The organism is Pseudoalteromonas sp. MBR-15 (assembly GCF_053628915.1).
In genome coordinates this window covers 288357-403699 of record NZ_JBRJHH010000002.1, presented here as the reverse complement: position 1 = coordinate 403699, position 115343 = coordinate 288357, and the positions used below count along the sequence as shown (strand labels likewise).

Annotated in this window: 88 protein-coding genes, 6 tRNA genes and 4 pseudogenes (1 of these 98 only partly in view); 58 read left to right on the top strand and 40 right to left on the bottom strand. The window is 40.8% G+C overall.

What is annotated here, in order from left to right; all coding sequences use genetic code 11:
• The 12 genes and pseudogenes from ACSSVW_RS04850 to ACSSVW_RS04795 form a co-directional block, all read left to right on the top strand.
• On the top strand, nucleotides 1–303 hold the end of the coding sequence (locus ACSSVW_RS04850; protein WP_454178955.1) for an ABC1 kinase family protein. The gene continues 1029 nt to the left of window position 1, outside the view; the window shows 303 of its 1332 coding nt (coding positions 1030–1332); its start codon lies beyond the left edge, outside the window; its stop codon occupies nucleotides 301–303.
• Nucleotides 304–689: 386 nt separating this feature from the next.
• Nucleotides 690–944, top strand: a pseudogene (tnpA, locus tag ACSSVW_RS04845) (IS200/IS605 family transposase); the annotation flags it as partial.
• A gap of 172 nt (nucleotides 945–1116) precedes the next feature.
• Nucleotides 1117–2082, top strand: coding sequence for a hypothetical protein (locus tag ACSSVW_RS04840; protein ID WP_454178954.1), 966 nt, complete (start codon nucleotides 1117–1119; stop codon nucleotides 2080–2082).
• A gap of 118 nt (nucleotides 2083–2200) precedes the next feature.
• Nucleotides 2201–2612 (top strand): annotated as a pseudogene (locus tag ACSSVW_RS04835) (LexA family protein).
• Nucleotides 2602–3045: a hypothetical protein gene (locus ACSSVW_RS04830; RefSeq protein WP_454178953.1), complete on the top strand. Its 444-nt coding sequence runs from the start codon at nucleotides 2602–2604 to the stop codon at nucleotides 3043–3045. Before ACSSVW_RS04835 ends, ACSSVW_RS04830 begins: the two are co-directional and overlap by 11 nt.
• 38 nt (nucleotides 3046–3083) lie before the next feature.
• Entirely contained in the window at nucleotides 3084–3245 is a 162-nt protein-coding gene (locus ACSSVW_RS04825; protein ID WP_454178952.1) for a hypothetical protein, read from the top strand.
• 21 nt (nucleotides 3246–3266) lie between these two features.
• Entirely contained in the window at nucleotides 3267–4010 is a 744-nt protein-coding gene (locus ACSSVW_RS04820) for a hypothetical protein (RefSeq protein ID WP_454178951.1), read from the top strand.
• Between the two features lie 53 nt (nucleotides 4011–4063).
• Nucleotides 4064–4333, top strand: coding sequence for a S24 family peptidase (locus tag ACSSVW_RS04815; RefSeq protein ID WP_454178950.1), 270 nt, complete (start codon nucleotides 4064–4066; stop codon nucleotides 4331–4333).
• A gap of 48 nt (nucleotides 4334–4381) precedes the next feature.
• Nucleotides 4382–5320 (top strand): hypothetical protein, encoded by a 939-nt coding sequence (locus ACSSVW_RS04810; protein ID WP_454178949.1) that lies wholly within the window; start codon nucleotides 4382–4384, stop codon nucleotides 5318–5320.
• Nucleotides 5321–5394: 74 nt separating this feature from the next.
• Nucleotides 5395–6195 carry a hypothetical protein gene (locus ACSSVW_RS04805; protein WP_454178948.1) on the top strand — a complete coding sequence of 267 codons (801 nt, stop codon included), beginning with the start codon at nucleotides 5395–5397 and terminating at the stop codon, nucleotides 6193–6195.
• Between the two features lie 168 nt (nucleotides 6196–6363).
• A pseudogene (locus ACSSVW_RS04800) lies at nucleotides 6364–6525 on the top strand (glycoside hydrolase family protein); the annotation flags it as partial.
• A gap of 836 nt (nucleotides 6526–7361) precedes the next feature.
• Nucleotides 7362–8285: a replication initiation protein gene (locus ACSSVW_RS04795; RefSeq protein ID WP_454178947.1), complete on the top strand. Its 924-nt coding sequence runs from the start codon at nucleotides 7362–7364 to the stop codon at nucleotides 8283–8285.
• Between the two features lie 147 nt (nucleotides 8286–8432).
• Here ACSSVW_RS04795 and ACSSVW_RS04790 read toward each other — a convergent pair whose 3' ends face one another.
• From ACSSVW_RS04790 to ACSSVW_RS04780, 3 genes are all read right to left on the bottom strand, one after another.
• The gene (locus ACSSVW_RS04790; protein ID WP_454178946.1) at nucleotides 8433–8711 is read right to left on the bottom strand and encodes a hypothetical protein; all 279 of its coding nucleotides are present in this window, start codon (nucleotides 8709–8711) and stop codon (nucleotides 8433–8435) included.
• Between the two features lie 246 nt (nucleotides 8712–8957).
• Nucleotides 8958–9034 (bottom strand) — tRNA-Pro (locus ACSSVW_RS04785).
• Nucleotides 9035–9137: 103 nt separating this feature from the next.
• Nucleotides 9138–9755: an arylesterase gene (locus ACSSVW_RS04780; protein WP_065978522.1), complete on the bottom strand. Its 618-nt coding sequence runs from the start codon at nucleotides 9753–9755 to the stop codon at nucleotides 9138–9140.
• Between ACSSVW_RS04780 and ACSSVW_RS04775 the strand changes: the two genes are divergently transcribed.
• From ACSSVW_RS04775 to ACSSVW_RS04690, 18 genes are all read left to right on the top strand, one after another.
• Complete coding sequence (locus ACSSVW_RS04775; RefSeq protein ID WP_036967761.1) at nucleotides 9756–10475, top strand: ABC transporter ATP-binding protein; 720 nt, start codon at nucleotides 9756–9758, stop codon at nucleotides 10473–10475.
• The gene (locus tag ACSSVW_RS04770) at nucleotides 10465–12966 is read left to right on the top strand and encodes an ABC transporter permease (protein WP_454178945.1); all 2502 of its coding nucleotides are present in this window, start codon (nucleotides 10465–10467) and stop codon (nucleotides 12964–12966) included. The genes ACSSVW_RS04775 and ACSSVW_RS04770 overlap by 11 nt, the downstream gene beginning before the upstream one ends.
• A gap of 126 nt (nucleotides 12967–13092) precedes the next feature.
• Complete coding sequence (gene ruvC, locus ACSSVW_RS04765) at nucleotides 13093–13617, top strand: crossover junction endodeoxyribonuclease RuvC (RefSeq protein ID WP_036967765.1); 525 nt, start codon at nucleotides 13093–13095, stop codon at nucleotides 13615–13617.
• 1 nt (nucleotide 13618) lies between these two features.
• On the top strand, nucleotides 13619–14239 hold the full coding sequence (ruvA, locus tag ACSSVW_RS04760; protein WP_036967766.1) for a Holliday junction branch migration protein RuvA: 621 nt from the start codon (nucleotides 13619–13621) through the stop codon (nucleotides 14237–14239).
• A 7-nt stretch (nucleotides 14240–14246) separates the two neighbouring features.
• Nucleotides 14247–15251: a Holliday junction branch migration DNA helicase RuvB gene (gene ruvB, locus ACSSVW_RS04755; protein ID WP_036967767.1), complete on the top strand. Its 1005-nt coding sequence runs from the start codon at nucleotides 14247–14249 to the stop codon at nucleotides 15249–15251.
• Between the two features lie 363 nt (nucleotides 15252–15614).
• Nucleotides 15615–15857: a hypothetical protein gene (locus ACSSVW_RS04750; protein ID WP_036967770.1), complete on the top strand. Its 243-nt coding sequence runs from the start codon at nucleotides 15615–15617 to the stop codon at nucleotides 15855–15857.
• Nucleotides 15858–16335: 478 nt separating this feature from the next.
• On the top strand, nucleotides 16336–17040 hold the full coding sequence (tolQ, locus tag ACSSVW_RS04745; RefSeq protein ID WP_036967773.1) for a protein TolQ: 705 nt from the start codon (nucleotides 16336–16338) through the stop codon (nucleotides 17038–17040).
• On the top strand, nucleotides 17027–17461 hold the full coding sequence (tolR, locus tag ACSSVW_RS04740) for a protein TolR (protein ID WP_036967776.1): 435 nt from the start codon (nucleotides 17027–17029) through the stop codon (nucleotides 17459–17461). Before tolQ ends, tolR begins: the two co-directional genes overlap by 14 nt.
• A gap of 2 nt (nucleotides 17462–17463) precedes the next feature.
• A complete protein-coding gene (tolA, locus tag ACSSVW_RS04735; RefSeq protein ID WP_036967778.1) occupies nucleotides 17464–18402 on the top strand; it encodes a cell envelope integrity protein TolA in 939 nt (312 codons plus the stop codon).
• A gap of 9 nt (nucleotides 18403–18411) precedes the next feature.
• The gene (gene tolB / locus ACSSVW_RS04730) at nucleotides 18412–19770 is read left to right on the top strand and encodes a Tol-Pal system beta propeller repeat protein TolB (protein ID WP_036967780.1); all 1359 of its coding nucleotides are present in this window, start codon (nucleotides 18412–18414) and stop codon (nucleotides 19768–19770) included.
• A 34-nt stretch (nucleotides 19771–19804) separates the two neighbouring features.
• The gene (gene pal, locus ACSSVW_RS04725) at nucleotides 19805–20347 is read left to right on the top strand and encodes a peptidoglycan-associated lipoprotein Pal (protein WP_036967784.1); all 543 of its coding nucleotides are present in this window, start codon (nucleotides 19805–19807) and stop codon (nucleotides 20345–20347) included.
• A gap of 12 nt (nucleotides 20348–20359) precedes the next feature.
• A complete protein-coding gene (gene ybgF, locus ACSSVW_RS04720; protein WP_036967786.1) occupies nucleotides 20360–21118 on the top strand; it encodes a tol-pal system protein YbgF in 759 nt (252 codons plus the stop codon).
• Between the two features lie 168 nt (nucleotides 21119–21286).
• Nucleotides 21287–21362: transfer RNA gene (locus tag ACSSVW_RS04715), tRNA-Lys, on the top strand.
• Nucleotides 21363–21426: 64 nt separating this feature from the next.
• Nucleotides 21427–21502, top strand: a tRNA-Lys gene (locus tag ACSSVW_RS04710).
• A gap of 61 nt (nucleotides 21503–21563) precedes the next feature.
• Nucleotides 21564–21639: transfer RNA gene (locus tag ACSSVW_RS04705), tRNA-Lys, on the top strand.
• A gap of 53 nt (nucleotides 21640–21692) precedes the next feature.
• A tRNA-Lys gene (locus ACSSVW_RS04700) sits at nucleotides 21693–21768 on the top strand.
• A 130-nt stretch (nucleotides 21769–21898) separates the two neighbouring features.
• Complete coding sequence (gene nadA / locus ACSSVW_RS04695) at nucleotides 21899–22939, top strand: quinolinate synthase NadA (RefSeq protein ID WP_036967789.1); 1041 nt, start codon at nucleotides 21899–21901, stop codon at nucleotides 22937–22939.
• A 150-nt stretch (nucleotides 22940–23089) separates the two neighbouring features.
• Nucleotides 23090–23177, top strand: a tRNA-Ser gene (locus ACSSVW_RS04690).
• Nucleotides 23178–23230: 53 nt separating this feature from the next.
• Here ACSSVW_RS04690 and ACSSVW_RS04685 read toward each other — a convergent pair.
• The 4 genes from ACSSVW_RS04685 to ACSSVW_RS04670 form a co-directional block, all read right to left on the bottom strand.
• Nucleotides 23231–24976, bottom strand: a complete 1746-nt coding sequence (locus ACSSVW_RS04685; RefSeq protein WP_454178944.1) for a GspE/PulE family protein — start codon at nucleotides 24974–24976, stop codon at nucleotides 23231–23233.
• A gap of 2 nt (nucleotides 24977–24978) precedes the next feature.
• Nucleotides 24979–25401 carry a hypothetical protein gene (locus ACSSVW_RS04680; RefSeq protein WP_421418419.1) on the bottom strand — a complete coding sequence of 141 codons (423 nt, stop codon included), beginning with the start codon at nucleotides 25399–25401 and terminating at the stop codon, nucleotides 24979–24981.
• A gap of 18 nt (nucleotides 25402–25419) precedes the next feature.
• Nucleotides 25420–26274 carry a prepilin-type N-terminal cleavage/methylation domain-containing protein gene (locus ACSSVW_RS04675; protein ID WP_454178943.1) on the bottom strand — a complete coding sequence of 285 codons (855 nt, stop codon included), beginning with the start codon at nucleotides 26272–26274 and terminating at the stop codon, nucleotides 25420–25422.
• A 159-nt stretch (nucleotides 26275–26433) separates the two neighbouring features.
• The gene (locus tag ACSSVW_RS04670) at nucleotides 26434–26958 is read right to left on the bottom strand and encodes a carboxymuconolactone decarboxylase family protein (RefSeq protein WP_454178942.1); all 525 of its coding nucleotides are present in this window, start codon (nucleotides 26956–26958) and stop codon (nucleotides 26434–26436) included.
• A 229-nt stretch (nucleotides 26959–27187) separates the two neighbouring features.
• On the opposite strand from ACSSVW_RS04670, the gene ACSSVW_RS04665 reads away from it, so the two are divergent.
• A complete protein-coding gene (locus ACSSVW_RS04665) occupies nucleotides 27188–28072 on the top strand; it encodes an AraC family transcriptional regulator (RefSeq protein ID WP_421418416.1) in 885 nt (294 codons plus the stop codon).
• A gap of 247 nt (nucleotides 28073–28319) precedes the next feature.
• On the opposite strand, the gene ACSSVW_RS04660 is transcribed toward ACSSVW_RS04665, so the two are convergent.
• The 3 genes from ACSSVW_RS04660 to ACSSVW_RS04650 are packed head-to-tail and all read right to left on the bottom strand — an operon-like array spanning nucleotide 28320 to nucleotide 31493.
• The gene (locus ACSSVW_RS04660; protein WP_454178941.1) at nucleotides 28320–29387 is read right to left on the bottom strand and encodes an ABC transporter substrate-binding protein; all 1068 of its coding nucleotides are present in this window, start codon (nucleotides 29385–29387) and stop codon (nucleotides 28320–28322) included.
• Nucleotides 29384–30769, bottom strand: a complete 1386-nt coding sequence (locus ACSSVW_RS04655) for a sensor histidine kinase (RefSeq protein WP_454178940.1) — start codon at nucleotides 30767–30769, stop codon at nucleotides 29384–29386. The genes ACSSVW_RS04660 and ACSSVW_RS04655 overlap by 4 nt, the downstream gene beginning before the upstream one ends.
• Nucleotides 30770–30821: 52 nt before the next feature.
• Nucleotides 30822–31493, bottom strand: coding sequence for a response regulator transcription factor (locus ACSSVW_RS04650; RefSeq protein WP_421418411.1), 672 nt, complete (start codon nucleotides 31491–31493; stop codon nucleotides 30822–30824).
• A gap of 269 nt (nucleotides 31494–31762) precedes the next feature.
• Here ACSSVW_RS04650 and ACSSVW_RS04645 point away from each other — a divergent pair, with 269 nt between their 5' ends.
• The 5 genes from ACSSVW_RS04645 (at nucleotide 31763) to ACSSVW_RS04625 (ending at nucleotide 39007) form a co-directional block, all read left to right on the top strand.
• On the top strand, nucleotides 31763–33088 hold the full coding sequence (locus ACSSVW_RS04645; RefSeq protein WP_454178939.1) for an OprD family outer membrane porin: 1326 nt from the start codon (nucleotides 31763–31765) through the stop codon (nucleotides 33086–33088).
• A gap of 408 nt (nucleotides 33089–33496) precedes the next feature.
• Nucleotides 33497–34600: a 4-oxalomesaconate tautomerase gene (locus ACSSVW_RS04640; RefSeq protein WP_421418409.1), complete on the top strand. Its 1104-nt coding sequence runs from the start codon at nucleotides 33497–33499 to the stop codon at nucleotides 34598–34600.
• Nucleotides 34601–34887: 287 nt separating this feature from the next.
• Nucleotides 34888–36000: a Bug family tripartite tricarboxylate transporter substrate binding protein gene (locus ACSSVW_RS04635; protein WP_421418407.1), complete on the top strand. Its 1113-nt coding sequence runs from the start codon at nucleotides 34888–34890 to the stop codon at nucleotides 35998–36000.
• A 70-nt stretch (nucleotides 36001–36070) separates the two neighbouring features.
• Entirely contained in the window at nucleotides 36071–38059 is a 1989-nt protein-coding gene (locus ACSSVW_RS04630) for a tripartite tricarboxylate transporter permease (protein WP_454178938.1), read from the top strand.
• Between the two features lie 84 nt (nucleotides 38060–38143).
• Nucleotides 38144–39007: a universal stress protein gene (locus ACSSVW_RS04625; protein WP_454178937.1), complete on the top strand. Its 864-nt coding sequence runs from the start codon at nucleotides 38144–38146 to the stop codon at nucleotides 39005–39007.
• Between the two features lie 158 nt (nucleotides 39008–39165).
• Here ACSSVW_RS04625 and ACSSVW_RS04620 read toward each other — a convergent pair whose 3' ends face one another.
• Together ACSSVW_RS04620 and ACSSVW_RS04615 are read right to left on the bottom strand one after the other, a co-directional pair.
• Nucleotides 39166–45333, bottom strand: a complete 6168-nt coding sequence (locus tag ACSSVW_RS04620; protein WP_454178936.1) for a pectate lyase family protein — start codon at nucleotides 45331–45333, stop codon at nucleotides 39166–39168.
• A gap of 80 nt (nucleotides 45334–45413) precedes the next feature.
• Nucleotides 45414–48371 (bottom strand): TonB-dependent receptor, encoded by a 2958-nt coding sequence (locus tag ACSSVW_RS04615; RefSeq protein WP_454178935.1) that lies wholly within the window; start codon nucleotides 48369–48371, stop codon nucleotides 45414–45416.
• 174 nt (nucleotides 48372–48545) lie between these two features.
• On the opposite strand from ACSSVW_RS04615, the gene ACSSVW_RS04610 reads away from it, so the two are divergent.
• Nucleotides 48546–49958: a pectate lyase family protein gene (locus ACSSVW_RS04610; RefSeq protein ID WP_454178934.1), complete on the top strand. Its 1413-nt coding sequence runs from the start codon at nucleotides 48546–48548 to the stop codon at nucleotides 49956–49958.
• Nucleotides 49959–50077: 119 nt separating this feature from the next.
• Here ACSSVW_RS04610 and ACSSVW_RS04605 read toward each other — a convergent pair whose 3' ends face one another.
• From ACSSVW_RS04605 to ACSSVW_RS04580, 6 genes are all read right to left on the bottom strand, one after another.
• Nucleotides 50078–50476 (bottom strand): DUF2750 domain-containing protein, encoded by a 399-nt coding sequence (locus tag ACSSVW_RS04605; protein ID WP_074989413.1) that lies wholly within the window; start codon nucleotides 50474–50476, stop codon nucleotides 50078–50080.
• A gap of 405 nt (nucleotides 50477–50881) precedes the next feature.
• On the bottom strand, nucleotides 50882–51283 hold the full coding sequence (locus ACSSVW_RS04600) for a hypothetical protein (protein WP_454178933.1): 402 nt from the start codon (nucleotides 51281–51283) through the stop codon (nucleotides 50882–50884).
• A gap of 119 nt (nucleotides 51284–51402) precedes the next feature.
• A complete protein-coding gene (locus ACSSVW_RS04595) occupies nucleotides 51403–54912 on the bottom strand; it encodes a S8 family serine peptidase (RefSeq protein WP_454178932.1) in 3510 nt (1169 codons plus the stop codon).
• Nucleotides 54913–55234: 322 nt separating this feature from the next.
• Nucleotides 55235–57478, bottom strand: a complete 2244-nt coding sequence (locus ACSSVW_RS04590; protein WP_454178931.1) for a tetratricopeptide repeat protein — start codon at nucleotides 57476–57478, stop codon at nucleotides 55235–55237.
• A 4-nt stretch (nucleotides 57479–57482) separates the two neighbouring features.
• A complete protein-coding gene (locus ACSSVW_RS04585; protein ID WP_421418395.1) occupies nucleotides 57483–58241 on the bottom strand; it encodes a response regulator in 759 nt (252 codons plus the stop codon).
• A gap of 121 nt (nucleotides 58242–58362) precedes the next feature.
• Complete coding sequence (locus ACSSVW_RS04580; protein WP_074989412.1) at nucleotides 58363–58944, bottom strand: TetR/AcrR family transcriptional regulator; 582 nt, start codon at nucleotides 58942–58944, stop codon at nucleotides 58363–58365.
• Between the two features lie 126 nt (nucleotides 58945–59070).
• Here ACSSVW_RS04580 and ACSSVW_RS04575 point away from each other — a divergent pair, with 126 nt between their 5' ends.
• From ACSSVW_RS04575 to ACSSVW_RS04540, 8 genes are all read left to right on the top strand, one after another.
• On the top strand, nucleotides 59071–60114 hold the full coding sequence (locus ACSSVW_RS04575) for an alkene reductase (protein WP_065978515.1): 1044 nt from the start codon (nucleotides 59071–59073) through the stop codon (nucleotides 60112–60114).
• Between the two features lie 212 nt (nucleotides 60115–60326).
• Nucleotides 60327–62684, top strand: a complete 2358-nt coding sequence (locus ACSSVW_RS04570) for a TonB-dependent receptor domain-containing protein (RefSeq protein ID WP_454178930.1) — start codon at nucleotides 60327–60329, stop codon at nucleotides 62682–62684.
• A 57-nt stretch (nucleotides 62685–62741) separates the two neighbouring features.
• Entirely contained in the window at nucleotides 62742–63869 is a 1128-nt protein-coding gene (locus ACSSVW_RS04565) for an alkaline phosphatase family protein (RefSeq protein ID WP_118844387.1), read from the top strand.
• Nucleotides 63866–64915, top strand: coding sequence for an alkaline phosphatase D family protein (locus tag ACSSVW_RS04560; protein ID WP_421418393.1), 1050 nt, complete (start codon nucleotides 63866–63868; stop codon nucleotides 64913–64915). Before ACSSVW_RS04565 ends, ACSSVW_RS04560 begins: the two co-directional genes overlap by 4 nt.
• A gap of 113 nt (nucleotides 64916–65028) precedes the next feature.
• Nucleotides 65029–68331, top strand: a complete 3303-nt coding sequence (gene recC / locus ACSSVW_RS04555; RefSeq protein ID WP_454178929.1) for an exodeoxyribonuclease V subunit gamma — start codon at nucleotides 65029–65031, stop codon at nucleotides 68329–68331.
• The gene (gene recB, locus ACSSVW_RS04550; RefSeq protein ID WP_454178928.1) at nucleotides 68318–71899 is read left to right on the top strand and encodes an exodeoxyribonuclease V subunit beta; all 3582 of its coding nucleotides are present in this window, start codon (nucleotides 68318–68320) and stop codon (nucleotides 71897–71899) included. The genes recC and recB overlap by 14 nt, the downstream gene beginning before the upstream one ends.
• A 5-nt stretch (nucleotides 71900–71904) precedes the next feature.
• A complete protein-coding gene (gene recD / locus ACSSVW_RS04545) occupies nucleotides 71905–73938 on the top strand; it encodes an exodeoxyribonuclease V subunit alpha (protein ID WP_454178973.1) in 2034 nt (677 codons plus the stop codon).
• The gene (locus tag ACSSVW_RS04540; RefSeq protein ID WP_454178927.1) at nucleotides 73925–74380 is read left to right on the top strand and encodes a GNAT family N-acetyltransferase; all 456 of its coding nucleotides are present in this window, start codon (nucleotides 73925–73927) and stop codon (nucleotides 74378–74380) included. The genes recD and ACSSVW_RS04540 overlap by 14 nt, the downstream gene beginning before the upstream one ends.
• A gap of 70 nt (nucleotides 74381–74450) precedes the next feature.
• Here ACSSVW_RS04540 and ACSSVW_RS04535 read toward each other — a convergent pair whose 3' ends face one another.
• Nucleotides 74451–75740 carry an amidohydrolase gene (locus tag ACSSVW_RS04535; RefSeq protein WP_036967817.1) on the bottom strand — a complete coding sequence of 430 codons (1290 nt, stop codon included), beginning with the start codon at nucleotides 75738–75740 and terminating at the stop codon, nucleotides 74451–74453.
• Nucleotides 75741–75794: 54 nt separating this feature from the next.
• On the opposite strand from ACSSVW_RS04535, the gene ACSSVW_RS04530 reads away from it, so the two are divergent.
• The 6 genes and pseudogenes from ACSSVW_RS04530 (at nucleotide 75795) to ACSSVW_RS04505 (ending at nucleotide 81826) form a co-directional block, all read left to right on the top strand.
• Nucleotides 75795–76457: a Crp/Fnr family transcriptional regulator gene (locus tag ACSSVW_RS04530; protein WP_036967820.1), complete on the top strand. Its 663-nt coding sequence runs from the start codon at nucleotides 75795–75797 to the stop codon at nucleotides 76455–76457.
• Nucleotides 76458–76510: 53 nt separating this feature from the next.
• Nucleotides 76511–76915 (top strand): hypothetical protein, encoded by a 405-nt coding sequence (locus tag ACSSVW_RS04525; protein ID WP_454178926.1) that lies wholly within the window; start codon nucleotides 76511–76513, stop codon nucleotides 76913–76915.
• Between the two features lie 92 nt (nucleotides 76916–77007).
• Nucleotides 77008–77511 (top strand): Mpo1 family 2-hydroxy fatty acid dioxygenase, encoded by a 504-nt coding sequence (locus ACSSVW_RS04520; RefSeq protein WP_454178925.1) that lies wholly within the window; start codon nucleotides 77008–77010, stop codon nucleotides 77509–77511.
• A gap of 35 nt (nucleotides 77512–77546) precedes the next feature.
• Nucleotides 77547–78335 carry an SDR family oxidoreductase gene (locus tag ACSSVW_RS04515; RefSeq protein ID WP_454178924.1) on the top strand — a complete coding sequence of 263 codons (789 nt, stop codon included), beginning with the start codon at nucleotides 77547–77549 and terminating at the stop codon, nucleotides 78333–78335.
• A gap of 176 nt (nucleotides 78336–78511) precedes the next feature.
• Nucleotides 78512–79513, top strand: a pseudogene (locus ACSSVW_RS04510) (branched-chain amino acid aminotransferase); the annotation flags it as partial.
• A 159-nt stretch (nucleotides 79514–79672) separates the two neighbouring features.
• Nucleotides 79673–81826 carry a prolyl oligopeptidase family serine peptidase gene (locus tag ACSSVW_RS04505; RefSeq protein WP_036967836.1) on the top strand — a complete coding sequence of 718 codons (2154 nt, stop codon included), beginning with the start codon at nucleotides 79673–79675 and terminating at the stop codon, nucleotides 81824–81826.
• 79 nt (nucleotides 81827–81905) lie between these two features.
• Here ACSSVW_RS04505 and ACSSVW_RS04500 read toward each other — a convergent pair whose 3' ends face one another.
• A complete protein-coding gene (locus ACSSVW_RS04500; protein ID WP_083202724.1) occupies nucleotides 81906–82997 on the bottom strand; it encodes a DUF481 domain-containing protein in 1092 nt (363 codons plus the stop codon).
• A 96-nt stretch (nucleotides 82998–83093) separates the two neighbouring features.
• Nucleotides 83094–84389 carry an anti-phage deoxyguanosine triphosphatase gene (locus tag ACSSVW_RS04495; protein ID WP_036967839.1) on the bottom strand — a complete coding sequence of 432 codons (1296 nt, stop codon included), beginning with the start codon at nucleotides 84387–84389 and terminating at the stop codon, nucleotides 83094–83096.
• Between the two features lie 214 nt (nucleotides 84390–84603).
• Here ACSSVW_RS04495 and ACSSVW_RS04490 point away from each other — a divergent pair, with 214 nt between their 5' ends.
• The 4 genes from ACSSVW_RS04490 to ACSSVW_RS04475 all read left to right on the top strand — a co-directional run bounded on the left by ACSSVW_RS04490 (nucleotide 84604) and on the right by ACSSVW_RS04475 (nucleotide 87453).
• The gene (locus ACSSVW_RS04490; RefSeq protein ID WP_454178923.1) at nucleotides 84604–85422 is read left to right on the top strand and encodes a glucosaminidase domain-containing protein; all 819 of its coding nucleotides are present in this window, start codon (nucleotides 84604–84606) and stop codon (nucleotides 85420–85422) included.
• Nucleotides 85423–85504: 82 nt separating this feature from the next.
• Nucleotides 85505–86083, top strand: a complete 579-nt coding sequence (locus ACSSVW_RS04485) for a DUF2987 domain-containing protein (protein ID WP_405127523.1) — start codon at nucleotides 85505–85507, stop codon at nucleotides 86081–86083.
• Between the two features lie 388 nt (nucleotides 86084–86471).
• Entirely contained in the window at nucleotides 86472–86762 is a 291-nt protein-coding gene (locus tag ACSSVW_RS04480) for a MerR family transcriptional regulator (protein ID WP_454178922.1), read from the top strand.
• A 115-nt stretch (nucleotides 86763–86877) separates the two neighbouring features.
• On the top strand, nucleotides 86878–87453 hold the full coding sequence (locus tag ACSSVW_RS04475) for an NAD(P)H-dependent oxidoreductase (protein ID WP_182394983.1): 576 nt from the start codon (nucleotides 86878–86880) through the stop codon (nucleotides 87451–87453).
• 74 nt (nucleotides 87454–87527) lie between these two features.
• Here the strand turns inward: ACSSVW_RS04475 and ttcA are convergent, their stop codons facing one another.
• The 11 genes from ttcA to ccoN form a co-directional block, all read right to left on the bottom strand.
• Nucleotides 87528–88433, bottom strand: a complete 906-nt coding sequence (gene ttcA, locus ACSSVW_RS04470) for a tRNA 2-thiocytidine(32) synthetase TtcA (RefSeq protein WP_065978506.1) — start codon at nucleotides 88431–88433, stop codon at nucleotides 87528–87530.
• A gap of 95 nt (nucleotides 88434–88528) precedes the next feature.
• Nucleotides 88529–89452: a universal stress protein UspE gene (gene uspE / locus ACSSVW_RS04465; protein WP_036967857.1), complete on the bottom strand. Its 924-nt coding sequence runs from the start codon at nucleotides 89450–89452 to the stop codon at nucleotides 88529–88531.
• A gap of 102 nt (nucleotides 89453–89554) precedes the next feature.
• The gene (locus ACSSVW_RS04460) at nucleotides 89555–90289 is read right to left on the bottom strand and encodes an FNR family transcription factor (protein ID WP_036967860.1); all 735 of its coding nucleotides are present in this window, start codon (nucleotides 90287–90289) and stop codon (nucleotides 89555–89557) included.
• A gap of 38 nt (nucleotides 90290–90327) precedes the next feature.
• On the bottom strand, nucleotides 90328–90999 hold the full coding sequence (locus tag ACSSVW_RS04455; protein WP_036967863.1) for a sulfite exporter TauE/SafE family protein: 672 nt from the start codon (nucleotides 90997–90999) through the stop codon (nucleotides 90328–90330).
• A complete protein-coding gene (gene ccoS / locus ACSSVW_RS04450) occupies nucleotides 90992–91159 on the bottom strand; it encodes a cbb3-type cytochrome oxidase assembly protein CcoS (RefSeq protein ID WP_036967866.1) in 168 nt (55 codons plus the stop codon). The genes ACSSVW_RS04455 and ccoS overlap by 8 nt, the downstream gene beginning before the upstream one ends.
• The gene (locus ACSSVW_RS04445; RefSeq protein WP_196857235.1) at nucleotides 91156–93531 is read right to left on the bottom strand and encodes a heavy metal translocating P-type ATPase; all 2376 of its coding nucleotides are present in this window, start codon (nucleotides 93529–93531) and stop codon (nucleotides 91156–91158) included. The genes ccoS and ACSSVW_RS04445 overlap by 4 nt, the downstream gene beginning before the upstream one ends.
• A gap of 9 nt (nucleotides 93532–93540) precedes the next feature.
• The gene (locus ACSSVW_RS04440; RefSeq protein ID WP_036967874.1) at nucleotides 93541–94032 is read right to left on the bottom strand and encodes a FixH family protein; all 492 of its coding nucleotides are present in this window, start codon (nucleotides 94030–94032) and stop codon (nucleotides 93541–93543) included.
• A gap of 150 nt (nucleotides 94033–94182) precedes the next feature.
• Nucleotides 94183–95148, bottom strand: a complete 966-nt coding sequence (ccoP, locus tag ACSSVW_RS04435; protein WP_036967877.1) for a cytochrome-c oxidase, cbb3-type subunit III — start codon at nucleotides 95146–95148, stop codon at nucleotides 94183–94185.
• Nucleotides 95145–95330: a cbb3-type cytochrome oxidase subunit 3 gene (locus tag ACSSVW_RS04430; RefSeq protein WP_010373992.1), complete on the bottom strand. Its 186-nt coding sequence runs from the start codon at nucleotides 95328–95330 to the stop codon at nucleotides 95145–95147. The genes ccoP and ACSSVW_RS04430 overlap by 4 nt, the downstream gene beginning before the upstream one ends.
• A gap of 5 nt (nucleotides 95331–95335) precedes the next feature.
• Nucleotides 95336–96010 (bottom strand): cytochrome-c oxidase, cbb3-type subunit II, encoded by a 675-nt coding sequence (gene ccoO / locus ACSSVW_RS04425; protein ID WP_036967880.1) that lies wholly within the window; start codon nucleotides 96008–96010, stop codon nucleotides 95336–95338.
• A 12-nt stretch (nucleotides 96011–96022) separates the two neighbouring features.
• Nucleotides 96023–97456, bottom strand: a complete 1434-nt coding sequence (ccoN, locus tag ACSSVW_RS04420; RefSeq protein WP_036967883.1) for a cytochrome-c oxidase, cbb3-type subunit I — start codon at nucleotides 97454–97456, stop codon at nucleotides 96023–96025.
• Nucleotides 97457–97943: 487 nt separating this feature from the next.
• Between ccoN and ACSSVW_RS04415 the strand changes: the two genes are divergently transcribed.
• The 3 genes from ACSSVW_RS04415 to ACSSVW_RS04405 all read left to right on the top strand — a co-directional run bounded on the left by ACSSVW_RS04415 (nucleotide 97944) and on the right by ACSSVW_RS04405 (nucleotide 102977).
• Nucleotides 97944–98222 carry a hypothetical protein gene (locus tag ACSSVW_RS04415; RefSeq protein WP_454178921.1) on the top strand — a complete coding sequence of 93 codons (279 nt, stop codon included), beginning with the start codon at nucleotides 97944–97946 and terminating at the stop codon, nucleotides 98220–98222.
• Between the two features lie 576 nt (nucleotides 98223–98798).
• Nucleotides 98799–101501, top strand: a complete 2703-nt coding sequence (locus tag ACSSVW_RS04410) for a TonB-dependent receptor (RefSeq protein WP_182394975.1) — start codon at nucleotides 98799–98801, stop codon at nucleotides 101499–101501.
• Nucleotides 101502–101609: 108 nt separating this feature from the next.
• Nucleotides 101610–102977, top strand: a complete 1368-nt coding sequence (locus ACSSVW_RS04405) for a hypothetical protein (protein WP_454178920.1) — start codon at nucleotides 101610–101612, stop codon at nucleotides 102975–102977.
• A 26-nt stretch (nucleotides 102978–103003) separates the two neighbouring features.
• On the opposite strand, the gene ACSSVW_RS04400 is transcribed toward ACSSVW_RS04405, so the two are convergent.
• The 8 genes from ACSSVW_RS04400 to ACSSVW_RS04365 form a co-directional block, all read right to left on the bottom strand.
• Nucleotides 103004–103267, bottom strand: a complete 264-nt coding sequence (locus tag ACSSVW_RS04400; protein ID WP_036967891.1) for a lipoprotein — start codon at nucleotides 103265–103267, stop codon at nucleotides 103004–103006.
• Nucleotides 103268–103278: 11 nt separating this feature from the next.
• Nucleotides 103279–104112 carry a CsiV family protein gene (locus tag ACSSVW_RS04395; RefSeq protein WP_036967893.1) on the bottom strand — a complete coding sequence of 278 codons (834 nt, stop codon included), beginning with the start codon at nucleotides 104110–104112 and terminating at the stop codon, nucleotides 103279–103281.
• Nucleotides 104112–107585, bottom strand: coding sequence for a transcription-repair coupling factor (gene mfd, locus ACSSVW_RS04390; RefSeq protein ID WP_199525308.1), 3474 nt, complete (start codon nucleotides 107583–107585; stop codon nucleotides 104112–104114). The genes ACSSVW_RS04395 and mfd overlap by 1 nt, the downstream gene beginning before the upstream one ends.
• Before the next feature lie 22 nt (nucleotides 107586–107607).
• On the bottom strand, nucleotides 107608–108501 hold the full coding sequence (locus ACSSVW_RS04385; RefSeq protein ID WP_454178919.1) for a carbon-nitrogen hydrolase: 894 nt from the start codon (nucleotides 108499–108501) through the stop codon (nucleotides 107608–107610).
• Nucleotides 108494–109552 carry an agmatine deiminase family protein gene (locus ACSSVW_RS04380; RefSeq protein ID WP_454178918.1) on the bottom strand — a complete coding sequence of 353 codons (1059 nt, stop codon included), beginning with the start codon at nucleotides 109550–109552 and terminating at the stop codon, nucleotides 108494–108496. The genes ACSSVW_RS04385 and ACSSVW_RS04380 overlap by 8 nt, the downstream gene beginning before the upstream one ends.
• Nucleotides 109553–109636: 84 nt before the next feature.
• Complete coding sequence (locus ACSSVW_RS04375; protein WP_421418378.1) at nucleotides 109637–110230, bottom strand: PilZ domain-containing protein; 594 nt, start codon at nucleotides 110228–110230, stop codon at nucleotides 109637–109639.
• Nucleotides 110231–110347: 117 nt separating this feature from the next.
• Nucleotides 110348–113521, bottom strand: a complete 3174-nt coding sequence (locus ACSSVW_RS04370; RefSeq protein WP_454178917.1) for an efflux RND transporter permease subunit — start codon at nucleotides 113519–113521, stop codon at nucleotides 110348–110350.
• Nucleotides 113522–113535: 14 nt separating this feature from the next.
• Nucleotides 113536–114741 carry an efflux RND transporter periplasmic adaptor subunit gene (locus ACSSVW_RS04365; RefSeq protein ID WP_454178916.1) on the bottom strand — a complete coding sequence of 402 codons (1206 nt, stop codon included), beginning with the start codon at nucleotides 114739–114741 and terminating at the stop codon, nucleotides 113536–113538.
• Between the last annotated feature and the right edge of the window lie 602 nt (nucleotides 114742–115343).

Sequence of the window (115343 nt, the reverse complement as noted above, 5' to 3'; positions counted from 1 at the left end):
GGGCAAGAACTAGCGCAAGAATACATTGATAACGTTGTCGATATTTTTCTACTCGCGTGTGAGCCACTTAGCTGTCAAGGCGAGTACGATTTCGCTAAAAGCGATTTACCAAAACGCATCAAAGAACTCGGTCTTGAAATGAGCACTGCATCGCAATACTGGCATGCACCACCAGTTGACGCACTATTCGTACACAGGAAGTTAGCTGGGTTGTTTTTAATCGCTGCAAAGTTAGGCGCAAAAGTAGATGTGAACCAAATATTCACTGAGTTTAAACTGCAACTGGATAAAAAGATAGATTAGGGGTAGTGATGGGGGAGGAAAATGGTCGGCATAGCAGGATTTGAACCTGTGACCCCTGACACCCCATGATTTATTTCTAAATTAAGTTATTGAAATAAATATACATTTAAATATTTTTGCTGTTGTTTTATACAGTCAAGAATGTACTTTTTATCATTTTTATAGTTTAGCAAAATCAAGCAATTAGAGTGCTTATTACAAATGCTAAATTTAGACTTGGTGAAAGTAATTTAAGAAAAATACATTAGAAAAAATATCTTATTTTTTTATTTTCGGCCCTAAACCACCTACTTCAGTAGGTGGTTATCATCATTTAGGCTTTGCCTGAAAAAATACTCATGTTAATTCCTTACTTGATTTTTAGCGAAGTCATATAAGGAAAAAACATGAGTAGATACGAGAAAGCAACGCATGTGTATTGGCGATGTCGATATCATATAGTCTGGACACCAAAGTATAGGTTCAGAATATTGAAGAACAAAGTAGGCAGAGATGTTTACAGGTGCATACAAGTTTATTGTGAGCAGTTAGGGTGCAAAGTAGTCGAGTGAAATGTGCAGGTTGACCATGTTCATTTGGTAGTAAAGATACCGCCGAAGTTATCAGTCTCGAAATTAATAGGTGCAAGAGCAGGCGCAGTTAACACTCCAGTAAACAACGCCCTCTTCTAGGGGGCTAATGCAAAGCCACCTTCTTTAGAAGGTGGATCTTTTACTTCATTAAAAAATTCTAAGGGATGATTTAGATACTTTACAGCTCTAAAAAAACTGCTAATGTTAATAATTAATTAACATACGTAAAAGGATTTATAGCATGAATAACAAACACATATTTTTCTCCTTAATTATGGTTTTGCCAATTAGTAGCTTGGCAAATGAAAACGTAATAGTTGACACTTCTCAGTATGAAGAAAAGACATTGAAGTTTAATAAAGATATGACAATTAACATTGAGCTTCTTAATATTGTTCCAAATGATAAAGATAAGTACAACATAGTAAGGACTATAGTTGAGTCGGAAAGGGCTGGATTTCCTGCTATAACAAGCGTTAAAGGAACTAAATCAATGATCGATGGCCAAGCAGGCAAAAAAAGTAACTGCCAACCTTATGATGCTCTTCAGTCGAAATTAAGTAGTGCAGTAACAGAGTCTGATATAAAGAAAGTTGTAGAAGAGATTGAAGAGAAACTTGGCGACCCGACTTTTTCAAATTGTGTTAATGAAATGAAAAAGGATCTCCTTAGTACACAGTCGAAAGATAATAGTTACATATTGAATTTTGGTAGTGATTATACTTTTACTATAAAAAAAGAGGGGAAGGCTTTATCTGTTTACGAATATAAATCAGATATCCAAGATTGGTATGTACACGCAGGCTTTACGTTCATAGCAAGTAAAGATGACAGATATTTCACTCCAGAGTCAGGCAGTGACTCATATATTATCCAAAAACAAGGTAGTGAGCCTGACTGGAACTATGCTGCAACAGCACTATTTAGCTATCCTGTTTATGACATTAAAAATTCAAATTTTGAACTTGCAATCTCAGCAGGATTGGGAGTATCTCAAGAATCAATCCTAGTGCTTGCTGGACCAAGTTTAGTTTTTGCAGATAACTTTATTCTAAACTTGGGTGTTGTAATGACACAATTCGATGTTCTTAAAGGTGTCTATAAAGAGGGGCAAGATGTAGGTGAAACTGCTATTGATAGTTCAGCTTTAACAGAAGAACAATTTAAAGCGTCATGGGGCATCACTTTCGCATACAAATTTCAGTAGTTTGACAAGTCATCTATGACATAACCCTACTTTTCTAAGTAGGGTTATGTTTAATCCTACCTAGATAATACTTTCACATTGTAAAAATCTTCACTATACAGTGTTTGTTTTGTTGTTTATGTTAGTTATCCCAATTTATATAGAAGCTGGTATTACAGGCTTCGAATCTCCAGCAGCTCAATACAAAGAACTAGGGCTATCGCTTGATCAGTTCTTAATTAAGCACCCCGATGCTACCTTTATTGGTATGGCTTCGGGCCAGTCTATGCAGGGAGTAGGTATATATGATGGCGATTTACTTTTAGTTGATAGAGCTGTTTGATGCCAGTACAGGTGATATTGTTGTTGCAAGTTACAATGGGTGCTTTGTGTGCAAAATCATAGATAAAGACAATCGATTGCTGTTATCTGCTTCTGATGAATTTAAACCGGTGTATGTCTCTCCAGAGGATGATTTTTGTTTAGAAGGTGTGGTAACAAGGAGTATAAGACTTCATAAGCCTTGTTTGGAGTTTCTTAGTGTCAAATAAAGAAGACTTCTTGTTCTCATTAGATAAATTACTTTACATTGAGTACTTCAAAATACCATTGTTAGATAAGCTAATTGAAGAATTAGATTTAGAATATTTACTGTCCGAAATTTCAATAAAGTACAGCCATGCGGTTAAAGGCCTTGTGAGCAGTATCAATCATGAAGGTTTTATCTTGAAAGCGCTTGATGTATATCAAAAAAATGCTTTTGAGGATTTCTATTATAAAGTATTTATGCAGTTAAAATCTTCTAAAATTGTCAAGCTTCAATCTGCCTATATGTACATTAAAGAAAGTGACCCTGATGCGCTAAATACTTGTTACCAAGAGTTTTTTGAAGCTCTAATATCAAAAATAACGTATGATCGATGGAAATTAGAAGATTTTGTAAAAACAGAAAGGGAGAAGTACAAAAACTTTAACTTTTTTTGAATAGTAATTGCGCAAACTCAACTGATAGGGAAATTAGCATGCAGAAAAGGCTCGTCAATATAAACGTAAAGCCAGTAGGCTTTGGCGATGACTGTAACTTCACATTGGCTCTAGATATCGACAATGAACACTTAGAGGCTTATTTCACTAAGAATGACACTAAAGCTACGATTGCATATAAGCTTAAGAGCTTTGGCTGAGAAAATTGAAGGTGCAGTTTAATGGAAAGGTTTAGAGCATGGTTTATAAGAGTAACCATTAGTTATTTGGTTTTATTTTTAGCTTTATTTTTGTTTTATGGTTTTTGTGTTAAAAGCGGGTCATGGGGAAGTTTTAGTGATGTTACAATTGCTATTTTTACTATCTTAATTGCTTACACTACAAATCTGTTGCTAATTGCTGCCTGGTTAACTGCAGATAACTGGGTTAGACAAAATGAGCACAATAATGCTGAAAATTTATTAAGTTCACTTAATCGGTTATATTTTTGTTTACACGAATACAGAACACTACAAGTAACTGCTGCTTATCAGCTAGAAATTGCAAAGAACAACGAGCCCGATGTAAGCAAATACTCAGTAGAAGGCATAGATGCATTTTCAAGGTTTGGTATCAATGAGGAATATATATTTTATGATGACCAACTGAACTTTATGAGAACTGCGGTTGCAGAGCCTATAAAAGTTACAAATGATAAATTAACCCAGTTACAAGGTAGACTTGAGCACCTGAAGTTTGAGTTGATGTCGGCTGCAGGACTGTTTGCTAATAGTTTAATTGATAATAACATAAATTTAATTTGGGAAATTAACCGTTTGCTAATGGCTGAAAGGCAATTACATGAAACAGCTGAAGCAATTTACTACAAGTTAAAATCAGTGACAAAATATGACGGTTTCTTGTTGATGAAGGTCGGTGATCCAATTACTTATTCAATTTATAAAGAAGGTGTAAATGGAAAATAATTGCAACAAAGTCACAAAGTTTGATGATTTGCCTTATGCTGTATCAGGCTTAATTGAAAAACAAAGTTGCAACTTTTAATGGAATAGCCAGCGGCCGTTCTATGGAAGGTGTTGGAATTTTTGAGGGTGACCTGCTTATAATTGACCGCAGCGTTGATGTTAAGCGAGGCGATGTAATTGTTGTTGCCTATAATGGTGCGTTCGTTTGTAAGATTGCCGACCTTAAGAACAACTTTCTTTTATCAGCAAGCTATGAATACCCAGCTGTAAAAGTTACCAAGCATGATGAGTCCCTTTTGAAAGGGTTGTTATTAGTTCCGTGAGAATGCATCGGGTCAACGTAAAGGATATTGTTCAATAGGGATTGAATTATGGAAAACAGGGTTTTAGTTAGTGAGCACAAAAGCTTTCAGGAAAAAGAGGTAAAAAAGTGGGAAAATAGGTTTGCAATGTCATTCTCGTTAACTTGGATTTTACCGTTGATTGTGTTGACTGCTCAGTTTGCATTGGTTGGTAATCAAATCAACTATGATGTGATGAGGTTATCTAATTGGGTAAACATAGAGAAGGTTTTTGCTTTTCCAATTAAAATTTTTGTATTAATGGTAACGATAACGACACTGCTGGGGTTATACGCTAGAAGCTTACAGTTTTCTGAGCAGCTTAGATTATCAAGTGCTCAGCAAAGTTTAGCTTTTGAACAACTAAAATTAGCGCAACAGCAATCAAGCAGGCTTGAAAGTCAGTTATCTCTATACATAAAAAAGGAAAATTTTTCTCTTTACCATGAACATATTAAAAGGTTTGAAAGCAAACTGAATAGCTTATTATTATTAAGTAAACAAATGTTTAGGCTTTCAATAGAAGTTGAGAGTGATAGTATAATAATTAATACAGAAAGGCTTTACAGGTATACTTTCCCTGAGAATTCTTACAACGAACTTAAAAATGCTAACTTGAAATCTGACAACTTTATTTTTAGTGAGGGTTTCCCTGTAATTGATTTGGATACTTTATTAGAGTTAGATACCTCACTCAAAGATTTAGAACTGGAACAACAAATACAACGTATAGTTCAAAATTTATTCAATATAGGAGTCGTTATTAAAACGCATACTAATTCAGGTAAAGATTTTGATATTAGGGTTTTTGCAGTAGATGTAAATCGAGCTTTATTTATAATGCGTTTGACAGGGCTTATCAGTGATGAACATTACAATAAAGTTACTTCGAGTTGTAATGTTCACCTTAAGTCCTTTTTCGGGAAATTAAAAAATAGTGAAGCGAACTTGCAACCGACCCAAGCCTGAGATAGTATTTTCCATGTTGAAGAAATCCGCTTAGTTTATGACTTAGCGGATTTTTAGTTTTAAAGGGATGTAAAATGACCGTTCAAGATGATAGTAGTACTCTGGACCTATTCAGAGAAAGATTAGCAAGTCCATTCATTTTTACTTATTTTTGGGTTTCTTGTACGTGGAACTGGAAGCTACTTTATTGGTTCTTCTATGAGCCACTAAAGCCTAGTCTGAAACTCAATCAAATTCCTTTTGACTGGAATTATTGGCAGCCATTTGGAATAACACTTCTATTAATCGTTATAGTTCCTTGGTTAAATAACGGTGTAGAATTTCTTAAGCGCTTTGCGGGCAATTCGTTTAATAAATGGCTTCATTCTAAAGGCTGGAAGGAGATGGTTTCCAACGATGAGCATTTACAAATACTAGATGAATTATCTATAACTAAATCTAGGGCCCATGACTTAACAAATAAATATGATGAACTACTGATAAAAGAAAAAGAAGCAAAAGAAAGTTTAATTAAAGAGCGTGAAGAAAATTCAAAATTATTAAGTGATATTGCCACTGAAAAAGAACGCTCCAGTATTTATGAAATCTCAAGAAATGAAATAAAAGAAAAGCAGCTTGAAGCTGAAGAACTTCATCTTAAGGCTCATAATGAAGCATTAAAATATGCTGAGAAATTAAAGAAATGTGAAAGTGCTTATGATGACCTTTCAAATAGTTATAAATTACAGATTGAAAAGTTAGCTCAGATAAAAGCAGAAACAAATAACCTCAGAAGTAAACTTTGGGTTTATACTGCAGGGGGCTCCCAATCGGATAATGATTTAAGGGAGGTAACTCAATATGCTAAAAATATTCAAAAACTATCAAATGAATAATTTTTTGAAGTGAATAAAAACCCGCACCTCGCGGTTTTTTTATACCGAAAATTTGAGAGCAAACTATGAAAGCAGGAAAACTTATAGCGCTGGGGTTTTCCCGCATTCTTGCGGCTTCAGGTGTAACAGTCGCTACTTTCGAGGGCCAAGAGTCAAGAGTTAACCGGCTATGTTGACCCTGTTGGCATTGCAACCACTTGCTACGGTCATACTGAAACAGCTGTTGTTGGCAAAGAGTACACAGAAGATGAATGTTTGAACTTGTTAGCTGATGATTTGGCAACTCATAACAAACCGCTAATGAGTGTTATCAATATAAATCTGAGCTAAGGTGAGCACATTGCGTATTTTTCTCATGTTCAATACTTGAATTGTTGATATACCGACAAAATGTTGATTCCAGAAGCGAGAGCTTAAGAATTAGAATGTGTACCAAAAGTGTTAAGGGTATTACCATGGCAGAACAAAAAGATATTACAAAACATGAATTTGGCTCTGGTACGGGCAAGCTATTAAACCTGATGATTCATTGTATTTAGATGTGCATACGTAAATAGGCATTTAGTTTTTAATAAAAATGGTCTAAAACTTACAGCCTCTGATATTTATGGCTGTAACTGATCTCCATTCCTTTAGTCATAATTTCAACATATGAACTTCTCAAACGTTTCCGTGCAATCCTTTTGCTTTGCTGGGCGGTATTTCTCTCCAAATTTGACCAGCAGCTATTGTTTCCTAAGCCTGAAAAAAGAGCAAAAATAGTTGCTCTGTTGATTGATCTTTAAACATGTATATTGCTTTAAAGTAACTTATTGATAAAAAATTATTTTTAATTTAGACACGAGGATTTAACTTAGTAGTATGAAAATTTAACGGCTTAAAAAAGAGTATTTAACGGATACGAACAGAAAAGTCCTGTGCGTAATTCACTTTAAGTACATAAAATCAATGATTTATGTTTTTTGTCGCTAGATTTAAACCCAAATATATTCAAAATATGTAATTTCCCTATTAGGCTGTAACTTGGTTTTTCTAAACGAATAATTTTTGAAGATTCTTGTAAATTTGTAAGTGTTTTCCTTTTTTCTTTATCATTCCTTTCAATTGATTAAGCTTGCGTTAGAAGTGGTACGTTTAGATTTATGCCTTTTTGTTCAGATATTGTAGTGAGAAATGAGCTTTTAAGTTCAGCTTTCTCAATGAATATTAATGAGTTACGTTTATTTTTATTTGCTCTAAGCATTGTTGATTCTAGAAAACCAAACACACATGAGTTAGTTATTTATCCTAAGACATTCTCTAAACAGTGGAATTTATCCGATAAGAACGTTCATCGTGATTTGTTTAACTCTGCAAATAGTCTTAGAAATAAAAATCTAACAGTAAATGAAAATGGAGAAGAGAAAGAAATTAAGATCTTTGATTCAATAGTTTATGGAACTTCAGAGGATCATGGTGTTTGTATTACAGGAAAGTTTTCAGAAGAAATCAAAAAGTATGTTTTTGAATTCAAGTCTGGTTTTACAAGAATTAAGCTCCAACATATCTCGAACTTCAATACAGTTTTATCATTACGTGTTTACGCTTGGTTGAAACAACATCAGTTTAAATGTCAGTTCACCAAAGATGAATCGGTGCAAATACCAATAAGATTTAAATGGATGAAGGAAAAGCTTGGTATCTCAAAAAACTATAAATATTGGTCAGACTTTAATAAAAAACTCCTTGAACCAGCTGTTGATAGAATTAACAGTCATACAGATATTGAAGTTGTATATCATAGAGTTAAGCCATCTACGACAGTTATTGGTGCTTCATTCTTTATAAAAGGAAACCTTGAAAGCAGTATCCCAATTAGGCCGCGGCTCATGAGATATCCTAAAAAACCTGCACCTCAACAGATCTCAGACTGGGCCTCTACTAATCTTAAATTGCTTGAAAAATATGTAGAGGAGATGAAAGAGTACAAGGAAGATTTTAGTTTAACTAAAAGGGATCTAGAAAAGTGTTTCAAATATGCAGCGATTCTACAAATACGCCCCAAAGAAAAGTTTTATCGTGAACAATTAAAACTGAAAATGAAAAAATAAATGAAGCGGAATACAGTAATAGCCCTTTAGTGTTGGTAATAGCAGCAAATTGAGGAGTAATTTAGATATTAACGAAAAACTCCTCAGAACATTTTTGCTATTAAGTGCAAATTTTTGAAAATTACATTTGTATTTAAGTACGGATTTCTATTTGTTCGATTTATAGTAAGACCTAGAGCCAATTTTCTTAAATTTTACTTTGCCACGATCTTGTAAGTGGCGAGCTAAAGTAGAGAAAAGCCATCCTGTTTTATTGTCAGTTTTGTTTCCTTGTGGATAAGCATTTTTTGTAAGATTTAGCTGTTCTTTAATAAAGGTAGCTGGAACCCAACCTTGAGGGAAACTTTGTTCAGACTTTTTAATAAAGCTAAAAACTTGTTCTGCCATCTCATTAAACAATATCTCTATTTTGACCACTTCTTTCATGCGTTCCCCATTAAAATTCAATTTCTAACAGTTACAAAGTTAGTATACCGTATGATACTAACATCTTAAATTTAGTAGGGAATATTAAGAATCTGTTTTGGTCCTAAGTATTCATTAGGAAAAGTTATCTGATTTACGTGTAAGAAAAGAGAAATTTCAAAATAAGTAATACAAATATAATACAAATTAGCATTTGCTAATATATCAACAGATCTTTGTATGTACTTGATTAGGGTGAGAAAAGAATGGTCGGCATAGCAGGATTTGAACCTGCGACCCCTGACACCCCATGACAGTGCGCTACCAAGCTGCGCTATATGCCGACATTTGAGGCAATAGTACGTCTTTTTTTATAAAAATCAATACACCTGTGGTCTGATTGCTTGTTTATTGTTCATTTTAAGCAATAAAGGCAGAGGCTAGGTGTTAATCTAGCCAATCATTGATCGTTTTATACATGAAATCACGTATTAATGGTTGGGCATCAGCGTTTGGGTGTAAATTGTCGTTTTGCATGAGCTCCGGGCGACCTGCTATGTCTAACATAAAGAATGGCATAAGCTCGCTGTCGGTTTCATTGGCAATACTTTCAAAGCTGTCGGTAAATAACTTAGTGTAGCGGGGGCCATAATTTGGTGGAATCTGAACTTCCATCACGGCAGTTTTGGCACCTGCTTGTTGGCTTTTGTTAATTAAATCACGTAAGTTAGCGTGTAAACGTTTGATTGGAAAACCACGTAAACCGTCATTTCCACCAAGCTCAATAAGTACATGAGTGGGTTCAAATTCGGCTAGCAGGGTATCGAGTCGTCTAAGTGCTCCGCCAGTTGTTTCACCGCTAATGCTTGCATTAACTAAGTTAACAGGTTGGCTTTTTTCATCGTACTTATCTTGTAACAATTTAACCCAACCTTGCTCTTGTTTGAGGCCGTAAGCGGCGCTTAAACTGTCACCTAAAATTAAAATTGTGTTGTCAGCTGCTGCCGTAAGTGGTTTGATTACTAACAGTAAAACGAATATAAAACGTAGGATTGGATGCATCATATGTCAGCGCTTTCTCAATTAAACATTATTCAAGTTAATGGACTTACTAAAACAGTCACCACAGTGGAGGGTGACCTAACCATCCTCAGTGACATCAGCTTTAATGTCAAGTCGGGCGATTCTGTTGCCGTTGTTGGCACATCGGGCTCGGGTAAGTCTACGTTACTGAGTTTATTAGCAGGTCTTGACCAGTCAACCAGTGGCAGCATTCATTTAGACGGCGCTGCATTGCACGATTTAGATGAAGAAGCCCGCGCGGCATTACGCGCTGATAAAGTGGGGTTTGTGTTTCAGTCTTTTATGCTTGTGCAAAGTTTAACCGCGCTTGAAAATGTGATGCTACCGGCAGAGCTTGCAGGTAGTAAAAATGCAAAACAACAAGCCCTAGAGTTACTCGAAAAAGTGGGTCTTAGCCACCGTGTGGGGCATTATCCTTCGCAACTTTCTGGTGGTGAGCAACAGCGTGTTGCAATTGCGCGTGCATTCATTGGTACGCCTAAAATTTTGTTTGCGGATGAACCCTCAGCAAACCTTGATAGCAAAAATGGTAGATTGATCGAATCTTTGCTTTTTGAACTGAATAAAGAACACGGTACCACGCTTATTTTAGTAACCCATGACGAACAGCTTGCTGAAAAATGCCAACAAATTTTACACATTGAAGCAGGTCAATTAGTAACAGTAAAAGAGAGCGAAGAGGTGCAAGCGAATGTGGGCTAAGTTAGCACTTAAATTGTTTTCACGTGAGTTTAAACGGGGTGAATTAACGGTGATCAGTGCAGCTATTGCTTTGGCTGTGCTCACCGTATTAACGCTTTCTATGGTAACAGACCGAATTGGTCAAAGTATTGCGCAAAAAAGTAGTGCCTTTATCGCTGCGGATCGTGTGTTGGCCAGTAATCATCAGTTACCAACAGAGTATTTGCAAAAAGCGCAGGAACAGAGCTTACGCACTGCAAAAATTACGTATTTCGATACCATGCTATTTGCAGGTGACGAAATGCAACTTGGCTCAGTAAAGGCGGTTTCTGATAGTTATCCATTAAAAGGCGAACTTAAAGTAAAAACACGCTTAACTTCAGATGTTATTGTTACTGACGAAGTGCCAAAAACAGGTGAGGTATGGCTTAGTGAGTCGGTGTTTTATGCGCTTAATATTCAGGTTGGTAGTCAAGTTGAGCTGGGCGCTGCAACGTTTACAGCAAGTCGAGTGGTTGCCGAAGAACCCGATGCTCCTTTTAATGTTTTTTCCAGTAGTCAACGCATTTTAATTAATGAACGTGACATAGACGCGACACAGGTGATCCAGCCGGGGAGTCGCGTGTTTTATCGTCAATTGTATGCCGGTGAGCAAAGTGACTTAGACACCTTTTATGCATGGCTTAAACCCCAAATGAAAGAAAACCAACAGTGGTATGGTGTTAAAGACAGGCAATCACCTATTGCGAACAGCTTAAATAGAGCGGAGAGCTTTTTATTACTGGCAGGTTTGTTAGGTATCATTTTAGCGGCAGTGGCAATTGCGGTATCGGCAAAACGCTACTGCGAAAGGCAATATGACCCAGTCGCAATGATGAAAACTCTTGGTGGCAGTAGGGCAACTATCCGTAAAATTTACTTATTACATTTAAGTTTAGTTTGCACAATGTCGGTCATTTTGGGGTTAGTTATTGGTTATTCTTTACAAATGATAGCCAGTGATTACCTTGCTCAGTCAATGGGCACAGAGCTGCCAAGCGCATCGGCAAAACCTTGGCTTATCGCAGTCAGTACAGGCGTGATTTGTGCCGTTATGTTCTCGATTAAGCCGCTGCTGGATTTATTTGATATTCCCCCATTGCGTGTACTTCGTCGCAACTTGGGTGACCGTTTATTAGTGAGCAAAATTCACCTTGCAATGTCGGCGCTAACGGTGTTTTTGTTAATGTGGTTGTTCAGTAATAACATTAAAATTACGGCCATTTTATTTACCTCAACAGCGTTTTTAATCGTGGTGCTATTTGGTCTATCGAAGCTTATTTTTGGTGGGGGTCGTAAGCTAGGCTTAAGTCCTGGTAATAGCTGGTCTTTAGCGATTGCTTCAATTCAAAAGCGAGCGAACGTAAATGCGGTGCAGCTTATAAGCTTTGCGCTTGCTATTAAATTACTGTTGTTTTTAATCGTACTTAAAAACGACATGATTTCAGATTGGCAGTCACAATTGCCAGCCGATGCGCCAAACTCATTTTTAGTGAATATAACGGAAGCTGAGCTTGAACCTATCACGTCGTTTTTAGCAGAGCGTGACATGCCTACATCAGATTTTTACCCGATTGTTCGTGGTCGTGTTAATGCCGTTAATGGTGAGCTGGTGGCTCGCGAGGTATCATTAGAAGACAATGAGAAAAAAGATGAAGAAGCACGTTCAGGTATTGGCCGCGAGTTAAATCTTACATGGCGCGCTGAGCTACCCAAGCAAAATGAGTTAATTGACGGTACATGGTTTACCGAGAGCTCAGTGGCAGAGGCGTCATTAGAAGAGTCAATGTTAGCGCGTTTAGATGTAGAGTTGGGCGATACACTCACCTTTTTAATTGGCGCTCAGTCATTCGATGCCAAAATTACCAGTGTACGTAAAGTAAATTGGAACACCTTAAAACCGAATTTCTTTATTATTTTGAGCCCCGATGTGCTGCAAAGTTTCCCTGCGACGTACATTTCATCGGTGCGTGTAAATAAAGATCAAAAGCGAGAGTTTAGTGAGTTATTACGTCAATACCCAACGGTGAATGCGATTGATGTTGAAAGCTTTATTAAGCAAATACGCTCAACAATAGAGCAAGTATCGTTAGCGATTGGCTTTGTACTCGCGATTGTTGTTGCGTGTGGTGCTTTAGTGCTTATTTCGCAAGTGCAAGCCAGCCTAGGTGAGCGTATGCAAGAAATTGTTATTTTGCGTACGCTGGGCGCTAAAGGGCGATTAATTAAAAACGCGACCTTGTATGAATTTTTATTATTAGGCTTTACGGCCGGTTTAGTCGCGGCAGTTGTCAGTGATGTTGCTTTGTTAATTGTACAAAAACAAATGTTCGAATTAGCAGGTAAGTTGCATCCACATATTTGGTTAATAGGCCCTGCAGCAGGTGGGTTATTTGTTGCGTGTTTAGGGTATTTAATGATAGCGCGCACTATGCGAAAAAATACTCAAGGTTTACTGCGGTCGCTAGGATAAAGACGATGTTTAAAAAATGCTCGCAATTGCGGGCATTTTTTATGAACTGTAATTAGTTACTGGTAATTTATACAGTGCTCTGGCATTATTAAATGCAGATGATGATTTTATAGATGGGTCAGTTAGTTGGCGATTATTTTAGGGATTGATCCTGGTTCACGATTAACAGGTTATGGGGTAATAGCCCACCAAGGTACTAAATTTACTTATTTAGGGAGTGGCTGTATAAAGCTTGCTGATCACGACTTTCCTATACGCTTAAAAATGATTTATCAAGGTGTTAGCCAATTAATTGAACAGTTTTCGCCTGATAACTTTGCCATTGAAAAAGTGTTCATGGCGCATAATCCTGACTCAGCACTTAAACTTGGTCAAGCCCGTGGGGCCGCCATAGTCGGTGCGTCAATGGCAGAGTTACCCGTATTTGAGTACTCAGCCAGACAAATAAAACAGGCGGTCGTGGGGAATGGTGGTGCCGATAAATCGCAAGTACAGCATATGGTTAAAAATATTCTAAAACTGCCGGGAACCCCGCAAGCCGACGCTGCCGATGCGTTAGCAATTGCCATTTGCCATGCTCACTCAGAACAAAATTTAATTAAACTTGCGGGCAGCGCGAGCAAAACCGTAAGAGGACGATTAAGGAAGTAATATGATAGGTCGATTAAACGGGTTACTTGTTGAAAAGCAGCCACCAGAAATACTTATAGAGGTAAGTGGTGTCGGTTACGAAGTGCAAATGCCAATGACCTGTTTTTATGATTTACCCAATGTGGGTGAACAAGCGGTTATTTATACTCATTTTGTTGTTCGCGAAGACGCACAGTTATTATTTGGTTTTAATAATAAAACTGAGCGTGCTTTATTTAGAGAGCTGTTAAAAGCAAATGGGGTAGGCCCTAAACTTGGCCTTGCTATTTTGTCGGGCATGTCGGCGCAGCAGTTTGTTAGTTGTGTTAACAATGAAGATGCGACAACCTTGGTTAAACTTCCTGGGGTGGGCAAAAAGACTGCAGAGCGCTTGGTACTTGAAATGAAAGACAGGCTAAAAAATTGGGGTAATGACTTATTCACACCATTTAGCGATAATGCCATTATTGAGCCTGCAAGTAATGATACGCTAGTAGCGAATAATGCTGCGGATGATGCTGTATCGGCACTTGAATCTTTAGGCTATAAACTACCGCAAGCGCAAAAAGCGGTAAAAGCTGTAAATAAACCAGGTATGACAACAGAGGTTCTTATTAAAGAAGCTCTAAAGTCAATGTTGTGAGTACACCATGATTGAAGCAGATCGCTTAATTGATGCGAGTGAACAAAGTAATGAAGACAGTGTCGATCGTGCAATACGTCCAAAACTATTAAACGACTACACAGGCCAGCCGCATGTTAAGCAACAAATGGAAATTTTTATTGAAGCCGCTCGTCATCGTGGTGAGGCGTTAGACCATTTACTCATTTTTGGTCCGCCGGGTTTGGGTAAAACAACACTGGCTAATATTGTAGCGAATGAGCTTAATGTAAACATTAAAACGACTTCAGGGCCGGTTCTTGAAAAAGCGGGCGACTTAGCCGCGCTATTAACTAACCTTGAAGAAGGCGATGTACTGTTTATTGATGAAATTCACCGCTTAAGTCCGCAAGTAGAAGAAATACTTTACCCCGCAATGGAAGATTATCAGCTCGATATTATGATTGGTGAAGGTCCTGCGGCACGATCAATTAAGCTCGATTTACCGCCTTTTACATTAATAGGGGCTACAACGCGTGCTGGCTCGTTAACATCGCCATTACGAGATCGTTTTGGCATTGTGCAACGCTTAGAGTTTTATTCGGTTGAAGATTTATCAAAAATTGTTGCCCGCTCTGCTCGATATTTAGATTTAATCATGTGTGACGAAGGCGCCGTTGAAATTGCTAAACGCTCACGCGGTACACCACGAATAGCAAACAGACTTTTGCGCCGAGTACGAGATTACACGCAAGTTAAATCAGACGGTAAAGTAAATGCCGAAGTCGCTGAACAAGCACTTGATATGATCGATGTTGATAAAAGCGGTTTTGATTACATGGACCGAAAATACCTTCTTGCCATCATTGAAAAGTTTATGGGTGGCCCCGTGGGTCTCGATAATTTAGCGGCTGCCATTGGCGAAGAAAAAGAGACTATTGAAGATGTCATTGAGCCATTTTTAATTCAACAAGGATTTATTCAACGCACGCCCAGAGGGCGACTCGTTTCTGATATTGCCTACCTTCATTTTGGTCTTACCCCAGATAAATAACAAAACCCCGCTTAGCGGGGTTTTTAGTTTTTAGACGTTAGATATTAGAAAGAAAGTAGATACTAGAAGGTAGATATTAGAAGGTAGATACTAGAAGGTAGATACTAGAAGGTAGATACTAGAAGGTAGACCGAGCGGGGGTTACTGTAGCGATTAAATATAAAAAAGCTTGCCTAAGGTTAATGTGGATTTATTTTGCACAAACCACAAACCACAAACCACAAACCACAAACCACAAACCACAAACCACAAACCACAAACCACAAACCACAAACCACAAACCACAAACCACAAACCACGATTGATGGTCTCATTTTAACATCTGTAATTCACATGCTGTTAAGTTATCTGTAGGTATTCTCATTGACGTTTGTGCAGGCAAAAAAAAGCCCGCATAAGCATGCGGGCAAACAACAAGTTGAAGGAAGTAATCCAGGGAACTACGGTTTTCTTAAAGAGGTTTTATCCTGTTTAAGTCAACCAAGTGCAATACGAAACTTCATATTGCAAAAAACGGAGCTTAATGAAAAAACTTTCAAAGGTTGCAGCTCGGTATGGGGAAATGATACGCAATGGTGGATTTTTCTTCAAACTAGAAAAATTTAATTTTCAGATAAAAAAAACTAATGTGAGTGATTTGTTGGTTTGTTTTCTTTTTGTTCACTTATTGAGTGTTTTCACTTTAAGTTTATGAATAAAATGATTTTTATAATATCAACAAACATTGTTCAGGATTAGTTTAAGTATTCTGTAGTAGATTTGCAAAACATGTTTTGGGTGTTTATGCGTAAAATATGAATAAACGCCGTGTTTTATGAGGTTTTGCTATATTTTTAGTTGCCTAATGGTGGTACTCATTTTTGCAGTGAAAACATAGCAAAAATAAGTTTTTAAAGGATTGTGAGCAAAAAATAGCTAAGCTGAGTGCTTTTCACCGTTATTTGCCGCTATTTCACAGCAAGAGCGTTGTCAGTTCATTATTGACTAGATACACTAGATGTAACTTTTGGCCAAGTTTGTGGTCAATAAATGCAAGTGTAAAAAATATAACAAATTATATAGAAATCTATTTTAGGAGTTTAACGTGGGATCAGGGCTTAACTTTTTAGATCTTATTCTAGAAGCCAGTGTACTTGTCCAATTAGTGATGTTGGCATTAGTGGGTATGTCGGTCATGTCATGGGCAATTATTTTTCAACGTAAAAAAGCGATTTCTGATGCATTAAATGGCGCAAAGCGTTTTGAGCAAAAGTTCTGGTCAGGTGTTGATCTTAGTAAATTATATAATGAAGTGTCTGCCCGCCCAGGCGGAGCTTCGGGCGTTGAAGCTCTTTTTGTTGCCGGTTTTAAAGAATTTGCACGCCACAAAAAAAATACGTTCCAAAGTGCCAGTATCGTTATGGAAGGCACGCATCGTTCAATGCGTGTTGCTTTGTCGCGTGAAGTTGAAAAATTAGAATCTAGTTTATCGTTTTTGGCGACCGTTGGTTCTATTAGTCCTTATATCGGCTTATTTGGTACTGTATGGGGTATCATGAATGCATTTATCGCACTAGGTGAAGTGAAACAAGCTACATTACAAATGGTTGCACCGGGCATTGCCGAAGCACTTATTGCAACTGCAATGGGCTTATTTGCGGCAATTCCAGCCGTTATTGCTTACAACCGTTTTGCAAATAAAGTAGAAAAGCTGGAAGGTAATTATATTAACTTCATGGAAGAGTTCGCCAATATTTTACACCGCCAAGCAGCTACGCAAATAGAGGCAAAAGCGAATGTATCAGCGTAAAAAACGTCGCCCAGTAGGGGAGATAAACGTAGTACCTTACATTGACGTTATGTTGGTACTACTTATTATATTTATGGCAACAGCCCCATTAATTACTCATGGGGTGAAAGTAGATTTGCCAAAAATGGAAGAATCTGATCTTGTCGATACAAAAGATACACCGCCTATCATTGCGTCAATTGACGCTGAAGGTAAGTATTATGTCAGTATCGGCACTGACCCAGAAGCACCGATGGAAGCATTAGACGTCGCTGCTGTGATTAAATTACAGTTGCAAAAAAATCCCGATACTCCGGTTATGATCAAAGGTTCAGGTCGTGTATCTTATCAAGAAGTATTGTTGTTAATGGATTTTCTTAAAAATGCAGGGGTGCCTTCAGTTGGCCTTATGACCGAATCGTTTGAGGGGAATAAAGGCTAGTTATGGGTGCATCAGTAATAAAATCAGTTCTTTTGCACTTGGCAATTGCAGGTTTATTAGTGGCGACAGCCAATTTTCATATGCCAGCACCAAAAGTAATGGAGGTGACTTTAAACCCTGCATTACCTGAGCCTGAAAAAGCGGTGTCAGCTGTCACGGTTGATCAGCAGAAGGTTGAGCAAAAGATTGCCGAGCTAAAAAAGCAAGAAGAAGCTAAAAAGCAAGCAGAAGCAAAACGTATTCGTGATTTAGAGCGTCGTGCTAATGACGCGCGTAAGCAACGTGAAGCTGAAGACCGCCGTCTGAAAAAATTAGAACAGCAGCGTCGTGCGAAAGAGAAAGAAAAAGCCGAAGCTGAAGCTCAAGCAAAGAAAGCGCGTGAAATTCAAGAGAAAGAACGTGCTAAAGCGCAGCAAGCTGAAAAGCAAAAGCAAGAAGCCGAAGCAGCAGCAAAAGCCGCGGCACAGAAGCGTAAAGCCGAAGAAGAAGCATTGAAAAAAGCGGAAGAAGAGCGCAAGCGTAAAGCTGCCGAAGCTGAAGCTGAACGTAAACGCAAAGAGGCTGAAGCAGAGCGTAAGCGTCAGCAGGCATTGCAAGAGCAAATGCTCCAAGAGCAACTGGCTGCAGAACAGGCTGCACGTGATAAAGTGCGTCAGCAGCAGGTTGTTGGCGAAGTTGAGAAATATAAAGCGTTAATTATGGCGCGTATTCAGCAAAACTTCTTAAAAGATGAGAAGATGAAAGGCAAAGAATGTCGCCTTAATATTCGCCTTGGCTTTAATGGTTTGGTGACCCAAGTTAAATCATTGGGTGGAGATACGTTAGTGTGCGAAGCTGCGATGCGCGCAGTGCGTATGGCCGACACGCTACCTGTTTCACCAGATCGTGAAGTATTTGAGCAATTAAAAAATATTAATTTAACAATAGCGCCTCAATTTTAAAGGAATGATATGTTTAACCAGATAAAAACAGCATGTTTTATTGTATTACTGGGCTTTCATGGCATTGCCAGTGCTGCATTAGAAATCGTGATCACCGATGGTATCGATGGTGCGCGCCCAATTGCGGTTGTGCCTTTTAAATATCAAGGTGTGGGTCCTATCCCTGAAAAGTTAAGTTCAGTGATTGCTGCCGATTTAATGCGCAGCGGAAAATTTAAGCCGATCGACGTTAATACCATGCCTCAGCTTCCTGCTAAAGATTCAGATGTTGATTACGGCGCATGGGTTAATAAAGGTGTCGAGGCTGTGTTAGTGGGTGAGGTAGAGCAACAACCTAATGGCCGTTACCGTGTTAAATATGAACTTATTGATGTGATTCGTGGCCAAATTACGGGCGGCGAAACACAATTAATGAGCAACGGTAAATTGGTTAAAAGCCAAGATCATATTTTAGATGCACGTGAAAGTGTTATTGGTGAAAATGGTTTTCGTCGATACGCACACCGTATCAGCGACGTGGTTTACGAAGCTCTTACGGGTGAAAAAGGCGCATTTTTAACAAAAATTGCCTATGTCATTGTGCGTGAAAATGACGCTAAACCTTATCAATTGGTGGTTGCTGATTATGATGGCTTTAATGAGCAAGTGTTGCTTCGCTCTAAAGAGCCGCTTATGTCACCAGCGTGGTCGCCAGATGGGACTAAGTTAGCGTATGTAACGTTTGAAAATCGCCAAAGCCAAATTTACATTCAAGACTTATATACAGGAAAACGCGAACTAATTACCAGTCACCCTGGTATTAATGGTGCGCCTCAGTTTTCTCCTGATGGTAAAAAACTACTGTTAGTGCTATCAAAAGACCGTAATGGCGCAACAGAAGTGTACTTATTAGACCTTGCAACACGCAAAGAAACTCGACTTACAAATCACCGCAGTATAGATACTGAACCATCATGGTTTCCAAATGGTCAAGATATCGTGTTTACCTCTGAAAGGGGTGGTAATGCTCAGATTTATAAGTTAAATTTGCAAACAGGTAGGTCAAAACGAATGACCTTTGATGGTGACATGAACTTAGCAGGTTCGGTTTCACCGGATGGAAAAGAATTAGTGATGGTGAACCGTACAAACGGTCAATACCATCTTGCTAAGAAAGAGCTAGCTACAGGTGCGTTCCAAGTATTAACGAGAACACGCCTAGATGAATCGCCGAGTATTGCACCCAATGGCTCGATGATTATCTACAGCACGCTTCATAATAATAAACAGGTGTTAGCGTTAGTTTCTATGGATGGTCGCTTTAAAGCACGCTTACCTGTGCTAGACGGACAAGTTAAGGCACCGGCTTGGTCGCCTTATTTACAGTAATTTTACTGGTTTACTCAATATAGGAATCAATTCAATGCAACTTAATAAAACTTTAAAAGGCCTGCTAATTGCTGTGCCAGTGATGACTTTAGCAGCATGTAGCTCTTCTTCAGGTGTTGACGAAGGTGCTGCAAACCAAACAAACCAAGGTGCGGTTGAGCAAGCAAACAACAATGATACAGTTGAAGTTGCAACGCTTACTCCAGAGCAACAAGCTGAAGAAGCACTTCGTGAAAAATACGAAGCGTTACGTCAAGAACAAATCATTTACTTTGGTTTTGATAACGCTAAAATCCAAAGCAAATACGCTGAGCTTCTACAAGCACACGCTGAGTTCTTAGTACAAAACCCTTCAGTTAAAGTACTAATCGAAGGTCACGCAGATGAGCGCGGTACGCCTGAATACAACATCGCATTAGGTGAGCACCGTGGTCAAGCAGTAGAAAAATATCTACAAAGCTTAGGTGTTTCTGCTAGCCAAATGTCGGTAGTGAGCTATGGTGAAGAGAAGCCAATGGTTAAATCTCGCACTGAAGAAGCGTTCGCTAAAAACCGTCGCGCAGTATTAGTTTACTAAGAAAGAGACATTATGAAGCCGAAAATTATTTTGGCAGCAATGATCTTAAGCGGGAGCACCCAGTTATGGGCTGCTCCCGCTCCTGTTTCAGAAGCTGCAAGCTCGCAATCGAGCATAGAGAAGCGTTTAATCGCATTAGAAAACATGATGAAGTCACGTAATTTATTGCAAGCTGAGCTTCAGCAGCAGTTGAATATATTACAAGACGAAGTGAGTCAGGTTCGTGGCATTACTGAAGAGCAAAGCTATAAGCTTGAAAAAGTGCTCCAACGTCAACGTGAGCTTTATCAAGAAATTGAGAATCGCGTTAGTCAGGCCTATTCTCAGCCTGCGGCAGCAACTCAGCCAACGAACACTTACACAGATATAAATGCATCACAGACTATCAGCTCAGACTTATCTGAAAATGAAGCCTATGAGCGTGCTGTGGCGCTAATTATGAAAGATAAGCGTTATGAGCAAGCAATACCTGAGTTCCAAACATTCTTAACGACTTATCCAAATTCAGTGTATGCGTCAAACGCGCATTATTGGTTAGGGCAGCTTTTAACAATTCAAAACGATCCCGCTGCTGCAACTAAACACTTTAAAGTGGTTGTGAATGAATTTCCGAATTCGAATAAACGCCCTGATGCTATGTTGAAGTTAGGCAACTTACTTGTTGATCAAGGTTTAGGCGAACAAGCCCTTAAAACCTTTAATGATTTAATTAATCAGTACCCAAGTACAACCGCTGCTAAATTAGCCACAGAACGTCTGTCGCAACTGTAGATTTGACCTGATTAGACTGCTTTTTGACTTAAGCGGTCTAAAATTAGGCAACTAGACATAAAAACTTAAAAAAAGAGATATTTTCTGTTGCACTCAGCATTTAAATAAGTATTATAAGCGCCCGCAGCAGGCGATTGGTAACAACAGCCAAAATGCGGCTAAAAGAGCGGGTCATTAGCTCAGTTGGTAGAGCAGTGGACTTTTAATCCATTGGTCGATGGTTCAAGTCCATCATGACCCACCATTATTTTTAATGGTATACTTTTAGATATCGGCGGATTTACGCAGCTTTAATAACGTAACAGAGCGGGTCATTAGCTCAGTTGGTAGAGCAGTGGACTTTTAATCCATTGGTCGATGGTTCAAGTCCATCATGACCCACCATTCTTTGAATGGTACAGTTACATATCGGCGGATTTACGCAGCTTTTAATAAGCAATAGAGCGGGTCATTAGCTCAGTTGGTAGAGCAGTGGACTTTTAATCCATTGGTCGATGGTTCAAGTCCATCATGACCCACCATTCTTTTTGAATGGTCATGTATATCGGCGGATTTACGCATCACATATCAGAGCGGGTCATTAGCTCAGTTGGTAGAGCAGTGGACTTTTAATCCATTGGTCGATGGTTCAAGTCCATCATGACCCACCACGCTTCATTTATCTTTTTCATCTAAGTTATCCCTTAATTATCTTTAACAGCACTCAGCAATACTGTTCTTTAGCGTTATATTCTCGTATAATTCGCGCCATGAATGCACTGTGGACTAAGTGGTCGAGAAATGAGTCTAGCTGAACAAATTATGCCTGAGGATTATATCTTTCCTCCAAAGCCAGCGCCGTTATCAAAAGATGAGCAAGCTGAGTACAAAGCACGTATTAAACAATTACTAATAGACAAGAATGCAGTTCTTGTTGCCCATTACTATACGGATCCTGAAATTCAAGCACTTGCTGAAGAAACAGGCGGCTGTGTGGCCGACTCGTTAGAGATGGCACGTTTTGGTGCTAAACACGATGCGGATATTATTGTGGTCGCCGGCGTGCGTTTTATGGGCGAAACAGCAAAAATCTTAACGCCAAACAAAACAGTTGTAATGCCAACTTTGGCTGCGACCTGTTCATTAGACGTAGGGTGCCCAATTGAAGAGTTTTCTGCGTTTTGTGATCAACACCCAGATCGTAAAGTAGTGGTGTACGCTAACACCTCTACGGCGGTAAAAGCACGCGCCGATTGGATAGTTACCTCATCATGTGCGCTTGAAATCGTTGAGCACTTAGATGAGCAAGGCGAAAAAATCATTTGGGGTCCAGACAAGCACCTAGGTTCTTATATTCAAAAGAATACCGGTGCCGATATGATTATGTGGAATGGCGCGTGTATCGTTCATGACGAGTTTAAAACCAAAGCGTTAAAGGACATGAAAGCCCTACACCCAGATGCAGCGGTGTTAGTACACCCAGAGTCTCCTGCTGAGATTGTTGCCCTTGCTGATGCTGTTGGTTCAACAAGCCAACTAATTAAAGCTGCGCAAACCATGGACAACAAAAAGTTCATCGTGGCGACAGACCGCGGTATTTTTTATAAAATGCAGCAGTTATGCCCAGAGAAAGAATTCTTTGAAGCACCTACAGCCGGTGAAGGCGCAACATGTAAAAGCTGTGCACATTGCCCGTGGATGGCTATGAACGGCTTAAAAGCGATTGAAGAAGCCCTAACAGACCCACAAGGCAAAGAAGTGTTTGTTGATATGGACTTACGCGAAGGCGCGTTAAAATCGCTTAATCGCATGTTAGAGTTCTCTGCGACACTACAACGCTAAGAATTGTTGCGATAGAAATGAAAGGCAAGGTGTACATACCTTGCCTTTTTTGTTTGTTTACTAGCCACTTAAGTTCGCTATTTTAAAAACCCCTTGCGTATGTAGGGTTGTTTTCATACTATAACGCCGCGTTAATCAGTTAACGCTTTAGGTGACGTGTCCGAGTGGCTGAAGGAGCACGCCTGGAAAGTGTGTATACGGCAACGTATCGAGAGTTCGAATCTCTCCGTCACCGCCATTTCTTCATATATTGTCTAACTTTTATAATTTTTAAATCATTTTAGCCGCGCTCTAATTATTTTTATTACCCGAGTGCTGAGGTTGAGTGATATTTTTTATGCACTCTTTCCAAAAAGATTGCCCTAATACTCTGTTTATTTCTTCTGCCGAAGTGAGACCTTTTGACACTGTTTCTAAAGCTACTTTGTACAGAGATCTCGCACCGCTTTGTGCTGCAATTTCTCTTAACCTACTGGCACTTTCTCCCGCTCTAATTGCATCGGCTAGTTGGTAATCAATAGTGATTATTTCGAACAGAGGAACACGTCCTTTATAGCCAGTATGATCGCACTCATCGCAACCAGATGGCGACATAATGTTTATATTTGGAAAGATACTTTGAAAGCGTTTGCCATGTGTATCCGATGCTAACGGACCATTTAGACTACAACTAGGGCATAGTTTTCTAATTAATCGCTGTGCTGCAACACCTTTTAAAGAATCCGCTATGATTGGCCTTGACACGCCTAAGCCTACCAACCTTGAAATGGTGGTGATTGCATCACTTGTGTGTAAGGTGGTCATTACAAAGTGCCCTGTTATTGCAGCACGAAAGGTTATTTCTGCCGTTTCTTCATCGCGCACTTCACCCATCAATATTACATCCGGGTCTTGCCTTAAAATGCTTCTGAGTGCGCTGGAGAAGGTGAGGTTTTGATGGGGGTTAATATTAACTTGGGCGATACCTTCAATTTCATATTCTATGGGATCTTCAACAGTGACAAGGCATTTTTCGGGTGTGTTTAACTCTTTTAGTGCAGCATAAAGTGTGCTTGTTTTTCCTGAACCAGTAGGGCCTGTAATCACAAATATGCCTTCACTACTTTGCAGTAAGTTTTTAAATGCGTCGAGCTCTTGTTGTTGTAAACCAATATCATCTAACTTGTTCACAACAGACTTAACAAGTAGGCGGATTACTACTTTTTCGCCTCCTTTAACGGGTAATGTCGATACGCGTAAATCAACATCTTGACCTTTGAGCTCTAAACTGACACTGCCATCTTGAGGAATCATTTTTTTAGCTAGATTGAGACGAGCGAGTGCTTTGATCCTTTGTATTATTGGTATAAAAATTTGCGCAGGTAATTCTGAGATAATCCGCAGCATGCCATCTATTCGATAACGAACTATGCCACCATTCTGAAAGGGTTCAATGTGAATATCACTGGCTTTAAATATAAATGCTTCTAAAAGCATTTCAGATACAATTTTAACTATGGCTGAGTTTGAAGAGTCGGGCTCATTTCGCTTAGTTAATGTGTTTAGCTGCTGTGATTTTATAATGATGTCATTTTCAGATAGCATTTGCTCCTGATAAAAGAGTTCAGTCCATTGTGCTATGAGTTCAGGAGATGCCAATATAGAATTAACGTGAAGGGTAGTTAAAAATCCAACCATTGCTTCCATATCAGTGTCAAATGGGTGAGATGATGCCACTGTTAGTAGGCCATCACTATAGCCTATGGGAAAAATGCCGTATTCTCTAGCGACTTTTAGAGAAACATAATGAAGCAATTCTTCCGGTATATTAGTAGGAGGTTTTGCAACTTCTAACTGATAACTTTTTGCAATCATTTGAGTTAATGTTTTTGTGTCAACGTGTAAAATAGCTTCTGCACTTTTCCACGCTGAAATGGCAGACTCACCGTTAAACATGCTCTCAATGTTAATATTGGTGTTTGTTGTTTTCTCAATACAAAATCGTTTTAGCCAATTAAAAGTGGCATTACTTCTATGAACTTCATTGTTTTCAGCCATATTCATTCCATATATATTTTATCGTCTTTGGCATCAAATGTGATTGTTGAATTGCCATGTGGAATGGTTAAACGAAAATGCTCACTCGTTATTTTTTCATAAGTAACATTCATGACTGATGCAATAGGGCTTGGCAACTCATCTGGTAGCTCTCCATAAGTTGTGCGGTAGTGCTCGACATCTTCTGCGATCATTAATAACGCCACTGAACTACCTGTTTGATAATCTCTATCATAACCTACTGGGTGAGTTTCATGGCCGATGAGTAGTGCTTTTGCTAGCAAAAACCCGAAAGCTATATATGTTGCGTAAGGAAGCCAACTTGGTAAAACAATAGAAGCTCGATTCTTATTTCGTTGATTATTTTGCGTTTCATCCATCGCTTGCGCGATACTTTCTTGCCATCGCTTATTGGTTGAAATCATGTTCATCTTCCTAGTTATTTATTCATGATGACCGTGCTGCTGGCCTAAATGTTGATCTGGATGTTTTACCCAGCCAGGAGGCCAATTTAAGTTAGAACCAGCATTACTTTGACTCCCCGATTCTGAATCACCGTTTGTTCCAGTTCTCGTACTTGTGCTCATTTGACTACCCGTGTTGCTGTCTCCACTATTTCTATCCGGAGGTGGTGTATTCCCTGTACTACTAGTGTCAGGAAGTTGAGCGTTACCTGTATTACTCGCTTTAGGTTGCTGAGTAGTCCCCGCATTAGCTAATTTAGGTGGTTGATTGGTTTTGGGAAGGTTTGTATTTGCTACTAAAGGTTCTTTATTCGTTTGGTGTGTCTCATACGGTATTGCTAACGCAATAATCATCATATTAGGAGTCACAAAAGAATGTTTTAATTCAGTTATGTGATCCAAGGCATTAAGTATATTTAAGCCGTTTTGACTATTTGCTTTTAAAAATAAAACGGGAAAAGCCTCATGGCCGGTAAAATTAAAATAACCAGAGTGATTAACTAATTGAGCTGAAAATTCAATGTCAAACTCTTCTGAAAATTGATTGGCAAGTCCAGGTAAATAACTTGGCGCATGACCGAAACTGGAACTTGAAAGCTCATTTGGCTTTGCCATTGCATCAGGTGAAGTTGCAATAACATCTTGATATGCAAGGCCTATTGAGTGGATTCTGTATAATAAGGTCGCTGCTTTAGATTCATTCACATAGCCTTGGTAATTAGGTAAGGCGATTAAGGATAAGATCCCGACTATTGATATAGCCACCATAAGCTCAACCAATGTGAACCCTTTATTTATAAAAGATTCGAGCTTTCCCAAAGTCGTTGGTTTCATTAATACAATTCGCTATTTAAGTTATATCTTCTTAAATATAGACAAAATTATAGGTTTTTCATCTTAGGTTGATTTATATTTTTCATTACTTAAGGTTGGTTAATTAAGTAAATTCAATGCCCTACAATATAGTTTTTTGAAGGTTTTGGCTGGCTTTGTTTAATCTACCATTGCAAAGTGCTTTTCGAGATTACATTTAGCGCGCATGGCTATATGGCTACTGACCTTTCTGGCAAGCTCTATCACTAATAATTCAAGTTGCTCACGGCTATAGCCAAGTAATACACAGCGTTTAAGTTGCTCGCTCACTAAGCTGCTGGCATCGTCTAAGGCGAATAGGGCGCCTAAAGCAACAAATTCAAACACGGTGTTGTTTTGCTGCGCTATGCCAAAAGGCAGCTGGCCAAATGTGAGTGCTGTTTTTAGTTGCTTTTCTGTACGTTTGATAAGCAACGCATTTAAACCTTGAATATCATCAAGCGACTTTAAAATCTCAAGCGCCATCAATGATTTTGGCACTCCTGAATACACACTAATATTCGTTAAAATATCACACAACTCTTGCATTGATACGCCATCATTCAATGCGTGCTGACATGCTCGTTTTAACAAGGGCTTGTCATGAACGGTGACCAAAGCAGCGATCGCGACAAACACAAATAAATCCGTGTTATTTGGGTTCATAATTTCTCTTTTGATTTTAGGTATTGAATATATTGAGGTTTTGTAGCAGTGTCTGATTGCAAAGAGCATGCAATCGAAAAATTGAAAATAGATTATGGTTGATAATAGCGATTTCTGCTTGCCATAAATGATTTAATTTTTGCCTAAAACAACGAACTGTTACCTTAAATGGTCCTAACCATGAATTACAGTGATACACTTAATTGAGTATTTATTAGAGGTAATCTAAATGCGTCAGGCATTAATAGAAGCAGTGAAAGAGATAGCGATTGCAGATGGTAGTTTTGAAACAGCTATCCCAGAGTTATTGGTGTTCAGACGAAGCGAAGTTTCATTGCCGATGGCCTGTGTTTACGAATTAGGACTTGGTATTAGCTTGCAAGGTGCGAAGCGAGTTGTGTTGGGTGAGCATAGTTATGATTACACTGACGGCCAATCATTAGTGACATCAGTTGATGTGCCTGTTGAGTCGCATATTACTCGTGCCAGTAAAGAGCAGCCATTTTATGGCTTATATCTACGTTTAGATGCCCATGAAATCAGCCATATTGTTGCTGAAATGGCGTTCGCAGGGAAAGACAAGTTCCCTAAGCACCAGGCTATGTCGGTTGTTGATACTGATAAAGGTTTACTTGATGCTTTACATCGGCTAATTCAACTCGACAATGAGCCGCATTTAAAAGCCAATCTTGCGCCACTTATTAAAAAAGAAATTATATTGCGCTTGCTAAATAGCCCACATAGCCCTTTTTTAAGACAGATTGTGATGTCTGGCTCTGCCCATCAAAAAATCGCCAAGACCTTATGTTGGTTAAAAGAAAACTTTACCAGTCAATTTTCAATCGATGATTTGGCCCGTGATGCACACATGAGTCCATCGACATTTAGGCTGCATTTTCGTGATGTGGTAAAGATGAGCCCGTTGCAATATGTAAAAAATCTTCGGCTACAGGCGGCAAGACAATTAATGCTAAATGAGCGAATTGATGTAGGTTCTGCAGCTTTAAAAGTTGGCTACGAAAGCCCATCGCAGTTTAGTCGTGAGTACACACGCTTTTTTGGCAAGTCACCAATAAAAGATATTTCAGCACTGCGGTTACAACAAATCGCATAAAAAGAGAGTGTTAGGCTCTCTATTTATACTAACTCATAATAGTTATTAATAATTTTCATGGCTCAAAACGGTTGCTATCTGGGTTAAAAATCTCTTATTTACGAATATAGGGTGCAGGAGGAGTTTGCTGAGAACAACTAAAGAGCGAATTTTTATATTATTATCAACGAGGTTTTATTGCCTCAAAATAGACCACTTAATTAAGCAGAATGGTATTGATTAAGCTTTTCGGTATGAATTACCGAACTTATTGGTATTCAAATAACGCGTTTTCCCATTCTTGAATTATTATTTGGCGCTTCATCTGATCGTCTATCACCAATATTTCTATGCCAAGGGGGACGGGGCGAAGTTGACCTTCCGATATATCAAGTAAGTGTTTTTGTTTAAGCCTGACTTCATTATTTATTGGCTCAAAATTAGTTAAATTAGCCATGTCAGTTTGACCTTGTTCAGATACTAAATAGTCAATAAATCGTTGTGCGCCAATTACATTTTTTGCGTGTTTAGGAATAATAGCGCTGCGCATAATAACTGAGGTGTAGTCTTTAGGCTGCACCACAATAATATTGGGGTGTTGTGCAGCCCATGTGCGCGCATAGGAGCTTAGTATGTTATAGCCAACACTGAGCTCGCCTGTAGAAAGTGCTTTCAGTATTTCGGCACTTCGCCTAAATACACGTGTATTGTGATAGCCAAACGATTCAAGCATTCGGCCATAGCTGGAGCTTTGCTCGCGATCATGTGCCCACAATAAATACCCTATTCCAACTTGGGTAATATCGTAAATGCCAATACGGCCTTTAATTTGCTCAGTGCGCCGGCGGATAAGCTCCAATAATTCGTTTCGGCTGCTAGGCGCGGCCTCGGATCCTAAAAACTCTTTATTAAATGCAATTACAGCTGTTTCGTAGGTAAAGCCAAATACTTCATTACGCCATTTAGCCCATGCCGGGAGTTTACTGGTTTGTTCCGAGCTGTAAGGTTGAGCATATCCGTCATTAACTAACTTTACTTGCAAATTCATTGCTGAACTTAAGAGTACATCTGGCGGGTTTTCAACATTAGCTAAAAGTTCGCTATACACTTCGTAGGTACTGAGCTCATAGTAATCAATTTGTACAAATGGGTATCTTTTTTGAAAGGCTGATAAAAAAGAGGCAATTTCCATTTTATCGGCCCCACCATATATTTTAAGGACAGATTTGTTTTCGCTTTGTGCAGGAAACACTAACGGGGTATTTGCTGCAACACATGGTGAGTTAACAAAGAAAACAAAAAAAACGGCAATATTAATGAGTGTTAAAAATTTCAATGTTCGTCCTCAGTCAGCATAAACGGAAAGTTTATTTCAAAAATAAGACCCGATGGGGTGTTATCGAGCAACTTAATAACTGCGTTATGATGTTCTGCTACTTCTTTTGCAATGCTTAACCCTAAACCACTGCCGGCACGAGGGTCGCCTTTACTTTTGTAAAAGCGTTCAAATACATGCTGCTTTTGCGAATCGGGTACGCCAACGCCTTGATCAGCTACGCATAAACGGGCTATGTAACCACTATCTGTACTATGAAGCTCGGTAGAAACATTGATTTCTTTATTTGGCGGGCTAAATTTAATCGCGTTTTCTAAAATATTACGTAGCATTTGGCTTAGAGCGAACGAGTCGCCGTTGATCATTAAGTTATCATCACCTTGGTATGTGATGATCACGTCACGCTGAATCGCAGATACCGCAACATCCTTACACACCGATTTTACAAGTTCAGGCAAAGAGAGCGTTATCAATGGTTGGCTATGAAAGCGGTGCGCAAGCGTTGCTTGGTTTAATAATTGTGTTACTGTGCTGTCGAGTAAATCGGTAGAATATAAAACTCGATTTAATTGCTCTTTTCTTATTTTTTCATCAGTCTCTTCAATGGCATTTTGGGCTTGGCTTTTAAGGCCGGCAAGGGGCGTTCTTATTTGATGAGCAACTTCACCTGTGAAGCGTTTTAAATGATTAAGCGACACTTCTAATTGGGAAATAAAGTGGTTAATTGTTGAAACTAAATCGGCCATTTCTTTGGGGACTGACATATCAATAGGGCGTAAGTCAGTAGGGGAGCGCTTACGTATTTTTTTATTTATGCTATAGATAGGCCGCAAAATTTGATTCACACCCAGTAATATAAGCACAATTGCTATTACAAAAGTTAGAACAACCATTTGGATTACATTTAAATTCATTTCATAGGCAAGTTGATCGCGAGCTTGCGTGGTTTGGCCAATTAAAATATTTACATCGAACGATTCGCCCACCGCATAAAGCTTATCGGAGAGTAAAATAAACCGGTAGTTTTCGCCTTTGTAATCTCCTTCCCAAAATTGTATGAGCAGATTATCCCGTGGATCATATTCAACACGCTGCCAGCGGTCGGCTGCCTTTTTTAAAATATGCTGGTATAAGCCTTCGTAGCCTGTTAAGTGCTGGCCCTGATTTTGTGTAACTTGGTACACTAGTCTGTCATTGGAGGCCATAGAAAGAGTTTCAAATGTCGCACTGGGTAAATCAACTATTATTTCATGGTAATCAATGTGGGTGTTTTCAAAAATTTGTAAAGCGGCGCTGGCAAGGAGTCGATCATATGATATTTTTGCTGCATTTTTACTGTAGTTATTAGCCATAAAATAGGTAATAAGTGTAATTATAACCATAAGGGTTATGGTTATTGTGAGCAGTTGCCGGCGAATGGAGGAGAGAGTTTTACTACTCATTTGGCTCAGCTAGCAGGTAACCTAAACCACGCAGGGTTTTTATATCAACACTGCTATTTAACAGCTTTTTACGAAGCCTTGCTACGTAGGTTTCTATTGCATTGGGGCTAGGTGAGTCGTCAAACGAATATAAATGATCGAGTAATTCATCTTTATTAAGCACTTTGCCTTGATGGGTCAAAAATATCTCGAGTAATCTAAATTCTCGTTGTTTTAAATCAATAAGTTCTTTGTCAATGTTTACGGTGCATGATTTTCGGTCAAAATCGAGATTACCATAACTAATAACATCTTGTCCTAGGCCTTGGTTACGCCTTAGGAGTGCCCGGCAACGAGCTTCTAATTCACCAAAGTCAAAGGGTTTGGTGAGGTAATCGTCAGCGCCTAAGTCAAGTAACTCTATACGATGCTCAACTTGTGCGCGCGCTGTTAAAATTAATACTGGTGTATTTGACGAGCGGGCTCTGAGTTTTTTTAATATTTGCTCGCCGTTTAAATTGGGTAAGTTTAAATCAAGTAAAATAAGGTCATACTCATGGCGTTTTAACAATGAATTAGCCACATCACCACTAGTTACAAGATCTATACCTTGGCCCAATTTGGTAAAGCGTTGGCAAATTGCTTCTCCTAACACTTCGTCGTCTTCTACTGCTAAAATTCTCATTAGCGCACCTGTAAAGTCGCAATTTAAAAAACATAATTTTAAGTTGAGCAAGACACTAAACAATTACTGCAAAGTTTACAATACTCAAATAGCTTAGTTTAAAACTAGATAAACTATAGTTTTAACTTAAGTGCCAAAAAAAATAACTGCCTGGAGTGTAATTATCTTGTGACAGGTTTGTGACAGTTTTCCCGTGTAAATTTAACATGAATAAACTGATACACACTACACAATGATAAATTTTTTTAAACAAGGTAGCGGAGACAACTATGGTTCAACAGTTCTCTAAAATATTTGCAGTAACAGGCACATTATTAACTTGTATCTCTATTCCCTCGTATGCTTCTTTCCAAGGACTTACAGAGCAAGACGAATTCAATATTAAACTCAGGTCAATCTACTTTGATCGCAATTACGATAATGACGCCAGTGATGACTCAACGTTTGCACAAGGCATAGAGCTTAATTATCAATCGGGTTATTTTAATGAGTTAATTAGCATGGGAGCCTCCACTTATACCGTACTTAATTACAATTCAACCGGAAGCGCACAAAATAATATTTTACCTGCAGGTGATGAAAAAGGCGGCGTAGATGATAGCTTTTCTAAATTTGGTCAATATTTTATCAATGTAAAACTTGGCGGCAATGGGTATGTAAAAATAGGTGGGCAAAAGACTAAAAGCATGCTGTTAAAAAGCTCTGGCAGCCGTGCAATTCCAAATACGTTTAGAGGTTTTTTTGGTAACTACAAATTTGGCAAGACCAAAGTATATGGCTACGCCTACGATAAATGGAGCCGCCGTCACGACGATAAGTGGGAAGACTTTTCTACCGACCAATCAGATAAAGGCGCAATTAGCGTTATTTGGGGGGTAGGGGCAAGCTACAACAATGATGCGCTGACAATTGACGCTGAATATTTAAACTCTCATAACTATTTATCAAAGCTAGGGCTTAAAGGTAGTTACGCTATTAAGTTTGAGCAAAGTAAGTTAACCCTTACAAGTGGAATATTTACCTCGCAAGATGATGGTGATTTATTTGTAACCAGCGCAGAAGGCGGCGACTTAGACGATGAAGATGCACCCGGTGCGATCCCTGGTATTACTAAAAGTGAAAACGATGGTTTTGCCTATTACCTTGATGCCAATTGGAAAAAAGATATTTGGACACTAGGCGCTGCATTTACCAAAGTGAATGATGCGTGGATAGAAGACAGCTTTAGCGGCGATCACGGGACTAACCCATTTCCAACCCGCTCATTAATTGGCGCAGATTTAACAAACCAAAATGAAGCAACGTGGCAGGCTCGCTTAGGTATTGACTTAAAAGCAATAGCACCGGGCTTAACCACAAAGTTCTATTACACCAAAGGCAGTGGCGCAGAAAACTCTGCACTGGGTAAAGTTGGTGGCACAGCCGATGAAAAATATTGGGCTATTGATACACGCTACAACGTAGCTGCTATAAAAGGATTAAGCCTACGTTGGCTATTTGCAGATTACAACACGAATAAAACCGGCAGTGTTGATGGTGTAAAAGGAGATAGAGCAGATCACCGTGTATATGTAGATTACACAATTAAGTTTTAAACGCCCATCGACAGGCTTTTGCACGCAGCATGGCTATGCTGCGTGTTTTTTATTTTTAGAGTTATTTTTTAATCAATTTTTATTTCATGACAGGTTAGTGACAGTTTGGCTGCTTATTCTTAAAAAAAGGCAACGTTTTTGTAACGACGTTACTTGTTTTTAATTGCAATGAAAGGGCGAAATAATGAACTCAACACATGTTAAACCTCAATTAAAACCTACGCCGAGAGCCATTCACTTTCGTGTAAATAACCACCAAACAGCCACAGCTGCTAGTGCACAAAATAATACTAATTTTGCTCCTCAAGCTTTGCAAAGTAAGCATGAACACGTGCATGAGTGCGTTGTTATTTTAAGTAATAACTAACCCATTACTGCTTTTTAAATAGATTTAGAAGCTGGATTCATATGACTATTCAAAAAAAAATACCTTGTGTCATTATGCGTGGCGGAACGTCTCGCGGTACTTATTTTTTAGCCAACGATTTACCGAGAGAGTGGGATAAACGCAAAGAAATTTTAACTGCCGCAATGGGCTCAGGCGATCCTCTGCAAGTAAATGGCGTTGGGGGCGGTAACTCTCTGACCAGTAAGGCGGCCATTATTTCACGTTCAACTGACCCCGATGCAGATATCGATTACTTATTTGCGCAAGTAGCAATCGAGCAAAATGAAGTGGATATAACACCTTCATGCGGCAATATTTTATCAGGCGCTGCTCCACTGGCAATTGAATACGGATTGGTTACTGCAAACGATGGTGAAACAACAGTTAGAGTTAAAAATGTAAATACTAATACTCTGATTGAAGTTGTTGTGCAAACGCCTAATGGCTTTGTAGAGTACGAAGGCGATGCAACTATTGATGGCGTGCCGGGTTCAGGTGCTCCTATTTTACTTAAGTTCTTTGATGTGTGTGGTACTAAAACGGGGCAATTACTCCCCACAGGCTCTGTACGCGACACGTTTGATGGCGTAGAGGTTAGTTGTGTTGATGCTGCTATGCCAATGGTACTAATACCAGCAACGTCACTAGGAGTAAAAGGCTCCGAAACTAAACAAGAGCTTGATGCAAATACAGAGTTGCTTCAAAAGATTGAAAGTATCCGTTTACAAGCCTCATTAAAAATGGGCCTTGGCGATGCGACCGGAAAAGTAATTCCAAAAGTGGGTTTACTGTCGGTGCCGCAATTTGGGGGGACGATTACATCGCGCTATTTTGTACCGCAAAATTGCCATAGCAGTCACTCCGTTACAGGGGCTATCTGCGTGAGTGCTAGTTGCATGTTGCCAGGCAGTGTGGCTTACGACCTAATTACCCCACATAGCTCGCAGCAGCAAAATATAGTAGTTGAACACCCCAGCGGAAAAATTGATTTGCTGCTTGAGGGAAGCGTTGAAAACAATACCCTAAATATTAAATCAGCCGGCTTGATGCGCACAGCCAGAATGTTATTTAAAGGTGAAGTACACATACCAGCAAAAGTATGGGTTGAAAGCCAGATGGCTTAACTTAAGACTTAGTATGCCAACCTAAAAATGCGATAGCAGATTTTCTGTTATCGCATTTTTTATGTTTTTATCAAAATAAATCTAAATATACCTCTTTAATTACAATGGCTTATAAGAAATTTTAAATTAATGGATAGTTTAGTATCTATGACAGGTAGATGACAGTTTCGGCTATTAGTCTAACTGTTGTTAACTTCTTTTAACGAAATACTTTCATCTGTGTAGAAAGTGTTATGGCGTTATGAGGAGCTATTTAAATAATTGCAGCGAATAACAGAGGTCAAATTATGAAGATTAAATTAAGTTCTTTTGCACCTAATCGTCTAAAAGCAATGCTTGTTGTGTTAGCAGCAAGCACGTGTATCGGCACAGCTAATGCGAATAATAACGACGAAGTTAGTTTTGATGGTGAGCGAGTAGAGTGGGTTGTGCCATTTAAAGAGGGTGGCGGCTCTGATACATGGGCGCGTTTTTTTGGTCCACGTTTTTCTCAGCACTTGAATGGTAAGCCAGTGGTTGTGGTTAAAAACATCCCTGGTGGTGGCTCTACTAAAGGCGCTAACCGTTTTGAACGTCGCGCTAAAGCAGATGGTTTAAATGTATTTAGTACTTCAGCCTCAACACAAATCCCTTACTTACTTGGCGACTCACGCGTTAGATACGACGTAAAGCGTTGGAACGTCATTATGGCCACACCGACGGGCGCAGTGGTATATGTGCGCCCAGAGCTAGGCATCAAAAACGCATCACAGCTTGCAGAGTTACACGGTCAAAAACTCAAATTTGGAAGTCAACGTGCTGCTTCAATGGACTTAGTAGGGTTATTAGCCTTTGATATGCTTGATTTAGACATTCACGCCATTTTTGGTATGAAAGGCCGTGGTAGCGCGCGTTTATCGTTTGAACGTGGCGAGGTTGATATCGACTTTCAAACAACTTCAGCATACTTAAAAAAAGTACAGCCACTGGTTGATGAAGGAAAGGCAATTCCGCTTATGTCGTTTGGCGTACTAAATAAAGAGGGCAAAATTGTACGTGACCCAACCTTTCCGAACTTACCACACGTAGGTGAAGTATACGAAATAATCCACGGTAAAAAGCCAACAGGCGTTGAATACAATGTATGGAAAACCTTTTTTATAGCGGGGTTTGCAGCACAAAAAGGCTTATTTTTACCTGAAGGCACCCCTGATGATGTTATTGCAGCGTGGCGCAATGCAGCGCAGCGCGTAATTGATGAAGACAACTTTAAAGAAGAATCTGAATTAGTCCTTGGTCAATACCCACAACTTGTAAACGAAGTTGCAGTAAAAACATTGAGCTCAGCACTAACAATTTCCGAAGCAGACAAACAATGGGTAAGAAATTACCTCACTGAAAATTACAACGCGCGTTTTTAAAAGCCATGTTGATTTTTTGTATACAGTGGCTCGCATTTAGTGAACCACTTTTTAATCTAAGGAGAGCGGTATGTTAGATGCATTTTTAATTGCGCTACAAACTATTCTTACCCCTACACACTTAATGTATTTATGCGGCGGCGTTTTTTTAGGTTTGCTGATTGGTATTTTTCCGGGTTTAGGTGGCATAGCGGGTTTATCGTTATTACTGCCATTTTTATATGGTATGGACCCAATATCAGCGCTCGCTATGCTTATTGGCCTAGTCGCGGTTATTCCCACTTCTGACACTTTTACGTCTGTCTTAATGGGCATCCCAGGCTCCAGTGGCTCACAAGCTACTGTACTTGATGGCTTCCCGCTTTCTAAAAAGGGCCAAGCTGCCCGTGCGCTTTCAGCAGCGTTTGCCTCATCGTTATTTGGTGGCCTATTTGGCGCTATTGTTTTAACACTGTTTGTACTGATTGCACGACCTGTCATTTTAGCATTTGGCTCGGCTGAATTATTTATGCTTACTTTGTTAGGTTTAAGTATGGTTGGGGTATTGGCTGGAAATAGCCTAGTAAAAGGCTTAAGCGCATGTGGTTTGGGTTTATGTTTAGGCTCAATTGGAGGCGCACCTGCAACAGGTGAATACCGCATGATATTTAATAACGGTTATCTTATGGATGGTATTCCGTTAGTTGTTGTAGGTTTAGGCATATTTGCTCTACCAGAAATCATTGATTTACTGCGCCAAAACCGTTCTATTTCAGAAGCTTCAGAACTGGGTAAAGGTTGGTTAGAAGGCGTAAAAGATGTGATCAAAAATAAATGGCTCGCCACGCGTTGTGCTGCTATTGGCTGTGTGGTAGGCGCGCTTCCTGGCCTAGGTGGCAGTGTAGTTGATTGGATCTCTTATGGCCATGCTGTGCAAACCTCAAAAGACACTGAAAACTTTGGTCGAGGTGATATTCGCGGTGTTATTGCCCCTGAGTCATCTAATAACGCTAAAGAAGGGGGGGGATTAATCCCAACCTTATTATTTGGTATTCCGGGCTCTGGTAGCATGGCTGTATTTTTAGGTGGTATGGTATTAATTGGTTTAGAGCCAGGCCCTGCGATGATCACCACCGATCTTGATGTTACATACACCATTGTATGGTCTCTTGCACTAGCCAACGTTATTGGTGCGGGCGCGTGCTTACTTATTTCTAAGTGGGTGGCAAAAGTAACTACCATTCCTTACACGCTAATGGCGCCATTTATGGTCATGGTGATCTTCTTTGCTGCGTTTCAGGCGACCCGTGATTTAGGCGATTTAGTTGCACTGGTTGGCATTGGTATTTTAGGTGTATTTATGAAGCGCTTTGGTTGGCCACGCCCTGCATTTTTAATTGGTTTTGTTCTAGCAAGCGGAATGGAAACCTACCTTTATCAAGCTATTCAGTTTGACGGTATTCAGTTTTTATTAAAACCAGGCGTTATTATTATTGGCGCTCTGACAGTACTGTCTATCTTTTTTGCGGCTCGCCACTCAATCAAGGCTGAAAAAAAGGAAAAAGCGAATAAAAATAATGTAAATACCGAGGTAAAACCAACTAATCTAAAGCCACAAATCGCGTTTTCTGGTTTGATTTGTCTGGTGTTTGCATACGGTTTATATGACTCGTTTCAACGTACATTTTTAGGTGGGGTATTTCCTGCTGTGGTGTGCTCCTTCATGCTAATACTCTCTGTTGTTGTGCTGATTAAGCTACTAATTAATAAAGCCGATAATGCTGTCAATTACGACAATGAGGTGTCAGCAGGGTATGTTAATGACTCAAGTGTGACCGGCCTTTGGCATTATGTATTTTGGCTGTTCGGTTTAGTAGTTGGGTGCTTTTTAGTGGGCTATGTGATTTCTATTAGTCTGTTTTTTATTATATTTTTGCTTGTAAAAGCACGTATTTCGGTTGTTAGAACATTAACGCTAACGGGATGTGCGTTAGCATTTTTACTCACTCTATCGCACTTTATGGTATTAGATTTACCAAGTGGTTACCTACAAGAAGTGGTAAGTTTTACGCAGTTGTAAATGTCACTGTGCTAGGCGTAACAACATACGTTTAGCACAATTTGCATCCGTGCTAAAAGGTACTGGCTTAAGAAGGATAAATTTATGATTTCACCTAAGCTTATTTTAATGCCGCTTTCTACAAGTGGGCATGTAACAGAGCGCTTAAAAGGGGGCTTGGCCATTGCTAAGTATTTTAATGCGCACATTGATGTTTACCATACGCACCTAGACCCAAAACGTTTTTTACCAACTGGGCAGCTAGGCTTACCCACTAAATTGCTAAAAGAATTAGACTCTGTAGCTGGGCGCTTTGCAACAACCGAATCGACAAATTTAAAAGCTGAGTTTGTTAATTTATGTGCAGAACAGCAGGTTAAATTCACCGACGACAGTACAGAGCAGCCTATGCATCCAAGCGCATCATTGCATATCAATTTAGGGCTGCGCAGCGAAATAATTGCAGAGCAAGGTAAAGTTGCTGATCTTATTATTATTCCTCAGTCTAAAAGTGGTAAATCAACTTCGACCTTTGAGGCATCAGTTATGCGAAGTGGTAAACCTATATTACTAGTACCACGACAATTGACCCACTTTGATATAAAAACGGTCGTGATTGCTTGGAACGCCAGTACAGAGGTATCGCGCGCTCTTACTTACAGCTTAGCTTTATTGAAACAGGCAACCAAAGTGGTTATTTGCACCAGTTCGAGTAGCGCTGATAAAATGCCAAATGGCTATGAGGTTGTAAGGTATTTAGCCCAGCACGATATTAAAAGTGAATTTGTAATCTTTAATAATGGTAGGCAATCGACCGTTAAAGCTTTTATGTCAGTAGCGCAGATGCATAATGCTGATTTAGTGGTAATGGGGGCTTTTACGCACAGACGTATCCATGAGCAAGTTTTTGGCGGTATGACTAATTACATGCTAGCTAAAACTCCCTTTCCAATACTAATGGCGAGATAAAAACACAAGCCGATTTTTACCTTTAATATCGGCTTTATTAGTGGCGCTTAAACTCATGTAGCGCCTAATGTTGTTAACATGGCGTCCATGTGACCAAATGACCTTTATAAAAAAATAAACCCCGCAATTGCGAGGTTTATAGCGTAATGCGAAATGCACTATTGAATGCTTATTTCATCCAATGTGATAGTCGCTTCACTTTCCGTTCTTATGGTGATGAATGAAGTGCTGGTTGCAACGAGTCCATCCACAGTATAAGTTTGGCCTGCTGTTAAGTCAGACAGCGGCACAGAATAAAACTTAGACGCAGTGCCATGAATTGAATTGCTACTACCCGAAGTATTGTTATCGACATAAATTTGAAAGTTTTTGGCTGTGTTTCCAGCTACCGCTGCAACTTTGAACGTTACTTGGTAGTTGTTTGATAAATCAAGCAAGCCTGTTGTTTCGGTGTCATTTCCTGTCGTACTGGTACTTGGGGTTGTGTTAGCAATGCTAATTCTAGCGCCAGTCATTGTTAACTGTCCGCCTGCGACGTCAACATTACCTGTTACACGGTAGAACAGCGCTTGTTCGTTACCCGCAGATCCTGAAATATCACGATAGCTGTTACTAAAAAACTCATCAGTATTAGCAGCAGAGAAGTTTTCAGTAAAAGGCAATCCAAGTGGTTCTTGAATAGGAGGCTCCGTTGGAGACTGAATATCAGGAATGTCTAAATCACTTTGATCCAGCTTACCAACACCTGCATGAGCAAGTACATGTGCTTTAACATCCATTACAGGCGTAAGCGTATATTCATAAGGTGCTTTATATGAGCTGGTTGGCGTCATGCCGTTTTCAGTCACTTCTGCTCGTACATCCCCATCTGCCGCATCACTCCATGTAATGCCTTCGCCTAGATAATTACCTGATGTGTTCCAATAACCAATCTGTGCTGAATAAAAAGAAACCACAGGGTTCTTGGTATTTTCAAAGTAATTATTCTCTATGTGTAGCTCAGCTCCCATGCGTGAATTAATTGCACTTGAAGTGATATTGTTATAATAGTTATTGAAAATATGACCATTACCGAACCTAAATAAAGGGACCCGAGAGACAATATTTTCAAAGCGGTTGTGATGGAAGGTGATATGACGGTTTTTATTACTGCTGTCGTCATTGTCACTATGGCCATGTAATGAAGTTTTCCAACTATCATGTATATAGTTGTAAGAAATGGTAATGTTCTCAGCACCCGACTTAGAATCAATTAAGCCATCATAATAGTCTTGATCCACGGAGAGCGAAGAATACAACTCATTATGGTCAATCCAAATGTTTGCTGTTGTTTCGTTTTCATCACCTTCAATTGAAATTCCGTCTTTACCACCAGTGAGTACTTCATGAATTTTTAAGTTTTGGATGATAATGTTGTTAGCGCGGCGAATAGCAATGCCAATCCCACTAAACTCACCTCTATCAGCCACACCGATAATTGAGACATTATTCATATCTTTAATTTCAATAGATTTATTATCACCGCCACTGTTAGCATCTGTGATTACACCATCAACATAGATAGTAATAGCGGATGCTGAAGACTTCGCTTGTGCTAGGGCTGCTTTTAATGAAGCCCCATTATCAACAGTAACAACAGTACCGCCTTCACCACCGGTGATATTATAGTTATACCCTGCAAACCCTCGACTAGGATTGATTGGCGCAATGCTGACAGGCTCATTCGGTAGTTGAGGAATAGCAAGTGGTTTTGGACTCCATCCTTGACCGTCGTTATAATCTGCAAAAATGTTTTCGCGGTCTAGTAGCTCGCTGACTTCTGAATCTGAAAGAATATAGCCACCTTCGCGTTCAGATAAATCAAGTGGATTACCGTCTAAATCCATACTGCCATATTCGCGCCAACCACTGATTGCTGTGGCAACGCTAGGGTTAGGAGCAGGTTGATTATTTACACCTTGAACAGCCCAGCCAATTTTAGCGATATGTGTATCAAACCTATTGTTTATTAAGGTTATATTATCAAAGTATGTATCGCTGCCTCCACTTCTTGCAATGTATGTTGAGTTATCTAAAACATCATTGCCAATGGGGCCAGGACCGTGTGTGAATCGACTATTCAAGAAAATAAAACCAGGGTCTGTTTCTACAGGTACACGCGCTTGTAAAACATAGCCACCCGCTGAGTCAGTTAAAGGATCACCGTCTTTTGAATCACCGATTGTACGGATCTCTGAACTCTCGAATAACGCCGTTGTTGGGTAACCCCAAATAAAATCAACATTCCCTGCAACAAGCGTGTTGTAGAACCATGAGTATCCTTTTAACAGGAGGGTATCTTGTTCACTTTTAAAGCGGGCATTGTTCGCAACTAGGCGGTACGGGCTATTGAAATAAATAGTTTCTGCTTGGTTTGAATCCACTTTATTACGAATATGCGTATTTTTAAGGGTGAGATTATTAAGGGTCAGCATGTCGACACCTTCTACTAAAAACACACTTCTACCTCCGTTAGGTGTTCCTGTGCTAATAGGTGCACTGCCACCCGTGCCGCCATTCATAGACTCGTAATTCTCATATTGAATAACGGTGTTTTCTTGGCTTTCACCTTGAATAGTGAGGTTGTTTTTATCGCGTAAAAATAACAGTTCGTTATAGATGCCGTCTTTTATGGAGACAGTGGTGTGCTCATCTTTGCCCAAGTACTGCATAGCAAAATTAAGTGCACCTTGCACAGTTCTAAAGTCTGCCGCACCTTCATCATCAACGAGCAGCTGATTACCTGCAGGCATGCTTACTTTAGTGACAAAGTCCCATTGACTGTTATCACCTAGGCCACTAAATTCTTGACCATTTAACATTGCACCAACCACGACATCATCACCAATTACAACACGGTATGTATGTCCATACTCAAGGGTATTATTGCGTGGTTTAATGGTGAGTGTGTTCCCATTTAGCTGCAGTGGATAGTAGTAAACAGAGCGAACTTTAGCTTGTCCAGCAAAACCAATGTGGTCAATGTTTTTACCAACGGTAAGGGTATCGACTAAAATGTTATCGCTGACTTTATAAATACGTACTTCACCTAAAGCGCCTAAACTTGGTTCATTATCAAATGTAAGGCTAAATTGCGTATCAATAAATTGATTGGCACTGTTTTTTTCAGGAAATAACTTTCCAGTTAAGTCGCCATAGTCAGTTGTTGGCATGACAAAACCTTCAGCCACACTCACCTCTATTGTTCGGGTTATGGTACTATCAGAACCAGAGACGAACGTAATCGTGGCATTACCGGCCGCCATTGGGGTGAGAGTAATTACACTCCCATTGATATCGACACTGACAATTTTGTCATCAGTTGAAGTGACTGTGAATTCATCAATTGTTACCCCATCATTTTTAATGGCGGTGACATTAATTGTTAATGGTTCAGCTGTCGTTGAGGTGTCCCAGTTAGGGTCCTTGTAATCCAGTGTGAGTTGAATGGGTTTGATAGTCGGATCGCCAACTTTTAAGTCATCCAATTCAAATGAACGGTTATTAGTAAATAAACCTATTAGCCCACGTGCGCTGTAATTTGTATCACTCACTGAGCCTAAGTTTTCACCATTTAAGTAAATGGTTAATTGATCATTGATTAATTCAAAACGGGTGGTGTACCAAACACCGTCTTCTGTGCCCCCTTTTTCGCCGAGTAAAATAGGTGTACTTGCCTGAACAGGGCGTGCAATAGAGCCCTCGGTGCTGACAGCAACTTCTACTCGCGTGCTACTAGATGAGTTTTGCACATTTAAACCGCCACCATACCAGTTTCCTGTATCTTGATAACGGGCCATCATGTACAACTGTTTGTTTGCTGTTGTACTGTTTTGACGAGGACGAATTTTCGCTTCTACAAAATAATTACCTGTTTGTGGGATATTTTGCATTGCTTCGTCTGTGGCTAAAATAAGTTCACCGCCTGCGTTGCCTGCGGTGTATCGCATCATGTTATTACCGTTGATATTTAAAATATCGAATTCACCCATGGCACCGTCTACGTTAGTAGGCGTTGCTAAAATTTTCCAGTTGCTCAAATCACCACTTTCAAAATCATCACAAAAATACAGTTCAGGTGCATATGAACACTTAAAGATACTTGGGTCTTCAACGTACTCAATGCGTAAATTATTAATCACTACTTTACCGCCTGTCTCGGTACGCAATTGTAAAAAAGAGTTCTTGGTAGCGAGTTTTCCGGGTACGACTAAGGTTTCGCCAACAACTAAGTCATTGATTAACTCGTTGAAGAATCGAGATTCACCACCGTGCATCGATTTAGAGCTACTTGATGTATTGTTGTCGACATAGATTTGGAACTTGTTGTCACCTTCAGGATCGCTGGCACTGACAATATCCATGACGACTTGGTAAGGCCTTGATAAATCAAATACCCCCGTTGAGTTTGTATCATTTTCGCTGGTTTCCACGCCCGCAGTGGTATTACCCAAAGTGAATCGGCCCCCGTCCAGTTCTAAACCGTTTTCGACGACGGTGACGGATCCTCCAGTTTTTGAAAACATCGGAACTTCATTACCTTGACTATCAACTATTTTTTGATAGTCGACAGAAAAAATATCACCAGTAACAGTCGTAAAATCGTTTGTGTAAGGCAGTTCAACAGTGGGGATCTCACCTGTCGCAGGTGGATCAATTGGCGGTTCAACAGGTGGCTCAACTTCTGGCACATCTGTCGCAACTGTTTCTATTTTTAGATTATCTATGACTAATAAGGCGGCTGAATCGGTTCTGATTTGAAAGTAAGAGTTTTTAATATCTGCGCTCAGGATACCGCGTGCATCTGGGTGCGTTAATTCAGTTCCTGTATTAACATCTTGCCCAAGTATATAAGTATAAGAGAAGCGTTGTCCGACAGGCAGGTTGGTTTCATCAATCGATTTTCCATAAAACTTTGATGCATCAGCATGCACAGAGTTACTTTGGCTTGTTGTATTGTTATCAACGTATAAAGAAAGAGAGCCTGCACCATTATGGCTAATGACGTCAAAGCTAATAGTGAAGCCTTCGCTTAAATTGTATATTCCCACACCCGTTGTATCGCTTGGCGATGATTCTTTACCTGGTAGGGTATTACCGATTGTGAAACGGTCACCTTCCAAAACAAGCTGACCCAATTCATTGATAATGGCACTGCCGCCAGATTTAAAATAAAGAGGCCCACTTCCTTGCTCATCAGAGAGGCTTTTATAACTGGATGAGAAGAATGTATCAGTGTCGGTATCGAATTCCTCGTTTAACGCAAGACCGGTTTGTTCAGCAAGTTCACTAAGCTTTACCAACTCATTTTGGGCTTGCTGTTCATCAAATGCTAAAATATTGTTGTATGCATCATCGTTGTTATCACAGCTAAGTACTAACGTTGCAAGCTGTGCTGCATCATTTGTAGAGCACACACTAAAGGTATTATTGACAGTGTTGTGCGAGCGAGAAATTAAATAATGCTTAGTCGGTGTATCACCTTCACTGGTTGTTAATACTAAAACGCGATTACCAAACTGAAACTCATAGCTGCCAACGAGCGTTTCATTCCCATCGACTAGCTTAGTGAATGACCCCGTGCTTGCTCCTTCTTCAGTGGGTGTAAACTGCCACATTTCAATACTCGCTTTTGCCCCTTTTACAACGGGGTTATAAATTGTCCCCGTGAAGTCGGCAGGAGTGAAGGCGAGAGGCTGTGTACTGTTATACTGCTCAAAAATAAAATCTACAAAATGCATAATGGCAGTATCAGCACTCACTAAGCTGGTATTTGCTCCCCCAGCGTTAGCAAGCCATTGATTTACCTTTTCGTCAAAATCGTCACTGGCAAAGAATTCTGCAGGTGTTTGTCCTTGGGCTAATTCCATTACGGCAGCCTGTGCTGCTGCGTCACTAATGGTAATACCGTTACTGGTGTCACCATCCACATCTAACGACTGCAATAAACGCAAACTATTGATTACAGCAGGATGAAATACGGTGTCTGTAGAGAATACGCTCAGTGGAGTGACAACATTGCTGGCCGCGACACTTGGAAATGTCAGCTCACCAATAGAAAATGTGATCGCTTCACCACGGAAATAATCAAATTGGCCATTACTGTCCGTTTTACCGTTTGTCACAGACGGGCTGTTATAGGTCAATCCGGCGACAGGGCTATCTATAAAAACCCCTTGAATAGGGGGGAGTGGCGCCTCTTTTACGTTGACAGAGCTTTCTTCGCCGCAGCCTGCAAGTACGGCTGCGAGCAATAAGCAAGATGGAATTTTAATTGTGCTATTCATACATCCCTCCAAGGATGAACGCGTTTAGCAACACAAACGCGTGTGTTCAGTGATTATTGTTGTTTTAAGTAGTTGAATTATTAGTAGAACTTATAATTCATTCCTAGTTGATATGTCCGACCATAATCTTCTCGTTGATACAAAATTTCGCCGCCGGACTGATCATTACCGGTGAAATAACGAAGGTCTGACTCGTCGGTGATATTGATTGCATCAAAGTAGAATGAAAGGTGTTCGTTGAAGTCGTAAGTCGCTTTTATGTCAAAGGTTAATATGTCATCTTGGTAGATATCAGCCCATGTTTTACATTTTTTAGCATCATTTTTGTCTGCTGAAATAGGGCAAGAGCCTACTTGTTCTAAAATATCGGAACGATAATTACTGATTAGCCTAAATGACGCTGTTTTATTCTCCCAACCCAGCGCAATATTAGCGGTAATATCTGCTTGGCCTGGTAACGGCATTTTTTCATAGCGTATGGTGTCATCGAGTTTTGACTCACTACTGACGACGGTCATATTACTTTGCCAAAATAAGCCGTTTTCAAAAAACTGGTTATAACTGAGCTCCATACCATACACGGTTGCTTTATCACCGTTTAAGGTGATATCAACTTGATTTATGACTAAGTCTTGTGGAATCGCGAAGTCAGAAACATGATCAACAGGTAATGTAAGAGGTAGCTCATCTAACCCCATTTGAATACCACTGACATCAACAATGAAGTTATCAATATTTTTATAGAAAACAGCTACTTCAACGAATAATTCTTTGGAAGGATACCAACCAAATGAGGCGTCAAAGTTGTCTGATGTCATTGCGACAAGATTTGGGTTACCAACTTGAAGTGCATTGTCGGGCCCCAAAATATAGTTTTGTAATTCTAATGCACTTTGCCCATCTGGTTCGCTATAACATGTATTGGTTGTGGGGTCGCATAAACTGATATCATCATCAAACCGTGCATATCCTCGTGCTTGTTTAAACGAAGGGCGAGTGTAGCTGGTCCATAAAGAGGTTCTAACTAACATCGTTTCATTTGGTTCATAACGAAGATGCATACTAGGGAAGTATTCACTGTAAGTTATTGATGATTCAGGTAACGGAACTGCAATATCTATGGTATGCTCACCACCAAATGACCAATCGTCATTTTCAAGTGACATAAAACCAGTCGACGAAAACTCGGTATGCGCATAACGCACACCCGTTATTACGCTTACTTTTTCTGATAACTGCAGTTCTGCCATAACATAAGCGGCATACGTGTCCTCGGTGAGTACATAGTCTTCTTTAGTGCTGTCGATTGATATTTCGCCACCGGTGGCATTTTCGCGCGTAATTTTTGTTGAATCAACCATGTACTCAACATCCTGCGCGGACACTAAAGGGTAGGTGAATAAATCACCAGCGGGCACACTATAGTCATAATCGGTAATATTAGAGTTAGCAACAGCGATACAGGTTTCGTTACCATCGCAATCATCAGCATTTATCGTGTAACTCCAACGATCTTTATCTCTATAGTGTTCACGTTCGTTATAGGTGCCTCCAAACTTTATAGAATTTAAAAACTGACTATCAAACTCCTTTTGAAAGTTAAGTTTAAAGCTTGTGATTTCGTCTGTGCGGGTGCTGTCTTCCATGAATAGGTTATCGTATTGCATATTAGAAAGATCGCTTAAATCACCGTCGGCCTCACCAGCAAAAACATCATTGTCTGGGTCAAGCTCAAAACCACCAAGAGCCGCAGCTTCAGAAGGCGTTAATACTTTCGCAGTAATAAAATCACGGCCAGCCTTGCCATAAACGATATTTTCTCGTTCGCGGAATTGCACACGACGATCACCCACTGATTCATCGTCTGTTTTAGAGTAAGCATATTCATAATCTACGCGCCACGACTCAGCAAAGTAGTTTTCACCACCAAAGCTATAGTTGGTGGTTACAGTTTCACCTTCTTGAATAAAATACTGGTTGTAAACATCAATATCTGAAAGTGCAAACTCCTTAGTTTGTGGGTTAACATAAATAACTTCGTCTTCTTGATCGCCATTATAAAAGTTATAAAATTCACGTTGAGCGATATCGTCGTCGGTGTATTTTGAATAATTACCACGAATATAGTAAAAGCTGTCTTCATTTGGTTTGAATTCGACATTCAGTGTGGCATTGGTACGTTTACGATCCGCTATTTCGCGACGGTTTTCGAGCTGTGCAGGGATTAAAATTTCTTCTGCATTTGCTAATTCTGTTTCAGAGAGACCAATACCCCCTTTTAAAAAGTTCATATCACGAGAGCTGTGATGACGTACTTCATCGACTTGTGTTTGTCTGTCTTCATAGCTGGCCGCAAAGCCAATACCAACTTTGTCATCAAATAATAACTGTGTACCATCAATACTAAACTTCGGTGAATGTGCCTCTCTCATTTCATTGTAAGAATCTTGAAGTTTTATTTTCAGTGTATTGTCACCACGGTCATAAGCCGAAATAGCTTTTACGTTTACTGCGCCACCGATTGAGTTTAAGTTCATATCAGGTGTGAGCGTTTTAAACACCTCAATTGCACCAAGAGAGTCACCCGTTATGCCATCAAGACCGACTTTTCGGTCATCACCTGCACCAGAAAGTTCCGCGCCATTCATATTTACCGACACAAATTTGGGACCAAGACCACGTACTGCTACATATTTACCTTCGCCTTCGCTTCTTTCTAAGGTGACACCGGGAACACGACGTAGAGACTCAGCGACATTTTGGTCAACTAAGTTACCTAAATCATCTGTAGCAATCACAGAGCTAAATGCTTTGCTTTCACGTTCCATTGCTCGGGCTTTTAAATCAGCCTGATAAATGCCTGTTACAGCGATGATCTCCATGCCATCATCTTCATCTTGGGCTTTCTTTATCGCTGTTTTTTCATTACTACTAGACGCTGTTTGCGGTACGGGTTTGGTTGTCTGTGCGTCTTGTGCATAGACGGGCAGGGCAACCAAAAGTGCTGCTGCAATACCGCTGAGTTTTATCGTTTTCATTGTTGTTCCTTTTTAAAAGGCTTTTATTGTGTTCTATTTTCTTTTTAAAAACCCATTTGCCACCGGTGGCAAATGAGGGTAACATAAAGTTAACACCGCATTAATTAAACTGTCAATTTTTTAATCAGTATAAAGGCTGGTTTTTTTCTACAAGGTACAAAAAGGTGGGTTTGAATGAAAAGTGAACAATACCGGTTTCGTCGAAACGTCCTATTGCTACTGTTTGGTGCATTGAGTGTGTCACTATTTAGTGCAAATAGTATGGGTCAGTCGTTAACGCCTAGGTCTATTGCCTTTGATGGTGCCGAAGGGTTTGGTAAATTCTCTCGAGGTGGCGCAGAGGGTAAGTTGTATATTGTAACGAGCCTCGAAGACAAAGATGAGCCCGGAACCTTACGTTACGCAATTAATCAAAAGCATCCTCGCGTTATTACATTTGCTGTATCTGGGGTGATTAAGCTGTCAAAAGAATTAAAAGTAAACCACGGTCGAATTACGCTAGCAGGGCAAACCTCTGCGGGAGGCATTACCATTTCAGGTGCGCCATTTACTGTCTCAAATGCAGAGGATGTGATTATTAGGTTTATTCGTTTTCGATTAGGGACATTTAAGGTGGTAGAAGACGCATTAACTGTGCGCAATTCTAACAATGTTATTATAGATCATTGTTCATTAAGCTGGTCTGTTGATGAAACGGGTAGCTTTTACAATAATCGTAATTTCACATTACAAAACTCTATTATTTCATATAGCTTAAACGACTCTATTCATCCTAAAGGAAACCATGGTTATGGTGGTATTTGGGGAGGAGCTAATGCCTCTTTTATTAATAATATAATAGCAAATCATGCAAGTAGAACTCCCCGTATAAATGGACACAGACTAAAATCTCCTTACCCTTACACAGATGAATTTATCGAAGTGAGTAATAATATTATTTTTAATTGGGGACACAATAATGTGTATGGCTCTGAGAATGGGCGATTTAACCTGATAGCGAATTATTACAAACCGGGTAAAGCGAGCAAGCGCATTCAATTTGCGGATATTTGGTTCTCTCCATTCATTAGCAAAAACCAAGCTTATATCGCTGGAAATATTCTAGAAGGGTACCCAGAGTTTGATGATAAAAACTGGTTAGCTGTCAATTATAGAAATAAAAAAGAAGGGAAACGTATCGCCAGCCAAGCAAACAGCCCTTGGTTGAGTGATAAAAAAATTATAGTTGAGAAAGAGTCTGATTTTAAAGCAAAGAATGCGAAGCAGGTGTTTTATGATATCGCACAAAATCAGTTAGCGGGAGCGAATAGAAATGCAAATGGCGTGTTCATAGACAGCGTTGATCAGTTAGTTTATGACCAACTCAATGACAAGCATCCCGTAACAGGGGATGGGTTAATTAATCATGAACTTGACGTTATTCCTAGCTGGCAAGCGTATGAAGCTCAATTTAAAGATGTTGCTGTTGTTCAAGATAAAAATAACGACGGTATTGCCGATAGCTGGTTTGCACAACAAGAAGCGGTGTTAAAAACATTAAACGAATCACAAAAATTAGAATTATATTTAGAGCATTTAGCAAAGTAGTCAATAATTTTTGTTAAATTGGCAGGATTAGGTATTTTACGGATTGGTATCATAGCCTATCGGTAAATGCCGCATAACAAAGGGAGCTATTGCTCCCTTTGTTAAGTTATAAGCATGATTTAAAAACGTCTTTTTGGCACTCTTAGTTGCGAGTCAAATTCGTCAGGGAATAAAATAGTACCGTCATCTTGTTCAGTTGGAAAAACGGCAATCAGTAAGTCATCTTGTTCAAGACCTGGCGTCCAGCGGCTCAACCAATCTTTGACGGGTATCGCTTTGGGCTCGCAATCTTGCCACTCTCCGGTTGCCCAACTTTGTGCAAACTCACGGCTAGGCCAAACGGGTACGCAATCATCGTCTTCATTGGTAAGCATTACACAGCCGTGCTCATCATTAAGGATCCAAATCTGTTTAAATTCGTGAACCATTTCAAACATATAAGCGAGTCGTTTTTTTGTGCCAAGGGCAAGGATTTCGTCTAATTCTGTTTCAACACGTTTTGCAGTTGCATTATTCATGACAAGCTCACTCTTTTTAGTTATACACAGCATTATCTTAATCATAAGGTGATAAATTAATATGACAAGTAATAAAGCGATTATCTCTGTGCAATGAATGGTGGTTAATGCGCCTTCACGGCTATTAACGTAAGCGGCCAGCCATTGGTGCATTCGTTGTTTATAAATTAGATAGTTGTTGGTTCGGTATGTGTTGATTTCGCACTTATCGATTTAGATTTAAGTAACTGAAATCGTTCACTGGAAGGTGGCACCAATGCAAAAGATAAATCATTTATCCACGAAGAATTAATATTAACAGTGACATAAGCAGGGTACACGTGCACTTTTTCTACAACAGTAATCGTGCTGATAACGCTGTGAGTTGGGTTGTCAGGAAGGGGCAAATTTTCGGGATGAGTTAACCTACAAGGTGGGATTATGGGGCAGGACAGTTAATTTAACACTGAGCTGTTCAATGAAGTCATGGTTACTTGCTGTGATTGTAAATATATATTTTCCAGGCTCAGTTGTTTTATGTGTATGTGTAATAAGAGAAAAGTGGTCTCCTAAATTGATCTGCTTTTTTGTAAGATAACTATTCGCTATTGGTGTGGCGACATACAGGTTTAGCGGGCTTTTAACATTTTTTAGCTTGTTGGTTGTGAAGTTAAAGACCACTGTTTGTGTGGCGTTAACAGTGAGCTCTGGTGTAGTACTCTGTAAAATTTGTTGTGTGCTTTTCGTGAAAGAAGAGAGGCTTTCTTCGTCATAGTCACGAGTTAGGAGTTGATGGCGCTCGCTGCTTAAGGCTAAGTTTGCAGTCATTATTAAGCTTAGGTATGTAAGAAGGTGATAAACCGTGAATGTGGAGCTGAACAAGCAGGTTGCCTTTATTTAGATTTAGAAAAGAAGGCCCATAAGGGCCTTCTGCGGGGGATCACAACTTACTTATTGCCACCTTTGCCTTTTAGTTTTGGCATTGGAACAATGGTTTGTTGATATGAGCAATTATCAGTGCCGCTTTCACAAACTTGGTACGTAAACTCTTTTGCTGTTGAGTTAAAACGGTCTGTATAACTTGATTTATGTACATTGGTTACTAATAAAGCACCATCACGATACACATCAATATTCATTTTTTCAGGGGTAGACCACGTAAGTTCTGCAACAATGCGCTCACCACTTGCTGTCGCGTTACCTGAAAGAGTAATCGTTGGTTCAGGAACGGGTTCAGTCACGGTTACATTCTTGGTAATAGTGTGTGTTGCGCCGTCGTTATCTGTCACTGTTAAGGTGATTGCATAACTGCCAGCACTTACGTATGTGTGGGTTGGATTAGCGAAGTTTGATTGCACTCCATCACCAAAGTCCCATGCCCATACTGTTACAGAGCCATCGCTGTCACCACTTAAGTCTGTCAGGGTGATGTTAAGGTCGTTAACCACTACATTAAAGTCAGCTGTAGGGGCGATATTTTCTGGTGCATCTTCAATAATGACTTGAATTTGCTTTTGATCAAATGCCTCTGCAGAGTCGTGCGCAACAACGGTGATTGTATGCGTACCTGCTGATAATGTGTCGGTGCTAAACAGTGGACCAGAACCAATTTTACCATTAAAGTTTGAGTACCACGCTAGGCTTGCGCTGACATTGCCATCTTCAGCATCTGATGCACTTCCGTCAAAAGTAATGCTATCGCCAAGCATAAAGCTGCTACCGCTTGTTGGTGCGTTAATAGTCACAGCAGGGGCTTGGTTTTCTGCTGGCGGAGTCACAATTGCGTCACCATTTGAAGCTGCAATGCTCCAGTTGTTTAGTGTGCCATTCATGGTGTAGCTTGAAGTATCTTCAGCGTATAAACGCCATGTGCCTTTTGTTGACTCGCCTGCGAACTCTATTGGGTTAAAGGTACGAACAAGGTCTTTATTCCAAAATTGACGCCATGTAACCAGTTTAACTAAGGTTCCTTTTGGTGATTGTAGCCACACATTTAAGTATTGAACTGAGTCAAATGAGATATCGACATTAACCTCTAAGCTATCAATTGCAACAGCCGTGGGAAGTTCAATCTCAGTGAATACACGGCCACCCATTTCAGGAAGCGGTTTTGAAGTTGTGTTAGAACCACTCACTGACGTATTAGGAGCTGTCACTGAAAACTCAATGGTTTCTACAGTAGTATGTGCTGCTGAATCAGTAACTGAGACAGACACAACGTGATCACCTAATGATAAATCAGATTGGCTAAATGACGTGCCAGTACCAATTTCTCCATCGATATTCGATACCCACTTGATTGCTGAAGAGATATCGCCATCTTCAGTGTCATTTGCAGACGCAATGAAGCTGATCGTTTCACCATTTAAAAATGCAGCATTATTTTCTGGTGTTGCTACTTTGATGATAGGGGCGAAATCAGTCTCGTTCGTTGGCGCTCCAGAGAGTTTTAGTTGCCAGTTGTTAAGTACACCGGCATCTTGGTTTGCATGGTCTGTAACCTCAAGCGTCCAGTCTCCATAGGCATTATCAAGCTCGTACTCGTAGGTGACAAAATTTGATAACATACGGTCACCACTTTGTCCTTCGCGATCACGTAATACGACTTTATGACCATCAGGAGCGATAAGTGAGATTACTAAATCATCAATCGCTGTATGAGAAATATCAACCACGGCTTCCACTTCAGTGATAATCATGTCGTGAGGCACGTTTATAATACTGGTAGTAGGTGTTGATGGACTGTTATCAGCAATTAGCTGAGAATCTGAATTGCTAAATGTTGTCGTAATTGAGCCTTCAGGCCAAACACGTAAAGTAAGTGGCAGTGTTTTAGTTACATCGCCATTCGTTGCCTCAACATTTAATGCATAGCTACCCGGTTGTGTCTCCGATGAGGTGATCACTGTCATTGTCGTTGCAGAACCTGCAGCAACTGGGTTTTGGCTAAATACAACCTCAGCATTTAGTTGCGGTAAGCTTGAAACACTTAATGTTGCATTACCTGTAAAACCACCGGCAGCTGTTAGATCAATTGTATAATCTTGGCTAATACCTTGGTTTACCGTTGCTGTAATCGGGGTTGCATCCATAAAGAATGAAGGGCCTGTACCACCCGAATCAGCTAATGCATTAAATACATTAAGACGTTTTTCTGTGATTGTTTTACCTGCCAATGAACTTAACGTATCGCCAGTGTTCATTAAAATACTTTTCAGTTGCGCGGTGGTTAGATCGGGGTTTCCTGAAAGCAATAATGCTGCTGCACCCGCTACATGAGGTGACGCCATTGATGTACCGCTGAAAGTATCGTAAGCATTGCCAGGCACTGTAGAAACAACGAATGACCCCGGCGCTGCAATATGTACTTTTTCATCACCCCAGTTAGAAAACCCAGATAAGTTATCGTTGTTATCGGTTGATGCAACAGCCACTACGTTAGGTACATCGTAACCAGCAGGGTAGAAGCCACCGCCATCAATATCTGATGAGTCATTACCCGCTGCGGCAACAAACAGCATATCGGCATTATTAGCGGCTGCGATTGCGTCTTTTAATGTTTGGGTAAAACCACCGCCGCCCCAGCTATTATTAAGAACACGTACATTATTGCCTGCATTTTTAAGGCTGATCATGTAGTCAATACATTGCACACCGTCAGCTAGGGTACCGCCTTGCGAGCCTAAAAAGCTACAACCCACCATGCTCGTGCGCCAGTTTACACCTACAACACCCGTACCATTATTACCTTGTGCGCCAATTGTGCCCGCTACATGGGTACCATGTTGACCTGTATCTGATGGGTTACCGTTATCAAGAATGGCAGATATACCATGTATATCATCAATATAACCGTTGCCATCGTCATCAATACCGTTACCAGGGACTTCATTTGGGTTACGCCAAATATTAGCAGCCAGATCAGGGTGAGAGAAATCAAAACCGGTATCAATAACGCCGACAATCACCGAGCTGTCACCAATGGTATAGTCCCATGCCGCTTCAGCTGAGATTTTTTGCATGCCATAAAGGTTCGCATAGCTTGTGTCATTTGGCACAGCAGTTGACTGTACAAGGTAGTTAGGTTCAGCATATTCAACTAGAGGGTGGTTTTTTAAACCGGCAAGCACAGTATTAACATTACGGCCTTTACCTAGCTTTAATACCGCTAAACGACCATTTGCAATATTTTTAAAACGGTCATCAACACCATCTCCATTGATATCTTTAAATGAAGCACCAAAATTGCGAGCAAAGTCATTGCGTTCTTTTTTTGCGACTTTTTGTTTGAATTTTACAATGACTGACTGCTGGTCATAGTTAGGTGCTATTTTAAGTGGGACTTTATGGTTTGCGTGAACAACAGCAAGGGCTACAGGGCTTAAGCTTGCCAAAAGAGTACCGCTTACTAAAGTGGTAATTAGTTTTGACGCGGTTTTATTTTTCGTTGTCATCATTTGCTCTCCTTTGTGGTAGCAAAATAAATAGGGCATTTAACACGGGCTTACTTAGATGTAATAAGTAAACATAAATTCGTTTTGTATACGAATGTATATATTTATATATCTAAGTGTGTGTAAATGGCAATGAAAATTTATCAAAATATTTACATTTATCTAAGGGTTTAATGTTTTTGTTTTTTAAGTTGTTGATTTAAAATAATTTAAATTGATTAAGAGTTTTATAGTTATTTTGTATTTTTGTGAGTAAATGTGTATATGTTGAGCGGTGAGGTATAAATGTAAGAATACATACTACCTAGGGAGGACTTTTTGCTAGTTACTTTTTAGTGGTTTTTGACGGGGCTCTTAATGCTATTTTCGCACCATTTATTGATGATTCTGCAATAGTGAGTGTGCCATTATGCAGCTCAATAATCTTTTTGGCTAAACTGAGTCCTAAGCCAACCCCGCCAGAGTCGCGGCAACGACTCAAATCTAAGCGCACAAAGGGCTCTAAAACTCGTAAGCGCTCATTGACAGGTATTCCTGGTCCGTCGTCTTCAATACTTATTTCATAACTGTCGATATGGTTTATTAAGGTTACTTTGACTTTGTTTGTTGCAAAGCGGGCGGCATTTCGCACTATATTTGAAACAGCGCGTGTTAGCTGGTGTTTGTCAGCTTTTATTAAACAGGGTTGAGGGCCTTTTTCACAAAGTTCAAAGTCAATATCTGGGTAGAGGTCAACATGTGCTTCAAGCACCTCAGAAAGTAAGTTACCTAATTTAACAGATGAAAGCTGAATTAGGTCGTGATTATTTTCTAATTGAATGAAGTCGAGCGCTTCTTTAATGAGCTTTTCTAGTTCTGATAGACCGTTATTTATTTTTAAACTCAGTGGTGCATTTGCACTTATCAACCCTTGATCTTCAAGCATATCGAATGCTAATTGAACCTTGGCAAGTGGAGAGCGAAACTCATGGGCAATAGCTTGAATTAGCTCTCGTTGTGATTTTATACTTTGGTTAAGTGAGTGATGAATTTTGCGCTGATGTAAGCGGTTTATAAGCAATATTGTTAGTATAAAAAGTCCAGTTAAGCCGGCAATCCATGTGTAGCGGATTAAATGCTGTTGCTCGAGCTCTTTTTGTTTTAATTGTTGGTCGGTTTTTAAAAGTTTAATTTGTTGCTCACGTTTTTCGGCTTCAAAGTGACTCATTAAAAAGGAGATTCGCTGGTCGCTCTGCGAATTAAACATTCCATCATTAATACGTTTAAAGTGTTCTAACGCCAATAGCGCATCAGAAAAATTATTTTGCTGCTTATGAAGCTCATAAATAAATTCATAAGAGTCTCGCATTAAACGTTTATCATCGACATTTTCAGCGATTTTTAATGCTTGTTTTACCAGCTTAATAGCAAAGTCCATCGTGTTATTTAACTTGGCTATTTTGGCATTAACCAGCAGCGCATTTGCTAATAAGGGGTTAACCTGCAAATCGGTTATTTTTGTTAATGCTGGTTTGGCAAACGCCTCTGCATTGATAGGGTCATTAAGCGCAACATACACACTGGCTATATCGATTTTGATTCGGGCTAACATCACGTCATCATTTAGCTCGTTTGCAAGCCCGATGGCTAAATTTAACTGGTGTAAGGCTGCCTCATACTGGTTTTTTCGTAGGTGAACAGTGCCAAGGCTAGTAAGGGTTTCGGCGACACCTAATTTATCTTTTATTGACTCGTAGTAGCCTAATGATCGTTGTAAATATTCGAGGGCTAAATCGTCGTTTTCTAAGAAAAAATAGGTTAAACCAATGTTTCCTAAAACTTGTGCAAGTCCAGGGAAGTCATTTAGTTTTTCTCTGATTTTTAGTGATTTTAATTGGTACTCAAGGGCTAGGCTGTAATTACCGCTGGTGCCATAAACATTGGCAATATTGTTTAACGAGACCGCGATTGATTTTTCTTCTCCAAGCTGAGTTTGTATTTCAAGTGCTTGCTGAAAATAACGTAACGCTTGTTTCGGCTCACCGAGTATTTGATAAATAATTGCGATGTAATTTGTTGTGTTGGCTATACCGTGCTGACTGGGTTGATTTTTTGCCAGTACCAGTGCCTGCTCAAATTGTTTAAGTGCCGAGTGATAGTCAGCTGCGCGCCAATAAATTATACCCTGCATGGTTTTGGCTGTGTATAGACCTTGCTCATAATTGTTGGCCTGTGCAATGGATTTACTTTCATCAGTACAGTGCTGTGCAGCATCATAATCACCAATAGCAATGTAAGCCCAAGCCATATTGTTTAACACTTGAACACGCAGTTTATGATTAGGAAAACGGGTTAATTGCTCGAGTGCTTGCTTAGCAAAATCTAAACTTTTAGTGGGTTCATTATCGCGATAATACTCAACAAGTTGCGTTAAGATTTCGGCTTTTTGTGACGCGTCTGAGGCTATTAGTTTGGCTTCTAAAGAGGCGTTCGTTATTGCTTGCGATGACTGAGCATGACTGCAAATCGGCAGTATCAACAGGCTGACAAAGGTATACGTAATGAGCAAAGCCTTTGGCAAGCGAACCATCTAGTTACCTATCACCAACAAACAAATAACCTTTGCCATGTACCGTTCTTATTCGTGTAGAAGGGGTGTCATCATCTCCTAATTTTTTACGAATTCTTGAGACTCTTAAGTCAATTGTTCTATTGGTACTTTCGTAGCCAAGTTTTGAAAAATGAGTAGAAATAAATTCCCGATCACGAATAACACCCGGTGAGCTTGCTAATAAAGCCAGCAACTCAAATTCAGCCGTAGTCAGATCAATTTCGTGGCCGTGCTTTTTAACGGTTTGATATTTGGTATCAATTTCTAAGTTATCAAATTTAATTAATGATGATTGGTTATTTTCAACAGCTGTACTGATAGGCGCTGACGGTTGAGTGTGTTTATGCTCGTCTCGGCGCAATAAAACGCGAATGCGTGCCAGTAAAACGCGTGAACGAACAGGTTTAGCAAGGTAATCATCCGCACCGGTCTCAAGGCCTGCGACTTCGTCGATATCATTATCCAGTGCTGTGAGCATAATAATAGGGCCGCTGTACGTGCCTTGAATATCAGGGTGACCATAGCGTACGTATCTGCACACAGATAAGCCATCTAAATCGGGCAGCATAATATCAAGCACCACTAGTAGAGGTTGTTCTTCTATAATTCTTTGCGCAGCTTTACGACCATTGGTTTCAATTTGTGTTGAAAAACCATTTGTTTGCAGAAATTCAGCAACTAAGCTTGCTAACTCCATGTCGTCATCGACAATTAATATGTGCTTATTAGCGTGTGTTTCCATTTACGTCGTTCTAATTTATATAACAATAATTTCATGAATATATAAATAATACATTAGATTGTATGGAAATGTATATTGATGTTTTATGTCACAGAATGATTAATAGTGCGAGTGCCGTGAGTTAATTAAGAAGGGCACAATATAAATCATCGGCAAGCAGCTGTAGCGCTTTCGGATCGCTATTAGTGAGCGCATAAGTACGGATACCATAAATACCCATAACTAAAAAGCGCGCCAATTGCTGCGCGGTTTTACTGCTTTTAAATTCGTTGTTATCAAGGGCTTTTTGAATTTGTTCGGCAAGTGTATTTTCGTAGGCATTTAAGTTGCCACGTAGCACGCTGCAAATTTGCGGATCGTTGCCTTCTACCTCTGAAATACTCTTGGTGAGTAAGCACACTTTTGCTACTTCGCCTTTGATACACTCATCAACAATGAGGGACAGATAATTTTTAAGTGTCTCTAAAATAGGCTGTTTATTATGAAATAACGCTGTGAACTGTTGATTACGATCTTTTTGATATTGTTCTATTGCTCTTAAAAATATTGCTTTTTTATTGCCAAAGGCGCCGTACAGCGAACCGGGGTGAAGGCCAGTAACGTGCGTTAGTTTTTGCATGCTGGTTTTAGCATACCCAAACTCCATGAAGGCTAGCATGGCTTGTCTTAACACATAGTCATTATCAAATTCAGCGGTTCTCATTACGTCAACTTTTTGAGGTCATTATTTGCAGTCTACTTAATCTTGAACAAATATTCAAAAATAGCCTTGAATAATGATTCAAGAATCCCTATCTTGAATGTACATTCAAAAATAATTGAGACATTTATGGCTACTGATTTATTAACTCCCTTTAGGTTAAACGACACAATTGAACTGCAAAACCGTGTATTAATGGCGCCGCTTACGCGCTGTATGAGTGATGATGATTTAGTCCCCACTCAAGCAATGGTTGACTACTATGCACGCCGTGCCGATGCCGGTTTAATCATTAGTGAAGCGACAATTATTCGCCCTGATGCACAGGGTTACCCAAATACCCCAGGGCTATTTACCAGCGAACAGATTCAAGGCTGGAAAAAAGTCACCGATGCAGTGCATGCGAAAGGCGGCAAAATGTTTGCTCAGCTTTGGCATGTAGGGCGTGTGGCTCACCCACATTTTTTTGGTGGTGATGTACTTGCTCCTTCGGCAATCGGTGTAGAAGGGTCTGTGCCACGCATGCGTGAATTAACTTACGTGACACCAAAAGCAGCAACCATTGAAGACATTCAAGGTTTAATTGCTGATTACGCTAAAGCGGCTGAAAACGCTATAGAAGCGGGCTTTGACGGAGTTGAAATCCATGGTGCAAATGGGTATTTAATTGATCAATTCTTACACTTCGCTGCCAACCAACGCGATGACCAATACGGTCAAACACCAGAAAATATGTCACGTTTCGCCTTAGAAGTGGTAGATGCTGTAATCGCAGCCATTGGCGCAGATAAAACAGCATTACGTTTATCTCCGGGTGCGTATTTTAATATGAGTGAAGATAACCGCGATAAGGCCGTGTTTGATTATTTATTAACAGCGCTTGAAAGTCGCAATCTTGCCTATCTTCATGCGGGTATTTTTGATGACAGCATGCGTTTTGCAAGCCTTGAAAATAAAACGACATCTGAATACTTACGCAGTGCATATAAAGGTACATTAGTGGGTGTAGGTAGTTATACGTTTGAGTCAGCTAATCAGGCAATTGATAACAACCAATTTGACTTAATCGCGATTGGACGCCCCTTTATCGCAAACCCAGATTACATTAGTAAAGTTACCCATGGTGAAGCATTAACACCTTACAGCGAAGAAATGCTGGCAGAACTTATCTAATCTACCTCTAATACAAAACGCTCAATCAATTGATGAACCGTTGATCAAATTGAGCGTTTTTTAATACTTTCTTATTTGTTAAACAGTTCAGTCTTAAATCTGCCATCAGATTGCATTAATTGTTTAATTGTTGTGTCAAAAATTTTGACCTTAAATGTCACATCACCTTTGCATACTGTGCCCGCTTTTAAATACGAAACCTTGGAAAAACAATGAGCACAGTGAATATAAAAACAAAGCTAAGCCTTGTGATCGCAGCGCTTTTAGCAACATCGGCAAATGCAAACAGTAATAATGAAATTGAAGAGGTCATCGTTGTTGCAAAGCCAACCAGCTATGCTAATAACGTGATTGAACCTGCGATGCTTGAACAACAAAGTTCAGTATCAAGCGTGTTAGGGGTTATTGATAACTTACCAGGTATTAGCATTAACGAAGGCGATGCATTTGGTGGTGACGATTGGTCAACGACCATTTCTATGCGTGGCTTTAGTATTGATGGTAACCAACAACAATTAGGTATGACTATCGATGGTATCCCAAATGGCGGCTCTAACTATGGCGGTGGTGCGAAAGCGAACCGTTATTTAGACAGTGAAAACTTAGCGACAGTCGAAGTAGGACAAGGTACTTCTGATATTGCGTCAGCTTCACTGGAGGCATTGGGCGGAACTTTTAATTTTGTCAGTCAACAGCCTAGCACAGAGCAAAGCACCACGTTTGCCTACACAACAGGCGATTATAATGCCAGTCGTTATTTTGTGAAGCATGAAACAGGCACTGTTTTTAATAACACCCAAGCGTACATCAGTTATTCACAAACTGACACAAGCCGCTGGATAGGTGATGGCAGTAATGGTGGAAAAGACAATCAACACATCGAAGCAAAGTTTGTATCGAACATTAATGACTTAACGGTAACGGGTCGTGTTTCGTATGATGATGTTAGCGAAACGAACTACAATAGCATCAGCATTACAGAGTTTGAACAAAATCCCGAATGGGATCGCTTAACGTGGAACTGGACAGGCATCCCACATTTTGACCAAATGTTCGCCGAAGGTTGGGGGACGTTACGTGAGAACACCCTAGCTTATGTGAAGTTTGATTATGCATTAAGTGCGACATCAAACCTGAGTTTGTCACCTTATTATCATAAAAACTCAGGCCGTGGTGATTGGATCCCTCCTTATTTAACCTCACCGATTGATGCGGATGGTAACTCAACAACAATGGGTGGCGAAAATGCAGGTAGTTATGGGTTTACCGACAGTGAAGGTAATCCACTTGCCCCCGCAGCAGATTGTACAGCTAATTTGGAATGGCCATGGGCATCGGGCCCAGGTTTAAACCCAGCATGCTACTCAGATGATGCAATTCCTGTGATGTCATATCGTCATACTCATTATAAAAAAGACCGTTTAGGTATGACAGGTGAGTATCAAGTTACATTGGGTGCACATGATATTGAAGCGGGCTTTTGGTTTGAACAAACAGACCGTGATGAATCTCGTGATTGGCACAAAGTGATTGATGCACGCGTGTATCATCATTTCGATCAGACTCCATACTGGACACAGTACAAAAACACTTTCGAAACCGACACCTTCAAATGGTACGTTCAAGATTCAATGAACTTAGGTGATTTCACTCTTAACTTAGGTGCTAAACAATATCTTGTTGAGCTTCAGCGTTATAACCATTTTGATGACGAATACTCAGATAAAATTGACAGTGATTCAGACATACTATTCAGTGGTGGTCTGTTATATCAGTTATCAACAAGCACGGAACTTTTCACTAGCTACAGTGAAAATTTTGCCGCAATCAAAGATGGCGTGCTTGAGCGTGACGACTCAACCCTGACTGAAATTGAACCTGAAACCGCAGAAAATATCGATCTAGGTGTACGTTACAGTGATGAGCGTTTACGTTTAACTGCAACGGCTTACAGTATTGAATTTGATAACCGCATTACTTTTATTGCCCCAGGCAGTGATACCGATGGCATTGACTACACCATTGGTACGAATGGTTCTTATATTAATGTCGGCGGTATTGAATCAACAGGTTTAGAGTTATCGGCAAGCTATATGCTAACCGATAAATGGAATCTATATACTTCATATACGTACAATAACTCTGAGTATCAATCGAACGACCCAAGCGCTTACAACAGTGACGGTGAATTACTCGAAACAAAATCTGCAAGCTTTAAAGCCGGTGATGAGGTGATTGACTCGGCGCAGGACTTATTTGTTGTCTCGGCAGATTATTACAGTGGTGATTTCCGCTTTGGTTTATCTGCTAAATACACAGGTGAGCGTTTAGGTGCATGGACCGATGAGCAAACTCGTGCGCGTAATAAAGTAGATGCATACACATTGGTCGATTTAAACATTGGTTATAATACAAGCCTCGACTCTGGAGTATTTAAGTCACTTGATCTTGCATTTGTGGTTAATAATTTGTTTGATAAATCTTATTTATCAGGCGGTACTGGAAATGGTTCTTCATACTTTATCGGTGCACCACGTACTGCTGCATTAACACTTACAGCGCAGTTTTAAATAATACGCCAACTTGAAAACAGCCCATCATTGATGGGCTTTTTAGCAGGAAATATGATGAAAAAATTAATGACAGCGACAGTTGTTTTTGTTGCATCAATATTCAGTGTATGGGCGAAATCGGCCGACAATGTCGTATTAGTGACTCTGGATGGCTTACGCTGGCAAGAAGTGTTTTCGGGAGCTGACAAAGAGCTCATAAATAACAGTGATTTTGTTGAAAATAAAGATGAGATAACCGCACTTTTTTGGCGTGAAAATCAAGCCGAGCGAACTAAGGCACTCATGCCATTTTTTAGCCAAACGCTTACTACACAAGGAGTGTTAATTGGCGACAGAAGCCAAGGCTCATTGATATCGGTGAGTAATCCATGGTACTTCTCATACCCAGGTTACAGTGAGATACTAACGGGAATCGTTGATGAAAACATCGATAGTAACGATAAAATTGCTAACCCGAATAAAACCATTTTAGAACAGCTCAATACATTACCAACATTTAAGGGCAAAACAGCCTTATTTGGTAGCTGGGATGTGTTTCCTTATATTGTTAATCGAAAGCGAAGCGGGGTATTTGTTAATGCCGGCTTTGAATCGTTTGATGCGGTAAACTCTGCAGAGGTGACTTTACTTAATCAGCTGCAAACCGAAATCCCAAGCCCGTGGCATAACGTGCGCCTAGACAGTTTTACTTACCGATTTGCTAAGCAATATTTACTCAATAAACAGCCGCGTTTATTAGTGATTAGCTTAGGCGAAACCGATGATTTTGCGCATAACGGTAAATACGATGCTTACTTAAAGTCGGCTAAACAAAGTGATGCGTTTATTCGAGACCTTTGGCAAACCATTCAACAAACACCGGGTTATAAAGACAACACCACTTTGATTATTACGACAGATCATGGTCGTGGTAGCCATGCTGATGATTGGCAACACCATAGCTCACAGCGTGCTTTAGCGCATTCAGCGCAGGGAAAGCAACGCTTTCCAAACGGTATTGTTGGCTCTGACCATATTTGGCTTGCAGCGATAGGCCCAGACATTAAAGCGAAAGGCTTGATAAAACCTGTCAGTGAGCTTAAACAAGCGCAAGTAGCGGCAACTATCCTGACTATTTTAGGAGAGCAGAGTACGCAAATTAATCCAGCAATGGCATCGCCAATCAAGGAAATTTTAAAATGACTGTAATTAATAGCGTTTTCTCAGGCCTATTGCTGCTAGGTACGGTGAGTGCGATTGCAGCGCCAAGTAAGATTTTGTTTGGCTCATGTGGCCATCAAGACAAACCCATTGCTATTTTTGATGCTATCAACAAAGAGCAAGCCGATTTATTTATGTTTTTAGGCGACAATATTTATGGTGATACTGAAGACATGGCTGTGCTTGCTGAAAAATATCAGCGTTTAGGGCAAAAACCAGGCTTTAAAACCTTACGCGCTAACACCCCAGTGATTGCAATGTGGGATGACCATGATTACGGTGAAAATGATGCCGGCAGCGACTACCCTCAAAAGCAGCAATCACGTCAAATCATGCTCGACTTTTGGCAAGAACCGGCAAATTCAGCACGCAGAACACGCGCTGATGGTATTTACACTTCATACACTTATGGTGAAGGAGAGCGCACAGTAAAAGTTATCATGCCTGATTTACGCTTTAATCGGGCGCCGTTAAATCAGGTGTCAGCCACAACGTACCAACTTGAGCGTAAACCTGCCAAACAAGGGCCTTATAGCCCATCGACTGATAAAAAAGCCTCAATGCTAGGTGAAACTCAGTGGCAATGGCTTGAAAATGAGCTTAAGTCTGATGAAAAAATTAAAATCATCGCCTCGAGCTTACAGTTATTAGCCGATTTTACAGGCTGGGAGTCATGGGCTAATTATCCCGCTGATCGGGAACGTTTATTTGCGCTCATTAAAAAACACAAAGTAAATGGCGTGATAATAGTCAGTGGTGATACGCATTGGGGTGAGTTGTCAAAGTATCAGCAAGGGCTTGATTATCCTTTGTATGAGATGACCAGCTCCGGGCTTACTGAAAAGTGGAAAGACGTCAGCCCAAATAAATATCGTGTTGGTGATTACACTCATGAAGTTAATTACGGTGATTTATCAATAGATTGGCAAACGACGGATCCACGTATTCGTATTGCGCTTAAAGGTATAAATGGTAAAGAGATACTGCACACAGAGTTTGCGTTATCGAGTATTAGCCCGTACCAATAATCGATGCCTGCAACGTGGATTGAGCCATGTTTGCAGGTATTTCTCTCTATCCCATCTAATTAAAATATCTTACACTGTGTCAATTAGTTAGTTTCAAGCAAGGACAGTGTAAAGTGCTGAATATAATTCAATCAAATCGCATGGAAGCACTGCAAGCGCGGTTTCACGCTCTTCTTAAAGTTAATCCGTTAACGAGTCCATTCAAAAAAGAAATTGTGCTTGTGCAGTCACCCGGTATGTCGCAGTGGCTAAAAATAGGCTTAAGTGAACATTTAGGCATTGCCGCACAGGTTGATTTTCCACTGCCATCTAGTTTTATTTGGCAGCTGTATCAGCAACTATTGCCCGATGTGCCCAGTGAATCTCCCTATAATAAAGCAAACCTTGCGTGGAAGCTGTTTGCTATTCTGCCTGATTGTATTGACGAGCCGTTGTATTTACCTCTAAAAACGTATTTAGATGGCGATACTGATGGCCAAAAGACCTTCGCATTATGTGAAAAAATCGCCGATGTGTATGACCAATACCTAATGTATCGTCCACATTGGATTGCCACGTGGGAGCAGGGCACAGATCAACTCGATGATGTTGATATAGGCATAGCACCTTGGCAGCCTGACCTTTGGCGTAGGCTGGTGGCGCACAGTAAACAACTTGGCCAAAGCCAATATCATCGTGCCAATATGCAAGACCAATTACTCGCTGCGCTTGAAACGATGGATAGCAGCTTATTACCCGAGCGTATTAGCTTATTTGGTATTTCGGCGATTGCCAGTAGTCAGCTTGAAGTGTTCCAAGCCATTGCGAAAAAAACGCAGGTGTTTCTGTTTTTCTTCAACCCAAGCGAGCACTATTGGGGTGACACTTTAGATGAAAAAACGGCTGCTAAAATTGCTGCAAAATATGCCAAACGTCCGCACCTAGATGCGCTTGAAGACCACGCAAAAAATCCCGACCATGAGTACTTTTTTATTGGCAATCCGCTGCTATCGTCGTGGGGGAAATTAGGCCGAGATTACTTTGAACAATTATTGCAGCTAGACGCGCAGTGGTTAGATGGTTTTGAGAATGAATTTGATGACACTTTATTATCGCAAATTCACGCTGAAATTTATCAATTAGCGTTTAAAGGCGAATCGCTTACACCCGATAAAGAATGGTTTATTAACGATGAAGGTAAACTGCCAATTAAAGCAGGCGATACCAGTATTGTGCTCAGTGACTGTCACACGCCACTGCGTGAAGTAGAGCGGCTTCATGATTACTTACTAAATTTGTTTAACCAAAACCCACACTTAACGCCGAAAGATATTATTGTGATGATGCCCGATGTTGGCACCTACAGCCCGTATATCGAGGCCGTTTTTGGTGGTGCAGAAGGTCGTCGTTTTATTCCTTATGCGTTAGCCGATTTAGCCATTGAACAAGAAAAGCCTGTACTGAGTTCCTTTGCAAGTTTGGCCGATTTACCTTACTCACGGTTTGGTGTGTCTGACATTCTTGATTTACTGCAAGTCACACAAATCGCCGAAAAGTTTAACTTAGAGGCTCATGAATACGAGCAAATTGGTTTTTGGCTTGAACGAGTGGGTGTTAAATGGGGTTTAGATGCCGCGCATAAAGACAGTTTTGGTCTTCCTGCTATTGATTTAAATACCTGGCAGCATGGGTTAAACCGGTTACTGCTAGGGGTGGCACAACGTGATGAACACCTGCCATTTTCGGGAATTTACAGTGCCGATGAAGTCGAAGGCATGGCGTTAAATACCCTTAATAAATTAATTGAATTTATTGATGTATTGGCTCGTTATAAAGAAAAACTACACGATGATGCACCATTAAACGAAAAAGCCGCGATTTTAAAAGCCCTGCTTGGCGAAATTTACAGTGATGAGGGCGAGCAAAGCTGGGATTTACTGGTACTGCAAAAAGTGCTTGATACGTTCATTAAGCATTACGAAAACGGTGATTACCAAGGGGATGTTTCACAGCGTATTGTTAGCTATTTAGTGAAGCAAGGTATTCAAGAGAAAGGCGTAGGACAGCGCTTTTTAGTTGGGCAAGTGAACTTTTGTACGCTGATGCCAATGCGTGCCGTGCCCTTTAAAGTGGTGTGTATGCTGGGTCTGAACGATGCCGATTACCCTCGTACCGTGCAGCCCATTGGTTTTGACTTAGTGCCGTATTCAAAACGCCAAAAAGGCGACCGTTCGCGTAAACTAGATGACCGGTATCTGTTTTTAGAAGCCATTTTAAGCGCCCGTGAAAACTTATATATCAGTTATATTGGGCGCTCGTGTTTTGATAACCAACCAAGAATGCCCTCAACACTCGTCAGTGAGCTGTTAGAATACATCGCCCGTAGCTTTAAGTTTGACGATGAAAAGGACTGTCACGCAGCACTGCCCGAGGCGCTGATTAATTATCAGCACTTGCAACCGTTTAATCCTGCTTATTATCTCAAGACTAAACAGCCTAAGGTAACACAATTACACAGCTATAACCCGGTGTGGATACCCGCTCAAAGTATTACGCCAGAGCCACAGCAAGACTTGTGTGTATCACCCGAGCAAATTGTTGAGCTAAACCAGTTTATCCGCAGTGTGTGTCAGCCGCACGAAAGCTTTTATCAGCAGAGTTTGGGCTTAAGGTTGCCGCAATTTAATGATATTGCGAAAGATGAAGAGCCATTTAGCCTTGATGCACTGCGTCGCTATTTCTACTTAGATGAAATTTTAGAGGCCAGTATTCTTGAAACGCCACTTAATAAAGCGCAAATCATGCAACGCGGCGAGTTGCCCCAAGCGCATGTTGGCGATTTGGTGTTTGAAAGTATGCAGCACCGTGTTGATGCGTTAGCAGGGCAGGTGAAAGCCCATATTCAAGATGATGAGTTGCTGCCAATTGAAGTCAAAATCACTCTTGAAAATACCACCTTAGAGGGCTGGCTTAACCACATTTACGGGCAAAAACAGGTGTTTTATCGTACCGCAAGCATTAAAGCCAAAGACGTGATTAAGGGCTTTATTCAGCATTTAGCTGCACAGATCATGGGTCAACATGTTGAAACCTTAATACTTGGTTTAGATAAACAAATTAGTTTTTCAGCGCTTTCACAAGACGATGCACGTGGTTATTTGAACGATTGGTTTATGCTCTATAAAGCATTACTTACACGGCCAGTGGCATTTTTTCCGGTAAGTGGCTACGAGTACATTAAAACAAATAAAGACATGGCAAAAGCGAATAATAAATTTGCCCCGCAATATATCGGGGTGGGTGAAGGAGAAAACCCCTATATTCGCCTAACCATTCGGAATCTAAAAGACTGCGAAGACGAGTTTATTCATTGGAGTGAGCTGCTTTTATCGCCGCTGGTTGAATTAGCGCAGGAGGCTGACCATGCAAACGCTTAATCCTATTAGCATGGAGCTTTGTGGGCAAAGCCTGATTGAAGCCAGTGCCGGTACAGGTAAAACGTACACTATAACGGGGTTGTATTTACGTTATTTATTGGGCTTACAAAAAGCGACGCACGAAGATGGCACTGCGCTTTTAAATACCCCGCTCAGTGTTGAACAAATATTGGTTGTTACTTTCACTGAGGCGGCTACCCAAGAAATAAAAGACCGTGTGCGCGCACGCATAATCAATGCCAGAGATGCACTGCTGGGCAAAAATCCTGAAGATGAATTAATTAGTCAAATTATTAATGAAGTTAATGACAAACACGCGGCATTTGATTTACTCGACGCTGCGGCCAAATCAATGGACGAAGCGGCGATTTTTACTATTCATGGCTTTTGTCAGCGCATGCTCAAACAGCACGCGTTTGAGTCGGGTGTAGCGTTTAACTTAGAATTTATTTTAGATGAGCGAGAGCTCATTCAAGAAACACTCAATGATTTTTGGCGTGCCTTTGTATACCCACAGTCAAAAGCGCGCACAGAAGCGATTACTGATATTTTCCCGGTGCCAGCGTCGATGTATCCGCACGTGGTCAGTTTGCTCAGCAAACAAGGGGCGATTATTACCCCTGAATACAACCTTGATGAAATATGGCAAGCACGCGATAACTTTGTCGCAAAAGTACCTGCTTTTAAAAAGGCATGCCGTGACAGTGAATTTATCAATGCTGTAAAAGCGTCTGATCTGAGTGGTTCTAAAACGCCAGGCCGCAAAAACAGCCTTGCAGCGCTTGAAGAATATCTAAACAATGACGACACCTTTTTTGTATTTGGCACCAGCAAGTATTCGTTTGAAGTTTGGAGCACAGAGAATTTAAGCGACCCTGCGAATTATAAGAAAAACGGCAGTTTGCTTAATCACGCAATGACGGCACAGTTTGATGAAATGGCCAAACTGAGTAGCCTTATCAATAACGGTTTGAATATTGCGATAGTGCAATATGCAACAAAATGGGTTGCGAATGCACTTATAAAACGTAAGCAGGAGCAAGGGGTTATCACCCCTGATGATTTGCTAACTAACTTGCATCAGGCACTTTGTAGCGACCAAGGAGATGTGCTAAGCGAAAAAATAGCGGCCTTATTTCCTGTTGCCATGATAGACGAATTCCAAGATACCGACCCAGTGCAATACGGTATTTTTAGCCGCATTTATAACGCCAAAAATACCACACTCGCTATGATAGGCGACCCAAAGCAGGCTATTTATGGTTTTCGTGGTGCAGATATTTTTACCTATATCGGTGCCAAAAAAGCGGTTGTTGCGCAAAAACAATACACATTAGACACTAACTTTCGCTCAAGTGAAGGGGTGGTCGAGAGTGTAAATCGCATTTTTTCTAAAAACGCTAATAGCTTTATTTATAACGATGCGATTCCGTTTCAAGCAGTTCATGCAAAGGGGAAGCCTGAAAACAAAGCGTTTTTAATCAATGGCGAAACCACTAATGCATTTGAGTTTTCAGTGTTTGTTGATGAATACGCTCAGGCTAATAATAAGCCAACCAGCAAAGGGGTTGCCCAGCAGGCGCTTGCCCAGCACTACACGCAAAAAATCACACGCTTACTTAAGCAGGCGCATTCAGGTGAAGCCACAATTGCTGGCAAAGCGGTCACCGCTGCCGATATTTGTGTATTAGTGCGAGATAGAAACGAAGCACAACTGATGAAGTCGGCGTTGAGTGAGGCAGCCATTGCCAGCGTGTATTTATCTCGCGATAGCGTGTTTCAGCAAGAGCTTAGTCATCATTTATTAAACTTTTTAACTGCGCTTCATGGTCAGTACGATGAATCATTATTGCGCGGCGTACTGGCAGGCCCCTTGTTTTGCTTAAGCTATAACCGTATTTATTCGCTACATGAAAACGAAAGCGAATGGCAAGAACATTTAAACTTTTTCGCTCAGCTTTCACATATTTGGCATAAGCAAGGTGCGATGGCGATGCTTGAGCGCTTACTGAGCCACAATCAACTCGCTGCACGCTGGCAGGGGCTTGGTTATAACGTGGAACGTTGGCTGACAGATTTTCGCCATTTAGGTGAAATCTTGCAGCAAAAGCAAATTGAACTAGAAGGCACTCACCGATTATTGCGCTGGTTTGCGCAAAAGGTCAGCCAACAAGAGGGTGAAGCGGTGCAAGTTCGTCTTGAAAGCGATGCCAATTTAGTAAAAATCGTCACGATGCATGCTTCAAAGGGCTTGGAATATCCGATAGTGTTTATGCCGTTTGCTTGTGGCTACCGTGAAACCAAAGAAGCGCTTTATCATCATAACGGAAAACTGGTTTACGACCTTGCTAACAGTGATGAGGCCTTACAAAAAGCAGAGCAAGAACGCTTAGCTGAAGACTTGCGTTTATTGTATGTGGCGTTGACCCGTGCTGTACATTTTTGCTCAGTCGGTGTGTATAACATTGCACAAGGGCGCAGTAATCGCCCTGGTATACAAAGTACCAGTATTGGTCATGTACTGTTTGCAGGGGAAGAAATTAAATCGGCTGATGAGTGGCACAGGTTATTAAGCGATTTTTGTGCTCAGTCGGCGCATATGCATCTTGAAGCTTTTACGCAACCCGATGAGGTCACTGTGCTTGACCTAACAAGCACAGATGCTGAGCAGTCATATCAAGTCAACACACTCGAAACCCACATTGAACGAGATTGGCGTTCAACCAGCTTTAGTGCATTAACCTTTAAAAAGCAGACTGATCATATTGAACTGGGGCGCAGTGATGAAGATCACGAAAAAGATGAATTTTTAGCGCAGCAAGCAGTGCAACTAACCCCCTATAGTTTCCCGAAAGGTGCGAAGCCGGGCAGTTGTTTACACGAAATATTTGAGCAATTGGATTTTACAGATCCCTATGCATTGAAACGACCTAACAACGAGCGTGACGACCATGCTCTTGATAAGGTAATAACAAAACTGTTTGCCAAGTATCACATTGATGATAGTTGGGAGGCAATGACCGAAAGCTGGATCAATGCCGCTTTAAAGTGTCCACTAAACGATAAAGGGCTTTGTTTATCGGCGCTTTCGCCTGAAGTGTGTTTAGTCGAAATGGAGTTTAATTTACCGTTATTATCGCTTTCAAGTGATAAGTTAAATCAAATTTTGGTAAAGCATTTTGGTTTACCGGGGAAACTCGACTTTACTGATGTGCAAGGTTTACTAAAAGGCTTCATCGATTTAATTTTTTGTTGGCAGGATAAGTATTACATTCTTGATTATAAGTCGAACTTTTTAGGCAACAGCGCAGCTGATTATCAACATGATCAGCTTGAGCAAGCGATGAGCAGTCACCAATATCATTTACAGTATTTGATTTACACTGTTGCACTGCATCGCTTATTACAACAACGTGTTAAAGATTACGACATAGAGACCCATTTAGGCGGCGTGTATTACACCTTTTTACGGGGCATGAGTGATGGACAAGGGGTCTACTTTAATCAGCTTACAAAGCAGCAAGTACTTGAGCTGGATAGTTTATTTGCACGAGGAGCAATGTTATGAGTCAGATGACATTTGGCTTTGATGAACGTGAACCAGAGCAACCTCGCAAACACAAAGAACCGTTAAAGGAGCCTGTACAGGCATTAGAGGGGACTGAGGTTGAAAAGAAAACACAGCCCTTACTGGACTTTTTGTTAGAGACGAAACGTATTCGCTTAGTGGATGTAAAACTTGCAGAGCTTTTAATAGGCACTGATACCTCCCAGAAAAATGAGGTGTTCTACCTTATTTTGTTGCTTGCCGTCGCTCAGCAAAGCCAGCATAGTTGCTTAGATTTAAACGCTATTAATTGGCAAAATCCGTTTACAATTAGAGAACAGGCAGTATCAGACGCAAGCATTGCTGCACCTGATATTATTTCGCCGTTTTCAGAAAACTATGACGCGCAGCAAGCTGAAACACAGCTCATGGCTGCAGCTTGTGTGGGTGATGACAAGCCACTGCTGCTGTTTGCTAATAAGTTATATTTTGCGCGATTAGCTCAGTATGAAACTGTGTTAGCGTCACGTTTGAGTCATTTGGCCGCAAAACCACTAAATATCGATGAAACGGCGTTAACTGCGCTTTTGACAGAGTATTTCCCTGATGAAGCTCACCGTGAAGACCCTGCAGATCCTATTAAAACGTTAAATTGGCAAAAAGTAGCGTGTGCCATAGCCGCCACCAAAGGCTTTAGTGTGATTACCGGAGGGCCAGGCACCGGTAAAACCACAACTGTCACCAAATTATTAGCTATTATGCAGTCGTTGTATGCCAGTGCACCGTTGACAATTAAGTTGGTTGCACCCACGGGTAAGGCCGCGGCTCGTTTAAGTGAGTCAATTTTGGGAGCGAAGCAAAAACTCAGTATGATCCCAAAAGACATCGCACCGCTTATTCCTGAAACGGCACAAACGATTCACCGCTTACTTGGCGTGATTCCGCACACGAATAAATTTCGCCATAACAAACGTAATCCACTGCATTTAGATGTGTTGATCATTGATGAAGCCTCCATGGTTGATTTATCGTTAATGGCAAAATTAATTGAGGCGCTGCCAAGTCATGCTCGGTTAATTCTGCTGGGAGATAAAGACCAGTTAGCCTCAGTTGATACTGGCAGTATTCTCAGCGATTTATGCCAAGGATTAACACTTGAAAAAATGCCCGCCTACAGCCAAGCGCGGGCAGAGCAACTCAATCGGGTGTGTTTTAATAATCGCGCCGTGCTTTCACACAGTAAAGACAGTTACTTGTTAAGCGACTGTATTGCGTTTTTACAGCAAAGCTACCGTTTTGACGGCAAAAGCGGCATAGGTCAATTAGCGCAAGCTGTTAATACCAATAGCCAAGGGTTACTTGGGTATGTTGAGCAAACGGTGAACGAGGGCGGCTTTAGCGACCTTAAACTTAATTACAATGTGATTAACAAACCGATTGAGCATTTTGTTCAGTTAGCAGCCCAGCATTATCAGGCGTATTTAACACTGATACGCGAAGGTGCTGGGGTGGCTAAAGTGCACAATGCTTTTTCTGACTATCAATTACTGGCAGCGGTGAAAGAGGGCGATTATGGCGTAAACAGCCTTAATCTTCGAATTGAAAAAGCACTGTCAAAACAAGGGCTTATTTCACCATATCAGCGCCATTACTTGGGCATGCCCATTATGATCAGCCAAAACGATTATCAGTTAAAACTGTTCAATGGTGATATTGGTATTTTAATGCACGATGAGCAAGGTCAACTAAAAGCAATGTTTATTGATGAGCAAGAAAACATTCGTGCTTTTTCGCCAGCTCGTTTACCCGCTCACGATAAAGTGTATGCCATGACTATTCATAAATCGCAGGGCTCTGAGTTTGCGTATACAGCGATGATTTTACCGCCAATAAATCAAGCAAACCAAGGGATTAACAGACAGCTTGTGTACACGGGGATCACTCGTGCAAAAAACACCTTTGAGCTGGTGGCAGATAAAAACGTGTTACTAATGGCAATGAATAAATCAGTTACCCGAGCATCGGGTTTATTCGATAGGTTAAAACATGCAGCTAGTTAGCGTGACTGATGAGCATTTAACTAAGCTAATGGGTTGGTTTAACACAGAGGCGGAGCTGCGTATTTGGTCTGGGCCATTTTTTAACTTCCCATTTGATGCACACAGCTTTAAACAAGATTTAAATCTTGATGAACTGAACTCATACGCGCTGGTAAATGATGAGGGCCAGATGTTGGCTTTTGGCCAATATTACTTACGTGAAGGATGCTGTCATTTAGGACGTTTGGTCGTGGCTTTGAATATGCGGGGGCAAGGGCTTGCAAAAATACTGATTAATTTATTAAGCGAGCAAGGCAAACAGCAATTGCACTGTAATACAGTGTCGTTGTTCGTATATACCCACAATACCTTGGCCATTGCAGCTTATAAAAAATTAGGCTTTCAAGAATCCAAGTACCCAGCCCTAATGCCTTTGGCAGATTGTATCTACATGGTTAAATAAAAAGAGCCGATTAGTTCGGCTCTTTTCACAAGATTATTATTTAAGGTAATAAACTATTTAAGGTAATCAACTATTTAAGGTAATCAACCACTAATTGCGTCATGGCGTTGACACCCAGTTGTAATGCTTTCTCGTCTGCAAAAAAGTGTGGTGAATGGTTACTAGGCGCTGTTACGGCATCTTGACCTTTTGGCGTAACTCCTAAAAAGAAGAACATTCCTGGTGTTTCTAAGGCATAGTAACTAAAGTCTTCTGCCCCTGTTATTAATGGCGTTGTGATCAGGTTTTCTTTGCCAACCACACCTGCAAGTGTTGGTGTCATTTTCTTGGTTAATTCAACATCGTTCACGGTGACTGGGTAACCGTGATCAATGTGAACATGCGCTTCTGCGCCACCTGATTCAGCCACCATCTCGGCGGTTTTAGCTAAGCGTTTTTTAATATCAGCACGCATGTCTTGATCAAAAGTACGAATTGTACCGACCATTTCAACTTGATCAGGGATTATATTATTACGTACACCCCCATTAATGGCACCAAAGGAGACAACAGAAGGGGCTTTCGTTACATCAACTTGGCGTGATGCAATGGTTTGCGTTGCCATAATAATTTGTGATGACGCGACAATGGGGTCAACCCCATTCCAAGGACGCGAGCCATGAGTTTGGCGACCTTTTACGGTAATCGTAAATTTATCGGCGCTGGCCATTAGCGGTCCTTCACGAAAACCAATTTGCCCTGTGTTTAGTGAGCTGGTGACATGTAAACCAAAGATGGCTTCGGGTTTTTCTTTAAATAAGCCTTCTTTTAGCATTAGTTCAGCACCCCCTTCTTCGCCATCGGGTGCACCTTCTTCTGCAGGTTGGAATACAAATAGAATATCGCCAGCGAGATTATCTTTAATTTTTACCAAAGACTCAGCAGCAGCCATTAAGATTGCGACATGATTATCGTGGCCACAGGCATGCATAACACCCACGGTATTACCTTTATATTCAGTTGTTTGTGTTGATGCAAAAGGTAAATCAACTTGCTCTTTAACCGGCAGGGCATCCATATCTGCACGAAGCGCGATAAGTGGCCCTTTTTTGCCGCCTTTTAATTTGGCCACCACACCGGTGTGAGCTACGCCTGTTTGCACTTCTAGTCCTAATGAGCGAAGGTGTTTAGCAACATACTTGGCCGTTTCAAATTCACGATTGCTCAGTTCTGGATATTGATGCAGATGGCGGCGCCATTTTATGACCTTTTCACTGACACTTTTATTGGCTGATTTAAGTTCTGTCTCTATATCACTGGCAAATGCAGGAGCAGACATAGCACTGAGCAGTAAGCTGGTCGAAAGTAGTTTGTTAAACATCCTGTATCCTCTTATTATAAGTAATTGCACTCATAACAATGTAAGTATAAATAATTGAATGAACAAGACCTTTCGATAATTAACCACGATAAATGGTTTAAAAATCGCAGCCAAGAGTTTAAGCAACACTTACTTAAAAACGCTAAATTAATCACGTGTAATGCAGGTGATGCCTTATTTTTGCGCGGTGATGAAAATACGGGTTTGTATTGTGTAATAAGTGGGGTGTTACGTGTATCGGGCGTAAACAAACAAGGTAAAGAAGCGGTGCTTAGTTTTGTAACAAGTGCCATGTGGTTTGGTGAAGTGGCGCTTTTTGATGGCGGCAAACGAACCCACGATGTGTATGCCCATACTTCAGTGCGCCTTATACATGTGTCTGAACGAGCACTCACTCAATTGCTGAACGAACACCCGATATACTGGCATGACTTTGGGGTGTTATTAACCGAGAAAGTGAGAAGTTTGTTTGATTCTTTAGAAGATCATGCGTTACTTACGGCAAAGCAAAAAGTCAGTAAGCGACTGTATATGTTGTGCCACTCATCGGGGCAAACTAGGTTGCCACTTTCTCAGCAACAACTTGCCGATATGACTTATTTAACACGGCAAACAGTGAATCAAATATTACAATCATTGCAAACAGAGTCAGTTATTAGTCTTAAGTATCAGATAGTTGAAATAGAAAATATAGATAAACTCTTAGCTCAATGTTAGCTTGGAACTAAAATTGCTACATCTTTTCAGACAAGTTTAAAGGACGATTACGTGTGGCTATTACTTTTCATAACCAATATAAAGCTTATCATTACTCAGGCACTAATAAACTTGAGCGAGCACTGGATGTATCAGAATCAAAATTGATGCCTCAAACGTCTTCTGATGCACAAAGTCTATTAAGAAAACAACCCGAACCAAGTTCATTTTTAGAGACAGCAAACGAAGCTCTTGTTTATCGGCGCTTAGGGGTAGATAAAGAGAAAATCGATGAAATCAAAGCGCAAATAGAAAAGCTTGCGGAACAAATGCAACAACAAGGTGCAGATACCAAAGCACTGCAAGAAAAAATGAATGAGTTGCAAGGCATGCTTGATGAAGAATATCAAAAAGGACGCGAGCGCATGGGTATGCAGCCCGAAGCCGAAAAAGGCAAGGTCATCGATGCGCTAGTTTAATGTAGTTACTTTAAAATGTCGGCTAGATGACATTCTTAGTGGTAAATTTTCTGCTAATCTGAGTTTTGAACACAGTTTTGGCAGGAATAATAATGAAAACTCTCAAACAACAGCTGAGCAATTACGCCCTTTATCACCGTTCAAAACGCAATATCTATACACATTTTATTGGTATTCCCTTGATTGTGTTTGCCATTATTTGTTTATTGCAACGCGCAACAATCATACTTGAACCCGTTACGTTAACAGTGGCAAGTATTGTTATTGCGATTACGTGCCTGTATTACTTAATGCTCAGTGTTTCTATGGGGCTAATTATGGCTGTGTGCTTTGCTTTATTGAGCATTATTGCACAGCCTGTCGTTGTGCTTTCAACATCAATGTGGCTGGCTGTGAGTGTGGGCTGCTTTGTGGTGGGTTGGCTATTTCAATTTATGGGTCATTACTATGAAGGTAAAAAACCCGCCTTTGTTGATGACATTATTGGCCTCGTTATTGGACCCTTATTTGTTGTCGTAGAAGCCTTAATCATACTTGGTTTTTATAAAGATGTTGCTGATTACATTGAGCAACATGCAGGTCCACATAAAGCGTAATAACAGCAATAATAACAATAAGAAAAGGAACACACATGAATTTAAAAGATAAAATAGTTTGGGTTACGGGGGCATCATCAGGTATTGGTGAAGCACTGTGTGAACAATTGGCTGCAAAAGGGGCAATCTTGGTTTTATCTGCCCGTAATGAAGATAAATTAAAAGCGCTAAATGCACGTTTAGGCGGAATGCATCATGTTGTACCACTCGATTTAGCAGAGCCTGAGACGCTGCTTAAAGAGATGCCTGCGGTTGTTGAACGTATTAAGCGTATTGATGTGCTAATTAATAACGGCGGGGTGTCGCAGCGCAGTTTGTTTTTAGAAAACGATTTCAGTGTGTATCGCCAGTTAATGGAGGTGAACTACTTTGGCCTTATTGCATTAACGAAAGTGGTCGTGCCGCAGATGGTTAAACAAGGTATGGGCATGGTTGTATCGATAAGCAGTGTGGCGGGTAAAGTTGGCTCTAAATTCAGGACCGGTTACTCGGGCTCAAAATATGCGGTTGTGGGGTTTATGGATTGTTTGCGTGCTGAACTGGCAGATAAAAATGTCAATTGTTTAACAATCTGTCCCGGGTCAATCAAAACAGCCATTGCGCATAATTCGTTGGATGGACAAGGTAAACCACAAAATAAACCCGAAGAATCGATTGAAAATGGGATGGATGTTGGCAGAGCTGCTGCGAAAATGATCAAAGCCATAGAAGCGGAAAAGGATGAGGTTGTCGTTGGTGAAGGGATCAGCGGTTTAGCGCCGACAATTAAACGCTTTTTCCCTCGCTTTTTTAATCGACTAACGGCACGAATGAATTACCGGTAAAAGCAAAAACGTGACCGTGAATGATTATTAATTAAAAACACGCAATTAAATTGCGTGTTTTTTATACTGTGAGGTGAAATTATTTGCACTTTAATCGATAAAAGGCATGCGTTAGCTATGGTTAAACGGGGATGTATTAGCATACAATGGAGAAAAAGTAGTCCAAACAAGAGAGAACAACAATGGCCGCATTTGGTACTGTATTTATGCCACACATGATCCAAGCACGCTTTGCAGACAACACATGGAGTGAAAGCGCGCTGGTCCCATCTGATAAAATCGAATTACACGCAGGTGCTCACGTATTACATTATTCAAGCACGTGTTTTGAAGGATTAAAAGCATTTCGTCACGAAGATGGCTCGGTCTATATCTTTCGTATGGACGCAAATATTGCCCGAATGAAGCAAAGCTCAAAGCTATTAAACTTGCCTGATTTTGATGAAAGTATGCTTGAGCAAATGATCAAAGACATTGTTAAAGAGTACGCAGACGAAACGCCAGTCCCGCCGGGTTCAATGTATATTCGTCCAACCCATATTGGTACAGAAGCGGCAATTGGTAAAGCGGCTGCGCCTTCAATGAGTTCATTACTGTATGTGCTTCTTTCGCCTGTAGGTGATTATTTTGCAGGGGGTGCAACAGCACTTCGTGTATTACTTGAAGAAGACGGCATGCGCTGTGCGCCTCATATGGGTATGGTAAAAAGTGGTGGTAACTACGCCAGTGCATTAGGGCCTATTTTACAAGCTCGCTCTGAGCATCAGGCTGACCAAATATTGTTCTGCCCAGGTGGTGACGTACAAGAAACGGGTGCTGCCAACTTCATTCTTATTGATGGTGATGAAATTATCACCAAGGCACTTGATAGCACTTTCTTACACGGTGTTACGCGTAATAGTATTTTAACTATTGCCAGAGATTTAGGTATGACGGTGTCTGAACGCAACTTTACCGTAAGTGAATTACTAGAGCGTGCCGCTAAGCCAGGTACTGAAGCTGCGCTTTCAGGCACTGCTGCAGTGCTGACGTCTGTTGGTACACTTATTCATAACGACCAAGAGTTTAAAGTAGGCTCGGGCGAGCCGGGTGAGAAAGTGGCGAAGTTACGCCAAGCATTGAATAATATTCAATGGGGTAAATCACCGGACAACCACGGTTGGTTGACTAAAGTATAGGCACCCTTTTTATTGCAGAGCCACGCACTTGCGTGGCTTTTTTATTGGTATTTTACATTGGTTTACAGCCTAGGCTGTGTTTAACCGCAAATTGCTAGACTTTCTATTTCATTAACTCTATTTTCTGTTTGTTAACAATAACTAAAAAGTATGAAGATTATGATTAAGAAGACGCTTGCATGTGCAATTCTAATTGCACTGGCTGGTTGCAGTGAATCAACCACAACGAAGACAGAACAAACAGTAAAAACCGCAGAGGTAAAAGCTGCCGTGAATTATCCTGAAACTAAAAAAGGCAATGTTGTTGACGAGTATTTCGGTGAAAAGGTTGCCGATCCTTACCGTTGGCTTGAAGACGACATGAGCGAAGAGACGGCGCAATGGGTTAAAGCCGAAAATGAGGTGACATTTTCTTACCTAAAGAATATTCCTTATCGAGATGAATTAAAAACGACTCTCGAAAAGCTAATGAACTATGAAAAAGTCACTGCGCCGTTCACTGAGGGCGAGTACACCTATTTCTACAAAAATGATGGCCTACAAAACCAATACGTTGTTTACCGTAAAAAAGGTGACTCAGAGGCTGAAGTTTTCCTTGACCCTAATACATTCAGTGCTGATGGCACAACCTCTATGTCGGGATTAACGTTTACCGAAGATGGCACGCTAGCAGCGTACCAGATTTCAGAGGGTGGAAGCGACTGGCGTAAAATTATTATTATTGATACTGCCACTAAGCAGCCTATTGAAGAGGCGTTAGTTGATGTGAAATTTAGTGGTATTTCGTGGTTAGGAAATGAAGGTTTTTATTATTCAAGCTACGATAAGCCAAAAGGGAGTGAGCTGTCGGCTAAAACTGATCAACATAAAGTGTATTATCATAAGCTTGGCACTTCTCAAGCGGATGATCAGTTAGTTTATGGTGGCACAGAAGAACAAAAACATCGTTATATTGGGGCTGCTGTTACCCGCGATAATCGCTACTTGATCATCTCGGCAAGTACCTCAACATCTGGTAATAAACTGTTTATTAAAGACTTATCTAATCCAGATAGCGAATTGGTGACAATTTTAGACAACACAGATTCTGATACATCCATTATTGATAATGATGGCAGTAAATTGTATTTGGTAACAAACTTAAATGCACCGAATAAACGTGTTGTGACAGTTGATGCGAATAATCCAAGCCCAGAAAACTGGCAAGATCTTATTCCCGAAACAGACAATGTATTGAGCCTGACTAAAGGGGGAAATTACTTCTTCGCTAAGTATATGGTCGATGCTATCTCGCAAGTTAAGCAGTACGATAAATCAGGTAAGTTAGTACGCGAAATCAGTTTACCAGGTGTAGGCACAGCCTATGGTTTTAGTGGCAAGCATGACGCTGACACGCTGTATTATTCTTTCACGAATTACACGACGCCGGGTAACACTTACTCATTTGATATTGAGTCAGGGCAATCGGATGTATATCGCAAGTCGGGTGCTAAATTTAACAGCGACGAGTACGTGTCTGAACAAGTGTTTTACACATCGAAAGACGGCACGAAAGTACCGATGATTATTTCGTATAAGAAAGGCACTGAACTTAACGGTAAAAATCCAACGATTTTATATGGCTATGGTGGCTTTAATGTAAGTTTAACACCAAGCTACAGCCCAACAGTTGCAGCGTGGCTTGAGCACGGTGGTGTGTATGCAGTTGCTAATATTCGTGGCGGTGGTGAATATGGTAAACAGTGGCACATTAATGGTACACAGCTTAAAAAACAAAATGTATTTGATGATTTTATTGCGGCTGCAGAATATCTAAACGATAAAAAATACAGCTCGCCAGACTATTTAGCTGTGCGTGGTGGTTCAAACGGTGGCTTATTAGTTGGTGCGGTTATGACCCAGCGCCCAGAGCTATTCAAAGTAGCATTACCGGCTGTTGGTGTACTGGATATGCTGCGCTATCACACATTTACAGCGGGTGCAGGCTGGGCGTATGACTACGGTACTAGTGAACAAAGTAAAGAGATGTTTGACTACTTGAAAGGGTATTCACCTGTTCATAACGTAAAAGAGGGGGTAACGTACCCTGCAACGCTCGTGACGACAGGCGATCACGATGACCGTGTTGTACCTGCTCATTCATTTAAATTTGCCGCTGAGTTACAAGCAAAAGGTGCAAAACAGAACCCTTACCTGATCCGTATTGAAACTAACGCGGGTCATGGCGCGGGTACACCAACCAGTAAGATTATTGATCAGTACGCTGATATCTATGGTTTCACGCTTTATAATATGGGTGTTAAATCACTTTAATTTAATGAGTGGTAACAAAAACGCCGAGCAAAATTGTTCGGCGTTTTTTGTTTTAAACGATCGTTTTTAAACGCGTATTTTATAAATCGATTCCCAAAGCAAAAATCATTTTATAGTCTTCCTTTTCAGGCACCACGGCATTCTCGTCGGCAATCGGGTCTGCTAAGTAATCCCAAACCAGAGAGATATCAAAATCAATGTCGTCAGTAATATCAATCTCGAAACTTGCCATAGCGTATTGAGAATCTCCTCCTGTATCACTTTTGGCCGTGAGGTAGCGATAATTGAAGGTAAAGTCGATTTTTTTAGTAAGTTCATGCTCAAAATTAGTGCCAATAAAGTAAGACATTGACGCATTACTTTTGTCTTCACCGGTGGTGACAGTATCAAATTCAGTTTTTTGATATGCAGGGCCAGTTGAAAAATCCCACTCAGTTTTGTCGGTATCCATCACGTAATAACCGACACCTGCGCCTACAGTGTATTTATTAGCAATGTTTTGAAAAGGGTCACGGTAATATTCAAAAAAGATAGGACGGAAATACATTTTTTGAGTGTAAAACCAGTCGAACGTGCCATTGGCTCTAATGTTGTTTTTAGTTACTTGTTCATCGCTGGTGGTACGGTAGCCTAAAAACTCGGCTAAAAAGCGACTCGATGCCGTACGACGTTTAATATCGGCTCTGGCAGAGTATTCTGTTTGGTCTGTATTACCTCGCGATAAATCAGCACCCAAGGAAATTTTTACTGTCCACGCGCTGAGCTCACTGTCGATTGAAGGGGCAATCGACACTAAATCACGATAGCGATACTTTGCCGGTAAGTCACCGACCTTTACATAACCGCCTGATATATTGAGTGTGCCACTGAGTTCTGTGCCGTCGTTAAAGCGTACGGTGTGATGGCGGTCAGAGACAATCATATAGATATCTTCACGGTCAATTACGAGGGTGTCGAGTACATCACTGTCAAATTCAAGCTCTTTATCGTACATCGCGATAAGTTCACCTTTGAGCCATTCACCTGAGTTGAGCCTTACCCAGTCAAATTGACTGGCATCTTTAATGATGACACCACGCTCTTCTAACAGTGGATCAGGCAGGGATTCATTTGCGAAGCAAGTTAAAGGAGAGAGTAAAAGCGTGCTAATAAGCAGGTGTTTTTTGAGCATTATTCCAATCCATGTTTAATAAAATGCGAAAGAAAGTTGTTATAGTAATTAGGTACTAATTAAATACTAGCTCAATATTTTACCTCTTCAAAGTCCTTAAGCAGAGGGTAAAAATAGGCGTTGATAGGTTTTATATGCGTATTCGTCACTCATCCCCGATAAGTAATCGCAGATAATACGCATTGCGTTATCACCTTGTTGGTGTGCATTTAGCCACATTTCTTGGGTGGTTTCTGGTAGTAAACGCATTGGATCACTTGCAAACGCACTGAACAGTTCAATGAGTAAATTTTGCCCTTTAAATTCAACTTGCTGCATTTTCGGTTCACGAATTAAACGTTTAAAAACAAAGTGCTTTAACACATTAAGAATGCTTGCAAATTCATCGGGTAAACTAACCGTGTACTGCAAGATTTCTGATTCGAAATCAGCATTTTGCACCACTAAATTGGCGTGGATTATAAAAGTATTAACAAGCTCACCGATGGCATCTTTTCGCTCATATTCATGGTGTGAAAAAAGGCGCGCCGTAATAGAGCTTAAATGCGTTGTTAACCATGGTGAGTTTAGTGCTTGTAACTGCGTTAATGCATGGTTTTGCCAATCAGCTAATGTGAGTACTTCTGTGGCGATAGCATCTTCCAGGTCATGAACAGCATAAGCTATATCATCGGCAAGCTCCATGATGGCAGAGTCAATCGATTTATAATGTGTTTTTGCTCTGAATTCATCAACGTTATAATGGCGACTTAAAATGTGCTGGTCGTTTTTTGATAGTGGCGCGACAATCCAATCAAACACATCTTTGTCGTCTTTGTATAAGCCTTTTGCAGGACGCCAGTGATCAGCTTTAATAAAGCTGCGCTGCTCAGAGAGCGGTGGAATGGTGTGCCATAAGTCATCAATAAAAGCGGGGTATTTTATAAAACCAAGCAAAGTGCGGCGTGTTAGGTTCATACCATAGCCATTGCTGTATGGCTCAAGCTTAGAAACAATTCTTAGGGTTTGCGCATTTCCTTCAAAACCACCGTGTTCACGCATCATGTAATTAAGGGCTATTTCACCACCATGACCAAAAGGAGGGTGCCCAATATCATGAGCAAGGCACAAGGTTTCAAGTAAGCTACCACTGGGGAAATGGCTAAAATTTGGGTGTTGTTTTTTAAGGTGGCGCAGTAGACCACTGCCTATTTGTGCGACTTCAAGAGAATGGGTGAGGCGAGTACGATAAAAATCGTTTAGGCCAATGCCCATTATTTGAGTTTTAGCTTGTAAACGTCTAAATGCTGCCGCGTGAATTATACGAGAGCGGTCAACCTGCCAGGCAGTGCGGTTGTCGTTTGGGCGATATTTTTGCTGATCAATGATACGCGCTTGCCAAGACTGGCACATAAATAGAACCTTATAATTACTCGCTCAGTTGCCCTTTAGTATACGCAAGCACTTGAAAATTGCGAGTAAATTGGACGTGATTCGCAGCAAGTCATGTTGAGTTAGGGCAAAAAAATACGCTGATATTCGCGAAAAAATTAGCTCTTTGATATAATCCGCCTTTGTGTGTGCGTGGCTTTACCGCACATGAGTTGTAGTTTATTTGAGAGAATACATGCTTAAGTACGTTTTTCGAGGTTTACTGACCGCTTTTTTTGCATGGGCGTTATTATCGCCTTTCATGAATCAAGATGTTGCAGTGGAGGAGGCCGACCAAACCGAGGCAACTCAGCAGGGTAAACAGCGAGTAATTAAAAAAGAAAAGCCATTACATAATGTAAAACTGCCTGACTTTGCGGGCTTTGCTGATGTAAAAGAAAAGAAACAGGCGTTTTTTGATTTTATTCGTCCCCATGTTGAAGCTGAAAACAAGAAAATTCTACAGCAGCGTGCCAGCTTAGAAATTGCACGTATGATGCTAGAATATAATGAGCCTCTGACGAGTAAGCAGCTGTCTGATATTAAGAAAATTCTTACCAGTTATAAATTACCAACAAGTATTGATGTATTGTCTTTGACACAAGCACTGCGTCGTGTTGATATCATTCCAAAAGAACTTGCCTTAATGCAGGCGGCGAATGAGTCAGCATGGGGAACATCGCGTTTTGCGCGTATTGGCTTAAACTTTTTTGGCCAATGGTGTTATAACAAAGGCTGTGGCATGGTGCCACGACGTCGTGCAAATGAGGCGGCTCATGAAGTGACGGCATTCAAATCTGTTCGTGCTGCTGTAAGCTCTTACTTTAAGAATATTAATACCCATGCGGCGTATAAAGATTTACGCACAATCCGTGCAGATTTACGTCGCCAACAAAAACCGATTGAAGCGACAAAACTAACCCAAGGGTTGTTATCGTATTCTGAGCGACGTGAAGCATACATAGAAGAATTAAACACGATGATTAATCAGAACAGAGCATATTTTGATGAATAAAATCTTTTTATTGTTAAAAGTGGTGGGTGTGATCAGTGCATTAAGCGTTACGAGCTTTAAAGCAACTGCCAGTGAGTTTGTGATTGCATATGACGGTTTTTACGACCGTTTAAAAGTCGTAAACAAGGGGGAGTTTCAGTACGCACAAGTTAACTTTTATTTAAGTGATATTGCCACTAACGAAGTATGTACGATTAAGTCAGGTAAAATTCTGACCGAAAAACAAGAGTTCGATTTAACGTACACTGACAATGCACAGCTGTTATTGCCTTTTGATAAGCAGTTAGACACGGATAAAGCCGTGATTGTCGTACAGCCTAAAAACCCTCAGCATGATTGCCAATTAAAGCTGCAAATTGAAGCAACAGAGCTTAGTAACTTTGCACTAACAAAAGCGAATTTATTTGAGCTTAACCAAGAGTTTGATGAGCTTTTATCTGATTTATCGGGCTTTTTTGTTAGCAAACTAATGTGGTTTTTATTACCTGAGCAACAAGGAGTCGTACTTAAATTTGACGCTCCTGCAAGTATGTCGGGTGAGGGGGTTAGCTGTAAAGAAAACCGCTGCACGATTAAAATCACTGATGAGTGGCAAGATGACAAAACTCTACTTAATAGCAGTGCAAAGCTTATTAGTGCAACGCCGTGGATTGTAAAATAGCTGAGTAATATTTTTTATAGCATAGCTAATTATTCAAAAAAGGATCTTTACAGGTCCTTTTTTGTTGCTTTTAAATTACGCTTTAATGATTTATACCATTTTGCAAAAATACTTAATCATTTTGAGTGATTAAACCAGTCGCTACCTACGTTAAAAATTTCTGATTTACGACTGCATGGATGCAGGAGGTAGAGCAATGCAGGAGCAATTGCCGAGAACAATTAAATAACTAAATTTTTGCCTTGTTATCAACGCGGTTTTATTGCCTCAAAATAGACCACTTAATTAAGCACAATGGTATTAATCTGAAAAATCTATATCTAACACTATCTCTTAAATACAAACAAAGCATGTCACATAAATTGATTTGGTGGATAAGGACGTTCGAATGTATCTCAATGAGGCATCTAAACTGTCTGGGGCAACACAAAGAGCAATAAGGCTCTATGAATCAGTGGGATTACTGACTGTTTCTAGGGTTGGAAAGTATCGAGTTTATAATCAAGAGAATATTTATTTAATCAAATTAATAAAAGAGGCTCAAACTCTGGGAGTTGCACTGTCAGATATGGTTGCTTTGAAGGGAGAAAACGAGGATTTTGATTGGCAGGCTGTCAGCCATTGCCTTATTCAAAAGCAAGCTGCAGTCGAAGAAAAGATAAAGGAGCTTGAAGTTTAAAGAGAGCGCATTAAAAATTACCGAATTTCAATTGATAAGTGTATTCAAGAGCTTGACTCTTACCCTTAGGTGAGAGTTTACACTGTGTCCTCACTCTAAATGGATATGTCAGTGTATGAAAAGAATATTAGTAATCAATGCTAACCCCAAACTAACCAGCCTGTGTAAATCTTTAGCGGAACAGTATGCAGCAGTTGCCATAAAAAAACATGACGTTAAGCACGTTAATATCGGTGACTTGAATTTCGAAATGAACTTAGCCGAAGGCTATGACAAAGTGATTGATTTAGAGCCTTGTTTAGCAGATCTCCAAGAGAAGATTCTGTGGTCTGAGCATATTGTGATTGTTAGTCCTGTTTGGTGGGGAACCATGCCTGCTAAGTTTAAAGGGGCGATTGATAGAGTTTTTTTACCGGGGTTTTCGTTTAAATATGTCGAAGGTAAATCAATACCGAAAAAGTTATTAAAAGGACGTACATCAGAGTTATTAATAACGTTAGATACCCCTGCTTTTTGGTATAAATACATTCAAGGGAATGTTATCTATAAGAATTTTAAACATTGTATTTTGGACTTTTCTGGCATTAAAAATAAAACCACTACATACTTTGGGCCTGTTATAAATTCCAGTAGCAATAAAAGAAAAGTCTGGCTTGAGAAAGCAGCTCGATTAGGAGCTAAAGTTAGTTAGATAATTCTTTACCAAAAATAAAAAGGAGAGCTTCTTTGCTCTCCTAATAATTAGTTAAATGTGTTTTTAAACCATTAGCTTAGGTTAATTGTCACAACGTCACTAATGTGTTCGTCATCAAGCGCAGGCTGTTTTGGGATATCTGGCTTATCAAGGGCGATATCGCCACCATCAATTACATCACCTGTTTGCAGGTCTTTAAAATTGAATAAGTCTTTATCAGCTAAGTGCGACGGCACGACGTTTTGCATTGCCGTGAAAATGCTTTCAATACGACCTGGATGCTGTTTATTCCACTCAGCAAGCATGGCTTTTGTGTGTTTACGCTGCAAGTTTTCCTGAGAGCCACATAAGTTACATGGAATAATAGGGAATTCCATACGCTCTGCGTATTTTTCGATATCGACTTCTTTACAATATGCCAGTGGGCGAATCACCATATGCTCGCCGTTATCGCTCATTAATTTAGCGGGCATACTTTTTAATTTACCGCCGTAGAACATATTTAAGAACAACGTCTCTATCATGTCATCGCGGTGGTGACCAAGGGCAATTTTAGTCGCGCCCATTTCTTTCGCTGTACGGTATAAAATACCGCGACGAAGGCGTGAGCACAGTGAACAGGTTGTTTTACCTTCAGGAATAATATCGGTAACAATGCTGTAGGTGTCTTCTTCAACTATTTTGTATTCAATACCGAGTTTATCTAAGTATTCGGGTAAAACGTGCTCAGGAAACCCTGGTTGCTTTTGGTCTAAGTTAATCGCGAACAAATCAAACTTAACCGGTGCGACACGTTGTAGATGCTGTAATGTATCTAATAGGGTGTAGCTGTCTTTGCCGCCTGATAAACAGACCATGATACGATCGCCATCTTCGATCATATTAAAGTCCATAACGGCTTGGCCGGTTAATCGACGTAAGCGTTTTTGTAACTTATTAAAGTTATATTGCGCTTTAGCTTCTGCTGAGTGAGACACTACGCCCCCTTATAAATACATGGGTAAAATAAAGGGGCGTATTATATTTGAAGCGCGGGTAAACAACAATTATTTGTTTCCCGCAACGATGAGAATTATTTTGCTAAAGGGCTCACGTAGCCATCTGGTTTTAGAGCCAATACGTCGCAATCTAGGCTATCAATTACATGCTCAGCTGTATTACCAACCAATGCAGCACTTAAACCGGTGCGGCCTACAGTGCCAATAACCACAAGCTCGCTGTTAAGTTTTGCAGCAACATCAGGGATCACATCTTCAGGAAGGCCTTCTTCAATGTGGCATTGTGCTTCATCAATTTGAAAACTTTTTGCTAGTTCTAAGGTTGATTCAAAATGATGCTTTTTAACCGATTCGTTGTATACACCCGGGTTAAACTCAGGAATTTCGATAGCAATATTTACCGGTGTAGCAGGGTAGGCATTCACTAAATTAAGCTGCGCATTAGCAAGGTCACAAATAAAGCGTGCATCATTGATAATACGTTTGTTCAGCGCAAGGTGTTGCTCATTTTCACTGACTGCATTCACTGCTGCGAGTATGTTGCCATGTGCAGGCCACTCTTTTTCTTTAACTAATAACACCGGTGCAGGGCACTTACGAATGAGGTGCCAATCTGTCGGTGTAAAAATCACTGATTTAAGGGTGTCATGCTGATGTGTGCCTTTAACCACAAGATCATAACCGTCATTGATCACCGTATTAATAATGGCTTCGTAAGGGCGATTGTGCCAAACAACACAACTATCAATTGATAATTCAGGGTAAAGGGCGATTTGTTCATTTAACCAGACTTGACGGTCTTTGATGACAGCTTCGCGCATGGCTTCACGCTCATCAGAAGAAAGCATTGTGGTCATTTCGTAGGAGAAGTCATAAATACTAAGAAAAGCAGTGATGGTTGCGCCTGACTTTTTGGCTAGGTCAATTGAGCGGCTTAAACTATGCTGCTGTTCCTTGGTGGGATCTATTACTGCTAAAATTCGTTTTATTGCGTCCATATGCTGCTCCTTAACTGTTCTGCAAAAAGGTATACCTTGAGTGTAACCTAAATTCTGAGCAGTTAAAGGGGCAAGCAATAGAAAGTTGCGCTATATCAAACTCTATTTACATTTAATCGCGGCTGTTGAAGCAAGCGCCTGTTGATCTAAAATGGTAATAAATTTACCTTCAACTTTGATAATGTCGGCTTTTTGAAAGCGGCTTAGCAAGCGGCTAATTGTCTCGACGGTTAAACCAAGATAATTACCTATTTCGCCACGAGTCATTGTAAGACGGAACTCTTTACGCGAAAAACCACGCTCACCAAATCGTTCTGCAAGGTTGTAAATAAAGCTGGCTAAACGCTCTTCTGCTGATTTCTTATTAAGCAGTAACAACATTTCTTGGTCGTAATTAATTTCGTTACTCATCAAGCGCATAATTTGTTGGCGTAACTTTGGTAGTTTACCTGCCAATTCATCTAATGTATCGAATGGAATTTCGCATACCATTGATGTTTCAAGCGCTTGCGAAAAACTTTGATGAGACATTTTATTGATTGCATCAAAGCCAACGAGATCACCGGCTAAATGAAAGCCTGTGATTTGCTCATCACCTTGCTCCGAAAGCGTATAAGACTTAAATGAACCTGAGCGAACTGCATAAATTGCATTTAGCTTTTCACCCGACTCAAATAAAAAGTCGCCTTTGTGAAGAGGCTTTTTACGCTCGATAATCTCATCAAGACGATCCATTTCTTGGCCATTAAGCGAAAATGGTAAACACAGCTGACTAATACTGCAATTATTACAGCTAATAGTGCATAAGCCTTTTGACTTGTTTTGTGAAAAGTCCATACATCAAATCCATTCTAATAAGTTAACAACTCGTAAGGTTAATGAACGAGCCTGTCAGTTGCTATAATTAATAAGTATACACCGTACCATATTATTACGCTTCCTAGAATAACCCTAGTCCAAACATGGTTTAAAAAAACGTTTATTTTTTGACTTGCGAGGCCAACACTGACCATCGCTGGAAATGTGCCTAGGGCAAAAAATAGCATAACCCCTGCACCATGAAGCGCAGAAGGGCTCGTCAGGGCCCATGTCAGTGCAGAGTAGACTAATCCACACGGCAGCCAACCCCAAAGCGCACCATAAAGCAGGGCTTTAGGGGTTGTATTAACCGGCAATAAATAGCGATTTAATTTTGCTAAATGCTGCCACACGAGCGTTTTCCCAAGTTTTTCTAACCACTGTAATGTGGCAGCCAAACGCATAATATAGATGCCCACAAGTAGCATAAAAATGCCACTCAAAAATGATAAAGCGAGGGCGATACTGGTGTTCTGTGCTGCAAAGCGACTGCTGATACCCGCGACTAAAGCACCCGCTAACATATAACTCAGCGCGCGCCCTACATTGTAGGCAACAGAAAAGCTCACAGCACGATTTTTGTCGGCGGCAAGCTGTAAGCTACTTGCAATGCCACCACACATCGCTAAGCAATGGCCACTGCCAAGTAACCCCATAACAAATGCACTAATGAAAAGGGGATCAATCATTACTTTTGTTGTGCTGCTCTTTGTCATCTTCAAACAGGATACTGTGGCCCTGTTTATTTAAATCTGAGAATTGTTCACTTTTTACAGCCCAAAAAAATACACCAATAGCGATTATTACAAACAAAATCGCAATCGGGATTAACATGTAAATGATACTCATAGTTTTAATAACCTTAATGAGTTGGTAATAACCAAAATGGAGCTTGCAGACATGCCAATAACAGCCATCCAAGGCGCAACGAGCCCCAATGCTGCTAAAGGTAAAATCGAACCATTGTAAATAAGTGATAACGCCAAGTTTTGTTTCACAATTCTGCGCGTTTTTTTCGAGACGCTAAGCAGATGCTCAATGGCGCTTAAATCACTATTGAGTAATACCACATCGGCACTGTTTTTGGAAATATCTGCCCCAGTTTCCATCGCAATTGATAAGTGTGCACTTGCAAAAACTGGGCTGTCATTAACGCCGTCTCCAACCATAGCAACCACAGCGCCTTTACTTGCAAGGGCATCAACATGCGTTTGCTTATCTTGTGGGCTGCAGCCAGCGTGAACAGTGTCGAGATTTAGTTGTTTAGCCAATCGCTCCCCACTGTTTGAGGCATCCCCAGTTAACATATGGCACTTTATGTGTTGCGCATGAAGGTTTTTAATGAGTTTATCGGCATTATTACGCAAACTATCCGATAGGTAGAAGCGTGCAACAATCTGTTTGTTTACATATAAAGTGGCTTGGGCGTCTGCTTTATCGGTTTCAAACCAGCCACTTTTACCAATCGCAAAGTGCTCATTATTAAGGTTAGCAGTGATACCTTTGCCTGGTTCAATAGTGACATTTTCGAATGGATTGACGCTATTGTTAAACCCTGCAAAGGCATTGGCAATCGGGTGCTCGGAAAAGCTCTCTAGCTGAGCAGCAAGAGTTAATGCTTCAGCTTCTGAGTACGTATTATCTATTAACTCAATGCGCTCAATTGTAAAACGACCTTGTGTGAGTGTGCCTGTTTTATCAAAGGCGATATCACTTAGTTGAGGGAGTGTCTCTAAGACGTGGGCTTGTTTTATTAATATACCGCGTTTAGTTAAGCTTGCCACGGCGCAAGTGAGTGCCGTAGGAATCGCTAAGCTGAGCGCACACGGGCAGGTTGCAACCAATACAGAAATGGTGATCCAAAATGCATGTTCAGGATCAACTTGATACCAGCCAATAGCGGTGATTGAGGCAAAAAGCAATAAGCATGCGACAAACCATTGTGCCACTTTATCCGTTATCTCAACAAGTCGTGGACGCTTAGTTAGAGCTGTATGTTGCAATTTTATAATTTGATTAATAAGGGTGTTTTGGCCAATTTTATTAATCTCAATGCTGATCACGCCATCGTGGTTAATGGTGCCAGCAAATACTTGATGATTAACAAATTTATTAACGGGTTGATGCTCGCCTGTCATCATCGCTTCATCGACCGTTGTTTTACCTTTAATAACTATCCCGTCAGCAGGGATTGTTTCACCAGCTTTTATAAGCACCACGTCGCCCAGTTTGAGCTTTTTAGCGGCAATGATTGATTCTTGATGGGTGTTATCAATAATGCGTGCGGTAAGCGGGAGTAGTTTTTGTAGGTTTGCTGTGAATTCGCTGGCTTTTAATCGTGCTCTGAACTCTAAATACTTACCCAACAATAATAGAAAGGTAAACATACAGATTGATTCAAAATACACTTCGCCAACCGACATTATGGTTGCATAACAACTTGCGCCATACGCGCCAAAAATAGCCAAAGAGACGGGTAAGTCCATATTCAGCTGTTTTGCTCTTAATCCATTAATTGCATTCGTTAAGAAGGGTAATGCACTGTAAAGAATAACCGGCGAAGCAAGTACGAGGCTTATCCAGCGAAAGTATTGTTCAAAATTTTCTTCCATGCCAGAAAACATGCCAAAGTACATTGCAAAAGCAAACATCATTACCTGCATAGTCATCAGGCCGGCGACACCTAAGCGGCGAATATAGGCCTTTGCAGCTTGTTGCTTTTGGCTGGCTTCTAAGTCGGCTTGAAAGGGGTAGGCTTTGTAACCTATTTCATGTAATGCAGTAATTATTTTACTCAGTGGGGTGACTGATTTATCCCACTGGATCATGGCACGATTTGTTGAGGTGTTTACATCTACGCGTCTGATGGCTGACAAATTAAGTAGCTGCTTTTCAATAAGCCAAGCACAGGCGGCACAGGTAATCCCTTCAACGGTGAGTAAAACCTCAGATAACTCATGGGAGGTGGCAATAAACTCATCTTGAATATCTTCGTTATCGTAACTTTTTATAAGCTCTAATTGCTCTGGAACAAGTTGTTCAACTTTCCCAGAGCGAACAGTTCTAAACTTATAGTAATCGGTCATGCCTTGGGCAACGATATTCTCGGCCACTGTTTGGCAGCCAATACAACACATAGGCTGTGCCTTCCCATCTATTACGACAGTTGCATTAAAGCCTTTTGGCACACTTTCAAGACAATGAAAGCAATTATCAGACATGAGCGTTAACTACTTATATTCAGGGCTAATCGAAATTGTTTTAGCTGTTGGAAGAATAATATCTTCTTTTAGTTTCCAACTGTTATCGACAGGTTCAATAAATACGGTATACGCACCATCAACATGAGCATCGAGCAGGGCTGTAAAGTCACCATGAGCATTTTTCATCAAGCTTACATCAAAGTCGTTAGCTTTAATGGTGCGATGATAAAATGACATTTTTAAAGAATGAACATTACTGGCATCACCTTTAGTGAAAACAAACGTGACTTTGTCATCAGCAACGTTTAAATCACCATGTAAATAAAGCGCTTTGGCTTTATTAAATTTACTAAGTTCTAAATTGATTGCTTTTCCTTTTTTATAATAATCATCAACAACCATGTCAGGTCCGTTGCCTATTGCCATATAAATAAGACCCGCACAACCGATGATAGCGGCAAGTGGAAAAGAGATTAAAAACCATGGCCAGAAATTTTTATACCAAGGAGTGGGATTCATAGTATTTATTACCTCAAAAAACGTTGTACGCATTTTATCGGATCTAAAAGCAAAAGACTAAAAAAAAGCCTCCAGATGGAGGCTTTTTTGATCTTAATTAATCTATTGAATTAAAAGATTAATTGTATATACATTTTATTAACCGCGCGGTTATTTTTCTTGTGACAGACTGTAAACGTACGCTGTTAAAAGGTGTACTTTGTCTTCACCAAGAATGTCTTTCCATGCTGGCATCACACCTGCACGACCATTTCTCAGTGTTTCTTCAACAGCACGTTTAGAACCACCGTATAACCAGATATTGTCGGTTAGGTTAGGCGCACCAAACGGTAAGTTGTGAGCAACCGAACCTTTGCCGTCAGCACCGTGACACGCAGCACACATTGCAAATTTAGCTGCACCAGCTTCAGCGTCTTTTTGGTTAACTGTACGACCCGAAAGGCTCAGTACGTGAGCAGTCATTTCTTTAATGCCTTGCTCGCCAAGTGCATCACCCCAAGGTGGCATTGCTGCAACACGGCCGTAAAGAAGCGTTTCTTTAATTTTGTCTGGTGAACCACCGTATAACCAATCGTTATCCGTTAGGTTAGGGAAGCCTTGACCACCACGCGCATCTGAACCATGGCATTGAGCACAGTTTTGAGAGAATAAACGTTGACCAATCTCAAGCGCTTTTTCATCTTTTACAAGTGATTCAATGTCTTGTTTCGCGAACGACTCAAAGATTGGGCCAAAACGCTCATCTGCTGCAATAAACTCTTGGTCTAACTGAACATTCTCACCATTGGCTAACGCTTCTTCAGTAGCCTTTTTAGACTCTTCTAAAGACGTAATACCTTGGTTTGAACTTGTCCATTTACCTAAACCTTCCCAGTTACCTAAACCCGGGTAAGCCGCTAAGTAATAAACTGACCAAACGAATGTTGCAAAGAACATGTAAGTCCACCATTTTGGTAGTGGGTTATTCAGCTCTTCAATGCCATCAAATTCGTGACCACAGCTTTCGCCTTCTTTAACACCTGTGTAGTTTTTTAAGTTCCACAGAAGTAGGCCGAAGATGATAGCAAGACACGCAAGGGTTAATACAATAACCCATATACTCCAAAAGCTAGTCATTTCTCAGACTCCTTTTCCTCGTTAGAGATTGTGTTGTTGTGTTTTTTTTCATCTTCAAATATGGCATTAGCTGCGTCATCAAAACGACGTTTGCTACGCTTGCTATATGCCCATACAACAATCACAATAAACAGTACTAAAATTACCAGAGTTAAAATGCCTCTGTATGTTCCGTAATCCATAATAATTACTTCAAGTGTGTGCCAAGCTGTTGTAAGTAAGCAATTAGAGCTTGCATCTCAGTTGCGCCTTCACCATTGTTCATGGCTTCAATTTTCGCAATGTCAGCTTGTAACTCTTCATCGCTTCCATAACCTTTACCGTCGTAACGGGTGCTTGCTTTATCAATTCCGAAGCTATCACGGAATATTTGAAGCTTTTTAAGAGTATGGGTCGTATCGACTCTGTTTTCGTCTAACCAAGGAAACGCTGGCATATTTGATTCTGGAACCACAGCACGTGGGTCCATTAAATGCGCATGATGCCAATCGTCTGAGTAACGCTCACCAACACGTGCTAGGTCTGGACCAGTACGTTTAGAACCCCATTGGAATGGGTGATCCCATACTGATTCACCAGCAACAGAGTAGTGACCATAACGCTCAACCTCGTCACGGAAAGGGCGAATCATTTGTGAGTGACAGTTGTAACAACCTTCACGTACATAAATATCACGACCTTCCATTTCTAAAGCTGTAAGAGGGCGCAGGCCATCAACAGGCTTAGTCGTATCATCTTGGAACATCAACGGTGTAATTTCTACAAGTGCACCGAAGCTGATCGCAAAGACAGTCAAGATAGCCATAAGGCCAACATTTTTTTCGACTATTTCATGTTTGTTTTGTGAATTATTATTGCTCATCATCCTACTCCGTTATGCTAATTGTGCGTCAGCGTCTAATTGAAGCGAATCTTTCTTCGCAGCAATTGTACGGTAAACGTTGTAAGCCATAATTAGCATGCCCGTTACGATGAATACACCGCCAAGGAAACGCATGATGTAGAACGGATACGATGCTTCTAGTGATTGTACAAAGCTGTACATTAACGTACCGTCTGAGTTTACTGCACGCCACATAAGACCTTGCATTACACCTGAAATCCACATTGCTACGATATATAGAACAACCCCTACAGTGTGTAACCAGAAGTGTGTATTAACCAGTTTAACACTGTACATACGACCCTGAGAGAATAGTGCAGGGATTAAGTGATAAATTGCACCGATTGAAATCATCGCAACCCAACCTAGCGCACCTGAGTGAACGTGACCTACTGTCCAGTCTGTGTAATGTGAAAGTGCATTAACAGACTTAATAGCCATCATTGGACCTTCAAACGTAGACATACCGTAGAAAGACAGTGAAACAACTAAGAAGCGAAGTACTGGGTCAGTACGAAGTTTGTGCCATGCACCTGATAACGTCATGATACCGTTAATCATACCACCCCATGATGGGACGAATAAGATAACTGACATAACCATACCTAAGCTTTGCGTCCAGTCTGGAAGCGCAGTGTAGTGAAGGTGGTGAGGACCTGCCCAGATGTATAAAGAAACAAGCGCCCAGAAGTGAACAACCGATAGACGGTAAGAGTATACAGGGCGACCCGCTTGTTTTGGTACGAAGTAGTACATCATACCTAAGAAACCAGCAGTTAATAAGAAGCCAACAGCGTTATGACCGTACCACCACTGAACCATCGCATCTACTGCACCCGCATAAATAGAGTATGATTTAGTCAGTGACACTGGAATTGCCATGCTGTTTACAATGTGTAATACGGCAACAGTAATAATGAAACCAGCATAGAACCAGTTTGCAACATAAATGTGCGATACTTTACGTTTGATTAGCGTACCAAAGAATACAACGGCGTAGGTTACCCAAACCACCGCGATAAGAATATCAATTGGCCATTCAAGTTCTGCGTATTCTTTTGAGCTCGTGATACCTAACGGTAAGGTAATCGCGGCAAGTACGATAACAAGTTGCCAACCCCAAAAGGTAAAGGCCGCTAGTTTATCTGAGAAAAGACGCGTTTGACACGTACGTTGTACGACGTAATAAGACGTCGCAAAAAGTGCACTTGTACCAAATGCGAAAATTACTGCGTTCGTATGTAACGGACGTAGTCGAGAGTAAGTTAACCATGGTGTATCAAAGTTAAGTGCTGGCCAAGCTAATTGGGCAGCAATCAGAACCCCAACACTCATGCCAACGATGCCCCAAATCACTGTCATAATAGCGAATTGGCGTACAACTTTATAATTGTACTCAGTTTGTGATGCTACTGTTTGGCTCATTTTCTGGCTTCCGCTGCAATTAATGCGTTTTAGAAATGAATTACCCACTTAGTAATAAGTGGGGCCTACTATTACTTCACAAGCGTGTTACCCAAAGCTAGCTGTAGATGATAGCTTCAGAAAACAAACTCGAGAAACCCTTATTTTGCGATGGAAATGATAAAATTTTTGACCTTAAAAAGATAGGTCAATTGCATAAAATTATGACATCAATCAAATTTTCCCGCTTTGTTGGTTATTTTTTGTCAGTCATTGTATTTTTATTAACTTATTCTACTTAGCCTAGTTGTTTTTCATAGACGAGCGGACTAGTATCCGCTTTTATTTTATACAGGTAAGTTGAGTGCGAACTACAATAACCATCTACATTTTGTTTTTGAGTGTTTTCATAGTTGCTTGTGACAGGCAAAGTATAGATGAGCCACAGACAAGTGCAACGTGCGAAAAAAATACACATTGTCAGTTTGCAAACGATGTGGAAATTTGGTTGTCTAATTCAGCCATCAGCCCAGAAACTCCCTTTTCAATCAACCTTAAATTACCTCCAAATGCGTATAACGTTTCGGCAAAACTAGAAGGGGTTACGATGTATATGGGGTATATCCCTTTACAGTTTACCCAAAAAGGCAGTTATTGGTCGGCCCAGACGATGGTAGGAGTGTGCTCCGAACCTGTGATGACTTGGAAAATGACAGTCGTTTTTACCGATGCGCAAAACCGTCAACAGAGTGTTTTTTATTACTTTGACTCTCGCCATGCTGTGTAAATAAGGTTGAGCATTAACAGCCTCCTCATTGCCTTATAATAGGTAATAGCTTTTTACGTTTGCCACTTATCTTGAATAACACGCTCTCACTGCTTTTTTGCATGGAAATTTAATCCGTGTGAACAAAATACAAAAACCATCCTCTAATACCTTGTTTAAAAGCTAACTTTGCCAATTTAGTTATTTTTTGTGAATAACTATGGTTAGCAGACATATTGACCTATTACGGTTTTTATAACGTTGTGTGATCAACTTGTAAAATTTTCATTTAAAGACAAATATCCATCACAGTTACACTTGATTACAAAGTGTGTGCAATTGATTTCAATCGTGTTTTTTTTGTTTTAAACATTTTGTACCTGTTTGTTTTGTATTGGTTTTTTATTATTAACATTGATACATAGTGAAACCTTATTACCTTAAATGGGTACGTAATTTTTGGAGTGTTTTTTATTTAATCTAACATTCAGTTTTCGTTCAGTTAACTGCGCCTAAGTTGCCCTCCGCTGACTCGTGATTCTAATAATAACGAGCGCTACCTAACTAAAGGTAAATTTCCAACAAGTAGGGTTTCACATGAAAAAATCAATTCTTGGTTTAGCTGTTGTTTCAGCAATCCCAATGTTCTCAAGCATGCAAGTATTAGCTGCTGATAATGCAGCAGAGTCTATTGAAAAAATTCAAGTTACGGGTTCTCGCATTAAGCGTTCTGACATGGAAAACGCAAGCCCAGTAACAATTATCGGCGCAGACGATATTAAAGCGATGGGTGCAACAAGCATCGATAGCGTACTACAAAAAATGACTGCCACTGGCGGTGCGATGACTAACCCAGGTATCAACAATGGTTCTGGTGGTAATGCACGTATCGATTTACGTGGTCTAGGTAGCAGCCGTACATTGGTTCTTGTTAACGGTCGCCGTATGATTGCATCGGGTACTGGTGCAGCTTCTACTGTTGACTTAAACACAATTCCTGTATCAATGATCAAATCAGTTGAAGTGCTTAAAGATGGTGCTTCTGCTGTTTATGGTACTGATGCGGTAGCAGGTGTTGTTAACATCATTCTTAAAGATGATTTTGAAGGCCTAGACATGAACGCAAATACTGCGATCACTGGCGAAGGCGATGCAACAGAAAACTCAGTTGACTTCACTGTTGGTACATCATTCGATAAAGGTAATATCGTAATCGGTATGCAGTACACTGACCGTGGTAAAGCATCTCAAGCTGACCGTAGCTTCTCTGAGTGTCCACTAGCTGAAGGCAGCAATGGTCTATACTGTACTGGTTCATCTTACAACGAAGGTGGTCACATCTGGAATGGTAACGGTGAGAAAGGTCTAACGGTTAATGCTAAAGGTGAAGATACACCAGTATCTCTTATCGACGACAGCGGTGTAACGGGCCGTGGTGGTGAATATCACCGTTATGGCAATGCTGATGCATATAACTACTCACCAGCAAGCTACCTTTATACGCCAATGGAGCGTTTAAACCTGACTGGTTTAGCGACTTATGAATTATCAGATGATACATCTCTATTCACTGAGTTCACTTACACGAAGCGTTGGTCAGAGCAACAAATGGCACCACAGCCAGTATGGTTTGACTTTGAATACACTGAAAACATGGGTAATTCACTTCTTAGCCAAAGCTATGATCAACGTGTTGATCTAGATGGTGACGGTTACTTAGATAAAAATGCTGATGGCAGCTACGTGACTCAAGAAATGAACTACAAATATGGCGACAAGATCTCTTACGGTCGTCGTATGTCTGACACCGGTGCTCGTTTCTTCGAACAGTCTGTAGATACAGTTCGTGCTGTTGTTGGTGCACAAGGTTTTGTAGGCGACTACTCATGGGATGTATCTGCTAACTTCGGTCGTAACGACTCTGTAGATAAGCTAAGCAACCTTCACAACATGGGTGCTATCCAAGATCAAATCACTGCGGGTACTTTTAACCCATTAGACCAAGCAGCATGGGTATCTGAAGATTTCCGTAAAAATGTTTACACAGAAGTAAACAATGGTGGTAGCCAATTATTCATCCTAGCAGCATCAGTATCTGGTGAAATGTTTGAAATGCCAGCAGGTTATGCAGCATTCGCTGCAGGTGTTGAGCGCCGTCAAGAGAAAGCATGGTACACACCAGACTCTCTAACAGCACAAGGTCTTGCAAATGACCCTATGGTTGAGCCGACAGCAGGCGGTTTTGATGTAAATGAAGCATATATTGAATTTGCATTACCACTACTAGCTGATGCACCATTTGCACAAAATGTTGAACTAAGCGCAGCAATCCGTGCGTTTGATTACAGCACATTCGGTTCAGATGAAACATGGAAACTAGGTTTAACATGGAAAGCAAACGATGAATTAATGCTACGAAGCGTTGTGTCAACTGCGTTCCGTGCACCAACTGTATCAGAGCTTTACTCAGGTAACTCACCATCGTTTGAACAGATCACTTTCCCAGGTGCTCAGGACCAAGCTGAAGTAACTGTTGGTGGTAACTCTCTACTTACTCCAGAAGAAGCTGATACGTTCACTGCTGGTATCGTGTACGAGCCAGAGTGGTTTGAAGGCTTCAGCATGACACTTGATTACTACAAAATTGAAATTGAGAATGCGATTGCGTCAGTTAATGAGCAATACATTGTTGATCAGTGTTTAGCAACGTCTGACAATGCTAATACAGTGCTATGTCAATCAGCGAATATCAGCATGGATAGCACGGGTCGTGTTAAATTCAACAACCAATTACAAAACATTGGTTCTGAGAAGACTTCTGGTATCGACTTAAACCTAACTTACAGCTTTGAAGCTGCAGGTCTTAACTGGAAAGCGGGTCTAGATACTACTTACCTAGACGAGTACGTTGTAACAGTACTTGATGATACGACTGATTACGCGGGTCTTATCACTTCTGGTTCTGGTGGCTACGCTGATATCAAGTCTAACTTTACATTATCAGCACGTGGCGAAAGCTGGGATGCAACATACAAGGCACGTTATATCGCAGGAATGGATAGCTACCTATGTAAAAGTGATCCATCAAGCTGTTTAGCACCTACAACACCATCAGTTGTTTATCATGACATCAGTGGTTCATACTTACTATCTGATACAGTGACTCTATCTGCAGGTGTTAATAACTTGTTCGATAAAGAGCCACCTTACTACACAGGTAACAATGACTCAAACACTGACCCGTACACATACGATGTACTAGGTCGTCGTTTCCACGCTGGTGTGAACGTTAAGTTCTAATCTAGTTTGAAATGATTATTAAGGCCCGGTTTTTACTGGGCCTTTTTTATTGTCTGAAAAGCTATCTCGGCGTAAACTTACAGTGTAAAAGTAAACAACGAGGTGATATTGCTTAAACAAGACGAAAACCTATCTTTTATTATCGAACCTGAGCTAAGTCCCCGCGCAGAGCAGCGTCTCGATCTGTATTTTTCTATTCCAAATGAAATGAGTGTCAACCCACAAACACTCAGTGAAGAAGCGTACTTCAACAACCACTTTAAGTCGCACCTAGCTTACAATGCGAACAATATTCACTTGCCACTGGTGCGAAGTCGGTTTGTGAGTAAAAACAAAGGTGAGCAACAAGATTATAGGCAAAACCTAAATTTATATTGTTATCAGGTTCGTCTAGCACTCAATGCAGATATTAAAGATACCCTAAAACATAACGAAGCTGACGAGTTTTACCCTGCGGCGATGGAGTTGTGTGAGCAAACTGAAGGGTTACTTAAAAAACTACGTCGTTATACCCCAGATGATGAAAAGTTGCTGCCATTTTATAAAAATGCCGATAACTATTTAAGCTGGCATGTTGAACAATCATTTTTAAAGTTATTAGACGAAGGGCCGCGCAGTAGCGATTTTGCAAAAGATCGTGGTGAGTTGCTCGATTTCTGTAAAGCAGAAAACAGCTACCGAGAAGAACAAGAGTATAATTCGCAATCAACCCTTGAAGATGCAAACCGCATTACAAATAAAATGCGTTTATTACAACGCTTAATTGAGCATGGCGTTATCTTAAATCGCACCACACGGCATCTTAATAGTTATCTAAAGCGAATGGTTAAAGGCACTGTCACTGCCGTTATAATGGCTTTTGTGATGCTGGTTGTACTTAATGCACGCTCAACCTTTACTGAAGTGACAGCGACATTAATTTTGATTTTAGGGGTGATCTACGGGCTGCGTGAAATATTTAAAGAAGATATAACCCGTGTTATTTGGCGTGCCATTGTGAGAGGCAGGCCGAAATGGCGTTTTCAGTTTAAGAACAGTATTACAAAAGACAGGATCGCCAGTCAGTACATCTGGCTCGAATACACCTCGTTCAAGCGGATCCCAAAAAAAGTGCGTCAGATATTTTCTAAGCGTCGCCATCAAAATAAACAAGCAGCACAATGGTTACACTTTGCCAGTGAAACACACGTCAATGCAAAAGAGTTTTTGCCCGGGTATGATACGTTGCAACAAACTGTTAGCTTTAGCTTAGCGCCGTTTGCGCGTTACTTAAAACGTGGTGAGGGGAAACTCTATCATCTCGACAGTAATAAAATATCAAAGCAGGCAGTTGAGAGGCGTTACCAATTAAATTTGGTGTTAGTTTTTTCAGAAAATGAGCACGAAACTAGGTATGAACGCTACAAAATTACGTTAAATCGCAGCAAAATTATTAATATAGAGCTGATCCACAGCCAATTAGATAAGAGTGAGTAGGGTGGCTATATGCCACCCTTGCAGGATTATTTAGCGTCTAAACCTGTTTTACTATAAAGCGATACTTTATCTGAAACTAAAGTGATTTCGATATTTTTATCATTATCACCCCAGATACAGTTCGTATGCAGTGTTTTCTCTTCGCACTTATCAGCCGAGCCTAAGATAGCTTCAACTTCTGCTTTATCCATACCGATTTTTATTTTTTCATAGTTCTCAAGGTTTACTTTAGAGCAGCCTGCTAATGTTAACACTGCAGCGGCAGCAGCAATTGCCATATATTTTTTCATAATAGATTCCATTAATGGTTGTAGCGTCTTATTTGCACGATCATGCCCATACGAGGATGATCGAAATAATGTATTTCGTTGCTGATCACACGCTTAAATTGTGAAAAGCGGGCTTTTTCATAATCACCGGTTTCTAAACGTTGACTAATATCAAAATCAGCATTTATAAAAAGGTAATGACGAACGTAAATTTTCATTAAACCATCTAATTCCCAATCAGGCGTTTGTTGCAAACTCTCTGGAATATATTGCTCTGATGGAGTTACTAGGCTAATAAAGTCATTGTTATCTGGTTCAATAGCAGGTGAACTTGCTGCTAAATGTTTGCCTGCAAATAACCGAATACTTTGAGCGCGTGATTCACTCATTTCAGGAAAACGCCAACCGGTGTGTAATAACGGTGTTAAACCTTTTCTATCAAGCTGGTTTTTCTGTTCAGTAAATTGCAGTTGCTCAGGCGCCATTAAATAAATTTCGTCGGTGTCTTCACGTGGTTCGACAGGGGGAGAGACTGGTAATTCGTTGTAGCTTGCTAAAAAATCAACGCTGTCGTCACAGACATTCGAATGTGGGTTTGAATTAATCAATTCATCAGTAAATGACTGTGAACGAAAACGACTATCACCGTTAATACAAGCTTGTTTAGCGTGCGCTTTGTAGACAGGTGATAATAAGTCTTTCGAACGTTTTGCATTGATTTCATCATGTTTTAACGAGAAATCTTCTTGTAAGTAGGGCGCTGGACGTTGTTTATAAATAAGCACTTCTATTTCGAACCAGCGTGCTGCAAACGATGAGCTTGTAAATAAGCAACAAAGTAAAATAAAACTATTTCTAAACAACATTAATGGCTAACCTTTTTTTCGAAATCTGCAATCATTGCAGTGACCATTTTCAAGCGTTCACGAGGGTTCGCCTCGCTGATCGCAAAACGCAATTTATTTGCGCCGTCCATTTTATATATATGCGGAGCACTTTGTATCAAACCTATAATGAAGCTAGGGTTAACCTTTGTATGCTGGCTAAACTCAAAATAGCCGCCTTTCGGGTTTGCTTCAATCTTTTTGATGCCAATATTGCTGGCTTGCAATTTCAGTTGTTGCAAACTAAATAAGTTTTTCGTGGCATCTGGGAGTAAACCAAATCGGTCTATTAACTCGACCTGTAGCTCGTCCATGTCGTTGAGATTAGCACAGCTTGCGATGCGTTTATAGATTCCTAAGCGTGCATTTACATCATGAATATAATCATCCGGTAATAAGGCTGGCAGTTTTAAATCAACCTCAGTCTGTTGACCTAGCAGGTTCTCCAGTGTTGGTTCTTTGCCTTCTTTTAGTGCGTTAACGGCTTGCTCAAGCATTTCCATATAAAGGCTAAAACCGATGCTCTGCATTTGTCCTGATTGATCATCACCGAGTAGCTCACCCGCGCCACGAATTTCTAAATCATGCGTCGCTAACGCAAAGCCTGCGCCTAAATCTTCTAAAGACTCGATGGCTTCAAGGCGTTTTACTGCATCTTTGGTTAATGACTTTGGATTGCCTGTTAATAAATACGCGTACGCTTGGTGGTGACTTCGACCAACGCGGCCGCGAAGCTGATGCAGCTGAGCTAGGCCAAGCTTGTCGGCTCTATCCATTATGATGGTATTTGCAGTCGGAACATCAATGCCGGTTTCAATGATTGTTGTACACACAATCACATTGTATTTTTGGTGATAAAAATCACTCATGATTTGCTCAAGCTCGCGTTCACGCATTTGGCCGTGTGCAGTGGTAACGCTCGCTTCTGGTACCCACTCAGTAATTTCTTCAGCAACACGGTCGATAGTTTCAACATTATTGTGTAAGAAATAAACTTGGCCGCCGCGCTTAATTTCACGCAGAATAGCTTCGCGAATGAGCTCAGCATCACGTTGTCTTACAAAGGTTTTAACGGCCAATCGTTTAGCCGGTGGTGTGGCGATAATCGATAAGTCGCGCATGCCACTCATTGCCATATTCAGTGTACGCGGAATCGGGGTGGCGGTGAGGGTTAAAATGTCGACATCGGCGCGCAGTGCTTTTATCTTTTCTTTTTGACGAACACCAAAGCGATGTTCTTCATCAACGATTAATAAGCCTAAGTCTTTAAATTTAATGTCTTGCTGAATTAATTTGTGTGTACCTATGACAATATCTAGCTTGCCTTCAGCCATTTTATCCAGTGTTTCTTTTTGCTCTTTTGTCGAATTAAAACGCGATAAAACACCGACTTCTATTGGCAAATCAGCGAAGCGATCTTTAAAGTTTTCAAAATGTTGCTGTGCAAGTAACGTGGTCGGGACTAGCACGGCGACTTGCTTGTTATCATTTACGGCAACAAAGGCAGCGCGCATGGCGACTTCTGTTTTACCAAAACCCACATCACCACACACTAATCGGTCCATAGCCTGTTTACTTTGCATATCGCCCAGTACAGCTTCGATGGCGTTGCGTTGGTCGTCTGTTTCTTCAAATGGAAAGCTGTCGCTAAATTGGCGATAAGCACTGCCGTCAAGCTTAAACATATTGCCAGGTTTAGCTTGGCGTTTTGCGTAAATATCTAACAGCTCAGCAGCGACATCGCGTACTTTTTCTGCGGCGCGTTTTTTCGCTTTTTCCCATGCATCTGAACCCAGTTTATGAAGTGGGGCACTTGCTTCTTCTCCACCTGAATAACGGCTCAACATATGAAGTGCAGAAACGGGCACATAGAGTTTGGCTTCGTTTGCGTAGGTGATCGTAACAAACTCGGTAATCACCCCTGCAGCATCAATGGTTTCAAGACCTTGATAACGACCCACACCGTGATCAAGGTGCACAATTGGTTGACCTTGACGCAGTTCTGCCAGATTGCGAATTAATGCATCTTGGCTTGCTTCGTATTTATGTTTTCGGCGTCTGCGCTGAGACACCTTAATACCTAATAACTCTTGCTCTGTAATGATGGTTAAACGGGGTTTACCATCCAGTACCACACTTTGCTCAAGGGGCGAGACAATTAAACCCACATCGCTGGAGCTTTGGGTAAAGTCGGTGAATGAATTAAATTCTTTAAACTTTAAACCACTTGGTCTTAACAGTGTCAGCAGCGATTCACGTCGTCCGTCAGACTCTACAGACAGTAGCACACGGCCTTTTTGTTTTTTTTCACTGGCAACATAGTCAATTAGGCCTTGATACGGCTCATGCAATTTATGATCAATACGTACATTGGGTAAATCGTTGCTGGCTAAATTTGTGTGTCCTGCTTTCGTACCAAGCTTTGCCTGTGATAAACGTATTCGCGCGTAGTGTGCAAACTCACCAAACAGTTCATTGACACTTTGATAAAGTTTTATAGGCTCAAGAAGCGGTCTAAGAGGGTCTACACGGCGGTTTTCATAGCGTACATTTACATCATGCCAAAACTGCTCAGCGGCATGCTCAATATCACCAAAGTGCATGAAAGTGGTATTGTTGGGAAGGTAATCGAAAATTGTCGCTAGTTGATCGAAAAACAGCGGCATGTAATATTCAATCCCCGCAGGCCAAGTGCCTTTGGTTACCTGCATGTAGATAGAATCTTGCTCGGAGCTGGCACCAAATTGTTCACGATAATTAATTCTAAACCGTTCTATATCTGCATCGTTTGTCGGGAATTCGTGGGCCGGTAAGAGCTCTATTTTATCGACTTTTTCATCAGAACGTTGGCTTTCTACGTCAAACAAGCGGATGCTGTCTAGTTCATCGTCAAAAAAGTCTAATCTGAATGGGTGAGGACTCCCCATCGGGTATAAGTCAACAATTGAGCCACGTATTGCATATTCACCATGCTCCATCACTTGTTGAACATGTAAGTAGCCTGCTTGCTCAAGGTTATCACGTAGGGTGTGAGTATCTAGCGTGTCACCCACCGTAAAATTAAGGGTTGAACCATAGATAAATGACGCGGGAGCAGTGCGTAGCATTAAGGTCGACACGGGCACAATTAACACGCTTTGTTGTTCTTTTTTTAAGGTGTTAAGAGTGGCAAGACGCGCAGAGATAATATCCTGATGCGGTGAAAAATGATCATAAGGTAACGTTTCCCAGTCAGGGAAGACCATGACTGGGTTTTCAGGTAATAAAAATTCGAGTTCAGTTTCAAGGCGAAGGGCGCTTGGTGTATCTGGGGTGACAATCACAACAAGTTCGTTATGTTGTTTCACACCTTCGGCTATTGCGATACTCAGCCCGCTGCCGGTTAGTTGTCCCCAGTGAATTTTATCTTTCTCAGATTTTACCCAAGGCAATGCTGCCCATTGCGCAAACGCCATTTACTACTCCTTTAAACTGTGTTTAGTCTCGATAAATTTTTGTTAGATCCTGATAGTGGTCGATGCGACGATCACGTAGGTATGGCCAAATACGGCGAATGTTTTCGCTGCGTTGTTGGTCAAGTTCAACAACAAGTAACTGCTCGTCGCTGTTATTTGCGTGTGCAAGGATTTCACCTTGAGGGCCTGCGATAAACGAATTACCCCAAAACTGAATACCCTCGCTTTGCGCACTTGGATCACTTTCATGACCAACGCGGTTACAGCTAATAACGGGCACACCATTGGCAACAGCATGCGCACGCTGTGAAATAACCCAGGCGTCTTTTTGACGCGTTTGCTCGTCTTTATCATCACGAGGATCCCAGCCGATGGCTGTTGGGTAAATTAAGATTTCAGCTCCCGCCATCGCCATTAAGCGTGCGGCTTCAGGGAACCATTGATCCCAACATACTAGCACACCGAGTTTACCCACTGAGGTTTGAATTGGTTGAAACCCTAAATCCCCCGGTGTGAAGTAAAACTTCTCGTAAAACCCCGGATCATCCGGAATATGCATTTTACGGTATTTACCCGCAATGCTGCCGTCTGTTTCAAGTACAACGGCGGTGTTATGGTAAAGGCCTGTGGCACGCTTTTCGAATAATGATGACACGATCACCACATTTAACTCTTTTGCCAGCACACCCAGTGTGTCTGTACTTGGGCCTGGAATTGTTTCTGCTAAATCGAAAACATCAACGTCTTCTGTTTGGCAGAAATATAAACTGCGGTGTAGTTCTTGAAGGACAACCAGTTTAGCGCCTTGGCTTGCTGCATCACGAATGCCTGCAATTGATTTTGCCATATTTTCTTGAGCGTTATCAGAATTAGATTGCTGAACAAGGGCAACCTTTAAATGCGTTGGTTTAGTCATTGTTTGCTCCTGCTAAAAAGCCGCGCGGTAATTGCATCGTAATGCAGTGTAAACTGCCAAACTGATGGATAATTGGTAAACAGTTAATACCCAGTACGGTGTGTTCTGGGTAGGCCATTGCAATTTGAGCTAATGCCAGTGAATCATGTTCATCACCGTAAATTGGCACAAGCACTGTTTTATTGATGATTAAATAATTGGCATAAGTGGCGGGTAATCTGTCACCGTCATCGTTAAACACCGCTTTAGGCCAGGGAAGAGCGATAAGCCTGTAATCTTCACCTTGGTGTGATTTAAACGTGTGTAACTGTTTTTCCATCGCGTCTAATGCAGCAAAATGCTCATCATTTTCGTCATCACACTTAACGTATACAAGCGTATTGTTTGGTGCAAAACGCACTAACGTATCAATGTGGCTGTCTGTGTCATCACCCGCTAAATAGCCGTGATCAACCCATAAAAACGATTCGGCACCTAATTGTTCTTTAAGGATTTGCTCGATGTCTGTTTTAGATAACGATGGATTACGATTCGGGTTTAACAAACATTCACTGGTCGTCAACAGCACACCGTGCTCATTAATTTCAACGCCGCCACCTTCAAGCACTAAATCACTTTGCTGATAAGCCGTGTTTGGGTTTGCTAGTTGTTTGACGAGCACTTGATTAATATGGTTATCAAGCTGGCTTTCGAATTTATTACCCCAGCCATTAAAAATAAAATCCATGATTTTTAAATCAGCTGCGTTATCAAGGTTCGCACAGGTTAACGGTCCATGGTCGCGAGCCCATGTATCGTTGCACGGGGTAACGACAAAGTGAATACGGTGTGCATCAACACCCGCGTCGGCCAGTAGGGCAATTATGTGGTTTTTAAGTGCGTCGTTATGAGCAACAATCACCACATCTTGTTGTTGGCTAATTGCTTGACATAGGGCGACGTAAACGGGTTCTACAACCGTTAAAATTGCAGCCCAATCGGTATCTTGGTGCGGCCAAGTGAGCATTACAGCATCTTGCTCAGCCCATTCAGGTAAAAGTCTAAATTTCATGAAGGTATTAAACAAACAAAGGTGGGGCTAGTTTAGCATTTTAGCCATAGATGTCAGCTTTTTGTGCGCGATAAAGCAGGATTTTTAGCTGCTTTGCGACGTGTTTTCTTGTTGACGTTTTTTAAGCTGGCGAGTTTGTGCATGTAATGCTGCCCGAACGACTAAATCTTGGTCTGCATCGCGAATGGCAGTGAATAATAAAGTGTATTGGTATTTATCATCATCGCGCTTTTCAATCGCAACTAATTCGGTATAACAATATATCGCTGATGCTTCATGCTGCAAAAATAGTTTGGTTCTAAACGTTTGCCCTAATTCGTATACCTCAGTCGATGTCAGTTTTACGCCACCGCCACCATAACTATCACAATAATTTGCATTATCTTCGGGCTGTTCAGAGGCCAGAATGTGGCTCATAATCAAGTCTATTTTACGTGATTGAGCTTGCAAAAATATGGCCAGCTCTTGAGCTATGTCACCTAAATTACGCAGAGGGCGTAATGTACTTTGCTCAAGTTCATTCACTTCATTTGCAAGCTTAAATAGGGCGGGAATATCGGCTTCAAGTTCAGCATGCGTTTTCGGCACAACATGTGGCTCAACAGCGTATAAGTTCACGCGGTTGCTTTCTTCTATCTGAAAGTATTGCTCAAATTCGCTTAATTTTTGATTTTTCATGCTGTACTCCACACATATTTAGTTAATATTAGCGCCGCAAAGCACAAATTACCAGTAATGAAATACTGACAAATGACTTATAAAAAAAGGGCAAACTTATTGTTTGCCCTTCGTTTTTTATAAGTTGCCTTCTTGCGTATCGACATGCTCTTGCTTATGGTGCGCAGCAATTTCATCAGCAAGCTCTTGCCTTGAACGTTTTTCAGTTAACTTACGCTCAGTCAGCCAATAAAAGAACAGCGGTACAAAGAACACTGCGAGGAAGGTAGCCGCCATCATGCCGCCCATTACGCCTGTACCAACGCTGTGACGGGCTCCAGCACCCGCACCTGAGCTTAACACCAATGGTACAACACCCAATATAAAGGCTAATGAGGTCATAATAATGGGTCTAAAACGTAAGCGAGCTGCTTCCAATGCAGCAGTACTTGCGCTCCACCCTTGTTGATGTTTCATTAGCGCATACTCAACGATTAATATGGCATTTTTACTCGCTAAACCGAGTAGGGTGACTAAGCCAATTTGGAAGTAAACGTCGTTAGTCATGCCTACCAGCCAAACAGCAATCAATGCACCAAACGTACCAAAGGGTAATGCTAGCATCACTGAGAGCGGTAATGACCAACGTTCATACAATGCTGCCAGAATTAAAAACACCATGATCACAGCAAGCCCTAGTGCAATACCCGTTGTCCCTGAACTGCGTTTTTCTTGGTACGCAGACCCTGTCCATTCGTAGGTCATGTTTGGGGGGAGCACCGCGTTTGCGATCCGTTCTACTTCGGCAATTGCTTGGCCTGAGCTATAACCTGGTGCTGCATTACCCATTAGTTTTACGGCTGGTAAGTTATTGTAGCGGTTTAAGTTCTCAGGGCCTCGGCTGTACTCAATCGTTGTAAACGCTGACAAGGGCACCATGTTGCCTAGGTTGTTTTTAACATAGATACGTTTGATGTCATCAGGTTTCATTCTAAATTCAGCATCCGCAGACATAAGCACTTGCCATGCACGGCCAAACTTATTGAAGTCGTTTACATAATAGGTGCCTAGGTTACCAGCCAGTGCGGTAAAGGCATCGTCTATTTCAACCCCCATTGCACGAGCTTGCTCGCGGTCAACATCAACACGCAGTTGCGGGGCATCTGGGCGCCACAGAGTTTGAAGGCCACTAATGATAGGGCTCTTTTGTGCTTCTGCTGTCATTAACTGCATCGCTTGTTGCAGTTTATCAGGGTCACTGTCACCTTTGTTTTGAATATAAAACTCAAAACCACCTGTATTTCCCAGACCAAAAATAGCGGGGGGATTAAAGGCAAGTACCAGCGCTTCTTTTATCCCGGCTGTTTTCATAAACAATTCTTGAACAAGTGCTTTCGTGTCGACCTCGCGTTCATCCCAATGTTTTTGAGTGACAAACAAGGTTGCAGCACTGTTTTTATACCCGCCACCGATAAAGTCAAACCCCGTAAATGCCACGACGTTTTCGTTGGCAGGGTTTGATTGCACCGCTTTAACAACTTGTTGAGTAACGTGCTCTGTACGCTCAAGCGATGAACCATCGGGTAAGAAAATAGCCGAAATGTAATAGCCCTGATCTTCGTCTGGTACTAATGAACCGGGTGTGTTCTGCCACAGTCCGATTGTGGCAGCAATCATTGCAGTCATGAGTATTAAGCCGAGTAATCCACGACGCACCATAAATCCGACTGCACCAACATAACGGCTCGTAATTTTTGTGAAGGTTGCATTAAACCATAAGAAAAACCGCGCGGTTTGTTTATGCTCTTGTTTTAAGATTAGGACGCACAGTGCAGGTGTCATGGTTAGCGCAACTACGCCCGATAAGCTCACCGCAATAGAGATGGTGATCGCAAATTGACGGAACAATTCACCGGTTAAGCCGCCTAAAAATGCAATAGGCACAAACACAGAACACAGCACTAAAACGATTGCAACAACAGGGCCACTGACCTCACGCATTGCTTTAATTGCCGCTTCGCGTGCACTTAAGTGTTCTTCGTGCATAATACGCTCAACGTTTTCGAGTACCACAATGGCATCATCAACCACGATACCTATCGAGAGCACCATACCAAATAACGTCAATGAGTTAATCGAATAGCCAAGCATGTACATGCCGGCAAATGTTCCAAGCAGAGACACAGGCACAGCAAGGGTGGGGATTAATGTTGCGCGCCAGTTTTGCAAAAATAAATACACCACTAAAAATACCAATACCATGGCTTCGAGCAGTGTTTTAACAACTTCACGAATAGAGACTTCAACAAAACGTGTCGTGTCGTAAGAAGTTAAATGTGAGAGACCGGTTGGAAACTGGCTTTTCATCTCTTCGATTACAGTATTTACTTCGTCTGCGACATCAAGTGCATTCGCGCCGGGTTGTAAGAAAATACCCAACAGGACCGCTTCTTTACCGTTGATTGTGCCTTTAAAGTTATAATCTTTGGACCCGAGCTCAACACGCGCGACATCCTTTAAGCGTAAGCTACTGCCATCTGGGTTTGAACGAATAATAATGTTTTCAAACTGTTCAGGCTCAGCGAGTCGGCCTTGTGCCGTTACACTATAAACAAGCTCTTGTGGTGAGGATGCAGTGGGGGTAGCGCCAATTTTACCTGCGGCATATTGGGAGTTTTGAACGCGAATCGCTCCGGCCACCTCTTCGACAGTCACGCCTAATTGACTCATAACATCAGGACGCAACCAAATGCGCATAGCGTAGTCTTTGGCACCAAAAATCTGCACACTCGTAGTGCCTGGAATACGTTTTACACGGTCTAGCACGTTCATGGTGACATAGTTTGATGTCCATAAACTTGAGCGAGAACTATCTGGTGAATAAAAGGCATGCACTTGTAAAAAGCTGGATGAACCTTTTTGAACAACCACACCTTGACGGCGTGTTTCTTCAGGTAAACGTGCTTCAACTTGTTTAACACGGTTGTTCACATTTACTGCGGCTTGGTCTACGTCAGTGCCAATTTCAAACGTGACTTCAATAGTGGTTGAACCCGCACTCGTCGAGGTTGATGACATATACATCATGCCTTCAACACCGGTGATCGCATTTTCAATTGGGGCAGCAACTGTTTGCTCAAGTACGTCTGCAGACGCACCTGGGTATGCAGCTGTTACTTGAACGACTGGGGGCGCAATTTCAGGGTATTGGGCAATGGGTAAACTGCGCATGGCAGCAAGACCTGCCAAAACGATGACAATAGATATAACAAACGCAAAAATAGGTCTGTCTATAAAATAACGAGAAAACATAAGACTCCCTGTGTTTATTCTGCGTGGTTTGAATTTGCAGCCGATTGGCCAACATTCACTGGCATACCAGGGAAGAAAATACGCGCCATTCCATCAACTATCACGTTATCGCCTTCTTTAAGGCCACTTTTAATCAGCCAAAAGTTCTGATATTGCTCGTTATTTGGTTGTTTAACCCATTCTCCTACCGTTACGGGAGCCGGCAGGGCAACATCCATGCCTTGCTCATTTTTACTGACAACGTACACAAACTTACCGGTGCCGTTATCCAGTACAGCACGCTGTGGCACAATGATCGCATTTTTACGCACAGCACCACTTAACTCAATACGGACGAATTGACCAGGACGTAATTGAAAATCAGGGTTTGGAATAATCGCTTGAAATTCACTGGTGCCTGTATTTGGGTTAATACGCACATCTGAGAAGTTAACTTCACCTGTTTTGCCGTACACAGAGCCGTCTTGAAGTTTAATTTTTGTTTGCCAATGGCCTTGTTCAGGTAAGGTCAGAGAGCCATTTTGAACATCTTGACGCATTTGTAACTGCTCTCGCTCAGATAAACCAAAGCGGATACGGATTGGATCAAATTGTGTCATTTGTGTAAGCAATAAATCGGGCCCCGATACAAAGGTCCCTTCTGAGACAAATTCACGACCCATTACACCGGCAACCGGGGCTTTAACTTGTGCATATTCAAGGTTCAACTGCGCTTGTTTTAGGGCAACTTTCGCCGCCTCGAGATCTGTTTTTGCAATGTCGTAGGCTGAACTCGCATTATCGTAATCGCGTTGCGACACAGATTTTTCTGCGCGTAATTTAGCTAAACGTTTTACATCTCTGTTAGCTTGTACTAACGCTGCATTGGCTCCATCAAGTGCAGCTTGAGCACGGTCAACCGCTAATTGATAAGGTTCAAGGTCGATAGTAAATAAAGAGTGACCTTGTTCAACACGTTGACCTTCTTCAAAATTACGTGATTCAAGAATACCCGCAACGCGAGCACGAACTTCGACTTCTTTTGAACCAGACAACGTAGCAGGTAATTCGATAGTAAAGGGGGCATCTTGCGGTGTCATTGTCATAGTTGCTACCGCGGCAGGGTGCATTTGACTCTGTTGCTGCTGAGGTGCTTCTGAGCAACCTTGTAATAGTAAAGGTGCAGTTATAAAAAACAACGCAGATAATGATAATTTAGCAGACGCGAAAGGCAGGCGCATGTTTACTCCACAGTCCAATTGTTAAGTAGGTAAGCATAGAAAATAGCCTATACACTATCGAAAGGCGATACTATGCAGAAATTAAGCGCGTTTAGTTTATACCCAAATTAGCGAAAGGTACACCCTTTAGTTTACTTTTTACAGGTGCGATAAGCAGAGAATTAAATGCTATCTTCACAAAGAGATAGCGCACATACAGTGTACTCTAATTGCGGGTTAGTATTTAAATAATTTAGCCAGTTCATCCATACCAATTTGCTTAACGAAGTGAGATATTTTGAGGCGATAAACGTCGTTGCTAACGAGGCAAAAGAGTCGTTATTTAGGTGTTCTCGGCAATTGCTCCTGCATTGCTCTTCTCCTGCATCCATGCAGGCGTAAATCAGACATGTTTAGCGCAGGTAGCGACAGGTCAATCCCTCAAAATGATTCAGTATTATGACAGATTGGTATAATTGTATTGACTTGATAGTCTGGTTTTTTGCCTGTCGGCACAGTGGCTCACAGGAGGCTATATTAAGTTGTTTTGTAGTTTAGCAACTCGTAAAAACAGACTTTGTATGAGTTTATGAAACCTTTGTTTACGTTAGGAACAAAAATTT

What these genes read in the sequence shown, in the direction of transcription:
- ACSSVW_RS04840 (WP_454178954.1), top strand. Translation starts at nt 1,117, where the DNA reads ATGAATAACAAACACATATTTTTCTCCTTAATTATGGTTTTGCCAATT.
- ACSSVW_RS04825 (WP_454178952.1), top strand. Translation starts at nt 3,084, where the DNA reads ATGCAGAAAAGGCTCGTCAATATAAACGTAAAGCCAGTAGGCTTTGGC.
- ACSSVW_RS04820 (WP_454178951.1), top strand. Translation starts at nt 3,267, where the DNA reads ATGGAAAGGTTTAGAGCATGGTTTATAAGAGTAACCATTAGTTATTTG.
- ACSSVW_RS04810 (WP_454178949.1), top strand. Translation starts at nt 4,382, where the DNA reads ATGGAAAACAGGGTTTTAGTTAGTGAGCACAAAAGCTTTCAGGAAAAA.
- ACSSVW_RS04805 (WP_454178948.1), top strand. Translation starts at nt 5,395, where the DNA reads ATGACCGTTCAAGATGATAGTAGTACTCTGGACCTATTCAGAGAAAGA.
- ACSSVW_RS04790 (WP_454178946.1), bottom strand. Translation starts at nt 8,711, where the DNA reads ATGAAAGAAGTGGTCAAAATAGAGATATTGTTTAATGAGATGGCAGAA.
- ACSSVW_RS04780 (WP_065978522.1), bottom strand. Translation starts at nt 9,755, where the DNA reads ATGATGCATCCAATCCTACGTTTTATATTCGTTTTACTGTTAGTAATC.
- ACSSVW_RS04775 (WP_036967761.1), top strand. Translation starts at nt 9,756, where the DNA reads ATGTCAGCGCTTTCTCAATTAAACATTATTCAAGTTAATGGACTTACT.
- ACSSVW_RS04770 (WP_454178945.1), top strand. Translation starts at nt 10,465, where the DNA reads ATGTGGGCTAAGTTAGCACTTAAATTGTTTTCACGTGAGTTTAAACGG.
- ruvA (WP_036967766.1), top strand. Translation starts at nt 13,619, where the DNA reads ATGATAGGTCGATTAAACGGGTTACTTGTTGAAAAGCAGCCACCAGAA.
- ruvB (WP_036967767.1), top strand. Translation starts at nt 14,247, where the DNA reads ATGATTGAAGCAGATCGCTTAATTGATGCGAGTGAACAAAGTAATGAA.
- tolR (WP_036967776.1), top strand. Translation starts at nt 17,027, where the DNA reads ATGTATCAGCGTAAAAAACGTCGCCCAGTAGGGGAGATAAACGTAGTA.
- tolA (WP_036967778.1), top strand. Translation starts at nt 17,464, where the DNA reads ATGGGTGCATCAGTAATAAAATCAGTTCTTTTGCACTTGGCAATTGCA.
- tolB (WP_036967780.1), top strand. Translation starts at nt 18,412, where the DNA reads ATGTTTAACCAGATAAAAACAGCATGTTTTATTGTATTACTGGGCTTT.
- pal (WP_036967784.1), top strand. Translation starts at nt 19,805, where the DNA reads ATGCAACTTAATAAAACTTTAAAAGGCCTGCTAATTGCTGTGCCAGTG.
- ybgF (WP_036967786.1), top strand. Translation starts at nt 20,360, where the DNA reads ATGAAGCCGAAAATTATTTTGGCAGCAATGATCTTAAGCGGGAGCACC.
- nadA (WP_036967789.1), top strand. Translation starts at nt 21,899, where the DNA reads ATGAGTCTAGCTGAACAAATTATGCCTGAGGATTATATCTTTCCTCCA.
- ACSSVW_RS04685 (WP_454178944.1), bottom strand. Translation starts at nt 24,976, where the DNA reads ATGGCTGAAAACAATGAAGTTCATAGAAGTAATGCCACTTTTAATTGG.
- ACSSVW_RS04680 (WP_421418419.1), bottom strand. Translation starts at nt 25,401, where the DNA reads ATGATTTCAACCAATAAGCGATGGCAAGAAAGTATCGCGCAAGCGATG.
- ACSSVW_RS04675 (WP_454178943.1), bottom strand. Translation starts at nt 26,274, where the DNA reads ATGAAACCAACGACTTTGGGAAAGCTCGAATCTTTTATAAATAAAGGG.
- ACSSVW_RS04670 (WP_454178942.1), bottom strand. Translation starts at nt 26,958, where the DNA reads ATGAACCCAAATAACACGGATTTATTTGTGTTTGTCGCGATCGCTGCT.
- ACSSVW_RS04665 (WP_421418416.1), top strand. Translation starts at nt 27,188, where the DNA reads ATGCGTCAGGCATTAATAGAAGCAGTGAAAGAGATAGCGATTGCAGAT.
- ACSSVW_RS04655 (WP_454178940.1), bottom strand. Translation starts at nt 30,769, where the DNA reads ATGGTTATAATTACACTTATTACCTATTTTATGGCTAATAACTACAGT.
- ACSSVW_RS04650 (WP_421418411.1), bottom strand. Translation starts at nt 31,493, where the DNA reads ATGAGAATTTTAGCAGTAGAAGACGACGAAGTGTTAGGAGAAGCAATT.
- ACSSVW_RS04645 (WP_454178939.1), top strand. Translation starts at nt 31,763, where the DNA reads ATGGTTCAACAGTTCTCTAAAATATTTGCAGTAACAGGCACATTATTA.
- ACSSVW_RS04640 (WP_421418409.1), top strand. Translation starts at nt 33,497, where the DNA reads ATGACTATTCAAAAAAAAATACCTTGTGTCATTATGCGTGGCGGAACG.
- ACSSVW_RS04635 (WP_421418407.1), top strand. Translation starts at nt 34,888, where the DNA reads ATGAAGATTAAATTAAGTTCTTTTGCACCTAATCGTCTAAAAGCAATG.
- ACSSVW_RS04630 (WP_454178938.1), top strand. Translation starts at nt 36,071, where the DNA reads ATGTTAGATGCATTTTTAATTGCGCTACAAACTATTCTTACCCCTACA.
- ACSSVW_RS04625 (WP_454178937.1), top strand. Translation starts at nt 38,144, where the DNA reads ATGATTTCACCTAAGCTTATTTTAATGCCGCTTTCTACAAGTGGGCAT.
- ACSSVW_RS04620 (WP_454178936.1), bottom strand. Translation starts at nt 45,333, where the DNA reads ATGAATAGCACAATTAAAATTCCATCTTGCTTATTGCTCGCAGCCGTA.
- ACSSVW_RS04615 (WP_454178935.1), bottom strand. Translation starts at nt 48,371, where the DNA reads ATGAAAACGATAAAACTCAGCGGTATTGCAGCAGCACTTTTGGTTGCC.
- ACSSVW_RS04610 (WP_454178934.1), top strand. Translation starts at nt 48,546, where the DNA reads ATGAAAAGTGAACAATACCGGTTTCGTCGAAACGTCCTATTGCTACTG.
- ACSSVW_RS04605 (WP_074989413.1), bottom strand. Translation starts at nt 50,476, where the DNA reads ATGAATAATGCAACTGCAAAACGTGTTGAAACAGAATTAGACGAAATC.
- ACSSVW_RS04600 (WP_454178933.1), bottom strand. Translation starts at nt 51,283, where the DNA reads ATGACTGCAAACTTAGCCTTAAGCAGCGAGCGCCATCAACTCCTAACT.
- ACSSVW_RS04595 (WP_454178932.1), bottom strand. Translation starts at nt 54,912, where the DNA reads ATGATGACAACGAAAAATAAAACCGCGTCAAAACTAATTACCACTTTA.
- ACSSVW_RS04590 (WP_454178931.1), bottom strand. Translation starts at nt 57,478, where the DNA reads ATGGTTCGCTTGCCAAAGGCTTTGCTCATTACGTATACCTTTGTCAGC.
- ACSSVW_RS04585 (WP_421418395.1), bottom strand. Translation starts at nt 58,241, where the DNA reads ATGGAAACACACGCTAATAAGCACATATTAATTGTCGATGACGACATG.
- ACSSVW_RS04580 (WP_074989412.1), bottom strand. Translation starts at nt 58,944, where the DNA reads ATGAGAACCGCTGAATTTGATAATGACTATGTGTTAAGACAAGCCATG.
- ACSSVW_RS04575 (WP_065978515.1), top strand. Translation starts at nt 59,071, where the DNA reads ATGGCTACTGATTTATTAACTCCCTTTAGGTTAAACGACACAATTGAA.
- ACSSVW_RS04570 (WP_454178930.1), top strand. Translation starts at nt 60,327, where the DNA reads ATGAGCACAGTGAATATAAAAACAAAGCTAAGCCTTGTGATCGCAGCG.
- ACSSVW_RS04565 (WP_118844387.1), top strand. Translation starts at nt 62,742, where the DNA reads ATGAAAAAATTAATGACAGCGACAGTTGTTTTTGTTGCATCAATATTC.
- ACSSVW_RS04560 (WP_421418393.1), top strand. Translation starts at nt 63,866, where the DNA reads ATGACTGTAATTAATAGCGTTTTCTCAGGCCTATTGCTGCTAGGTACG.
- recB (WP_454178928.1), top strand. Translation starts at nt 68,318, where the DNA reads ATGCAAACGCTTAATCCTATTAGCATGGAGCTTTGTGGGCAAAGCCTG.
- recD (WP_454178973.1), top strand. Translation starts at nt 71,905, where the DNA reads ATGACATTTGGCTTTGATGAACGTGAACCAGAGCAACCTCGCAAACAC.
- ACSSVW_RS04540 (WP_454178927.1), top strand. Translation starts at nt 73,925, where the DNA reads ATGCAGCTAGTTAGCGTGACTGATGAGCATTTAACTAAGCTAATGGGT.
- ACSSVW_RS04535 (WP_036967817.1), bottom strand. Translation starts at nt 75,740, where the DNA reads ATGTTTAACAAACTACTTTCGACCAGCTTACTGCTCAGTGCTATGTCT.
- ACSSVW_RS04520 (WP_454178925.1), top strand. Translation starts at nt 77,008, where the DNA reads ATGAAAACTCTCAAACAACAGCTGAGCAATTACGCCCTTTATCACCGT.
- ACSSVW_RS04515 (WP_454178924.1), top strand. Translation starts at nt 77,547, where the DNA reads ATGAATTTAAAAGATAAAATAGTTTGGGTTACGGGGGCATCATCAGGT.
- ACSSVW_RS04505 (WP_036967836.1), top strand. Translation starts at nt 79,673, where the DNA reads ATGATTAAGAAGACGCTTGCATGTGCAATTCTAATTGCACTGGCTGGT.
- ACSSVW_RS04500 (WP_083202724.1), bottom strand. Translation starts at nt 82,997, where the DNA reads ATGCTCAAAAAACACCTGCTTATTAGCACGCTTTTACTCTCTCCTTTA.
- ACSSVW_RS04495 (WP_036967839.1), bottom strand. Translation starts at nt 84,389, where the DNA reads ATGTGCCAGTCTTGGCAAGCGCGTATCATTGATCAGCAAAAATATCGC.
- ACSSVW_RS04490 (WP_454178923.1), top strand. Translation starts at nt 84,604, where the DNA reads ATGCTTAAGTACGTTTTTCGAGGTTTACTGACCGCTTTTTTTGCATGG.
- ACSSVW_RS04480 (WP_454178922.1), top strand. Translation starts at nt 86,472, where the DNA reads ATGTATCTCAATGAGGCATCTAAACTGTCTGGGGCAACACAAAGAGCA.
- ACSSVW_RS04475 (WP_182394983.1), top strand. Translation starts at nt 86,878, where the DNA reads ATGAAAAGAATATTAGTAATCAATGCTAACCCCAAACTAACCAGCCTG.
- uspE (WP_036967857.1), bottom strand. Translation starts at nt 89,452, where the DNA reads ATGGACGCAATAAAACGAATTTTAGCAGTAATAGATCCCACCAAGGAA.
- ACSSVW_RS04460 (WP_036967860.1), bottom strand. Translation starts at nt 90,289, where the DNA reads ATGGACTTTTCACAAAACAAGTCAAAAGGCTTATGCACTATTAGCTGT.
- ACSSVW_RS04455 (WP_036967863.1), bottom strand. Translation starts at nt 90,999, where the DNA reads ATGATTGATCCCCTTTTCATTAGTGCATTTGTTATGGGGTTACTTGGC.
- ccoS (WP_036967866.1), bottom strand. Translation starts at nt 91,159, where the DNA reads ATGAGTATCATTTACATGTTAATCCCGATTGCGATTTTGTTTGTAATA.
- ACSSVW_RS04445 (WP_196857235.1), bottom strand. Translation starts at nt 93,531, where the DNA reads ATGTCTGATAATTGCTTTCATTGTCTTGAAAGTGTGCCAAAAGGCTTT.
- ACSSVW_RS04440 (WP_036967874.1), bottom strand. Translation starts at nt 94,032, where the DNA reads ATGAATCCCACTCCTTGGTATAAAAATTTCTGGCCATGGTTTTTAATC.
- ccoP (WP_036967877.1), bottom strand. Translation starts at nt 95,148, where the DNA reads ATGACTAGCTTTTGGAGTATATGGGTTATTGTATTAACCCTTGCGTGT.
- ACSSVW_RS04430 (WP_010373992.1), bottom strand. Translation starts at nt 95,330, where the DNA reads ATGGATTACGGAACATACAGAGGCATTTTAACTCTGGTAATTTTAGTA.
- ccoO (WP_036967880.1), bottom strand. Translation starts at nt 96,010, where the DNA reads ATGAGCAATAATAATTCACAAAACAAACATGAAATAGTCGAAAAAAAT.
- ccoN (WP_036967883.1), bottom strand. Translation starts at nt 97,456, where the DNA reads ATGAGCCAAACAGTAGCATCACAAACTGAGTACAATTATAAAGTTGTA.
- ACSSVW_RS04410 (WP_182394975.1), top strand. Translation starts at nt 98,799, where the DNA reads ATGAAAAAATCAATTCTTGGTTTAGCTGTTGTTTCAGCAATCCCAATG.
- ACSSVW_RS04400 (WP_036967891.1), bottom strand. Translation starts at nt 103,267, where the DNA reads ATGAAAAAATATATGGCAATTGCTGCTGCCGCTGCAGTGTTAACATTA.
- ACSSVW_RS04395 (WP_036967893.1), bottom strand. Translation starts at nt 104,112, where the DNA reads ATGTTGTTTAGAAATAGTTTTATTTTACTTTGTTGCTTATTTACAAGC.
- mfd (WP_199525308.1), bottom strand. Translation starts at nt 107,585, where the DNA reads ATGGCGTTTGCGCAATGGGCAGCATTGCCTTGGGTAAAATCTGAGAAA.
- ACSSVW_RS04385 (WP_454178919.1), bottom strand. Translation starts at nt 108,501, where the DNA reads ATGACTAAACCAACGCATTTAAAGGTTGCCCTTGTTCAGCAATCTAAT.
- ACSSVW_RS04380 (WP_454178918.1), bottom strand. Translation starts at nt 109,552, where the DNA reads ATGAAATTTAGACTTTTACCTGAATGGGCTGAGCAAGATGCTGTAATG.
- ACSSVW_RS04375 (WP_421418378.1), bottom strand. Translation starts at nt 110,230, where the DNA reads ATGAAAAATCAAAAATTAAGCGAATTTGAGCAATACTTTCAGATAGAA.
- ACSSVW_RS04370 (WP_454178917.1), bottom strand. Translation starts at nt 113,521, where the DNA reads ATGTTTTCTCGTTATTTTATAGACAGACCTATTTTTGCGTTTGTTATA.
- ACSSVW_RS04365 (WP_454178916.1), bottom strand. Translation starts at nt 114,741, where the DNA reads ATGCGCCTGCCTTTCGCGTCTGCTAAATTATCATTATCTGCGTTGTTT.